Origin of the sequence: Sphingobacterium sp. MYb388, from assembly GCF_037479535.1 — a bacterium.
Taxonomy (GTDB): Bacteria; Bacteroidota; Bacteroidia; order Sphingobacteriales; family Sphingobacteriaceae; genus Sphingobacterium; species Sphingobacterium anhuiense.
Genome location: NZ_JBBGYV010000006.1, coordinates 57,672 through 173,014 on the forward strand (window position 1 = coordinate 57,672; position 115,343 = coordinate 173,014).

The 115,343-nt window shown below is 35.7% G+C and carries 104 protein-coding genes (2 of these 104 cut by a window edge); 60 read left to right on the forward strand and 44 right to left on the reverse strand.

Annotated features, from left to right (window positions below):
- Positions 1 to 53 carry the 3' portion of an ABC transporter permease gene (locus tag WH188_RS18030; protein WP_132773465.1) on the forward strand. Its footprint begins 2,353 nt before the window's first position, so 53 of the gene's 2,406 nt are visible here — the last part of the coding sequence; its start codon lies beyond the left edge, outside the window; its stop codon occupies positions 51 to 53.
- A gap of 157 nt (positions 54 to 210) precedes the next feature.
- Here WH188_RS18030 and WH188_RS18035 read toward each other — a convergent pair whose 3' ends face one another.
- Positions 211 to 894 (reverse strand): hypothetical protein, encoded by a 684-nt coding sequence (locus WH188_RS18035; protein ID WP_132773463.1) that lies wholly within the window; start codon positions 892 to 894, stop codon positions 211 to 213.
- Positions 895 to 1,403: 509 nt separating this feature from the next.
- Between WH188_RS18035 and WH188_RS18040 the strand changes: the two genes are divergently transcribed.
- The 7 genes from WH188_RS18040 (at position 1,404) to WH188_RS18070 (ending at position 12,721) form a co-directional block, all read left to right on the forward strand.
- Complete coding sequence (locus WH188_RS18040; RefSeq protein WP_132773461.1) at positions 1,404 to 3,845, forward strand: ABC transporter permease; 2,442 nt, start codon at positions 1,404 to 1,406, stop codon at positions 3,843 to 3,845.
- Between the two features lie 347 nt (positions 3,846 to 4,192).
- Positions 4,193 to 4,414: a helix-turn-helix domain-containing protein gene (locus WH188_RS18045; RefSeq protein ID WP_031289462.1), complete on the forward strand. Its 222-nt coding sequence runs from the start codon at positions 4,193 to 4,195 to the stop codon at positions 4,412 to 4,414.
- A gap of 243 nt (positions 4,415 to 4,657) precedes the next feature.
- Positions 4,658 to 7,102 carry an ABC transporter permease gene (locus tag WH188_RS18050; protein ID WP_132773459.1) on the forward strand — a complete coding sequence of 815 codons (2,445 nt, stop codon included), beginning with the start codon at positions 4,658 to 4,660 and terminating at the stop codon, positions 7,100 to 7,102.
- A gap of 227 nt (positions 7,103 to 7,329) precedes the next feature.
- Positions 7,330 to 8,238, forward strand: coding sequence for a DUF4097 family beta strand repeat-containing protein (locus tag WH188_RS18055; RefSeq protein WP_132773457.1), 909 nt, complete (start codon positions 7,330 to 7,332; stop codon positions 8,236 to 8,238).
- Between the two features lie 431 nt (positions 8,239 to 8,669).
- A complete protein-coding gene (locus WH188_RS18060) occupies positions 8,670 to 11,066 on the forward strand; it encodes an ABC transporter permease (RefSeq protein ID WP_339424451.1) in 2,397 nt (798 codons plus the stop codon).
- A 68-nt stretch (positions 11,067 to 11,134) separates the two neighbouring features.
- Positions 11,135 to 11,794, forward strand: a complete 660-nt coding sequence (locus WH188_RS18065) for an ABC transporter ATP-binding protein (RefSeq protein WP_132773453.1) — start codon at positions 11,135 to 11,137, stop codon at positions 11,792 to 11,794.
- A 78-nt stretch (positions 11,795 to 11,872) separates the two neighbouring features.
- The gene (locus tag WH188_RS18070; protein WP_132773451.1) at positions 11,873 to 12,721 is read left to right on the forward strand and encodes a transglutaminase-like domain-containing protein; all 849 of its coding nucleotides are present in this window, start codon (positions 11,873 to 11,875) and stop codon (positions 12,719 to 12,721) included.
- A 7-nt stretch (positions 12,722 to 12,728) separates the two neighbouring features.
- Here the strand turns inward: WH188_RS18070 and WH188_RS18075 are convergent, their stop codons facing one another.
- Positions 12,729 to 13,856: a hypothetical protein gene (locus WH188_RS18075; RefSeq protein ID WP_132773449.1), complete on the reverse strand. Its 1,128-nt coding sequence runs from the start codon at positions 13,854 to 13,856 to the stop codon at positions 12,729 to 12,731.
- A 155-nt stretch (positions 13,857 to 14,011) separates the two neighbouring features.
- Between WH188_RS18075 and WH188_RS18080 the strand changes: the two genes are divergently transcribed.
- From WH188_RS18080 to WH188_RS18140, 13 genes are all read left to right on the forward strand, one after another.
- Positions 14,012 to 14,662: an epoxyqueuosine reductase QueH gene (locus tag WH188_RS18080; protein WP_021192033.1), complete on the forward strand. Its 651-nt coding sequence runs from the start codon at positions 14,012 to 14,014 to the stop codon at positions 14,660 to 14,662.
- 108 nt (positions 14,663 to 14,770) lie between these two features.
- Complete coding sequence (locus tag WH188_RS18085) at positions 14,771 to 15,307, forward strand: YceD family protein (RefSeq protein WP_132843715.1); 537 nt, start codon at positions 14,771 to 14,773, stop codon at positions 15,305 to 15,307.
- 14 nt (positions 15,308 to 15,321) lie between these two features.
- Entirely contained in the window at positions 15,322 to 15,513 is a 192-nt protein-coding gene (rpmF, locus tag WH188_RS18090) for a 50S ribosomal protein L32 (RefSeq protein WP_021192035.1), read from the forward strand.
- 106 nt (positions 15,514 to 15,619) lie between these two features.
- Positions 15,620 to 16,558 carry a phosphate acyltransferase PlsX gene (plsX, locus tag WH188_RS18095; protein ID WP_168128221.1) on the forward strand — a complete coding sequence of 313 codons (939 nt, stop codon included), beginning with the start codon at positions 15,620 to 15,622 and terminating at the stop codon, positions 16,556 to 16,558.
- A gap of 5 nt (positions 16,559 to 16,563) precedes the next feature.
- Positions 16,564 to 17,553, forward strand: a complete 990-nt coding sequence (locus WH188_RS18100; RefSeq protein ID WP_021192037.1) for a beta-ketoacyl-ACP synthase III — start codon at positions 16,564 to 16,566, stop codon at positions 17,551 to 17,553.
- Between the two features lie 80 nt (positions 17,554 to 17,633).
- Entirely contained in the window at positions 17,634 to 18,107 is a 474-nt protein-coding gene (accB, locus tag WH188_RS18105) for an acetyl-CoA carboxylase biotin carboxyl carrier protein (RefSeq protein ID WP_168128222.1), read from the forward strand.
- Between the two features lie 82 nt (positions 18,108 to 18,189).
- Positions 18,190 to 19,539 (forward strand): acetyl-CoA carboxylase biotin carboxylase subunit, encoded by a 1,350-nt coding sequence (accC, locus tag WH188_RS18110; protein ID WP_031289467.1) that lies wholly within the window; start codon positions 18,190 to 18,192, stop codon positions 19,537 to 19,539.
- Positions 19,540 to 19,614: 75 nt separating this feature from the next.
- Positions 19,615 to 20,484, forward strand: a complete 870-nt coding sequence (gene tatC, locus WH188_RS18115) for a twin-arginine translocase subunit TatC (protein WP_021192040.1) — start codon at positions 19,615 to 19,617, stop codon at positions 20,482 to 20,484.
- Positions 20,484 to 20,930, forward strand: coding sequence for a ribose 5-phosphate isomerase B (gene rpiB / locus WH188_RS18120; RefSeq protein ID WP_021192041.1), 447 nt, complete (start codon positions 20,484 to 20,486; stop codon positions 20,928 to 20,930). The genes tatC and rpiB overlap by 1 nt, the downstream gene beginning before the upstream one ends.
- Before the next feature lie 87 nt (positions 20,931 to 21,017).
- Entirely contained in the window at positions 21,018 to 22,592 is a 1,575-nt protein-coding gene (locus WH188_RS18125; RefSeq protein WP_132773441.1) for a M28 family peptidase, read from the forward strand.
- Between the two features lie 256 nt (positions 22,593 to 22,848).
- Positions 22,849 to 25,536: a carboxypeptidase regulatory-like domain-containing protein gene (locus WH188_RS18130; protein WP_168128223.1), complete on the forward strand. Its 2,688-nt coding sequence runs from the start codon at positions 22,849 to 22,851 to the stop codon at positions 25,534 to 25,536.
- Positions 25,537 to 25,581: 45 nt separating this feature from the next.
- Positions 25,582 to 26,478, forward strand: coding sequence for a DnaJ C-terminal domain-containing protein (locus WH188_RS18135; protein ID WP_132843720.1), 897 nt, complete (start codon positions 25,582 to 25,584; stop codon positions 26,476 to 26,478).
- Positions 26,479 to 26,482: 4 nt separating this feature from the next.
- On the forward strand, positions 26,483 to 26,773 hold the full coding sequence (locus WH188_RS18140) for a chaperone modulator CbpM (RefSeq protein ID WP_132773437.1): 291 nt from the start codon (positions 26,483 to 26,485) through the stop codon (positions 26,771 to 26,773).
- Between the two features lie 34 nt (positions 26,774 to 26,807).
- Here the strand turns inward: WH188_RS18140 and WH188_RS18145 are convergent, their stop codons facing one another.
- From WH188_RS18145 to WH188_RS18165, 5 genes are all read right to left on the reverse strand, one after another.
- Entirely contained in the window at positions 26,808 to 27,689 is an 882-nt protein-coding gene (locus tag WH188_RS18145) for a hypothetical protein (RefSeq protein ID WP_168128224.1), read from the reverse strand.
- Positions 27,690 to 27,733: 44 nt separating this feature from the next.
- Positions 27,734 to 29,554, reverse strand: a complete 1,821-nt coding sequence (locus tag WH188_RS18150; RefSeq protein WP_168128225.1) for an energy transducer TonB — start codon at positions 29,552 to 29,554, stop codon at positions 27,734 to 27,736.
- Between the two features lie 27 nt (positions 29,555 to 29,581).
- Entirely contained in the window at positions 29,582 to 29,956 is a 375-nt protein-coding gene (locus WH188_RS18155) for a BlaI/MecI/CopY family transcriptional regulator (RefSeq protein WP_021189331.1), read from the reverse strand.
- Positions 29,957 to 30,280: 324 nt separating this feature from the next.
- The gene (gene arfB / locus WH188_RS18160; RefSeq protein WP_021189332.1) at positions 30,281 to 30,685 is read right to left on the reverse strand and encodes an alternative ribosome rescue aminoacyl-tRNA hydrolase ArfB; all 405 of its coding nucleotides are present in this window, start codon (positions 30,683 to 30,685) and stop codon (positions 30,281 to 30,283) included.
- Positions 30,675 to 31,391 carry a DUF1003 domain-containing protein gene (locus tag WH188_RS18165; protein ID WP_132773431.1) on the reverse strand — a complete coding sequence of 239 codons (717 nt, stop codon included), beginning with the start codon at positions 31,389 to 31,391 and terminating at the stop codon, positions 30,675 to 30,677. The genes arfB and WH188_RS18165 overlap by 11 nt, the downstream gene beginning before the upstream one ends.
- A gap of 159 nt (positions 31,392 to 31,550) precedes the next feature.
- On the opposite strand from WH188_RS18165, the gene bshA reads away from it, so the two are divergent.
- The 4 genes from bshA (at position 31,551) to WH188_RS18185 (ending at position 35,174) form a co-directional block, all read left to right on the forward strand.
- Positions 31,551 to 32,687 carry an N-acetyl-alpha-D-glucosaminyl L-malate synthase BshA gene (bshA, locus tag WH188_RS18170; RefSeq protein WP_021189334.1) on the forward strand — a complete coding sequence of 379 codons (1,137 nt, stop codon included), beginning with the start codon at positions 31,551 to 31,553 and terminating at the stop codon, positions 32,685 to 32,687.
- Positions 32,688 to 32,764: 77 nt separating this feature from the next.
- Positions 32,765 to 33,469, forward strand: coding sequence for a UMP kinase (pyrH, locus tag WH188_RS18175; protein ID WP_021189335.1), 705 nt, complete (start codon positions 32,765 to 32,767; stop codon positions 33,467 to 33,469).
- Positions 33,470 to 33,499: 30 nt separating this feature from the next.
- The gene (gene frr, locus WH188_RS18180; protein WP_132773429.1) at positions 33,500 to 34,063 is read left to right on the forward strand and encodes a ribosome recycling factor; all 564 of its coding nucleotides are present in this window, start codon (positions 33,500 to 33,502) and stop codon (positions 34,061 to 34,063) included.
- A 130-nt stretch (positions 34,064 to 34,193) separates the two neighbouring features.
- Positions 34,194 to 35,174: a sugar phosphate isomerase/epimerase family protein gene (locus WH188_RS18185; RefSeq protein WP_132773427.1), complete on the forward strand. Its 981-nt coding sequence runs from the start codon at positions 34,194 to 34,196 to the stop codon at positions 35,172 to 35,174.
- 54 nt (positions 35,175 to 35,228) lie between these two features.
- Here WH188_RS18185 and purE read toward each other — a convergent pair whose 3' ends face one another.
- The 8 genes from purE to glyA form a co-directional block, all read right to left on the reverse strand.
- Positions 35,229 to 35,738 (reverse strand): 5-(carboxyamino)imidazole ribonucleotide mutase, encoded by a 510-nt coding sequence (gene purE / locus WH188_RS18190; protein WP_021188838.1) that lies wholly within the window; start codon positions 35,736 to 35,738, stop codon positions 35,229 to 35,231.
- 6 nt (positions 35,739 to 35,744) lie between these two features.
- Positions 35,745 to 36,887, reverse strand: coding sequence for a 5-(carboxyamino)imidazole ribonucleotide synthase (locus WH188_RS18195; RefSeq protein WP_132843726.1), 1,143 nt, complete (start codon positions 36,885 to 36,887; stop codon positions 35,745 to 35,747).
- A 24-nt stretch (positions 36,888 to 36,911) separates the two neighbouring features.
- Entirely contained in the window at positions 36,912 to 37,415 is a 504-nt protein-coding gene (locus WH188_RS18200; RefSeq protein WP_021188837.1) for an NADH-quinone oxidoreductase subunit B, read from the reverse strand.
- Complete coding sequence (locus WH188_RS18205) at positions 37,412 to 38,011, reverse strand: NADH-quinone oxidoreductase subunit A (RefSeq protein WP_168128226.1); 600 nt, start codon at positions 38,009 to 38,011, stop codon at positions 37,412 to 37,414. The genes WH188_RS18200 and WH188_RS18205 overlap by 4 nt, the downstream gene beginning before the upstream one ends.
- A 259-nt stretch (positions 38,012 to 38,270) precedes the next feature.
- Positions 38,271 to 39,608 (reverse strand): signal recognition particle protein, encoded by a 1,338-nt coding sequence (ffh, locus tag WH188_RS18210; protein WP_132773420.1) that lies wholly within the window; start codon positions 39,606 to 39,608, stop codon positions 38,271 to 38,273.
- Between the two features lie 155 nt (positions 39,609 to 39,763).
- Positions 39,764 to 40,447 carry a zinc metallopeptidase gene (locus WH188_RS18215; protein WP_132773418.1) on the reverse strand — a complete coding sequence of 228 codons (684 nt, stop codon included), beginning with the start codon at positions 40,445 to 40,447 and terminating at the stop codon, positions 39,764 to 39,766.
- 215 nt (positions 40,448 to 40,662) lie between these two features.
- On the reverse strand, positions 40,663 to 41,253 hold the full coding sequence (locus tag WH188_RS18220; RefSeq protein ID WP_132773416.1) for an RNA polymerase sigma factor: 591 nt from the start codon (positions 41,251 to 41,253) through the stop codon (positions 40,663 to 40,665).
- A 242-nt stretch (positions 41,254 to 41,495) separates the two neighbouring features.
- Positions 41,496 to 42,767 (reverse strand): serine hydroxymethyltransferase, encoded by a 1,272-nt coding sequence (glyA, locus tag WH188_RS18225; protein ID WP_132773414.1) that lies wholly within the window; start codon positions 42,765 to 42,767, stop codon positions 41,496 to 41,498.
- Positions 42,768 to 43,176: 409 nt separating this feature from the next.
- Between glyA and WH188_RS18230 the strand changes: the two genes are divergently transcribed.
- From WH188_RS18230 to WH188_RS18260, 7 genes are all read left to right on the forward strand, one after another.
- Positions 43,177 to 43,530, forward strand: coding sequence for a HesB/IscA family protein (locus tag WH188_RS18230; protein ID WP_021188834.1), 354 nt, complete (start codon positions 43,177 to 43,179; stop codon positions 43,528 to 43,530).
- Positions 43,531 to 43,765: 235 nt separating this feature from the next.
- Entirely contained in the window at positions 43,766 to 47,179 is a 3,414-nt protein-coding gene (gene ileS / locus WH188_RS18235; protein ID WP_339424452.1) for an isoleucine--tRNA ligase, read from the forward strand.
- Between the two features lie 3 nt (positions 47,180 to 47,182).
- Entirely contained in the window at positions 47,183 to 47,569 is a 387-nt protein-coding gene (locus tag WH188_RS18240) for a TraR/DksA family transcriptional regulator (protein ID WP_021188833.1), read from the forward strand.
- A gap of 60 nt (positions 47,570 to 47,629) precedes the next feature.
- Positions 47,630 to 48,280, forward strand: coding sequence for a lipoprotein signal peptidase (locus WH188_RS18245; protein WP_021188832.1), 651 nt, complete (start codon positions 47,630 to 47,632; stop codon positions 48,278 to 48,280).
- A 55-nt stretch (positions 48,281 to 48,335) separates the two neighbouring features.
- The gene (locus WH188_RS18250; RefSeq protein WP_168128228.1) at positions 48,336 to 49,286 is read left to right on the forward strand and encodes a M20/M25/M40 family metallo-hydrolase; all 951 of its coding nucleotides are present in this window, start codon (positions 48,336 to 48,338) and stop codon (positions 49,284 to 49,286) included.
- Positions 49,286 to 50,203, forward strand: coding sequence for an SDR family oxidoreductase (locus WH188_RS18255; RefSeq protein WP_237682877.1), 918 nt, complete (start codon positions 49,286 to 49,288; stop codon positions 50,201 to 50,203). Before WH188_RS18250 ends, WH188_RS18255 begins: the two co-directional genes overlap by 1 nt.
- A gap of 14 nt (positions 50,204 to 50,217) precedes the next feature.
- A complete protein-coding gene (locus WH188_RS18260) occupies positions 50,218 to 50,745 on the forward strand; it encodes an acyl-CoA thioesterase (RefSeq protein ID WP_021188831.1) in 528 nt (175 codons plus the stop codon).
- 60 nt (positions 50,746 to 50,805) lie between these two features.
- Here the strand turns inward: WH188_RS18260 and WH188_RS18265 are convergent, their stop codons facing one another.
- From WH188_RS18265 to WH188_RS18280, 4 genes are all read right to left on the reverse strand, one after another.
- A complete protein-coding gene (locus WH188_RS18265; RefSeq protein WP_021188830.1) occupies positions 50,806 to 51,213 on the reverse strand; it encodes an EVE domain-containing protein in 408 nt (135 codons plus the stop codon).
- Positions 51,214 to 51,223: 10 nt separating this feature from the next.
- Positions 51,224 to 51,574, reverse strand: coding sequence for a gliding motility protein GldC (gldC, locus tag WH188_RS18270; RefSeq protein ID WP_021188829.1), 351 nt, complete (start codon positions 51,572 to 51,574; stop codon positions 51,224 to 51,226).
- Between the two features lie 157 nt (positions 51,575 to 51,731).
- The gene (locus tag WH188_RS18275) at positions 51,732 to 51,971 is read right to left on the reverse strand and encodes a hypothetical protein (RefSeq protein WP_132843735.1); all 240 of its coding nucleotides are present in this window, start codon (positions 51,969 to 51,971) and stop codon (positions 51,732 to 51,734) included.
- Entirely contained in the window at positions 51,971 to 53,320 is a 1,350-nt protein-coding gene (locus tag WH188_RS18280; RefSeq protein ID WP_168128229.1) for a DEAD/DEAH box helicase, read from the reverse strand. Before WH188_RS18280 ends, WH188_RS18275 begins: the two co-directional genes overlap by 1 nt.
- A gap of 186 nt (positions 53,321 to 53,506) precedes the next feature.
- On the opposite strand from WH188_RS18280, the gene WH188_RS18285 reads away from it, so the two are divergent.
- Positions 53,507 to 55,645, forward strand: a complete 2,139-nt coding sequence (locus WH188_RS18285) for a S46 family peptidase (RefSeq protein ID WP_168128230.1) — start codon at positions 53,507 to 53,509, stop codon at positions 55,643 to 55,645.
- A gap of 127 nt (positions 55,646 to 55,772) precedes the next feature.
- Entirely contained in the window at positions 55,773 to 55,952 is a 180-nt protein-coding gene (locus WH188_RS18290) for a hypothetical protein (protein WP_021188827.1), read from the forward strand.
- A 134-nt stretch (positions 55,953 to 56,086) separates the two neighbouring features.
- Here WH188_RS18290 and WH188_RS18295 read toward each other — a convergent pair whose 3' ends face one another.
- Positions 56,087 to 56,881, reverse strand: a complete 795-nt coding sequence (locus WH188_RS18295) for a GLPGLI family protein (protein WP_031287608.1) — start codon at positions 56,879 to 56,881, stop codon at positions 56,087 to 56,089.
- A 10-nt stretch (positions 56,882 to 56,891) separates the two neighbouring features.
- A complete protein-coding gene (locus WH188_RS18300) occupies positions 56,892 to 59,618 on the reverse strand; it encodes an outer membrane beta-barrel protein (protein WP_168128231.1) in 2,727 nt (908 codons plus the stop codon).
- A gap of 200 nt (positions 59,619 to 59,818) precedes the next feature.
- Between WH188_RS18300 and WH188_RS18305 the strand changes: the two genes are divergently transcribed.
- The 11 genes from WH188_RS18305 to WH188_RS18355 all read left to right on the forward strand — a co-directional run bounded on the left by WH188_RS18305 (position 59,819) and on the right by WH188_RS18355 (position 71,102).
- The gene (locus WH188_RS18305; protein WP_132843738.1) at positions 59,819 to 61,189 is read left to right on the forward strand and encodes a dipeptidase; all 1,371 of its coding nucleotides are present in this window, start codon (positions 59,819 to 59,821) and stop codon (positions 61,187 to 61,189) included.
- Positions 61,190 to 61,289: 100 nt separating this feature from the next.
- Positions 61,290 to 62,033 (forward strand): lysophospholipid acyltransferase family protein, encoded by a 744-nt coding sequence (locus tag WH188_RS18310; RefSeq protein WP_168128232.1) that lies wholly within the window; start codon positions 61,290 to 61,292, stop codon positions 62,031 to 62,033.
- Between the two features lie 29 nt (positions 62,034 to 62,062).
- Entirely contained in the window at positions 62,063 to 62,821 is a 759-nt protein-coding gene (locus WH188_RS18315) for an ABC transporter ATP-binding protein (RefSeq protein WP_021188823.1), read from the forward strand.
- A 144-nt stretch (positions 62,822 to 62,965) separates the two neighbouring features.
- The gene (locus tag WH188_RS18320; protein ID WP_021188822.1) at positions 62,966 to 63,187 is read left to right on the forward strand and encodes a DUF2795 domain-containing protein; all 222 of its coding nucleotides are present in this window, start codon (positions 62,966 to 62,968) and stop codon (positions 63,185 to 63,187) included.
- Positions 63,188 to 63,267: 80 nt separating this feature from the next.
- Positions 63,268 to 63,732, forward strand: a complete 465-nt coding sequence (locus WH188_RS18325) for a hypothetical protein (RefSeq protein WP_168128233.1) — start codon at positions 63,268 to 63,270, stop codon at positions 63,730 to 63,732.
- 208 nt (positions 63,733 to 63,940) lie between these two features.
- Entirely contained in the window at positions 63,941 to 64,930 is a 990-nt protein-coding gene (gene trpD / locus WH188_RS18330; RefSeq protein ID WP_168128234.1) for an anthranilate phosphoribosyltransferase, read from the forward strand.
- 1 nt (position 64,931) lies between these two features.
- On the forward strand, positions 64,932 to 65,570 hold the full coding sequence (locus WH188_RS18335) for a phosphoribosylanthranilate isomerase (protein WP_132843743.1): 639 nt from the start codon (positions 64,932 to 64,934) through the stop codon (positions 65,568 to 65,570).
- Positions 65,551 to 66,735: a tryptophan synthase subunit beta gene (gene trpB / locus WH188_RS18340; RefSeq protein ID WP_021188818.1), complete on the forward strand. Its 1,185-nt coding sequence runs from the start codon at positions 65,551 to 65,553 to the stop codon at positions 66,733 to 66,735. Before WH188_RS18335 ends, trpB begins: the two co-directional genes overlap by 20 nt.
- A gap of 3 nt (positions 66,736 to 66,738) precedes the next feature.
- Positions 66,739 to 67,500, forward strand: a complete 762-nt coding sequence (gene trpA, locus WH188_RS18345; protein WP_168128235.1) for a tryptophan synthase subunit alpha — start codon at positions 66,739 to 66,741, stop codon at positions 67,498 to 67,500.
- Positions 67,501 to 67,627: 127 nt separating this feature from the next.
- Positions 67,628 to 68,071, forward strand: a complete 444-nt coding sequence (locus WH188_RS18350; RefSeq protein WP_021188816.1) for a hypothetical protein — start codon at positions 67,628 to 67,630, stop codon at positions 68,069 to 68,071.
- A gap of 97 nt (positions 68,072 to 68,168) precedes the next feature.
- Positions 68,169 to 71,102: a TonB-dependent receptor domain-containing protein gene (locus tag WH188_RS18355; RefSeq protein ID WP_339424453.1), complete on the forward strand. Its 2,934-nt coding sequence runs from the start codon at positions 68,169 to 68,171 to the stop codon at positions 71,100 to 71,102.
- 34 nt (positions 71,103 to 71,136) lie between these two features.
- Here the strand turns inward: WH188_RS18355 and WH188_RS18360 are convergent, their stop codons facing one another.
- The 4 genes from WH188_RS18360 to floA all read right to left on the reverse strand — a co-directional run bounded on the left by WH188_RS18360 (position 71,137) and on the right by floA (position 75,156).
- On the reverse strand, positions 71,137 to 71,715 hold the full coding sequence (locus tag WH188_RS18360) for a Maf family nucleotide pyrophosphatase (protein ID WP_183915987.1): 579 nt from the start codon (positions 71,713 to 71,715) through the stop codon (positions 71,137 to 71,139).
- Between the two features lie 3 nt (positions 71,716 to 71,718).
- Entirely contained in the window at positions 71,719 to 72,237 is a 519-nt protein-coding gene (locus WH188_RS18365) for a KdsC family phosphatase (protein ID WP_206368672.1), read from the reverse strand.
- 484 nt (positions 72,238 to 72,721) lie between these two features.
- Positions 72,722 to 74,023 (reverse strand): DUF3472 domain-containing protein, encoded by a 1,302-nt coding sequence (locus WH188_RS18370; RefSeq protein WP_168128237.1) that lies wholly within the window; start codon positions 74,021 to 74,023, stop codon positions 72,722 to 72,724.
- A 143-nt stretch (positions 74,024 to 74,166) separates the two neighbouring features.
- A complete protein-coding gene (floA, locus tag WH188_RS18375) occupies positions 74,167 to 75,156 on the reverse strand; it encodes a flotillin-like protein FloA (protein ID WP_021188810.1) in 990 nt (329 codons plus the stop codon).
- A 364-nt stretch (positions 75,157 to 75,520) separates the two neighbouring features.
- Here floA and WH188_RS18380 point away from each other — a divergent pair, with 364 nt between their 5' ends.
- From WH188_RS18380 to WH188_RS18410, 7 genes are all read left to right on the forward strand, one after another.
- Positions 75,521 to 78,961 (forward strand): hybrid sensor histidine kinase/response regulator, encoded by a 3,441-nt coding sequence (locus tag WH188_RS18380; RefSeq protein ID WP_168128238.1) that lies wholly within the window; start codon positions 75,521 to 75,523, stop codon positions 78,959 to 78,961.
- A 12-nt stretch (positions 78,962 to 78,973) separates the two neighbouring features.
- Entirely contained in the window at positions 78,974 to 79,783 is an 810-nt protein-coding gene (locus WH188_RS18385; protein ID WP_132772339.1) for a CheR family methyltransferase, read from the forward strand.
- 129 nt (positions 79,784 to 79,912) lie between these two features.
- Complete coding sequence (locus tag WH188_RS18390; RefSeq protein WP_021188807.1) at positions 79,913 to 80,488, forward strand: chemotaxis protein CheB; 576 nt, start codon at positions 79,913 to 79,915, stop codon at positions 80,486 to 80,488.
- Positions 80,488 to 82,092: a response regulator gene (locus tag WH188_RS18395; RefSeq protein ID WP_132772340.1), complete on the forward strand. Its 1,605-nt coding sequence runs from the start codon at positions 80,488 to 80,490 to the stop codon at positions 82,090 to 82,092. The genes WH188_RS18390 and WH188_RS18395 overlap by 1 nt, the downstream gene beginning before the upstream one ends.
- A gap of 43 nt (positions 82,093 to 82,135) precedes the next feature.
- Positions 82,136 to 82,672: a plastocyanin/azurin family copper-binding protein gene (locus WH188_RS18400; RefSeq protein WP_021188805.1), complete on the forward strand. Its 537-nt coding sequence runs from the start codon at positions 82,136 to 82,138 to the stop codon at positions 82,670 to 82,672.
- Between the two features lie 162 nt (positions 82,673 to 82,834).
- Positions 82,835 to 84,241 (forward strand): dihydrolipoyl dehydrogenase, encoded by a 1,407-nt coding sequence (lpdA, locus tag WH188_RS18405; protein WP_021188804.1) that lies wholly within the window; start codon positions 82,835 to 82,837, stop codon positions 84,239 to 84,241.
- Positions 84,242 to 84,307: 66 nt separating this feature from the next.
- The gene (locus WH188_RS18410) at positions 84,308 to 84,712 is read left to right on the forward strand and encodes an acyl-CoA thioesterase (RefSeq protein ID WP_021188803.1); all 405 of its coding nucleotides are present in this window, start codon (positions 84,308 to 84,310) and stop codon (positions 84,710 to 84,712) included.
- Positions 84,713 to 84,730: 18 nt separating this feature from the next.
- On the opposite strand, the gene WH188_RS18415 is transcribed toward WH188_RS18410, so the two are convergent.
- Positions 84,731 to 85,024: a DUF3817 domain-containing protein gene (locus tag WH188_RS18415; protein WP_232789346.1), complete on the reverse strand. Its 294-nt coding sequence runs from the start codon at positions 85,022 to 85,024 to the stop codon at positions 84,731 to 84,733.
- 253 nt (positions 85,025 to 85,277) lie between these two features.
- On the opposite strand from WH188_RS18415, the gene lpdA (WH188_RS18420) reads away from it, so the two are divergent.
- Positions 85,278 to 86,666, forward strand: coding sequence for a dihydrolipoyl dehydrogenase (gene lpdA, locus WH188_RS18420; RefSeq protein WP_132772342.1), 1,389 nt, complete (start codon positions 85,278 to 85,280; stop codon positions 86,664 to 86,666).
- 74 nt (positions 86,667 to 86,740) lie between these two features.
- On the opposite strand, the gene WH188_RS18425 is transcribed toward lpdA (WH188_RS18420), so the two are convergent.
- The 4 genes from WH188_RS18425 to WH188_RS18440 all read right to left on the reverse strand — a co-directional run bounded on the left by WH188_RS18425 (position 86,741) and on the right by WH188_RS18440 (position 89,678).
- On the reverse strand, positions 86,741 to 87,748 hold the full coding sequence (locus tag WH188_RS18425) for a LacI family DNA-binding transcriptional regulator (RefSeq protein WP_021188801.1): 1,008 nt from the start codon (positions 87,746 to 87,748) through the stop codon (positions 86,741 to 86,743).
- A gap of 138 nt (positions 87,749 to 87,886) precedes the next feature.
- A complete protein-coding gene (locus WH188_RS18430; RefSeq protein WP_168128239.1) occupies positions 87,887 to 88,432 on the reverse strand; it encodes an HAD family hydrolase in 546 nt (181 codons plus the stop codon).
- Positions 88,433 to 88,439: 7 nt separating this feature from the next.
- Complete coding sequence (locus WH188_RS18435) at positions 88,440 to 88,928, reverse strand: hypothetical protein (protein ID WP_132772346.1); 489 nt, start codon at positions 88,926 to 88,928, stop codon at positions 88,440 to 88,442.
- A 96-nt stretch (positions 88,929 to 89,024) separates the two neighbouring features.
- Positions 89,025 to 89,678, reverse strand: coding sequence for an ABC transporter ATP-binding protein (locus tag WH188_RS18440; protein ID WP_183916712.1), 654 nt, complete (start codon positions 89,676 to 89,678; stop codon positions 89,025 to 89,027).
- 173 nt (positions 89,679 to 89,851) lie between these two features.
- Here WH188_RS18440 and sucC point away from each other — a divergent pair, with 173 nt between their 5' ends.
- The 3 genes from sucC (at position 89,852) to WH188_RS18455 (ending at position 93,396) form a co-directional block, all read left to right on the forward strand.
- Entirely contained in the window at positions 89,852 to 91,045 is a 1,194-nt protein-coding gene (sucC, locus tag WH188_RS18445) for an ADP-forming succinate--CoA ligase subunit beta (protein ID WP_132772350.1), read from the forward strand.
- Between the two features lie 184 nt (positions 91,046 to 91,229).
- On the forward strand, positions 91,230 to 92,675 hold the full coding sequence (gene asnS, locus WH188_RS18450; protein ID WP_132843754.1) for an asparagine--tRNA ligase: 1,446 nt from the start codon (positions 91,230 to 91,232) through the stop codon (positions 92,673 to 92,675).
- Positions 92,676 to 92,775: 100 nt separating this feature from the next.
- Entirely contained in the window at positions 92,776 to 93,396 is a 621-nt protein-coding gene (locus WH188_RS18455) for an L-threonylcarbamoyladenylate synthase (protein WP_021188797.1), read from the forward strand.
- Here WH188_RS18455 and WH188_RS18460 read toward each other — a convergent pair.
- From WH188_RS18460 to tilS, 7 genes are all read right to left on the reverse strand, one after another.
- Positions 93,391 to 93,837, reverse strand: coding sequence for an SRPBCC domain-containing protein (locus tag WH188_RS18460; protein WP_168128240.1), 447 nt, complete (start codon positions 93,835 to 93,837; stop codon positions 93,391 to 93,393). The two genes, WH188_RS18455 and WH188_RS18460, sit on opposite strands and share 6 nt — an antisense overlap.
- 44 nt (positions 93,838 to 93,881) lie before the next feature.
- Entirely contained in the window at positions 93,882 to 94,454 is a 573-nt protein-coding gene (locus tag WH188_RS18465; protein WP_168128241.1) for a Crp/Fnr family transcriptional regulator, read from the reverse strand.
- Positions 94,455 to 94,483: 29 nt separating this feature from the next.
- A complete protein-coding gene (locus tag WH188_RS18470; RefSeq protein WP_021188794.1) occupies positions 94,484 to 94,810 on the reverse strand; it encodes a DUF721 domain-containing protein in 327 nt (108 codons plus the stop codon).
- A complete protein-coding gene (gene recF, locus WH188_RS18475; protein WP_021188793.1) occupies positions 94,803 to 95,906 on the reverse strand; it encodes a DNA replication/repair protein RecF in 1,104 nt (367 codons plus the stop codon). Before recF ends, WH188_RS18470 begins: the two co-directional genes overlap by 8 nt.
- A gap of 35 nt (positions 95,907 to 95,941) precedes the next feature.
- On the reverse strand, positions 95,942 to 96,265 hold the full coding sequence (locus WH188_RS18480) for a DUF4834 family protein (protein ID WP_021188792.1): 324 nt from the start codon (positions 96,263 to 96,265) through the stop codon (positions 95,942 to 95,944).
- Positions 96,266 to 96,357: 92 nt separating this feature from the next.
- Positions 96,358 to 96,852 (reverse strand): hypothetical protein, encoded by a 495-nt coding sequence (locus WH188_RS18485; protein WP_132772360.1) that lies wholly within the window; start codon positions 96,850 to 96,852, stop codon positions 96,358 to 96,360.
- Position 96,853: 1 nt separating this feature from the next.
- Positions 96,854 to 98,179, reverse strand: coding sequence for a tRNA lysidine(34) synthetase TilS (gene tilS / locus WH188_RS18490; RefSeq protein WP_168128242.1), 1,326 nt, complete (start codon positions 98,177 to 98,179; stop codon positions 96,854 to 96,856).
- Between the two features lie 142 nt (positions 98,180 to 98,321).
- Here tilS and WH188_RS18495 point away from each other — a divergent pair, with 142 nt between their 5' ends.
- On the forward strand, positions 98,322 to 100,679 hold the full coding sequence (locus WH188_RS18495) for an OstA-like protein (RefSeq protein WP_339424454.1): 2,358 nt from the start codon (positions 98,322 to 98,324) through the stop codon (positions 100,677 to 100,679).
- A gap of 70 nt (positions 100,680 to 100,749) precedes the next feature.
- On the opposite strand, the gene WH188_RS18500 is transcribed toward WH188_RS18495, so the two are convergent.
- From WH188_RS18500 to WH188_RS18530, 7 genes are all read right to left on the reverse strand, one after another.
- Positions 100,750 to 101,328, reverse strand: a complete 579-nt coding sequence (locus WH188_RS18500; RefSeq protein WP_168128244.1) for a DUF417 family protein — start codon at positions 101,326 to 101,328, stop codon at positions 100,750 to 100,752.
- A gap of 80 nt (positions 101,329 to 101,408) precedes the next feature.
- Entirely contained in the window at positions 101,409 to 102,227 is an 819-nt protein-coding gene (locus WH188_RS18505) for a helix-turn-helix domain-containing protein (protein WP_168128245.1), read from the reverse strand.
- Positions 102,228 to 102,356: 129 nt separating this feature from the next.
- A complete protein-coding gene (locus WH188_RS18510) occupies positions 102,357 to 103,322 on the reverse strand; it encodes a glycosyl transferase family 90 (RefSeq protein ID WP_168128246.1) in 966 nt (321 codons plus the stop codon).
- Between the two features lie 2 nt (positions 103,323 to 103,324).
- A complete protein-coding gene (locus WH188_RS18515; protein ID WP_168128247.1) occupies positions 103,325 to 103,897 on the reverse strand; it encodes a non-canonical purine NTP diphosphatase in 573 nt (190 codons plus the stop codon).
- A 67-nt stretch (positions 103,898 to 103,964) separates the two neighbouring features.
- Positions 103,965 to 104,522 (reverse strand): hypothetical protein, encoded by a 558-nt coding sequence (locus WH188_RS18520; protein ID WP_168128248.1) that lies wholly within the window; start codon positions 104,520 to 104,522, stop codon positions 103,965 to 103,967.
- Between the two features lie 7 nt (positions 104,523 to 104,529).
- Positions 104,530 to 105,510, reverse strand: a complete 981-nt coding sequence (locus WH188_RS18525) for a deoxyhypusine synthase family protein (RefSeq protein WP_021188785.1) — start codon at positions 105,508 to 105,510, stop codon at positions 104,530 to 104,532.
- 133 nt (positions 105,511 to 105,643) lie between these two features.
- Positions 105,644 to 106,741: a mandelate racemase/muconate lactonizing enzyme family protein gene (locus tag WH188_RS18530; RefSeq protein ID WP_168128249.1), complete on the reverse strand. Its 1,098-nt coding sequence runs from the start codon at positions 106,739 to 106,741 to the stop codon at positions 105,644 to 105,646.
- A gap of 913 nt (positions 106,742 to 107,654) precedes the next feature.
- Here WH188_RS18530 and gltB point away from each other — a divergent pair.
- From gltB to WH188_RS18545, 3 genes are all read left to right on the forward strand, one after another.
- Complete coding sequence (gene gltB, locus WH188_RS18535; RefSeq protein ID WP_168128250.1) at positions 107,655 to 112,169, forward strand: glutamate synthase large subunit; 4,515 nt, start codon at positions 107,655 to 107,657, stop codon at positions 112,167 to 112,169.
- 15 nt (positions 112,170 to 112,184) lie between these two features.
- Complete coding sequence (locus WH188_RS18540) at positions 112,185 to 113,642, forward strand: glutamate synthase subunit beta (protein ID WP_168128251.1); 1,458 nt, start codon at positions 112,185 to 112,187, stop codon at positions 113,640 to 113,642.
- A gap of 269 nt (positions 113,643 to 113,911) precedes the next feature.
- Positions 113,912 to 115,343, forward strand: partial view of a VIT domain-containing protein gene (locus tag WH188_RS18545; RefSeq protein WP_339424455.1) — the 5' end (the start) only. 1,514 nt of this gene lie beyond the right edge of the window; 1,432 of the gene's 2,946 nt are visible here — the first part of the coding sequence; the start codon lies at positions 113,912 to 113,914; the stop codon falls past the right edge of the window.

A 115,343-nucleotide genomic window follows, 5' to 3' on the forward strand; every position in this document is an offset into this window, starting at 1 on the left:
TTATATACCGAGCTACGAAATTCAATCCAATTGAGAAGTTAAGGGATGAATAAAAAACAAAGCCGTAGGAGGTGCAAATAAGAAAAGTAAGCCGACTGAGAGATGGACGGTTTATAATTGGTGTGCTCCTACGGCTTAAGGTTTTAAAATGCTAATCTAAATTGTCATAAGCTTAGCTTACTCCTATTTTTCATAGTTTCTTGCTTCTATTTAAGATTTCACCTTATTTATCTGTAAATACGCAAATCCAGAAAAGTTCTTTTTACTGGATATCTTTTGCTCTAAATGATAGTCTTCCTTCTTATCTAAATAATCTTGTAAAACCAACATCAAATTTTTAGGAGATATAGATGTATCGATAGAATTTTGACATTTATTAAGTATTTCATAAGCGATTCTTTCTTCTGTAAAATAACCTTCTACAAACAACTGTCGCATAAGACTTCTTAATTGTTCAATTTTTGTAGCTGTTGAATTATTAAAGCAATCAATATCATGTCTTGAATCTATTAACAAGAAGATGGTTTTGATAGCTTTCTTGTTTTCATCCAACTGTTTGAGCTCATAAATTACACGATCACTACAAATAGTTACAAACATGTCATAGTCAAACTTTTGATGATCAACATCAACAGATTTAGGGTAAGCTGCTCCGGCATTATAATCTAACACCTGTGTAAATATGTAAAGATCATGCGCATAGACACTCTTTATTTTAAAAGTCTCTATTTTTTCAATAAAATCATGCTCTTTACCCATTAAAAATGAAACTTCTTCTGTTGATAAATGTTTTGCTGTCCGTAGTAGCATCATGCGGTAGATAATGGTGATTTCAATCTCACTACAGTGGATTGAATACACTTTGATTATTGGTTTGAATTCCTTCTTTTCCATAATTAAATAAATTTATATAGTTATTCTATACAAATAAACATAACAATAAGCAATATTCAAAACGATTGTATAGATAAATAATTCATTCTATATTTTTTTCTATACATAATAATATATTAAAAGATGTTTATAGCAACAACCCTCCATGTATTTTTAGTAAATAGGTAAAATCAATGACTACAGTTCTATTTACCACGCTAAAACACTCATTAACAAACTAATGACAAGTACTGATCAGGTTAAATCTAGACATCTCATTGAAAAATTTTGATCAACATAATAATCTCATAATCGATATTTACAATGGACATAGCCTAGGAATATTTTAAAATCTTAAAGCGCATTCGTACGAAAACGAACGAAAACTGTTCATTTTCGTACAAACCTCAACTGCGAAAAAACAACTAAACAACTACAAATCAAATACATAAATATTTGGCAATGCAATTGTTTTCAGATGTATGTCCAATACTATATTGATAGGACCCTGTGAAATAAAAACAATTATTATGTTGATCAATAATCTTAAAATCGCCTGGCGGAATATCACAAAGAATAAACTGTATTCCAGTATTAAGATTGGCGGCTTTGCCTTTGGTATTGCCATCTGCATTTTAATTGTTTTATATATTAAACATGAGACGAGCTATAATAAGTTTTATCCAGATGTAAACCGGATCTATCGTATTGTATCACAAATTCCGGATGGGGATGATGTGATGAGAGGTTTATCTTTGACCGCACCAGCGGCAAAAGTAATTAAAGAGGAAGTCCCGTCAGTGGAACAATCCGGTCGGATATTGCCCAATCCGCTTTTTGGGGCTGGAGGTAATCAATTAACATTGGGATCTGGACCGGAAAACTATTATGACGATGGATTTGTGTACGTGGATCAGTCTATTTTGGAAATGTTTCCATCGCCCATGATCTATGGACAATTAGAGCATGCTTTGGATAATCCAAATTCTATCGTCCTGACCAAAAGTAAAGCTTCAAAATATTTTAAGGATAATCCTGTAGGTCAACAGATTTATCTGAACAATGATAAATCAAAGCCTTATACGATTAGCGCTGTTATCGATGATATCCCAAGCAATTCTACGCTGTATGGCTACACATTTTTCATGTCTTTAGCAGGTGAGCCTTTATATCCAGGTGAGCAAAATAGTTGGATGGCTACAAATTACACTGTGTATGTCAAACTGAGAGAAAATAGTGATCCCAAGCAAACGCAAAGTATTATTCAGAAAGTATATATAGATGGTCATCTAATCCCTGAGACGCAAAAAGCAGGTGGAAGCATTAAACCTTGGTTTCGTCAGGTAAAAATGTATTTACAAAATGCTTCTGATATACACCTTTACTCTACGGGTATCCGCGATGACAAAGTCTCGATATTAAATCGGGGAGATATTAAGATGATATGGGCATTTGCATCTATTGCGGCCTTTATCTTACTGATCGCCTGTATCAATTTCATCAATCTTTCTACCGCAAATGCGGCGACAAGAGCTAAAGAAATTGGTATTCGTAAAACCATTGGCTCAAACAGAAAATCTTTAATTGGTCAGTTTATGGTCGAAGCTATCTGTTATAGTTTAATTTCACTGATCATCGGCCTTTTGTTAGCTTGGATCTTATTACCATTATTTAACAATCTGGCTAATAAAAGTTTAGAGATTCCAATATTTAGCTGGTATTTTATTCCGACACTCCTTGTTTCTTTGCTGTTTATTGGAAGTTTAGCCGGTATTTATCCGGCACTTTACCTATCGGGATTCAAACCTATTTCAGCATTAAAAAATAAACAGGATTCTACTCCAAAAAGTTCGTTATTACGCAATGGTCTTGTTACGTTTCAATTTGCAACTTCTATTATTTTAATCGTGAGTGCACTTATTGCCAATCAACAGGTTAATTTTATTTTAAACAAAGATCTGGGTTTCAGTAAAGATCAGGTCATCGTATTACGTGGCATCACCACTTTATCTCAGGATCTAGCTAGTCTAAAGAATGAATTAAAATCACTTCCTTACGTTTCTGATGTTTCTGTGGGAGACTACCTTCCTGTACCTATTGATGGTGTGAAACGAAATGGAAATTCCTTTGCACTTGATGATAATAAAGATGTGCAACTTGCTAGAGGATCGCAATTCTGGCTTGTGGACGATACTTATATATCCACATTTGAGTTGCGCTTGTCTGAAGGACGCAATTTCAATCCCAAATTGGCTTCAGACAGTTCGGCTACTATTGTTAACAAAACGCTTGTGGAACAATTGGGACTTACTCATCCAATCGGTGCCAAAATCAATAACGGTAAGTCCTGGACTATCATTGGAGTGGTGGACGACTTTATATTTGAATCGCTAAAAGAGGAGTCTGGGCCAGTTTCTTTAGCTCTTGGAAACAGCCCTTCCCTCCTATCTATAAAAGTTAAAACTGGTCAGATAGATCAATCTCTTGCACAGATTACTAAAGTCTGGGATAAATTTTCTCCCAATCAAAAGATCAATTATAGTTTTTTAGATGAAGGTTTTGAAAGTTTATATCAGGATGTTGAGCGTACAAAAAATATTTTTACAAGCTTTGCCTTTATCGCTATTTTCATTGCCTCATTAGGTTTATTTGGCCTTGCTACATATATCACTCAACAGCGTACAAAGGAGATCGGTATCCGAAAAGTATTGGGTGCAAGTAGTATTAGTTTGTTAAAACTGCTATCTAGCAATTTCATAAAACTGGTATTCATTGCTATCGTTATTGCTGTTCCTATATCGTGGTGGTCTATGGATACGTGGTTACAGGACTTCAACTATCGCATTGAGATAAACTGGTTATATTTTTTATTGGCAGGCTTTTCGGCTATCCTTATTGCTACCGTTACAATCAGTTACCAAACGTTGAAGGTTATTCGAACCAATCCTGTAGATAGTCTACGCGATGAGTAAAGTTCGTGATAAAATATAATAAAGGATTTTAGTGTTTGTTTAAAATCTCTTCTAAGAGATTAATATGTTTATGTTATGCCGGTTGTTCGATGATGGACAGCCGGCATTTTTTTACTATAACATCTATTATGTACATTCTTCTTATGTAGAAATTTTCCTTCTTGTCAACATAAGTTTTTTCTAATTATCAGTTTTTCCTTTAAGTTTTTCTCATTCATTAATTTATTTATATACATATTCTATACAAACAAACCGAATAACTGGCAATATTCGCAATGATTGTATATTTAAATACAACATTTTGTATTTTTATCTATACAGATGAGCAGACAGTAAATAGTATTATAATGACAAAACTTGGAGAGATTTTAGCAAAGAAATCCGTCAATAAATCTATGGTGGCACGCAAGACGGGACTAAGTAAAGCACGTATCAATGAACTAACGATGAATGATACAGCAAAATTGCGGTTAGATGAAATGTATCTTATTGCTCTGGCAACGGATAGTGATCCAAATGAGATGATGCTTAAATTATGTGAAGACCTACGCTTGAAAGAGCCTGAATAATAAAAATAAAATGATCGGACCTGTCCAATGACAATATAACCGATCGGTTTTTAGATCCTGACTAAAGTATTTGTACGGAAGCGAACGGAAACTGTTCATTTCCGTACAAATATAATCTACCAAAAACAACTGCAATAAACTCATTAACAGCGATATAACTATTTGGCAACACAATTGTCTCTATAAGTTACGCCCCCACTATTATCATGATAGGATATGGCTATGTAAATAAATACTGTTGTTATGTTGGTAAATAACCTTAAAATTGCCCTGCGAAATATTTCAAAGAATAAGTTTTATTCCAGTATTAAAATTGGCGGATTTGCTTTTAGTATTGCAATTTGTGTACTGATCGTTCTCTACATCAAACATGAAATAAGTTACAACAAGTCTTATCCGTCAATGGATCGTGTTTATCGTCTCATTGTCCAAGCTCCAGAGGGAAATAAAATCAATCGCTGGGTATCGCTTTCTGCTCCTGGAGCTAGAACATTAAAAGAGGAAATTCCTGCCATAGAGAACTCCGGGAGAATACTCCCAAATCCGCAATTAGGAGCAGGTAGTAATCAGCTTTCGATTAATAATTTGCCCGATAGTCATTATGATGATGGATTTGTCTATATCGACCAATCCATATTGGATATGTTTCCATCTTCGATTCAATATGGTCAGTTACAGCATGCTTTAGATAAACCGAATACCATTGTACTGACCAAAAGTAAAGCGTTTAAATACTTTAAGGGTAATCCTATTGGTCAACAGATCTATCTCAATAACAATAAGTCAAAGGCTTTTACCATTACAGGGGTCATCGATGATATTCCCAGTAATTCGACCTTATCTGGATATGGTTTCTTTATGTCCCTGGCCGGAGAACCATTTCACCCTGGTGAACAGAACAAATGGACAAGCAATAATTACACGATTTATATCAAACTGACTCCACAGGCAAATATAGATCTTGTTGAAAAAGAGATTAATAAAATTTACATCACTGGCCATTACATTCCGGAACTGATAAAAGCGGGAAGAAAAATAGGACCTATTGTCCATCAAATTAAGATCAGTCTTCAAAATGCTCTAGACATTCATTTACATTCATCTGATATCGAAGATGATCAAGTATCGACACTAAATCGCGGTGATATTCGCATGGTGTGGACTTTTGCATCGGTAGCTCTGTTTATCCTACTGATAGCTTGTATTAATTTTGTAAACTTATCGACTGCCAATGCCACAACTAGAGCAAAAGAAATCGGTATCCGAAAAACAATTGGATCTAACCGAAAAAGTCTAATCAGTCAGTTTATGACGGAGGCATTAAGCTATAGCTTTATTTCTCTATTTTTAGCGATACTCATCGCTCACCTATTACTACCTGTCTTTAATAATATCGCTCATAAATCAATTGAAATTCCGTGGTTCACATGGTATTTTATACCTTGTTTATTCATGTCGGCTATTCTGATCGGTAGCATCGCAGGGACATATCCAGCACTTTATCTTTCGGGTTTTAGACCTATCACGGCATTAAAAAATAAACTGGTTAATAATGCAAACCCTTCATTGCTGCGGAATGGTTTAGTCATTTTTCAATTTACAACATCGATTATTTTAATCGTTGGGTCATTGATCAGTCATCAGCAAATTCAATACATGCTGCAAAAAGATCTGGGATTTAACAAGGATCAGGTTATTGTACTTCGAGGTCTAAATGTAATAGGCGATCAGCTTGGTCCATTTAAAAATGAACTAACTTCCATTCCTACCGTAAATCATATTTCCGTTAGCGACTATCTTCCGGTTCCGATAGATGGTGCAAAAAGAAATGGTAACGCGTTTTGGTTAGATGGAAGACGTGAACTTGATCTTGCAACTCAGGGTCAGTTTTGGAGAGTCGATCAAGAGTATCTGGCTACTTTTGAAATTGAAATGGCTGAAGGCCGCAATTTCAATGCGCAGATAGCCTCGGACAGCATGGGAATCATCGTTAACAAACAGATGGTTAAAGAAATGGGAATTAAGAATCCAATCGGCACAAAGATTACGAATGGTGAAACATGGACGATTTTAGGGGTAGTCGATGATTTTATTTTCGAATCGCTCAAAGGTGAAGGTACAGCTCCGGTTGGTCTGGTACTCCGGGATAGCCCTTCTTTGTTGTCTATTAAGGTAAAACCGCAACATATGGATGAGACACTGAATGCGATAGCAAAAGTCTGGGATCAGTTTAGTCCAAATCAAAAGATCAATTATAGCTTTATGGATGAGAGTTTTAAAATATTATATCAAGATGTAGAGCGAACAAAAAATATTTTCACCTGCTTTGCAGTTATCGCCATCTTTATCGCTTCACTGGGTCTTTTTGGACTGGTCACCTATATCACGCAACAGCGAACTAAAGAAATTGGTGTTAGAAAGGTTTTAGGGGCAAGTGATATGCGCTTATTGAAATTATTATCGGAAGATTTTATGAAACTTGTATTAGTCGCTATTGTCATTGCCACACCTATTGGCTGGTGGGCCATGAACACATGGCTTGCGGACTTTAATTATCGTATCGACATCGGTTGGATATATTTTATTATTGCTGGTGGATGTGCTATTCTGATTGCTTTGGCAACAATCAGCTTGCAAACGTTAAAGGTAATCCATACAAATCCCGTGGAGAGTTTAAGAAATGAATAGGAATTTTCTGATCACCAGCTGTATTTGTTGCGGGATTGAGATTCATTATTGTTCAAAACCGAACGTAAACTGTTCAATAGCGAACAGGTAATTTTTAAAATAAAAACAACAAATCACTGACTACTAATTGATAAGGAGAATGGCAAAATGATTGTGTGTTTTAGTGAATACATTGTGATTGGACCTTAATAAGGTACGCCAATTAATATCTTAATAAAAACACGAATATGAAAAGATTTATTCAAACCACATTATTACTATTGTTGGTACAGGTTTCTTTCGGTCAAAAAATGGTACGGAAAGAAACTTTTCAGAACAGCAAAATTAAAGATCTCGAAGTCAGCACATCGGCCGGGGCAATTAAAGTAACCGGGTCTAATAACCAACCTGGTTCGGTTGAAGTCTGGGTATCTCGCAACGGAAACTTACTCAATTCATCAGCGGATTTAGAAAAATTATTGCATGAAGAGTATGACGTTGTCATCCAGTTAGAAAGTGGAAAATTGACCGCATCTGCTAAACGTAAAAAAGGAAACAATGGTAACAGTTCGATTTCTGTTGCTTTTTATGTAACAGTTCCTGAGTCTGTCAACAGTAATCTGAGCACTTCAGGAGGTAGTATACAGCTGAATGCACTAAATGGCAAGCAAACATTCCGAACTTCGGGTGGAAGTTTACAAATTAAATCGTTAGCAGGAAATATTTCAGGTAAGACTTCAGGTGGCAGTATCACTGCTAGCAACAGTCAGGGCGATATACAGCTCAACACTTCTGGAGGATCTATAAATCTGGATAATTGTTCTGGTAATATCCGTATCGCTACAAGTGGCGGATCAATTAATGGTAAGAATCTAGAAGGATTAGTTGATGCACATACAAGTGGCGGAAGTATTACTATGGATATGAAGCGGATGTCGGATGACATTACATTAGCTACATCTGGTGGCAGCGTGAAGATTAAAGTACCAGAAGGAAAATATAACGTCGACCTAAAAGGCTCACGGGTCAATCTTCCGTCCGCTCAAAATTTTTCTGGCAGATCTAACAGATCTTTAGCTCAGGGTGCAATTAATGGAGGTGGCAAAAAAATAGATGCCCGTACTTCTTCAGGTTCTGTATCGCTAGATTTCTATTAACTAAATATATACCAGAGTTTTAACATGCAAAAGTCAATAGATCACATGTTAATAATCTGAGTATAATAAAAAAGAGTGTTGAATTTTTCGCTTGCTTTTCTAACGAAGCAAGCGAAAAATTACTGACGTCTCTTATGAATTCCCCCTGCAAATTGAAATTTCCCGCCTCCCCTATTTCCATCCTAATCACGCATTAGCACTGTCTAATTGACTATGCATAATTTGTTTAAATATTCTGCTATTAACAAATGATGAGGATTTCTTGTCCAATACTGAACGGTTACTGTTCGATATCGAACAGTAATATAAATTAAATACAGAACAACACACTGATAATCAAACATAAACCAAAATGGCAACGCAATTGCATCTTCCGCTTTTGTAATGACTTCATACATTTCATTTTTAACAACGAACTAAACAGGCGACATATGATCTTAAACGAAATCAAAATTGCATGGCGAAGCCTATTGAAAAATAAGTTCTTTTCATTGTTGAACGTATTCGGACTGATGTTGGGATTTACAGGTTTTATCCTGTCGTACCAATACATCAATAGAGAAACAAGCTATGATAAATGGAACCCCAATTATGATCGGATCTATCAGGTTGGACTGACCTCTTCAGAAGAATTTACAGATGCAACAAATGCCATGCTTGCGCCCTTATTGAAAAAAAGTTTACCCGAAATAGAAACTGCCGGCAGAAAAATAATTTATAGTTTTGGTACTTATCCACTTTTCGGAGAAAATACGGTATTAATTAAAAATGCTGCGGTAATAGACTCTTCTGCAGCACATATTTTTCAAATTGAAAGTAAGACCGGGAACCTTTATAAGAGTAAAATTCAAAATGAGGCCACTCTAGTAAAGCAAGGTATCGCCGAGAAAATTTTCAAAAAGGGGGATTTAAATTTTGACACCCCTAAGTCTGTTCCGGTGCTTAGTTTACTATTAGATCACCATGAACGTATTTATGGAATTAGTAAGAATAATGGTTTATCTCTTATTGACCATGACTTACTTTTTATAAAAGAACCTGAGGATTTATTTACAGGAGAAATTCCATTTTCATATCAAACATACATTCAAGTAAAGCCCGGAACTAATATCGATGTTCTGACCCGTAAAATAGATAAACTCTACCACGATAAAATTGTTCCTCTATCTCAAACAGCAGCTTTATCGCAAGGAAAAATTTATTTAGATCCATTAACTAATCTACATTTAAGACCAAAAAATGGAAGTAATACGCCTTATCTCATGTTATGGATAATTGGCATTGTATCGATTATTATACTTGTATTAGCATCAGCAAATTTTGCCAACATGATCATGGCACAAGCTGACAAACGCATGAAAGAGTTAGCATTAAAGAAAATACTGGGAAGCTCGCGCTGGACGATCATTCGTCAATTACTTTTGGAAGTCTTTATTTTGACATTAACTGCAGCTGTGTTTAGTTTTTTTATGCTAAGTATTACCGGAAATGTATTGCAAAAGTGGTTCAATGATGACCTCAAACAGTACATTTTAAATCAAGATACGGTAATGTATCTTTTTCTAGGTGTAATTGGCACAACCTGTCTATCCGGAATTTACCCAGCCTTCGTACTTTCGGGATTCAAATCTGTTAGTTTATTGAGGGGCGGACTTGGTAAGACGCAACGAAAAAATACACTCCGTAATGGTTTACTGGTTTTTCAAATTGGTATTGCTTTACTATTTATGACAGGGATGCTCGTTATACATGAGCAAATCCGGTATATTCAAACCACAGACAAAGGATTTGAACCGGCACAGGTAATTACTTATAAGGGCTTAGGAATGTATTATGATGGCACATTAAATGGTACATACTACAATCTTAAGGAACGACTGCAACAAGATCCCAGTATTTTATCGGTTGCTTCAGCAACAAATATGCCTGGAGATGGAGAACTTTCCCCCAAAAAACAGTTTTCTCATAACCAAAAACAATTGGAATTCGATCACGTCGGGATCGATAAAAGCTATTTCAGCACACTGAATTTAGCGGTATTAAAGGGAAATATTCCCACATCAATCAAGCAATTGCTACAAGATTCTACTTCGCATTATGCGGTTATCAATGAATCCGCGGCTATGGCATTAGATCTAGGACAGCCTATCGGAGCTAAGTTAGCCGGTTGTGATGTCAATTTTGAAATTATCGCTGTGGTAAAAGATAGTAAAGCTTATGGTTTTGAAAATGCCGTGAAGCCAACGGTCTATTCTTATAAAAATGAATGTGGATCTGCAAGACCCCAGGCAACATTAATTGTAAAAGCTGCTCAAGGAAAAGCAGCACAAGCTATCGAAACTGTAAAAAAAGAATGGCAACAAAATTCATCAACAAAATCATTGCCTCTGGAATATGCTTTTATGGATCAACAATATGCTTTGTTGCATAAAAAACAACAGGAGATGCAGACTGCTTTCAATAGCTTTACATTTTTAGCAGTTATTATTGCGGCTCTTGGTCTTTTTAGTATGGCCGCTTATCAAGTGACAATTCGTAAAAAAGAAATGAGTGTACGTAAAGTATTAGGTGCTTCTGTACAATCTATTTTCATGCAACTCAACAAACCGTTTTTCCGACTGTTTGTAACTGCTACTCTAATCTCTCTTCCTCTGACTTACTTCATACTCAACAGATGGTTGGACAATTTTGCTTACCGCATTGACTTGCAGTGGTGGTATTTTCTAATTGCAATCATGATAATTTTCATCATCATCTGCGTTTCGATCAGCTATCAGACTATACGTGCAGCAAAAGTTAATCCGGTAGATAGTCTGAGAAATGAGTAAATTAGGATAACAACAGTTTAAAAATTATATATTACATACAGTTAAAATAACCAACAAAAATAGATAAAATGATACAGTTAAAACACTTATTTAAATGGTATAATGTTGGAAGTACACGTTCATTTGTACTAAAAGATGTCAGTCTAAATATTGAAGAGGGGGATTTTATTTCGATCATGGGACCCTCTGGATCTGGAAAATCAACACTATTAAACATCATTGGAATGCTTGATGAACCCGATGAGGGTGAATACCTATTTCAAGGTGAAAATGTGTTGGAGCTAAAGCCTAAAAAAAGAACGCAGCTTTTTCAATCTCACATGGGCTATGTCTTTCAATCTTATCATCTGCTTGATGAAATGACTGTGTATGAAAACATTGAAACACCATTGATCTATAAGAATAAATCTTCGTCGGAGCGTAAGTCCATTGTCAGTGATCTATTGGACCGTTTTAACATTGTCGGTAAAAAAGATCTGTTTCCTTCACAGCTATCGGGCGGTCAACAGCAGATTGTAGGGATTGCAAGAGCTTTAGCCGGTTCTCCGTCGCTGCTATTGGCTGATGAGCCAACGGGAAACCTGAATTCTAAACAAGGAGAAGAAATCATGGAATTGTTTCAACAGCTCAACACGGAAGGTGTCACGATTATACAGGTGACCCACTCGGACAAAAACGCCACTTACGGAAAAAGAACGGTCCACATGCTGGATGGTCAATTAAAGTAACTCTATAACCATATACCTAGATATATCCCTGCATATGCTTCATTTGGCATATCGCGGGGATTTTTGTTAAATTTGTATATGGATGAAAAAGAATTACATGCTTTGGTTACTTTACTAGATGATCCGGATCAATTGATTTCTGAAGAAATCGAAAATAAATTATTGAGTTTAGGACCAGAGATCATACCTTCTTTAGAAGAGTATTGGGAATCTGCTTTTGATCCCTTCATACAGGAACGCCTGGAGAAAATTATCCATGCAATACAGTTTGATCAAATTAAAAGTGAACTTCTGATCTGGAAGATGAGCAACTCATTTAACCTCTTAGATGGCCTCATCATCATCAATAGCTATCAATACCCTTCTTACGACAATAACCTCATAAGGATGAGCTTAGAAGAGCTAAAGCGCGATATATGGATGGAGTTGCGGTATGAAATGACACCCTACGAAAAAGTATCACTGATGAATTATGTTCTATTTGATAAGTTTGGTCTTTCCGGAAATACAAATGATTATCATAATCCGCAGAATTCGTTTATCGGTAGGGTTTTGGAAACAAAAAAGGGAAATCCCCTGACCCTTTCATGTATCTACAGTATCGTTGCTCAAAAACTGGATATCCCGATCTTCGGCATTAATCTTCCTAAGCATTTTATTTTATCTTATCTGGATGAGGATCAGAACGCTGATCATTTATTGTTCTATCTAAATGCGTTTAATAAAGGTCAAGTGATGCAAAAAGCAGATGTTATTTCATTCTTAAAACAACTGAACCTCCCGCTCTCAAAAGAATTTATGTTGCCCTGTGATAATGTGACGATACTAAAAAGAGTATTACGTAATCTTGTTACAGCTTACGAACAAAATGAAAGTGTCAATAAGAAACAAGAAATCGAAATACTCTTTAAACTCTTAGAGGAATAATATAATCTTAATCGTTCTCACTTGGCCCTCTCGCATCTAAAGATAATGCAACAGGTGTTAAGGTATATTGTTTTTTCTTGTTGGGTTCTACATTATCTTTATCGGTAATCAAAAAACGGGAAACAATCTTAGTATCGGCATCGGCGACATATAAATATTTCGCTCCATCACGATTGTCAATAGCAACATCTAGTGGTCTTTTTAATCCTGTTAATGCCCCTGTAATGATACGTGTTGGTTGAATAGCACGGTCTCCTGAGACTGCTAATAATGCTCCTGCTCCTTCAAATAATAAAATTCTTCCGACACTAGTGCCGCCGGTAGAGGTATAACTAGCAACAGCAAGTAAGTCCTGACGGGCGGAATAACTAAATCCTCTGATTTCCCCCTGATCTGCTATAGTTAGAACAGCTTTGGGTGGAAATGCTGTCTCACTCAAAACTGAATCTGCGGGTTGATTTTTTCTTAAGATATCCTTAAATATCGCAATACCTTTCTTTTCTCCATTGACAGCGACATATAAGTCTGAATTATCTTCAGCGTTTTTAAAAGCCATTGTCCATGGGACTAATTTCCCTAGGGATATCTGTTGATTTCTTTTTGCTTTTCCTCTGTAACTTCCTGGTCGTTGAAACAGATAGATACTCGGAGGTCTAGTACCTTCACCAAGATCTGCTACATATAAATTTTCTGTACCCTTATTATAATGGTAGGCTAATCCTCTGACACGGGTTAACAATCCATTTGAAATTAAACCATTAGATGCGGGAGCTCCTGTTACAGGATTTACAGACATTACCTGAATGCTTGTATCTTTTACAATACCACCATCATTAGCACTGCTTTGAAAAATATATTTTGCGATTGGGTTAAATAATATTGCTGCCCCACCTTTTGTACTTGAATTATAGGATAAAGAAGGTTCAAAATGAGTCAATGAGTCAGCAGGATCAATAATATCGACATTGTTATAAGGTGTCTGCCCCTCATCCAATTGATAATCCGAAAAAGAAACATACAGCCTCGAGATTGCTACCTTAGCCAATGCTGGCTCATCATCCTCTCGTACACATGAAGTCAAGCATGTTACAATAGCCAATAAAAGTAAAGTTATATACGTTGTTAGTGATTTCATTTTTAATCTGATATAGGTACAAATCTACAAATATGATCCAATATAAAGATAAAAAAAGAGAGATTGGCGAGGGTACAATAAATTCTGTTTATCAAATATTTGCTAGTTCAGTACTTTTTGAGTAAAATTGCCAAACTTTTATCAGTAAAATAGCAATGGAAGAGAAGGAGTTCATCAGAGAAAAGTTAACATTACCTAACGAAGGCAAAAATCTGCTTTTACATTCGTGCTGTGCACCCTGTGCTGGTGAAGTAATGGAGGCTTTGATCAGCTCGGATATCAAATTTACAATCTATTTCTACAATCCTAACATTCATCCTCGTAAAGAATACGATTTACGAAAAGAGGAGAATATCCGTTTTGCAGAAAAACATAATATTCCTTTTATTGATGCCGACTATGATGTAGATCATTGGTTCGACTTAGCAAAGGGAATGGAAAACGAACCTGAGAAGGGAATTCGTTGTACGATGTGCTTTGACATGCGCTTTGAGAAAACAGCAGAATATGCTGCTGCGAATGGATTTGATGTTATATCAAGTTCTTTAGGAATCTCAAGGTGGAAAAACATGGATCAAATCAATGATTGTGGTGTACGTGCCGCCTCCCGCTTCGAGGGAATGGACTATTGGACATTCAACTGGAGAAAAAAAGGTGGTGCTATCCGCATGTTAGAAATATCTAAAAAAGAAAAGTTCTACATGCAAGAATATTGTGGTTGCGCTTACTCTTTACGGGATACCAACCGTTGGCGAATGGAAAACGGTCGGGAAAAAATAGAATTAGGTAAAAATTATTATGAATAACCGCTTGCTATAAGGCATATAAATGAAGTCGAAATTGAAATATATTTTAAAAAAAAATTTCAATGCTAACTTATTTATACATACCTTTGCAGGCTCAAATGCAAGATTGTGAAACATCTAATACAATACAAAATACCGTTTTCGGGGCTAAATGCAGGGAAGCACAATTTTGAGTTTGAGATCGATAAAAAGTTCTTTGATTGTTTTGAGCATTCCATTGTTAAAGATGGTCATCTAACAGCAAATGTTGAATTACAGAAGCAAGAAAATCTGCTTATTTTAAATTTCACAATTGTTGGAGATATCGGATTGACTTGTGATGTTTGTTTAAGCGAATTTCCATCGCCTATTACAGTAAAAGAGCGGATATTGGTCAAATTCACCGCTGAGGACTGGACTGATAATACGGAAGAAGTATTGGTTTTATCCAAAAGCGATCATGAGCTAGACCTGACTGAATTGCTATATGAATATATCAATTTGGCAGTTCCTTTGTTTGCTAAATGTAGTGATCAAGGAAAAGATATTACCTGTGATCCGATTATGTTAGCGCATATATCAACTGAGCAACAGAAAGAAGAGCAAGTAAAAGAAGAGAACATTGACCCACGTTGGGCCGCATTAAGAAATATTAAAAATAACTAAAACAGAAATACGAGATGGCACATCCAAAGCGTAAGACTTCTAAATCAAGAAGAGACAAGAGAAGAACACATTATAAAGCAGACAGACCTAGCTTAAGCATTTGTAAAGAAACTGGTGCAGTTCATTTACCACACCGTGCATACACTGTAGATGGTAATTTGTACTACAACGGTAAATTGATCATTGAAAATACGGCTGTTGTCTAACTTAGATCTTTCAAAACATAAAACATCCCAAAACGAGTATAATTTTCAGATTATACTTTAATTTGGGATGTTTTTTGCGTATTATTGACTTGAAAAATAATCACGAATGAAGATTGGTTTAGATATTTTAGGTGGCGATTATGCCCCTAATGCAACAATATTAGGTGCGATAGAAGCTCAACAACTCTTGACAGAAGATCAAAAACTTGTTCTTTTTGGTGATGAGGAGGAGACTAAATCGCTTATTGAAAAAGCTGGGGGTAATCCTTCGGACTTTGAATATATACATGCACCTGAAAACATTAGTATGGGTGAACACCCTACTAAAGCGATTACACAAAAACCCAACTCTAGTATAGCCAAAGGCTTTGAATTACTAAAAAACGGTGAAATTGATTCTTTTGCTTCTGCTGGTAACACCGGAGCAATGCTTGTCGGATCTATTTTTAGTGTAAAAACGGTACCTGGCGTACTAAGACCTGCTATAACGACAATTGTACCCAAACTGAAATCCGGTTTTGGACTACTCCTTGATGTCGGAGCTAATGCAGACTGTAAACCCGAAATGCTCAATCAATTTGCGATTTTGGGAAGTTTGTATTCGCAACATATGTTTGGTATTTCTTCTCCGAAGGTTGGTTTATTAAATATCGGTGAAGAAGAAGAAAAAGGAAATATCCTAACCACAACCACCTATCCCCTTTTAAAAAATAACGAACGCATTAATTTCATCGGAAATGCCGAAGGCCGTGATCTGTTTTCAGATATTGCCGACGTGTATGTTTGTGATGGTTTTACAGGGAATGTTGTTTTAAAGCTAGCAGAATCATTTTACGTAGTAACATTGAAAAAAGGACTTAAAGATGAGTTCTTCGACCGATTCAACTACGAGCAGTATGGAGGTAGTCCTGTTTTAGGAGTTAATGCTCCTGTTATAATAGGCCATGGAATATCAACTCCTCAGGCTATTAAAAATATGGTTTTACAATCTAGAGATATGATCCAGTCAGATTTTATTGACAAAATCAGATCTGCTTTTAATTAAATTTTATGTCAAAAATTCATGCTGCGATTACAGCAGTTGGTGGATATGTTCCTGATTATATCCTCACAAATAAAGAGCTGGAAACTATGGTTGAAACCAATGACGAGTGGATTGTATCTCGTACAGGTATCAAAGAACGTAGAATCTTAAAAGGAGAAGGTAAAGCTACTTCAGACCTTGCTGTACCTGCGGTGCAACAATTATTAGAAAAAAGAGGAATTACTGCAAAAGATATTGATTTGATCATCTTCTGTACAAGTACTCCAGATATGCTTTTTCCTGCCACAGCTAATATCTTAGCCGATAAAATTGGGGCTACAAATGCTTGGGGATATGATTTACAAGCGGCATGTTCAGGTTTTCTTTTTGGCTTGACAACTGGTGTCCAATTTATTGAATCGGGTAAACATACAAAAGTATTGGTTGTCGGTGCCGATAAAATGTCTTCAGTAGTCAACTATCAAGATCGTAATACGTGTATTTTATTTGGAGATGGTTGTGGTGTAGTGCTACTCGAACCTAACACTGATGGCAATGGTATTCAAGATGCAATCTTGAAAACGGATGGTTCAGGTGGTCAATATTTAAATATCAAAGGTGGCGGTTCTCTAAATCCGGCATCCCATGCTACTGTGGACGCTGGTTTACACTATGCTTATCAAGAAGGAAAAACGGTATTTAAATTTGCTGTTACCAATATGGCTAATGTAGCAGCCGAGATTATGGAGAAAAATAATCTTCAAGCTTCGGATATTGCTTATTTGGTACCCCATCAAGCAAATAAACGTATTATCGATGCAACAGCAGAACGTGCTGGATTACCGGAAGAAAAAGTAATGATTAATATTCAGAAATATGGGAACACCACAAGTGCCACTATTCCTTTATGTTTATGGGAATGGGAAAGTAAACTGAAAAAAGGTGATAACCTGATTTTAGCAGCTTTTGGCGGTGGATTTACTTGGGGATCTGTATACTTAAAATGGGCTTACTAAGTACAAATATTATTTTGTAGCTTTGAAGGCTGTTTTAAGAATTTTAAAAATTAACACTAAAATATTTAACCTGCATAACTATGGGTATGGACATTAAACAAATTCAAGACTTGATTAAATTCGTTTCAAAATCAGGTGTGAATGAAGTAGCAATCGAAGAAAAAGATTTCAAAATTACGATAAAAACAAATCAGGAGCCTACATATGTAACCGCTTCGGTTCCAGTTGCAGCAGCACCAGTGGCAGCGGCTCCTCAACCGACTGCAGTTGCTCCAGCAGCGGCAGCTCCTGCAGTAGTTTCTGAAGAAGCTAATTTTATCACGATTAAATCGCCAATGATCGGAACTTTTTACCGTTCTGCGGGACCTGGTAAACCGACATTTGCTAATGTTGGCGACGAAATTAACAATGGTAATGTATTGTGTATCATTGAAGCGATGAAATTATTCAATGAAATTGAATCTGAAGTTTCAGGTAAAATTGTTAAAATCTTGGTAGAAGATGCTCAACCAGTTGAGTTCGATCAACCATTATTCTTGGTAGATCCTAGATAAACAATCGTCAATATTTTTATTGTCGATCAACATGAGCGCACAGGTACTGTGCACTCATACCTCAAAACTTACAGAAAATACAATGTTTAAAAAAATATTAATAGCTAATAGAGGAGAAATCGCTTTACGTATCATCCGCACATGTCGCGAAATGGGTATCAAAAGTGTAGCTGTTTATTCAACAGCTGATAAAGATAGTTTACACGTTCGTTTTGCGGATGAAGCTGTTTGTATCGGTCCTCCTGCCAGTAAAGATTCTTACTTAAACATCCCAAATATTATCTCAGCTGCAGAATTAACAAATGCAGATGCGATTCATCCTGGATATGGTTTCTTAGCAGAAAATGCGAGATTTTCTTCAATATGTGCACAGTATGGTATCAAATTTATTGGTCCCACTGCAGAGCAGATTGAAAAAATGGGCGATAAATCACAAGCAAAAGATACAATGAAACAAGCTGGCGTACCTACGGTACCTGGTTCTGATGGTCTTTTGAGCTCATTGCAAGAAGGTGTTAAACTTGCTAAAGAAATCGGATACCCGGTTATCATTAAGGCTACGGCTGGTGGTGGCGGTAAAGGTATGCGCATTATTTGGAAAGAAGAAGAATTTGAACATGCTTGGGATTCTGCACGTCAGGAATCTGCTGCAGCCTTCGGTAACGACGGTATGTATCTGGAGAAATATGTAGAAGAACCAAGACATATCGAAATTCAGGTAGTAGGTGATCAATACGGTACAGTATGTCACTTATCTGAAAGAGATTGTTCTATTCAACGTCGTCACCAAAAGTTATTGGAAGAAGCTCCTTCACCTTTTATTACGCCAGAATTACGTCAGAAAATGGGCGAAGCGGCTATCAAAGGTGCTAAAGCTGTTAACTATGAAGGTGCTGGTACAGTAGAGTTTTTAGTTGATAAAAACCGTAACTTCTACTTCATGGAAATGAATACACGTATTCAGGTTGAGCATCCAGTAACAGAGGAAGTCATTAATTTTGATTTAATCAAAGAACAAATCAAAGTTGCTGCCGGTATCCCTATTTCAGGTAAAAACTACGAGCCGACCATGCACGCGATCGAATGCCGTATCAATGCTGAAGATCCATTTAATAACTTCCGCCCATCACCAGGAAAGATTACTAATTTCCATTCACCAGGTGGTCACGGTGTACGTATCGATACACATGTATATGCGGGTTACACGATTCCTCCATATTACGATTCGATGATTGCTAAAGTAATCTGTGTTGCGCAAACACGTGAAGAAGCTATCTCAACAATGGAAAGAGCTTTAAGTGAATTTGTTATCGAAGGTATTAAAACAACAATACCTCTTCATTTACGTTTAATGCGCGATCCTAACTTCAGAGCTGGTAACTTTACTACGAAGTTTATGGAAACTTTTGACCTTTCAGAAGATAATGTATAATAAAATTATCTTTACATAGATAAAAAATACCATTCTTTTCAATAAGAATGGTATTTTTGTTTACAAACAATTTTTATGAGTACTACAGAACGGAAAAGCCTAGTCGAATCTATAAAAGATAAAGGAAAAAATTTAGAAGCAGAAATGTCATTCTTTGATCATCTCGAAGTACTGAGATGGCATTTGGTTCGTTCGGTGATTGCAATTTGTATTTTCGCAGGTTTATCATTCACTTTCTATGATTTCGTATTTAACGAAATCATTATGGGGCCAAAAAGTCTTAATTTCTGGACATATAGAATGATGTGTCTTGTTGGTAACAAGTTTAATATCGATGGATTCTGTGTCGAACATATTCCTTTCAATATTATCAATACTGAACTAGCGGGACAGTTTATGTTGCAAATCAACTCTTGTTTGCTCATGTCTTTACTATTGGGTTTCCCTTACATCTTATTTGAAATCTGGCTTTTTATCAAACCAGCTTTAACAGATATTGAACGAAGATCTGCTCGAGGATTTGTTTTTTATGCTACCCTATTGTTTGTATTAGGAGTATTATTTGGTTATTATGTAGTCGTTCCGTTATCTGTTAACTTCTTAGCCAATATTTCATTAAGTATCGAAATTACGAATCAGATTACCATTGACTCTTACCTTTCAACGATCGCTACATTATCGTTAGGCTGTGGTATTGTGTTCTTATTACCAATTCTGATCTTTATCTTATCAAAATTAGGTATTATGACTCCAGAGTTTATGCGTGCAAGCAGAAGATATGCAACGGTTATTATCCTTGTTGTGGCAGCGATTATTACTCCTACAGCGGATGTCATCACCATGTTGACGGTAGCTACCCCAATGTTCCTTTTATACGAAATTAGTATCTTAGTATCAGCGAAAGTTAAAAAACAAAAATTAGCACAAGAAAAAAACAATATATAATGAGTACTGTAAAGACAATTGCAATAGGAAGTGACCATGCAGGTTTTGAATACAAAACGGCTATCGTAGCTTTATTAAAAGAATTAGGTTACGAAGTAAAAGATTTCGGACCATATAATACGGATTCTGTTGATTATCCAGATTATGCTCATCCGGTTGCAAGTGAAGTGGAAGAAGAAAAAGCAACATTAGGTGTATTGATATGCGGTAGCGCAAATGGTGTGGCAATTACAGCAAACAAACATCAAGGGATCCGCGCTTCAATAGCGTGGTTAGAAGAAATTGCAGCATTGGCACGTCAACATAATGATGCTAACATTGTGTGTATTCCAGCAAGATTTATTGATCTTGATCTTGCAAAATCAATCGTTAAAACATTTGTAACGACAGATTTTGAAGGTGGTAGACATGCTACACGTGTTGGTAAAATTGCCTGTGGTTGTTAATTTTAACATAATTTAATAGACGGAGAAAAGGTATATATATACTTTTTCTCCGTTTTTTTTGTTCTATTTGTTCTAAATGAAAAAACAATGAAAAAATTATTCAGTTTAATTTGTCTTATTTCGTCCATTTACAGCTGTGCAGTTGCACAAAATCCAGCTGCAAAATATGCTGATCTGATTACTGAAGAGTCTTCCAGAAAGCATCTTACTATCCTAGCATCTGCAGATCTTGAGGGACGTGGCACAGGTCAAAAAGGTGGTCGTTTGGCTACTGAATACATTGCAAATGAATTTAAAAAATTAGGATTAACACCACCTGTTGCAGGTAAATATTTTCAACCGGTAAGTTTACTAAAAAACAGTTATCAGGTTAAGAGCTTTAAAATTGGAGGCCGTCCTTTTGTCAATGGACAAGATCTACTGGCGTTAGGTAATAATGAGTTGAAATCAATCGACGATAAAGAGATTATTTTTATCGGTTACGGTATTGATGACCCCAAATATTCTGATATCAAAGGAATTGATTTGCAAGACAAAATTGTGATGCTGATCAATAACAAAGAACCTGTTGATGCAAAAGGGAATTCTGTGATCACTGGAACGACAAAATTATCGGAATGGTCCACCGTGCGCAATAAAAAGATTAGAGAGGTGCTAAAACATAAGCCTAAACTTATTCTTGCATACACTGAGGATCTCGGTACATGGCTGGAAAGTGCAGGAGATCGTGCAACCGAAGGACGCTTTAATTTAGCTCAGGATCAAACAGCTCCTGAAACTAATCCAATGCCTATTGTTGTCAATATCACCGATCATGTTGCTAACTATATCCTGAATCAGGGAAAAACAAGTCTTGCAAATATTACATCAAAAATCAATCAGAGTCAAAAGCCTCAATCTTTTGCTATCAATACAAGTTTTAATGCACAATTGGGTATGGTGGCTGAACAATTCACGGATCCTAATGTACTGGGCTTGCTTGAAGGGTCTGATCTGAAAGATGAAATAATTGTTATAGGTGGCCATTATGATCACGACGGCAAAAGTTCAAATGGCACTATCTTTCCTGGAGCTGATGATAATGCTTCAGGAACTACTGCTGTTCTTGAGTTAGCGAAAGCATTTAGTCAGGCTAAAGCTGAGGGCAAAGGTCCTCGGAGAAGTATCTTGTTTATCACATATGCTGCAGAAGAAAAGGGTTTATTAGGGTCTAAGTATTATACCGAAAACCCGGTCTTCCCTCTTGAAAATACCGTTACTTGTATCAATATTGATATGATAGGACGCATTGACGATAAGCATTTAAATGGAAATCACAACTATATTCATTCCATTGGAGCAGATAAATTAAGCTCTGAATTAGCAAGAATCAATAAGGAAGCAAATGATAAATCCAGCAAACTGGAATTAGACTTCATGTACGATAATCCAAAAGATCCAATGCGTCTTTATTACCGATCTGATCATTATAATTTTGCCAGTAAAGGTATTCCTTCAATTTTTTACTTCTCAGGTTTACATCCGCATTATCACACGCCTGAAGATACTGTTGATAAAATAGATTTCCCGATTATGGTCAAAAGAGAAAAATTTATTTTTCAAACGGCTTGGGATGTTGCCAATAGTGCTACAAAACCTGCTGTAGATAGCAAGAAGGATTAAAAATTAGTTGCGTAAGATTTTTAAAGTGGTTCTCCTGAATAAGGAAACCACTTTTTTTTATGTGCTTATTGCACCTAATTAAACGAGTAAAACTGCTTCCTATTTTGATAACCGATCCAACTGATTAAATCGGATAAACAATTTCATGCAGCATAAAACAAAGTGAATGTGTTAAAAATAAGTTAATTAAAAATCGATATCTAAAAAAGTAATTATCTTAGCGAGCAATAAACCAACCATTCCTAAAAAGTCAATTATGAAGCTATATGTATTAAGCTTGCTATTTTTATGCATTAATTTTGCCTATTCCCAAAACTCAGGAAGTTTGAAAGGGACTGTTATTGATCATACAAATAAACCGCTTGAAAAAGCAACAGTTTCCATTCTTATGCAACAGGATTCTTCGGTACTCTCCTATTCTCTGACAAATGATAAAGGAGAATTCAACCTCGTTAAACTGCCTGCAAATAAAAATCTGATCTTATATATCTCGCACGTCAATAGCAGCAACTATCATCAGGACATTCTTTTAAATCCTGACGAAAAAAAGCAATTAGATTCGATTAAACTGGGGGGAAAACTATTGGACGAGGTCGTCATTTCTGTTGCACCACCTGTGCGCATGAATAAAGATACATTAGAATATAACACTGATTTTTTTAAGACTAGACCGAACGCCAATGCTGAAGAACTTTTAAAACAGTTGCCTGGTCTACAAATTAATATGGATGGTACTATTTATTATGAAGGTAAAGAAGTTTCTCAGGTAAAAGTAAATGGTAAAGATTTTTTTGCCAGCGATCTGCGAATTGCTACACGCAATCTAGATGCTTCCTTAATTAAAACGGTACAGGTATACCGCGATAAAGGCGAATCAAAAAAAACAGTGGAGGATGAAGAAAAATTACCTATTACCATCAATCTGAAATTCAAAAAAGATTTTCTGAAAGCAAGTTTTGGTAAATTATATGGCAGTGTCGGAACTAGAGACCGCTATGAAGCTGGTGGTCTGTTCAATACTTTTCAGGATACTTTGCAATTGAGTTTAATCGGATTTGGTAATAATATCAATCGAGAAAGTTTTGATTACAATGAACTTAATCAACACGGTGGATTAGGAAGAGCTGAAAATTATGGTTTTAATGACTTTGGTGGCAGAAATTATAATGGCAAAGCAAATGATATTGCCGGTGGCTTTAACCTCAATAATGATTGGGGAAAGAAAACAAAACTAAACCTCATGTACATGTTAAAGTACAAAAATGAAGAAGGCCAAAACCAAGGAAGTCAAACCTCGCTGTATGATAATGTTAAGCAATTTGGCGAAAACGAATATAATAGCTATCGGAAGTCGCTTGCGCACAATATCAATACGCTTTTCAGACACCGAATGGATACAACAGCATACGTCGAGTTTACACCTAAGCTTTCAATTACCAATAATGATGGTAAAACTGATAGCTGGATGAATACCTATACCGAAGACAAAAAAATAAATAACAGCAAAAGCAATAACACATCAGATGGGTATAATATTAATTACGATCATAATTTCCACATTGAAAAACAATTAAGTAAGAAACATCTTGTATCTCTAAAAAATACCATCAATATTAGAAATGATAAATCAGAAGAAATTGGCAATCAATTAACAGAGATATTCCAGAACCCGATCCCAAATACTAGTCTATGGGAAAACAGAACGAATCGAGAGAAATCCAGCAGTATCAAAACTTTTGCTGGGTATAATAATACCAGTATCGAAAAACTAAATTTTGATTTCTATATTTCTTATAATACTTCGAGTAGCAGACCTACACAAAGTTTATTCTATAACAGAGATAATACAGGAACTATCCATGGTGAGCAGTTTGAAAACAGCTATAGTTTTAAATCACAGGAATATGTGACTGCCATGAAATTTTACTGGAAACCTTTCAAAAAATTAGCGGTAAACTTCGGTACAGCATATGCAGTTAAGGATAATCAATTTGATTTATTCAAAATCAATAAACGAAAAACAACTTCGAATGGTTACTGGCTACCTAATATCAATATTCGCTATAAAGATTTTGATCTTTCTTGGTCTAAAGATTTAGAATCACCTGCAACATATCAGATCCAAAGTATTAGGGATACACTAAATCCTCTGATGACGCGACTGTCAGCTTTTTTCTATGAGAATAAACTGCAACAAAGTACGCGCTTTTCATTCAATAAATACACACAAAAATACCAACTGGGATTTAGTTCCGGTGTAAACTATAAAGATAAAAGTGAGGGTCATAGAAGTTGGCGTAATGTGACAAATGGACATTATACCATACAGGCATTTCAAGCAGGATCAACGACTAATTATAATGGCTATTTATATGGTAGATATAATTTTAAAGCTGGTAACGATTGGGTATTTTATATATCTCAAAACAGTAGCTTATATACCTACCAATATTATTCTTCGATCAATGATGTGGACAACAAATTAACAAACCTCGGCATCAATCTAACACAGGAATTTTCTATTACTTGGAAGAATTTAATCGGCCTAACGCCTAAATATACCTACAGCTGGAACAAGGCTCAGAATTCGGTTAAAAACAATCCCGATTTTATTGCTACCGCTAATAGAACACACAATGTTGGCGTAGGATTAAATATAAATCCTATAAAAGGTTTTTCTCTAGAGACCTCCTATTCACTAGAGAATAGGGCAAGTGGCCTAAGTGGAAGAGACAATTATCATATACTGAACTCTTCTATTTATTACACGTTGAAAAATAATTCCCAGATCAAATTAACGGGTTTTGACATCTTAAATCAAAACAGACAGAACTACTGGGGTACCAGTGGCAATACAACCTATTTTCAAAACACGGTTACTTTAAGACAGTACTTTTTGTTAGGATATATTTATAAATTTAAAGTAACAAAACTGAAAAATTAAACAAACAGGCTTCACAATTGTTGAAACTATAGCAACTAAAATAATATGGCATTTGAAGATTACTATAAAGTACTTGGCATAAGCAAAACGGCATCTGTTGATGATGTAAAAAAAGCTTATCGAAAATTAGCCCGCAAATATCATCCCGATCTCAATCCTAATGATGAGGCTGCAAAACAGAAGTTTCAAGAGATTAATGAAGCCAATGAGGTATTATCCGATCCGGAAAAACGTAAGAAATATGATCAATATGGTGAAAACTGGCAGCGAGGAGAGGAATATGAGCGGTCTCAACAGCAGTACCGACAGTCGAATGAAAATCCTTTCGGAGGTTCGCAGGGCTATACAGGAAATTTTGATGATGGACAATTTTCAGATTTTTTCGAACAAATGTTTGGTAACCGCTCCGGGGGCGGAAGAAGAAATAACTTTCGTGGACAAGATTTCAATGCTGAATTGGAGTTAACACAACAACAAGCTTATACGACTCATGCACAAACTTTTACGATTAATGGTAAGAACATCCGAATCAACATACAGGCGGGTGTAGAAGATGGTCAGAAAATTAAACTTAAAGGCCTTGGTAGTGAAGGTGTAAATGGAGGGCCAAAAGGAGATCTTTATATTACTTTCCACATCATTGCTGATCCCAAGTTTAAACGTCAGGGTAATGACCTCTATACAACATTAGATATCGATCTGTATACCGCTATTTTAGGCGGGGAAGCCATCATTGATACATATGGTGGTAAAATAAAACTTAAAATTCAACCTGAAACACAAAACAATGCCAAAGTCAGGTTAAAAGGAAAAGGTTTTCCTGTCTATAAAAAAGATGGTGAATTTGGAGATCTGTATGTCAGTATGAACGTGATGATACCAACCAATTTAACCGACAAAGAAAAAGAACTATTCAAACAGTTGGCCGATTTAAAGAAATAATCCTATGGAAAGGACCCTAATTAAACTATCTGATTACTGCTATTCAAGGAAAGCGGAGATTACTTTTATAGAAACTTTAAATGAGTATGGTCTTCTCCATATTATCATCCAACAGGAAGAAAAATATATTGAAGAGGAACAGCTTCGGGATCTGGAAAGATTTTCGGACTGGTATTATGAGCTAGATGTAAATCCTGCGGGTATTGAGGTAGCACATCATCTCATTCAGAAAGTGGAAGCATTACAAAGTGAATTGCAGCGCATAAAAAATCAGCTTAAAGCTTTGGAATCATAATTCAAAGCTTTAAGCTGATTTTTACAATCTGGTATTAATTATCTAAGTCTTGATCAACTGTTATTATATCTTTCCAAATCACATTATGGCGTAAATCTGTTAATTCAATTTGATAATTACCTTTGCAAACAACAAACGAACCATATGATTGTCCTGGTTGAACAAGCCGGTAAATAATCAACTGTTTTTTTCCTTCATCTCTATCCGCAGAAAAGCCCTTCATTAATGTGTAATTTTCCTTTTGTATATATTGATCAGGGATACGGTAATCAAAATGCCCCCTACTGCTATCATCAGGACATAAAATTTCTGTACGGCTTGGTGTAAAAATATAATGCTGTCTATACATAGAAGCATTTGATATCGCCAGATCTTCAATGTGAGCAAAATTCTTAAAGTACTTCTCAGGGATAATGTAAATCAAACTGACATACTCTTCTCTTCCCAATTGCTGCTTAAAGGGAACCATAGCATGATAAATAACTTGTTTGTTTAAGGTCGTAGTTCGATAATAATATTTCCCTTCTGCTGTCTTTTTAATTTCGAATCCATCTCTTGACAACAATTCTTTTGTATTTTTAAAACGCTCATCCGATTTATTATTGATTAAGCTGATCAATCTAAATGTCGTATCTCCGATACTTTTTCCATTGAACAAAACAGTATACTTCGTGGCATCATAGCCTAATTTCTTTATGATCTTCTGATCGTCATGTGAAAGATAAGCTGTCTGCAGTCCAGTTTTCGTCCTTTCATCATAATTTGAAAAATTATCACCGACATATACAGACAGATTTCGTTCGACATTAACAAAATACTCATCCCCATCAACAATAAAACCTTTTGGAGTGAATTGATAAGCTGACCGACAAGACGTTAATAAGAATAGTACAAATAAAATATAAATAGCTTTCATAACATTATTCAAAAAAAGCGCCATCGCATAAAACGTTATTTTAATTATTGGGCAGCTGTATTTAATCGGATAGGCATCGTATAAGCAACCCTTACATGCTGTCCATTTTGTATTGCAGGTTTCCATTTTTCAGGATAATTCTTCAAAACATTCACCGCTTCTTGTCCAGTTCCGTACTTTAAATCTCTTTTTATATCAAAGTTAGATAGGCTACCATCTTTTTCAACGATGAATGATACTTCTACGACACCGTTAATATTATTTTCTAAGGCCTCCTTTGGAAAATTGTAATTTTCTCCCACATAATTCATAAAATCACGCATCCCCCTTGGTGGCGCTGGTTTAACTTCAACAGCTGAAAATATAACCGTATTTTCCGCTGGTTTCTTGGGTTCCGGAAAACGAACTTCATCAGGAGACGATTTAACAGGTTTCTTCTGTGGCACTTCATCTTTCGTTACTTTCGGTGGAAGGAAACGAACGACATCCTCCGAAGATTTTGTAGTCTGTCTCTTAATAACAGCTTGCTTATTTGATTTTTTAGGCTCTGGAAAGTGGACGGTAGCGTCTTTAGATCCATCTGAATTGTTCACATTATTACTTTTCGAATTTTCCGATCCAAATCTACCTGCAGCCAATTTCACAGGAAGTGTGTAGGAAGACCGAACTGATTTACCATTTTGAATCGCAGGTTTCCATTTTTTTCCATTTTTCACGAGATTCTGAATCATAACCCCAGCACCAAATCCAATATCATTCTTCGTTTTAACATTTGTAATACGACCATCCTTCTCGACTACAAAATCAATTTCAACAGTACCATTGATGCCTTTATCCAACATCTCATCTGAATATTTGAAATTTTGACGTATATAGCTCATGTAAGCTCTCATACCACCCGAAGGAACTGCCGGCACTTCCGGATTACTAAAAATCTTTTCCTGCTGTGGTCCTTGTTCCTCAATCTCCATCAGTTTTGTAACAGCCTCAGATACCACCGGTAGTTTCACATCGATCACTTTATCAATCAGTTCTGTTTTTGCGTCAACGGTATTGTTTAATACGAGCCCCACCAAACCTACTAAACCAGCAATTGGAATGATCAACATATATTTCCATTGATTTGATTTCTTTGATTTATTTTGAAATAACATCATAATTCTCTTTTTTAAAATGGACTCTCTGGCAAAGCCATGTGATAACACATCAGTCGATACCCGGAGCGCATTTGCAATTAATAATTCTGCATAAGATGCTTTATCTTTTGCAGCACAAAGTTGATCAGCAATACATTCATGCTGAAATTTCAATTCTCTGATATAAAAAAAGAATACAGGATTAAACCAATTAAAAACTCGAACAATTTCTAAAAAAAGAATATCATAAGAATGCCCTTGCTGTACATGAACTAATTCATGACGGTGGATGATTTCATTTTCTTTCACTTCCTCACCGATATAAACAAAATTCAAAAAAGAAAATGAGTCGTTGCCATCAGCTTTATTAAACCTACGGTATAGCTTATACAATCTAATTAGTAAAAACGAAGTAGCAATGATGATGGAGACCCAATAAATGAGTTCAACATTCGAATGCAGTTGCCAAAATTGCTGTTTACCCACAATTTCAATTTCAGGTATACTAAATTCTGTTAATTCCAGCGAAATAGCAGGAATTAACGTAGTCTTATAATCCATTTCAGATAGATCTACAAATTGTATTGCTGGTAATGTAAAAGATAATAATACAGCAACCAATAAATAGATCCGATTTCCTTGGAAAAATGTGAGTTTTCTCAGGACTAAATGATAAAGTAAATAGCATATGACGAGGCTTGTGTTTGCTAAAATCAGATAAGCTATCATAATTCAGGTGTTAAGTGATTGAAATCTTTAAATTTTCTTTTGTTTGGCAATCATCTCTAATAATTCGTTGACTTCGCCGAGATCAAGTTTATTCTCTTCAAGAAAATAAGATAACATGCTGCTCGCTGAATTATCAAAATAATTATTTAAAAGTTTCCCTGTAATCAGTTTCTTATACTCTTCTTTTGTAATCTTAGGGATATATCGATGACTTTTCCCATAAGATTCGTGCACTAAGAAACCCTTGGTTTCTAAAATCCGCACTATGGTCGAGACTGTATTGTAAGCTGGTTTGGGCTCTGGTAAACGATCTATCACTTCTTTAACAAAGGCTCCATCCATTTCCCAAAGCTCATGCATGATTTGCTCTTCAGCTTTTGTAAGTTCTTTAATTTCGTTCATAACTCTATTTATTAAAATGGCACGTCTGCCGATAATCGATTATATAACAAGTATAAAACTAAAAACCTAGTTATCAAACTAATTTTTTAGTTTACAACATATTGCACTGATATACAATGAATTAAAATTAACAATAAAGTTACATTGTCATATTGTAAGAGACTATTGCTAAATTGAATCATTTGGGATAACTGTAATTTAGGTTCATTAAATTCCTATAAATACTGAAGAATTACCTTCAATATTTACAGGAATATACTAGCATAGGCCTAAGTGGCTATATTTTAAATTTGAGTTTTAAGCTTGAATGATTTTTAATAGCCATTATTCAGCACTCCAACGTCGGTTACTCTTCTTTTCTGATTGTTTCGCCTTTCTATCTAGCCTATCTAAAACTTTCCGATAAGGTATTTTTGTTTTTTTCCGTGCTTTTACGGGTGTCAATGTCGTTTTGATAATATGTAAAAATCGTTCGATTGCAATTTCTTTGTTTTTCAATTGAGAACGATCTGTATCACATTCTAATTGAAAGATACCATCTTTATTGATACGGTTACTTAATGTTTCCATAATGAGACTCTTCATATCCTCATCAACGCATGTACTGGCCAAAACTGGCCATTGTAACAGGACCTTAGTTGAAACTTTATTGACATTTTGTCCCCCTGCTCCACCCGAACGTGCAAATTTAAAGGTTAATTCTCTTAATAATAATTCTTTATTTACCATTGTTACTTCTTTCCAACTTATCTATTTTATTGATTAGATCTTTTATGATATCTAACTGGAACTGCTGCATCTCGATGAGCTCCTGTTCTTTATGAATCAATAAATGATCTATCTTTTCATGTAAAGTACGTATTTCCAACTCTGCTTTAAGATTGACCATATAATCATTCTGCGCTCTTTTACGGTCTTTATCCTCTTGTCTGTTTTGACTCATCATAATAACGGGAGCCTGTAAAGCAGCAATACAGGATAACAACAAATTGAGCAATATAAATGGATATGGGTCAAATCCTTTGTTACTCAACCAATACATATTTAACACAATCCAACAAACTAAAAATCCTAAAAAGGATAAAATGAATGTCCAGCTCCCTCCAAACCCAGCAACTCTATCTGCAATACGTTCCCCAAAAGAATCTGCAACTTCCTCTTGGTCAATAGATGCGCTAATCATCTGATTATTATTCATACTCTCAATCACCAGCTGATCTAAACGTGTAAGCTCTCCCAACTCATTTTTCAAGATTGTTGAGATATACTTTTCTTTATATCCATCCAGTTCGCTAGCGGCAATGAGAGATTCTTTTGAAAATTCTGGAAAATCCTCCTTGACAAGATCAAAAATAGAAGTTCTTAATGTAGATCCCAACACTTTACTGGTAATGGGAAATGTCTTTCCAGATATACTGCTTACAAAAGTCTTCATAATAAGTTTAGTTAATATATAACAAGATAATTTATTTCCAGCAATAAACCAGCAATACCGATTCATAATACCTGAAAATAGTCCTTCACAAATTATTGCATTCGTGTGATTGGCTGTTTTACAAATTAATCTTTAATTTGCAGTAAATAAATAAGCATTATGAAAATAGGGATTGTATGTTATCCAACATTCGGCGGTAGTGGCGTCGTAGCAACAGAACTTGGAAAGGCTTTAGCTACGCATGGACATCAGGTTCACTTCATCACTTACCGGCAACCTGCCCGCTTGGATTTTTTTTCGGAAAATCTATTTTATCACGAAGTTGCTGTTTCACAATATCCTCTTTTTGATTTCTTGCCATACGAATCTGCCTTAGCAAGTAAACTTGTTGATGTTGTTCGTTTTGAAAAACTAGACGTCATCCACGTTCACTACGCCATTCCACATGCTTCAGCTGCTTTTATGGCTAAACAAATCTTATTAACTTACGGCATCAATATCCCTGTTGTAACGACATTACATGGCACTGATATTACTTTAGTTGGTAAAGATAAAAGCTTTAGCCCTGTCGTTACTTTTTCAATTAATCAGTCTGATGGTGTAACAACCGTATCACAGAGTTTAAAGGATCAAACGCTTACTTATTTTGATATTAAGCGAGACATTCAAGTTATTCCTAATTTCATTGATCTGGAACGCTTTAGTATAAAAGACCGTTCTCATTTTAAACGAGCTATTGCTCCTGGAAATGAACGCATTTTGATTCATACCTCCAACTTTCGAAAAGTTAAAAATACCGGAGATGTGATTCGCATATTTCAAAAAGTAAATGAACATATCCCCAGTAAACTATTAATGGTTGGTGATGGACCAGAACGGACGAATGCTGAAGAATTATGTCGTGATCTTGGTGTATGTCAAGATGTTCGCTTTCTGGGTAAACAAGATGCTGTTGAAGAAATTCTATCCGTATCCGATCTTTTCTTAATGCCATCGAGTTCTGAAAGTTTTGGTCTAGCCGCTTTGGAAGCAATGGCCTGTAAAGTTCCTGTTATTTCAACCAATACGGGAGGTTTACCAGAACTGAATGTTAATGGAGAAACAGGATTCTTAAGTGATATTGGTGATGTTGATGAAATGGCGAAAAATGCAATCTATATTTTAGAGGATAATGATCGCCTAGAAAAGTTTAAAGATGCTGCATTAGAGCGAGCTAAAACATTCCAGCTTAGTAATATTATGCCCCAATACGAGGAATATTATAGGCAGGTGATAGAAAAAGTTAAAAATTCCTAATAAATATGACATTCGTCCTTATCGGATGAAAAAAAAATTTTATCTTTGGCCTTTGGAGAATTTCCAAAAAAACAATTATGAAATACAAACGTATCCTATTAAAACTTAGCGGCGAATCCTTAATGGGAGATCAAAGCTATGGCATTGACATCAAGAGAGTTGCACAATATGCAAAAGACATCAAAGAGTTACATACTCAAGGCTTAGAAATTGCTATTGTTATTGGTGGAGGTAATATCTATAGAGGTTTAAGTGCAGAACAGTCTGGTATGGACCGTGTACAAGCGGATTATATGGGCATGTTAGCAACGGTTATCAATAGTATGGCGTTGCAAGATGGTCTTGAAAAAGTAGGTTTGAAAACCCGTTTGTTGACAGCTATTAAGATGGAGCAGATCTGTGAGCCTTTTATTCGCAGAAGAGCTGTGCGTCACCTTGAAAAAGGTCGTATTGTTATCTTTGGAGCCGGAACGGGTAACCCATATTTTACGACAGACACCGCAGCTTCACTTCGTGCGATTGAAATTAATGCAGATGCAGTTTTAAAAGGTACTCGTGTTGATGGTATTTATACTGCAGATCCTGAAAAAGATCCTTCAGCTACACGTTTTGATGAAATTTCATTTACAGAAGTGTATCAAAGAGGTTTGAATGTAATGGATATGACAGCATTTACACTGTGTCAAGAAAACAACTTACCAATTATTGTGTTCGATATGAACAAGCCTGGTAACTTGTCTAAATTAGCAAACGGAGAGCCTGTAGGTACTATCGTACGCTAATCATAAAAAAGAAAAAAACGATATTAAGATATGAATGAATTGATTTCACTTGAATTGGACGATTGTAAGGAGAATATGTCCAAAGCTGTTTCTTTTACAGAATCAGAATTAACAAAAATTCGTGCCGGAAAAGCTTCACCATCTATGTTAGATGGCATTTCGGTTGATTATTATGGATCTCCAACTCCGTTGGCTCAAGTTAGTAATATTAATACAACTGACGCACGTACTATTGTTATCCAACCATGGGAAAAACAATTGATCAATGCTATTGAAAAAGCTATCACAGATGCTAACTTAGGTGTTAACCCACAAAATGATGGTATTGTGATCCGTTTGGTAATTCCTGCTTTAACAGAAGAAAGAAGACGTGATTTAGTAAGAAAGGCAAAAGAAGAAACTGAAAAAGGTCGTGTTGTTGTTCGTAATATCCGCAAAGAAACAAATGAGTCTTTGAAAAAATTGAAAAATGACGGTGCTTCTGAAGACGAAATAAAAGTTGGTGAAGCTGAAGTTCAGAAATTGACTGATTTATATATTGCAAAAGTTGATAAATTAGCAGAATTAAAAGAAAAAGATATCATGACGGTATAATTTTCTTTTCTGAGAATATTAAAATGGGGATGTATGCTATACATCCCCATTTTTTATTTTATAATAATGGTTTTCTTTAAAATTAGTTGTAACTTAATCCTTAAACTAAACTACAAACAAATTAAACAGTATGAATAATTCACGCCGTCAATTTATCAAAAAAGCTGGTCTTGGACTTTCTGCAGCATATTTCCTACCACAGCTCCTTTCTTGTGAAAGTAAGAAACCAGGTATTGATTCACCTTTTGCTAATATAGGTGTACAACTATATTCGATTCGAGATCTGATGACTGCAAACCCGACCGATTCTTTACAGCAGGTTTCTAAAATAGGTTATAAGCATGTTGAAACATATGGAATAGATACTGTAGCAAAAAGTTTTTGGGGTTTAGATTATAAAAGTTTAAAAAAAGTATTAGACGATAACGGCCTAAAATCGCATAGCGGTCATTACGATATGTCAAAATACTTCAGCCGAAACCATCAAGATAAAGAGGATCTAAATATCTATTTTGATGCGGCAAAAGAGTTAGGACAAGAATATGTTATCGCTCCTGTCTCTCCAATGTTTGATATTTCTGCCTTAAAGAAGGATGATTTTCTTTACATAGCTGAACAGCTAAATAAAGCGGGTGAAGCGGCTAAGAAACATGGTTTAAAGGTTGCTTTCCATAATCATTTCTGGGAATTTAGAGATTTAGGAAATGGCACCAAAGGGGAAGAAGTATTGTTGGCTTTTACAGAGCCCGACCTTGTTGATTTTGAACTTGATTTATACTGGGCAGAAAAGGCAGGAATTAATCCGGTCAGTTTATTTGAAAAATTTCCGAACCGATTCAAATTATGGCATATCAAGGATATGGATAAAGCATTTACAAAAACTATTGTTGGACCTGAATTTGACAAATTAGACTTTGGCGCAATTTCAAAAGAGGTAAAATATACAGAAGTTGGAACTGGCCATATTGATTTTATTGCTATCGCACAGGCAAAAGCAAAAGCTGGTTTAAAATATGCTTTTGTTGAACAAGATGATATCTATCTACCTAATAAATTTGAGAGCTTAAAGAAAAGCTACGATTACGTAGAACAGCATTTAGCTAAAATATAATTATAAAAATAAAGGGGGCTTAAGCCCCCTTTATTTTTATAATTATATTCACACTTAAAAAGTCATTTTTTCGACTTCTTCAGCTGTTTCAATCACTTTTGCGGCTAATTCAGCTTTAAAAGCGATGATATTTTTTTCGATTTCTTTATCTTGTGTTCCTATTATCTGTGCTGCAAGGATACCTGCATTTTTCGCTGCATTCAATGCCACTGTCGCTACAGGAATACCATTTGGCATCTGTAAGATCGATAATACAGAATCCCATCCATCAATTGAATTAGATGACTTTACCGGAACGCCGATAACAGGCAAATGCGTAATTGATGCTACCATACCTGGTAAATGTGCTGCTCCACCTGCACCAGCAATAATAACTTTCAAACCTCTTTTCGCCGCATCTTGCGCATAATCAAACATTCGTTGCGGCGTACGATGTGCGGAAACAATCGTTACTTCGAAAGGAACTCCCAATGTTTTTAATACATCTACTGCATCTTGCATTACAGGTAAGTCTGATTTACTTCCCATAATAATTCCAACTAAAACCTGGTTCAATGTTGACATATATTTTTAAGCTTTTACTTTTAAAATTTCTTGTACTTTTCTAGCATTACTGATGGCTAATTCACGGTCGTCATTGATAATACACACGTGTCCCATCTTACGGAAAGGTTTAGTGAATTTTTTGCCATACAAGTGTACATATACACCTTCCATAGCCAGAATCTCTTCTACACCCTCGTATTTTGCTAATCCTTCATAACCTTCTTCACCAAGAAGATTTATCATCACTGCATTAGTTCGACAACGTGTATCGCCTAATGGCAAATTAAAGATCGCTCTCAAATGTTGTGCAAATTGAGAAACATAGTTCCCTTCTATTGTTTGATGACCACTGTTATGTGTACGTGGCGCAAGTTCATTGACTAATATCTCACCGTCTTTTGTTAAGAACATTTCAACAGCTAGAAGTCCGACAATCTGTAAATCATTGGCAATCTTCTTGGCTAATTCTTCTGCTCGTTGCTGAATATCGAAACCATATGTTGAAGGTGCTATTAAAAACTCCACCAGGTTAGCTTCAGGATTAAACTCCATTTCTACCATTGGAAAAGTTGCAACATCACCATCATCATTTCGTGCGACTATAACAGCTATTTCTTTTTCGAAATCAACCCATTCTTCAATTAAAGAGGGTTCATCAAAAGCAGTTTCTAAATCATCAACTGTGTTTATCTTCTTCACTCCCTTACCATCATAACCATCTTTACGCAGTTTTTGAATATAAGGAATAGTCAAATTTGTATTTTTAAGATTCTCTTTGGTAGAGATCAGCTGAAATGCAGAAGTTGGAATATCATTTTGTTTAAAAAACTGCTTTTGCAATCCTTTATCTTGTATAAGACGAATGATACGCGATTGTGGATAGACAAGTACACCTTCTTCTTCCAATTTTTCTAAGGCATCCACATTTACCTTTTCGATCTCAATGGTAATCATATCAAGATCTTTCCCAAAATTGTATACAGTTTCAAAATCGCTCAGAGAGCCACATTCAAAACGATTGCATAATTTACGGCAAGGAGCATTCTTATCTGGATCAAGAATGTGAACATTAACGTTATAATTAATGGCCTCTTGAATCAACATACGGCCCAATTGACCACCGCCAAGAACACCTAATTGCAAATCACCATAAAAATCTTTTCCCATGTCTATTTTTCTATTTCTATTCTATTAAGCTTTTTGGTTAAACAACTGTTCTCCCAATAAACTTTCTTTTTCAATTTTCTTTTGTAGTTCTAAAAATGCACCAATCAATGCTTCTGGTCTCGGAGGACAGCCTTGCACATATACATCCACCGGTATAACGCGATCAACTCCCTTTACAACATGATATCCATGTTGCCAATATGGCCCTCCACAATTTGAACATGATCCCATCGAAATCACATATTTTGGTTCTGGCATCTGTTCATATAGCTTCCGAATACGATCGGCCATTTTAAAGGTTACCGTCCCTGCTATAATCATCACATCCGACTGTCTAGGTGAAGGGCGAGGAAAAACCCCTAATCGATCGAGATCATAATTAGCAGCCATGGCTCCCATCATCTCGATGGCACAGCAGGCTATACCAAAACTAATCGGCCACATCGATGATAGTCTTGCCCAATTCAGGAGATCGTCCAATTTGGCTACAATAACACCATTATTCTGTATTTGACTTTCTAAACTCATGATGTTGCTCCTGGTTTTTTGAATCTGGGTTTAAAAGCTATTTTTGGGGCTACAGGCATTTCTTCATTAGCTTTTTCTGCAGTTGCTTTATCGTCTAACTGCACTGTATACGCCCTTAAGGGATAATTTGCTTGATTAAGGCCATCATAAGCAGTACTTGGAATACTGACATTGACCTTTGGTCGTTGATGTATCGGCTTTACCCATTCGAGATCGCCCTTTACCCACACAAAAATCAACCCTATAATAAGTATACCTACAAACAATGCCATTTCAATCAGAGTAAACCACCCCCATCTTCCATCGGCGGCAATGTATTCGGCCTGTCCAAATACAGTAGCCCAAGGAAATATGAAAATGAGCTCTACATCAAAAAGTAAAAATATAAGTGCAATAACATAAAATCTTGGGTTAAATTGAACCCAAGAAGAGCCTACTGCGTCTTCACCACATTCATAAGTACTTAATTTTTGAGGAGTAGGTTTATTTACAGAAAGCATTCTTCCTGCCATAATGGTCATCGCAACTAAAAATATGCCTACCAAAATTATGATAAGTATCTTTCCGTATTCCGATAATTGCCCGGGGTCATCCATTGTTTTACAAAGTTAAAAAATAATTCTATTACAATCAGAACTAAGTCTAAAATACAAAAAAATAAATACGAATTGTCAAAAGATATCAGAGAATCCAGGCCCTTATAGCTCATTTATTTCATCTTTGATAACTCTATGACAATGGGCCAGCTACAACACCCCATTTACAATCGAACTGGCAATTTTTATATCTCTAAAAAAATACCCTAAAAATTATGCATTTTTAGGGTATTAAAGGATATAAAAAATAATTTCTATCTTATTTCCCTGGCATTTTAGGCATGCTTTTCATTAATTTCGCTGCCATTGCCGGGTTTGACATCTGCTTCATTACTTTTCGCATATCGCCAAACTGCTTCATTAACTTATTCACTTCATTGATATCAGTACCTGAACCTTTGGCAATACGAGAACGTCTTTTTTGATCGATCGCATCTGGATTTTCTCTTTCAAATGGAGTCATTGAATCAATAATTGCTTCAATTGGCTTGAATGCATTATCATCCACTTCAATATCTTTCATCGCTTTACCGACTCCAGGAATCATGCCCATCAAATCTTTCATGTTACCCATTTTTTTGATTTGCTGAATCTGCGATTTAAAATCGTTGAAGTCAAATTTATTTTTGCGAATTTTCTTTTGAAGCTCTGCGGCTTCTTTTTCATCAAATTGTTGTTGCGCTCTTTCTACTAAAGACACAACGTCACCCATACCCAAAATACGGGAAGCCATACGATCCGGATAAAACACATCTAATGCATCCATCTTCTCGCCTGTACCGATAAATTTGATTGGTTTGTTTACAACAGATTTAATTGATAATGCGGCACCACCACGAGTATCCCCATCTAGTTTTGTTAATACTACACCTGTAAAATCCAAACGGTCATTGAATGTTTTAGCTGTATTCACAGCATCTTGACCAGTCATCGAATCTACAACAAAGAGAATTTCATGCGGTTGAGTAGCTTCTTTTACGGCAGTAATCTCCACCATTAAAGGCTCATCAATAGCCAAACGACCTGCAGTATCAATGATCACTACATTATGTCCACTTCTTTTTGCCTCCTCTACCCCTGCTTTTGCTATAGCGATTGGATCTGTAGAATTACGGTCTACATAAACCGGAACACCTACCTGTCCTGCCAATACTTCCAATTGGTCAATTGCCGCAGGACGATACACATCACCAGCTACTAATAAAGGCTTTTTACCTTTTTTATCTTTTAAGTATAAAGCTAATTTCCCTGAGAATGTTGTTTTACCAGCACCATTTAATCCGGCGATTAATATAACAGTCGGATTTTTAGAAGCTTCTAATTCAGTAACAGAGCCTCCCATTAACGCTGTCAACTCATCATTCATGATTTTGGTCAACAATTGGCCGGGTGAGATACTTGTTAATACATTTTCACCTAACGCTTTTTGTTTAACATCATCTGTAAATGTCTTTGCAGTTTTATAATTCACATCGGCATCTAATAATGCCTTACGAATTTCTTTCATCGTTTCTGCAACGTTGATCTCGGTAATACTGCCTTGGCCTTTTAAAACCTTAAAGGCTCTATCTAATTTATCCTGTAAGTTCTGAAACATGATAATTGTAAGTCTATGCTATTATAAAAAGCAAAGTTAAAAAAATAGTCGGAAGCTGAAGCATATAGAATTCAATTCCAAGGATTAATACATAAAAAAAGCGAATATTTATAAAAACATTCGCTTTTTTGTGCTTTTAAGTATCCGTAAAGCCCTTAATCTCTTCTTCCGAATAATAGGGAAGCATAATATAATAGGGTAACCAAAGCACTTAATGCTGCTACTACATATGTCATTGCAGCCCATTTTAATGCATCTTTTACACCTTCATCTTCTGTCGAGCTGTAAGTTACACCATTATTGCTTAACCAGGCTTTCGCACGATTTGAGGCATCAAATTCTACCGGAAGCGTCACGAAACTAAAAATTGTTGTAATCGCTAATGCCGCAACTCCTATTGCTAGAACAATGTAGTTCTGTGAAAAGGCCATTAATATAACACCCAACATCAAAACCCAAGATGTCAATTTTGAAGCGAAGCTCACCATGGGTACCATGGCAGATCTAAATCCTAACCATTTATATGCCGTAGCATGTTGCACAGCATGACCACATTCGTGAGCAGAAACTGCCGCTGCGGCAATACTTCTTCCACTGTAAACTTCAGGGCTTAGATTTACTGTTTTATCTGCTGGATTATAGTGGTCACCTAAACGATCAGGGATCGAAACGACCTTCACATCATAAATACCATTATCATGAAGCATTTTTTGTGCAATCTCTGCCCCTGTCAATCCACTCGTTAAAGGAATTTCAGAATATTTTTTAAACTTATTTTTAAATCGGGTTTGAACGATCAGGCTTATAACCATGATCCCTATAAATAAAATCCAATACATAATATTTTCTTTGTTTTAATAGTTACTTATCAAAATACATTCCACCTTGTCATAACAGACAAAATTTCACATACTAATGTACTAAAATCATTCATTAATACATAAAAGAACAATAAGTGAAACAAAAATATGACATTATTACATAGAAAGTCAAAAAACAAAAGGGATGCCCCTCATCGGTTCATCCCTTTTAAATAGTAGTATATTGTGTGATACTAACCGATCTGCAACATCAGACTTTGGCCTTCGATCATCTTACGAAGGTTGGCTAATGCATACCGCATACGTCCCAATGCAGTATTGATACTCACTTCAGTGATATCAGCTATATCTTTAAAGCTCATATCGCAAAAATGTCTCATAATCAATACCTCTTTTTGATCATCAGGAAGTTTTTGAATCATTTTCTTCAAATCGATATCACGTTGTTCTCTTAACATTTTTGATTCCACATTTTCATCACTGAAATCCAATACATCGAAAATATCAAAACCTTCTGTATTGACAATACTCGGAGCTCTTTTCTCTTTTCTAAAATGATCGATAATCATATTATGGGCAATGCGCATAACCCAAGGCAAGAATTTACCCTCGTCATTATATTTCCCTCCTTTTAATGTATTGATTACTTTTATAAAAGTTTCCTGAAAAATATCTTCTGCAAGATATTCATCTTTTACTTTCATATAAATGGATGTGTATATTTTTGATTTATAACGTTCTAACAAAGCTGCTAACGCTGTTTCTTTACCATCTAAATATATATGGATTAATTCTTGATCCGTCTTTTTATTTAAAATACTCATACTTCACCTATTTTTAGCAGTTACCAAATTAATTTTAATTACAACCTGTTTAAAAAGTAGATGTCTGTCGTATAGTATTTCGTTTATATAGTGATCAATTTTCGTATACTCAAAACAAGAGAAAATTATCGAGTAATCAAATTATTACAATGGAATTTAAGACTTTTTAACATTTGCACAAAAAAAGTGCCCTGATTTTAAATCAAGGGCACTTATTATGTTATGATATGTTAACGTACTGCTTATTTATAAAGAGGGAAACCTGCCATCATCTCTTTTACCTTAGCGTGGATTTTAGCAAGTTCTGATTCGTTTGATGCATTTACGATAGCTGCATCAATTAATTCACCGATTTGTACAATCTCTGTTTCCTTGATACCGCGAGTTGTAATGGCTGCTGTACCAAAACGAACACCTGAAGTAACAAAAGGAGAACGAGAATCAAAAGGAACCATATTTTTGTTAGTTGTGATACCCGCTTTTCCTAAAACTGCCTCTGCTTCTTTACCAGAAATATCTTTATTACGTAAGTCAACCAACATTAAATGATTGTCTGTACCGCCAGAAATAATTTTGTAATCTCTTTCTACGAAGAACTGTGCTAAAGCCGCTGCGTTTTTCTTTACTTGAACAATATACTCCATATATTCGTCAGAAAGAGCTTCACCGTAAGCAATAGCTTTAGCAGCGATAGTATGCTCCAAAGGTCCACCTTGTGTACCTGGGAATACTGCTAAATCTAACAACTGTGTAATAGTTCTTGTTTCTCCTTTTGGTGTTTTTGCACCCCAAGTGTTTTCGAAATCTTTCCCTACCATAATCATACCGCCACGTGGTCCACGAAGTGTTTTATGGGTAGTAGTTGTTACGATATGACAATGTGGAAGTGGATCATTCAACAATCCTCTTGCGATAAGTCCTGCAGGGTGAGAAATATCCGCTAAAACCAAAGCTCCAATTTCATCAGCAACTTTACGGATACGCGCATAATCCCAATCACGAGAATAAGCAGAAGCACCACAAATAATCATTTTTGGTTTTTCACGAAGTGCTGTTTCTTCTAATTGCTCATAGTCAATTAGTCCTGTATCTTCTTTTACACCATAAAACAAAGGTTGGTAAATTTTACCTGAAAGATTTGCTGGAGAACCGTGTGTTAAGTGACCACCATGCGATAAATCAAGACCTAGAATTTTATCACCTGGTTTAATTGTTGCTAAAAAAACTGCTGCGTTGGCCTGTGCTCCTGAATGTGGTTGTACGTTTACCCATTCTGCACCGAATAATTGCTTTGCACGGTTGATGGCAATAGTCTCAATTTCATCGACTACCTCACAACCTCCATAGTAACGTTTTCCCGGTAAGCCTTCAGCATATTTATTTGTCAAAACTGAACCTGCAGCTTCCATAACTTGTTTTGAAACGAAGTTTTCTGATGCGATTAATTCGATACCCTCCTCTTGGCGTTTCAGCTCATCAGCTATCAAATTGAAAATGGCTTGATCTCTTTCCATTGTTTTAATCTAGTGTAAAATATGAATATTATGATTTTAGTCTACAAATATAGTATAATACTTAAAAAAGGCCTCAAAAAACAGGCTTTATTATTACGAAATTTCACAAAAACCCCTTATTTATTAAAATTCATTAAAATGAAAAATTCAAATATTTCCTGATTCTTTCCTGCATATGATGCACATAAAATCAATAAAAGAAAGTTGCTCATCCACAAATAAATATCAATATCAGGAATCCCATGACGATCAAATTGATGTTAATACATATTACTTTGTAACATGTTACGAACGAACCTATGTCCGATATTGGCAATCAATGTGTTTAATCAATGTCATAAATCAGAAGCAGTCCTATTTTCTATTAAAATTATGTAATTTTGTTTAAGTTGGTTAAAATATTATCACGATGAGTACAGAGACTATAACAGAAAAAGCTCCCTTGACATTAACTGAAGGAGCGATAAAGGAACTAAAAAAACTGAAGGATCAACAAGAAATTTCAGATGATTTTGGATTACGTATTGGTGTTGAAGGTGGCGGTTGTTCTGGGATGAGCTATATTTTAGGATTCGACCAGAAAAAAGAAGGTGATAGCGAATACAGTATTTCGGGAATTAGGGTATTTATGAACAAAGCACATGGTTTATATTTAGCTGGGATGGAAGTTGATTTTAGAAACGGTTTAGATGCACGTGGTTTTACCTTCAACAATCCAAATGCTTCCAGCACTTGTGGTTGTGGAAGTTCTTTCTCTGCATAAAGAATTAAAAATATACAGACAAAGCCCAATATTCAGTGAATATTGGGCTTTTTTTATTTATGAATCCTATTGATACGATCACTCCTTCAAGTTTAAATATCACTTTTTAGATTGATTATGCTATACAACCTGATGTTAAAGGTTGTATTTACCTTAAAAGGGTTGTTTTTTAGCTTTTACCTTTCAGCTTAATTGATTAAATTAGCGACCTTTAGAAAAAGAATACGAGACACTGATGTATAAAGAATATAAGCAGCTTAATTTGCCGGAAATAGGCAAAGAAATATTGACCCGTTGGGAACAGGAAAAAATATTCGAAAAAAGTATCACAAACCGTCCAGGAAATAAAACGTACACCTTCTATGAAGGTCCTCCTTCTGCCAACGGTATGCCTGGTATTCACCATGTAATGGGGCGCGCAATCAAAGATATCTTCTGTCGTTATAAAACTTTAAAAGGATTTCAAGTAAAACGTAAGGGCGGATGGGATACGCACGGCCTTCCAATTGAACTTGCTGTTGAAAAAAAACTTGGCATTACTAAAGAAGATATTGGAAAGAAAATATCTGTTGAAGAGTACAATGATGCCTGCCGTACAGAGGTAATGAAATACACTGATGTATGGAATGATTTAACTATAAAAATGGGGTATTGGGTAGATCTTGAAAACCCTTATATTACCTATGAAAATGAATATATTGAAACACTTTGGTACATCTTAAAAGAATTTTATAAAAAGGGTCTTTTATACAAAGGGTATACCATACAGCCTTATTCACCTGCGGCAGGAACAGGATTGAGCTCACATGAACTAAATCAACCTGGTACTTACAAAGATGTAAAGGATACGACAATTGTCGCACAATTTAGATTAATCAAAAATCAATTGCATCCAGCAATTGCCACTTTAGTGGAAGATGACTCTGAAGATGTTGCTTTCATTGCTTGGACAACTACGCCTTGGACATTACCTTCCAATACGGCGTTGGTCGTTGGTAAAAAAATAAACTATGTAAAAATTAAAACTTTTAATCAATATACAGGAACACCGGTTTCGGTTATATTGGCTAAAGATTTAATCCCTAAACATTTTAAAACTGAAGGAAAAGACGCATCGTTTCAAGATTATAATTTAGGTGATAAGGTTATTCCTTGGGAAGTTGCGGCAACTTTCACGGGCGAAGAGCTTGTTGGTTTACGCTATGAGCAGTTGATGCCTTATATCACGTCAGATGAACTACAGGAAAAAGCTTTCCGTGTAATCCCTGGAGATTTTGTAACTACAGAAGATGGTACAGGTATCGTGCATGCTGCACCAACATACGGCGCAGATGACTTTAGAGTAGCTAAAGAGCAAGGTGTACCCGGAATCTTGATCAAAGATGAAAATGGCAAAGAAGTACCTACTGTGGATCGTACTGGTCGATTTGTTAAGGAAATCACTGACTTTGCAGGTCGTTTTGTTAAAGAGGAATATTATTCGGATGCTGAACGTGCCGATAAAGATTTCCGTCCTACAGATGTGCTTATCGCCATAAAATTGAAAGAAGACAACAAAGCTTTTGATGTTAAAAAATATGAGCATACTTATCCACACTGCTGGCGTACAGACAAACCTGTTCTGTACTATCCATTGGATAGCTGGTTTGTTAAATCGACCGCTGTTAAAAATGATTTAGTTGCACTAAATAAAACCATTAACTGGAAGCCTGAAGCGACTGGTACTGGACGCTTTGGTAATTGGTTGGAAAATCTAGTTGACTGGAATCTATCACGCTCACGTTACTGGGGGACTCCCCTACCTATCTGGCGCTCTGAAGATGAGAATGAAGAAATCTGCGTTGGTTCTATGCCTGAATTAAAGGCTTTATTGGAAGCATCTCTGGTTTCTGATGTATTATCTGAAAAAGAAAAAGAAACTAACAAAGCATATTTGGATAAATTCGGAACTGAAAAACTTGATCTGCATCGTCCTTATGTAGACGATATTGTATTTGTATCGGATGCGGGTCAAAAATTATTCCGTGAACCTGATTTAATCGATGTTTGGTTTGATTCTGGTGCTATGCCTTACGCACAGTGGGGTCTAGACTATGAAAAACTTGCAAAAGGAGAAGCACTTCCATTTAAAGAAGGTTATAAAGAAGCATTTCCGGCAGACTTCATTGCTGAGGGAGTTGATCAGACACGTGGCTGGTTCTTCACACTTCATGCAATCTCAACGATGTTACAAAAATCGGTTGCATTCAAAAATGTCATTTCGAATGGATTGGTTTTAGATAAAAATGGTAATAAAATGTCTAAACGTCTTGGTAATGGGATTGATCCATTTACCATGTTAGATAAATATAGTGCTGATGCAACACGTTGGTATATGATCAGCAATGCTTCACCATGGGATAATTTAAAGTTCAATGAAGAGGGACTGGATGAGGTACGTCGTAAGTTTTTCGGAACTTTATATAATACCTATGCATTTTTTGCTCTGTACGCGAACATTGATAAATTTAGTTATAGTGAAGCGGATATTGCTTTAGAAAACCGTCCTGAAATAGACCGTTGGGTAATATCACTATTGAACAGTTTAATTAAAGAAGTCGATGAATTTTATGCGGACTTCGAGCCCACAAAAGCGGCACGTGCCATACAAAATTTTGTTGACGAGCATTTAAGTAACTGGTACGTTCGTCTTTGCCGCCGTCGTTTCTGGAAGGGAGAATATTCTGAAGATAAGATCTCTGCTTACCAAACTTTATTTACTTGTTTGGATACGATAGCGAAATTGATGTCTCCTATCTCGCCTTTCTTTTCAGACCAGTTGTATCTAGATTTGAACAACGCTACGGTTAGGGAAACTTTTGAATCTGTGCATTTAGCAAATTTCCCGAATTATCAGGAAAAATTGATCGACAAGGATTTGGAGGAGCGTATGTCATTGGCTCAAGATATTTCATCCCTTACCTTATCACTGCGCAAAAAAGTAGGCATCAATGTACGACAACCGTTAAACAAAATCTTACTTCCGGTACTGGATAATAGCTTCCAAGAACGTGTAGAAAAGGTAAAAGATTTGATACTTTCCGAAACGAATATTAAAGATATTCAATTCATTACGGACACGACAGGTATCATCAAGAAAAAAATTAAACCGAACTTTAAAGCTCTTGGCTCGAAAGTTGGTAAAGACATGAAGTTAGTGTCTGCAAAAATCAATGCACTTTCTACAGAAGAGCTTGCAAAATTGGAAAGCGATGGTGAAATTTTATTAGCCGATACACCTTATACAATTCAATTGAGCGATGTAGAAATTATAGCAGAAGATGTTGCTGGCTGGCAGGTCGCTAATTTAGCTAAATTAACCGTAGCCCTGGATATCCATATTTCTGAGGAATTAAAACAAGAAGGATTGTCAAGAGAGTTGGTTAACCGTATCCAAAACCTAAGGAAAGACAAAGGTTTTGAGGTTACTGACCGTATCCGTGTTTTAGTTAGCAAAGATGCTGATATTGAGAGCGCAACGAATGAAAATTTATCTTATATTTGTACCGAAATTCTAGCGGATTCATTGAGTTTCGAAGAATCACTAACTACCGGAGATAGCATTGATATTGACGGAAAGGAATTGAATGTTTTAATCGAAAAAATTTAAATTATGGCAACTAATAACGAAAAGACACGCTATAGCGATTCAGAGCTACAAGAATTTAAAAGCATTATCTTAGAAAAACTAAGAATTGCAAAAGAGGAACTTGCTGCCTTAACAGCCTCTCTAAATAATAGTGATGCAAATGGTACGGATGATACTGCTGGTACTTATAAAACTTTGGAAGATGGTTCTGCCACTTTAGAAAAAGAACAAACGAATCAGTTAGCTGCTCGCCAACGAAAATTCATCGACAACTTAGATGCGGCTTTAGTTCGTATTGAGAACAAAACTTATGGTATTTGTAGAGAAACGGGAAAATTGATCCAAAAGGAAAGATTGAAAGCTGTTCCTCACACTACGTTAAGTATCGAAGCTAAAAATAAACAGTATTAATATTTTTTAAATACAAAAACATAATGGTCTTTACCAAAAGTAAAGACCATTTTTACAACTATGAAAGGCTATACTAAACCAGTAATTCTGATTATTCTCGTTCTTTTAATTGACCAGATATCAAAAATATGGGTCAAATTAAATATGACCATTGGTCAAAGTTATGAGGTGATTGGTAAATTTGTACAAATCCATTTTATAGAGAATAATGGAATGGCCTATGGAATGGAATTTGGTGGCGAATTTGGGAAACTGATGCTAACACTTTTTCGTATTATCGCTGTCGGAGCAATCGGCTATGGCCTGCATTACATGGTTAAAAAGAAATATAATCGCGGATTTATTCTCAATATTGCCTTAATCTTTGCAGGAGCACTTGGAAATATTATCGACTCTACTTTTTATGGTATGATCTTTAGTGAAAGCACCTGGTACGATAAAGCTTCATTATTTCCTGCAGATGGAGGATATGCAACGATTTTCCATGGAAAGGTCGTTGATATGCTCTATTTTCCACTGATTAATGGAACATTCCCATCTTGGCTCCCGATTTGGGGTGGTCAAGAATTTCTATTCTTTCGACCGGTATTCAATATTGCTGATTCTGCAATATCGGTGGGGGTTGTGCTGATTCTACTCTTCCAAAAGAAATATTTTAAAGAAGAGAAAGAAGAAAAAACAAGTATACATAGTGAAATCGTAGAAGATTAATAACGACTTCTAAAAAGTCTTGAATTTTCAAGGCTTTTTTTATGAACAACTACAAATGATAAAATTATATATTAAATGCACCCTTTTAACACTTTTCAGTGTTCTAAGTTTACAAGGAATTGCACAATACAGCAATCCTGAACTCGTAAAAAAACATATCAACTATCTCGCAAGTGATAAGATGAAAGGTCGCGGTACAGGAAGCAAAGAAGTATTCAAAGCGGCAAATTATATTGAAAAATATTTTAAAACACTTAAACTTCAACCGTTAGGTGAAAAAGGATTCAGACAATCGTTTGATGCTAAAGTATGGAAAGTTAAAGTGAGTGACAGCATTCGCAAAGCAGATAACATCATTGCATTTTTAGACAATGGCGCTCCACTTACTATTGTAATCGGGGCACATTATGACCATTTAGGAACTGGTCATCAAGGCAGCTCAAAAGACTCTCTCGGTGTTGGTAAAATACACAACGGAGCAGATGATAATGCCTCAGGCGTAGCCGGTTTACTGGAATTAGCACGTTATTATAGTACGAATAATTTAAAGGAAAGTTATAATTTTCTTTTTATCGCATTTGGTGCTGAAGAGTTAGGATTAATCGGATCAAAATATTTTACCGAACACCCAACTTTGCCACTTGATAAAATAACAGGTATGTTAAACATGGATATGATCGGCAGGTTAAATCCTGAACAGGGTGTTGCTGTAATTGGATATGGAACAAGTAAAAAATGGCCGGAAATATTTAAGGGTATCACACCTAAAATTAAGTTTTATACAGGTCATGATGGTAATGGTGGTTCTGACCAGACCTCATTCTATAAGAAGAATATTCCAGTTCTATTTTTCCACACAGGAGGTCATCCTGATTATCATATGCCAACAGATGATCCAGAAAAAATCAACTATTCAGGACTTACTGGAATTATCGATTTCGAGGTAATGGTTATCAACAATATGTTAAAACAAAGTGAGAAACTCGAATTCCAATTCACAAATTAATGATGGTTACCAACAAAGTGTTAATAACTGGGTCAAATGGGTTTTTAGGACAAAAACTAATCGATCTACTTAGTAAAAACCTCAATTATGAAGTTTTTGCTATTTCCATGAATAAAAACGACAATCCGAATGTAGCGAATTATCATTTTCAACAATTGGATTTGATGAATTCGGACCTTTTAAACACCTATCTGTCAGAAGTTAAACCAAATTACATCATTCACACTGCTGCAATCACAAGTGTTGAAGGGTGCGAAGCTGATAAAGTGCTCTCTGAAAAGATGAACGTTGAGGTAGCGAAGCAATTGGCCGATTATTGTAAGCAGACAAATGGTTTTTTAGTACAGTTATCCACAGATTTTGTTTTTGATGGCCAAAATGGTCCATATAAAGAGGATGATTCAACCAATCCATTAAGTGAATATGGTAAAAGCAAATTACGTTCAGAACAAGTTATCCATAACTCTGGATGTGAATATGCGATCTTAAGAACTATATTGGTGTATGGAATAAATGCTAATCCAAACCGCTCTAATTTAGTGCTTTGGGCAAAAGAAAAACTTTCAAAAAATGAACCGATAAAAGTGGTGAAAGATCAATGGCGCATGCCAACGTTTGTTGATGATTTAGCTGAAGCCTGTCTTTTAGCTATTGAAAAACGTGCAACAGGAGTTTTCCACATCAGTGGGGAGGAAATGTTTACAATTGCAGAAGCAGTCTATCAAATTGCAGATTTTTGGAAATTTGACAAATCCTTAATTTCAGAAATTACGGCGGCATCAATAAGTCAATCTGAAAACAGACCACAAAAAACAGGGTTTATATTATCAAAAGCCAAGTCGATTTTGGGCTTTCAACCAACTCCTTTCAAAGCGAGTTTAGAAATAATCGATAAACAATACGGAATCTTCCGTTAATAATAAAAAAAGAGATGAAGGAGAAATGTGCTAAAGAGTCTACTACGGTAATGAATGAATTAGTATTACCGAATGATACGAATACTTTTGGTAATTTAATGGGCGGTAGATTGTTGTATTGGATGGATATCTGTTCTGCAATGGCAGCGCAGAAACACTGTAATAGTCCAGTAGTAACCGTATCGGTCGATAACGTTTCATTCAAAAGGTCCATTCGACTAGGAGAAGTTGTGACCATTGAAGCGAAGGTAACGCGTGCCTTTAATACTTCAATTGAAGTAAGAATGGAGGTGTTTGCTCAAAATCTTCCATTGGGAACAAAAGAAAAATCAAATGAAGCTTATTATACATTCGTAGCGGTAGACGAGCATGCCAAACCGCAGCCAATTCCGAAAGTAGTTCCTGAAACGGAATTGGAACATAGGCTTTACGACGAGGCAATGAGACGTCGTGAGTTACGCTTAATATTAAGTGGTAAGCTAGATCCAAGCAAAGCTACTGAATTAAAAAACCTTGTCAATTTATTTGATCACAAAGGCTAATTAAAAATGCCTCAGATGGTGTATCTGAGGCATTTTTAATTTTAATTAGTGCAAACGCTATTATTCAGAGCCTAAAGCCACTATACGATCAAACTCTTCAGCCTTTAGTGGCATTACAGATAATCTTCCTTGACGTACTAATGCAACATCCTGTAAAAATTCATCTGCTTTGATCTGCTCTAGTGTAACTGATTTTTTAAATGTTTCGACCGGAGCTAAATCTACGACTACCCATTTCGGATCTTCAGTTGTAGGATCCTGATAGTATTCTTTTACAACTTTTGCAATACCCACCACTTCTTTTCCTTCATTGCTATGGTAAAATAAAACAAGATCACCCTCTTTCATTGCTTTAAGATTGTTACGGGCTTGATAATTACGTACACCATCCCAAAACGTCTGACCATCTTTATTAAATTGCTCCCAGCTGTATTTGAAAGGTTCAGATTTGACCAAAAAGTAATTCATATCGAAAAAATTAGTTTTGTTGTTCTAATACTTCCATTTTATCAGCAAAGTGAGCGCAATAATCACGTAAATCTGCGATTACTTTCTCTGCCATAGGATCACCGCCTGAAGAACGTAGAAATGAATCTCCTAATGTCTGTAAGGTCTCATAGAAAAAACGTTTCATCTCATCATAAGGCATATCTTTAGTCCATAAATCGATACGCATTGAGTTTTTATATGCAGAATCCCATAATGCTAAAAACATGGCTTTGGCAGGAAGTTCATCAGAAGATTCACCATCATTAGAAGACCAAGTAATTTTGTCAGGCACGTTTGCATCATCCAATTCAACCTGTAATTTTATTTCTGCTTTTTTCATTAGAATATGATTTGTTTTAATAATGAGTGTTAGCTTTTACTAATTATTAAGCTGGTTTCACTCGGTTTTTAAAGGCTATGAAGCTACTCTGAACATGTTGATTTCTATATGATATGCTCAAGACTGTTTCATATTAATAATGCTTTTTACAAAAGGCTTACGCTATTTTTATAATAAGTGTTAAGATCGCGACTACCACTATAAAACCCAACTCATAGAGCCAAAGCTTTTTATTTTGTTTGACAATAATCCGGAAGAAAATATCCACCAATAGTAATACCACCATTAAGATCAACAGCGCGGTCATAGACAGTAATGGTTTCGTATCGGACATATCCTCTACAAAATACCAAGCTACTAAGCATGCCGATACGATATTAATTGGTGTAAGTCTCACTATTTTGTTCTATAATTTCTTTTAGTAGAAGTTTTAGGACCTTGTTTATTAGACTTGAACCCCGATGCACGCTGTGATGCTTTTGCTTCTTTCTGCTTGATTGCAAATTTCTTCTCGTGGAACGCTCCTTTAAAATCTGGATCTTCTTTTCGTTTTTGAATATCGATTTCTTTGGCAATAGCCTGGCGTTCGAAATATGGTGTTTCTTCGATAAAAACTTCATCTGGTAGTGGAGCAACATCAACAGACTGACGCATTAACTTTTCAATTTTTCTGAAATAATATTTTTCTGCATCATTGCAAAAAGTAATAGCATCACCAGAATTAAATGCACGGCCGGTACGTCCGATACGGTGTACGTAATCTTCTGTCACTATGGGAACTTCAAAGTTAATCACATGAGAAACATTTGAAACATCAAGACCACGTGCTGCTACATCAGTCGCTACTAAAATTCGTATATTTCCTTCTTTAAAGGCATTAATAGAATTGATACGTGTATTTTGACCTTTATTAGCATGTATAACTCGTACTTGATCTTTACCATATTTACGTTCTAAAAAGGCAAAAACATTATCCGCAACTGTTCTTGTTTTGCAAAAAACAATTAAACGATGAAATGATTCATCATCTTTCAATAGATGTTGCAATAAATTGAGTTTTGTTTTTTGGTTAGGAACGAAATAAACTCTCTGACTCACCGTCGAAGCTGGCGTTGCTTGCTCAGAAACTTCTATAACCGTTGGAAAAGCTAAGAAATCACCAGCAATTTTCCGAACCAGCTCTCCCATTGTTGCGGAGAATAATAAATTTTGTCTTTTTCGAGGCACGACTTCCAAAATACGGTGCAATTTAGAAATGAATCCCATATCCATCATTTTATCGGCCTCATCCATCACCAAAAATTTCAATGATTTCACATTAATATGACCTTCTAAATATAAATCTAAAAAGCGCCCCGGTGTCGCGACAATTATGTCTACTCCTTTTTCAAGGTTTTCAATTTGGGTTTTAGGCCCCAAACCACCATATAAAACGACTGTACGTAAATCAAGATATTTTGAAAATGTCTGGATATTTTCCTCGATCTGCATAGCAAGTTCGCGGGTTGGCGATAAAATTAAAGCGCGTGCATCTTGACCTTGCGCATATTTCAATTTCATTAATATAGGTAAGACAAATGCAGCCGTCTTTCCAGTGCCTGTTTGCGCTACTCCCATGATATCTTGACCAGCTAGAATCGGTGTAATAGCTTTTTGTTGTATTTCTGTTGGAACCGAATAACCTGCTTCTTCAATTGCGTTCAAAAGCTGCTTATTCAATTTAAAATTTTCAAATGTTTGCTGCATTTTACAAAGATAATGAAAAGCATCCACATGCTTATCTTATGCATTAAATGATTATCAGATTGACGTAAAACTGACATAACTGTTTCATTATTATTGTTAAAAAGATGCTTCATTGGTCGCATTTTGATTTAAAGCAGAATTAAACCACCTTTGTAGTAAATAACTAAACTTTTTTATCAAGTTTGTATGAAAAAATTATGGATCTTATTGCTGCTTATCACAGCAAGTATGACCACATTCGCAGATGAAGGAATGTGGTTCTTAATGCACTTGAAGCGACTTAATGAAGCTGATATGCAAAAGAAAGGATTGAAACTGACGGCTGAGGAAATCTACAGCATCAACAATTCAAGTTTAAAGGACGCAATCGTACAATTCAATGGTGGTTGTACTGCAGAAATCGTTTCTGACCAAGGCTTAGTATTCACAAATCACCACTGTGGATATGGTGCAATTGCAGAATTATCAACTCCTGAAAATGACCACTTAACAAATGGTTTCTGGGCAAAAACAAAATCTGAAGAACTAAAACCGAAGTCTTTGTTCGTTCGCTTCTTTGTTCGTATGGACGATGTTTCAAAAAGAATTTTGTCATTAGTAAATGATAAAATGTCTGAATCTGAACGTCAAAAAATCATTAATCAGGAAATCGCTAAAATCGAAAAAGAAAACAGCGAAAACGGTAAATACATCGTCAATGTAAAATCATTTTACAATGGCAATGAATATTACTATTTCGTTTATCAAGATTTTAACGATGTCCGTTTAGTAGGAACTCCTCCTAACAGCATAGGTAAATTTGGTGGTGATACAGACAACTGGGAATGGCCACGCCACACAGGAGACTTTTCTATCTTCCGTGTATACGGGGACAAGAATGGTAACCCAGCAGAATATGCGAAGGAAAATGTTCCTTTAAAACCAAAACACTTCTTACCGATCAGTTTAAAGGGTTTTAAAGAAGGTGATTTTGCTATGATATTGGGATACCCTGGCCGTACCAATCGTTGGATGCCTGCAGGAGGAATTGATCAAAATGTAAAGTTTGCTTACCCTGCTTGGGTAGAGGCATCAAAAACAGGAATGGATGCCATGAAAAAATACATGGACAAAGATCAAGCTGTTAAAATCAATTATGCTTCTAAATATTCTCAAGTAGCTAACTACTGGAAAAATCGCCAAGGAATGATCGACGCTTTAACGTTGCACAAAACTGCGGTGACAAAAGCTCAAGATGAGGCTAAATTTAACAAATGGGCTAATAAAAAAGAGAATAAAGCAGAATATGGTGATGTAATTGCTACGATTAATGCTTATTATGCTGCTACGAATGAAAAAGCGCGTCATGATAACTATTTAAGTGGTATGATCCGTTCAAGTACATTAGCCGCTTTACCGTTTTCAATCGGAAATGGATTGGATTTATATGTAAAGTCTAATGAGGCGAAACGTAAAGAGTTATTACCGAAGTTGCAAGGAGCAATTGCTTCCAGTTATGAGAAATTATACTTACCTCTAGAGGAAGATGTATTGATTGATGAATTGAACTTATATGCAAAAAAAGGTGGCAACATCGCTCCTTATGTTGCAGAACTAGCTGGTAAAAACAACAATGATCTAACATCATATATTCGTGAAGCTGTCAAAAATAGTATTTTTGCTTCCGAAGAAAGACTTAATAACTTTTTAGACAATCCGACAGCGTTAGCGTTGGATAACGATCCATTGTACAAATTATCGACAGCATTATTAAATAAATACCGTGAGTCTTCGCCTTCAGATAAAGAAGCAACGGATAAATTCGAGGCTGCACACCGTAAATATGTTGCTGGCGTATTAGCTTCTAATCCAAAAGGAAAATTCTATCCAGATGCAAACAGCACGTTACGTTTAACATATGGTTCTATTAAATCATTGCCTGCAGATAAACGTAATGATGCTGCACAAAACTTCTATACGACTTTGAAAGGCACTATTGCTAAGTACAAAAAAGGAGACGAAGAGTTTGATTTGCCTCAGAGATTGATTGATTTGCAAAACAATAAAGATTACGGTCGCTATGCAGATAAAGCTGGATACCTTCCGGTTAACTTCTTAAGTGACAACGATATAACTGGCGGAAATTCAGGTTCTCCTGTAATAAATGGAAATGGCGAACTAATTGGCTTGGCTTTTGATGGTAATATTGAAGCGATGGCAGGTGACGTTATTTTTGATCACAAATTGCAACGCACGATATCTGTAGATATTCGTTACGTTTTATTTGTAATTGACAAATTTGCTGGAGCTACCAATATCATTAGTGAATTAAAAATTGTAGAATAATCATATTTCACAATTTTTAACAGAAATTTTTCTGAAAAAATATTTTCTATTAAATTGGTTTTTGTATATTTATTGTGTTAATTAGAGTAATAAACAAGACCATAAAACTAAAATTATAATTATTAAAATGGAAAACTACGTAAAATTAAAAGAGTTAGTAGCATCAATCGAAGGAGATGCAGACAAATTTTTCAACAATGGTAACTCTGCTGCAGGTACTCGTGTACGCAAAGGATTACAAGACATTAAAACATTAGCACAAGAAATTCGTAATGAAGTTACTGCTAAGAAAAATGACGGTAAATAGTTTTTATTTATCTTAATCAAAATAAAAGGCGCTTTAAAAGCGCCTTTTATTTTGCTATTATTTTTTTATATTAATAAAGCCCTTAAATGTAATATTTAAGGGCTTTATTAATAATATACAGCTTTCTTACTCAATTACAAAGTAGCTAATTGCATAATATATTTTACGGTATCTTTGTTCAACCACTGCGAAATAGTGGATGTAAATTGATCAATCATTTGCTTACGGCTCATTGTTTTAGTCTTCTTATTTTCAAAAACCTTCTTATCCATTACAATAGTATTGCTCAATTCTACCTTCGTAGCAAAATAAGATACGTGTTGACTTGGTACCACGAGACCCAAAATCATACCCGGCAAGCCACTTATAGACTCAGGGCCTCCACTAACTGGAATTTCATTTGCATAGAAACCTATTACATAAGTTGAATCGGAAGTAAATCCATTTGCCCGTCGACATGTATAACCTGCTATATCGCGGTACTCATCAGTAATACGCCATTGAATTTTTTTAACGGAGTCCTGAATGATAATTTTATCACCCATCATATCATTAAAACGTTTATAATCCTTCGTTGCTAAATTTGATAAAGTCTGCGCATCAAAGTCCAGAGCAAACATCATAATTAGTTGCTTTGCTTTCATATCCAATTCCTGTCCAGCGACCGGTTGAAATAGTGTTTCATTTCCATTGAATTTAAGGGTCTTCTTTAAAACAACATTCTCTGGAATATTTGGAAGCATCTGTTCAAACTGAGTTCTGGAATTACCATCAGCTTTGGCAATAAACTGTTTATTAACGATGTTCTTCATATACATCGTTTTATCAAACGAGATGGTACCGACCTTAGAAAAAAGTGTATACTGTGCTTTAGCGAGCGTACTGCAACATAAGAGTATAAAAAGTATTCCGTAATTTAGTATTTTCATGTGTTTCATCTTATAAAAACATTTTTGTAAAATCCCATGATAGCTTTAACATATAGTAACGTCTGATCGTATCATATCTTCTTTGCGTAAATACAGAGCTTGAGGCCGATCTGCTAAAGCCTTTATTTTGATTCAGAACATCATTAACTGTAAAATCTAAAATCAAAGATTCATTTTTCAAGAATTTCTTACTAACTCCTGGATGAAGTAAAAATTGATCAAACTTCTGGTCAAACGCTTTCGTTGCTGCCTCGTAAGTATAATCGTAGTTGGTATATACCTTAAGTGTTTTTGTAAAAAAGTATTCTACACTTCCAGAGGAACCGAATACAAAACCATTACTGTTTGTATTTTGCTGTAAGTTAGACTCCATAACACGGTATTGTGGACTTAGATTAATATTAAAGTTTAGCCCGGTTTTTGTATCACGAGTCAACGTGTAAGTAAAATTATAATTGGTTGTATTTACTTTATTCAGTTCACCATTGAAGAAATTATAATTTTCCGATGTTGACAATGATAATTGTGGCGAGTTACTCAATCCCAATTTTTTATTCAACTTAAAGTAATAACCGGACCAAAAATTAGCAGACAGATTAGTTTTTCCTATTATATTATTCCATTCGTAGGTATTTATACCATTAGCAGTAGTGATGTTCTGTGAAATAGGATCTTTTACAACATTTACGTTCCCTCCTACATATGCATAACTTCCTGTCAATAACTTAAATGTATTATAACCTAAGTTTATATTATGACTAAAAGATGGTTTCAAATTCTCATTCCCAATATAGCGATTCAATTGATCTGAGTTATCAAGTATCGGCTGGATTTGATTTAAAGCAGGTAGTTGATTACGTCCATTGTAATTAAACCACAACTGCTTACTTTTAGTAAATGAATAACCACCACCTAATGACGGATTATAAGTGAAAAAGTTTCTGGAAAACTGTTCTTTCGTATCGTTATTCCGTTGCTCTAAATCATCATTATTGAAACTATTCGTAAAATTTAATCTTAACTTTTCCGTTGTATAACCGAATGCCAGTTTATAATTACTGCTTGTTCTATTGAAATCATAATCATTACTAAAACGTTTATCCAGTTGATCATAATTTCCTGAAGAGGATTCATTAAACGATTCCACCAAAGAAGAACTTTTATTACTTTCGACACCACCTCCAATCGACATATTTAAAACTTTAGACAATGGTTCTGTATAGGTTAAAGATGCTCGGTTATTTGTTACCCTCTGTTCTCTGTTTTTTCGCTGATCAGTAATAGAATCTTGTCCAACATCATATTTACGAACTTTTGAATATAGAGACCCTCCACCAGTAGTTTCATCTTTCCTTGTCTCTCCACTAAATGTCAATGATCTTCCTTTTTTCTTAAATTTATGAGTAAACAACGCACTTAAATTAAATGCTTTCACCTTGTTGTCCGCAACTTCTCTTGTATTTTCAGTTGTTACTGTATCCAATTTTTCGGAAAATTGATACGCTTCGCGCTTATTATCAGACCAAAGATTCTTTTGCGATGCTCCTCCACGAATTGTCAATGTATTTAAGGAGTCAAAGTTAAGATCGTATTTCAAATTTACACGATGCTGATCATTTTCCGTATCTACTGTCTTTACAGTACGGCTGTTGATAAGACCACTCATCAAAGTTTCATCTTGACCATCACTACTGATACGACCATATTTATAGTTTATATTGACGTTATGCTTGTTTTTATCAAATTTGTCTGAAAAGTTAATGCCTGAATTAATTGCTCTTGGGACACCAATTACACCTTGGCCAGAGAATGGGTCGGTAAAACTTGACCAGGACATCGATCCATCATCACCATAACTTACTCCGGAATCGCCCCCATATTTCTCTGCATCTTGCCAATTCATCGACGTAGTACCATTGTTACCAAATAGACCATAAGCTGATATTTTTTGCGAACCTTTAAACTTATTAACCATCAGTTGCCCCATGTAGTATTTATCTGTTCCACCACCTACTAGCGCTTTACCAAACATACCATTTTTGGCTCCATCTTTTAATTTAACATTAATCGTTTGCTCTCGTTGACCATCATCCACTCCTGTACGTTCCGCTTGTTCTGATTTCTTTTCGTAGACCTGCACTTTATCAACCATGTCTGAACGTATGTTACGTGTCACTAATGTCGGATCATCGCCAAAGAATTCTTCCCCGTCTACTAAAACCTTTTTCACAGTTTTACCTTGTGCAGTAATCTTTCCCGATGCATCAACCGTAATACCCGGCAATACTTTCAATAAATCTTCAACTTTAGCATTTTTTTCCACTTTAAAGCTACCTGCATCATATTCTGTAGTATCTCCTTTAATAGTGATCGGAATGCGTCCTGTTACGATAACTTCTTGTAAAAGTTGCGCTGTACTTGTCAAACCAACCTTTAATGCTGAATAATCTTGATTTGGTAAAATTTCGGTATAATAGTCTCCATATTTGGGATAACTTACAATAAGTACTGCCTCACTTTGTACGGGTGTATTTAACGAAAAATTACCATTTTCATCAGATCTGGTAAAATCTAAAAGAATAGAGTCTTTGGCACTCAAGAGCATGACCGTTGCATTTGACAACTTCTGCTGATCTTTGGCATCACTAATTTTACCTTGAATTTTACTCTGAGCAAAGCAAAAGCTCACAAGCATCGGTAATAGCAACAACAAATGGAAAATCGTTTTTCTTTTCATCTAAAAACTATAATTATCACTTTGGTTAATAAAACTGCACAAATATATTGCATAGTTACCCCTATTAGATAGGCTTTCAATAGAAATGTTACAACTTTTTATAACTTTTTTTTAAATCCTTTAATTATGCCTCTAAAACCATAATTACCAAGGTGAAATTATAATGTTTTACCTATTTTTGTTTTAAATACATTCATACTATGCAAACTATACAAGAATATGTTGAGGCGAACAAACAACGATTTTTAGATGAGTTGTTTGATTTATTACGTCTTCCGTCAGTAAGTGCTGATCCAAAATTTAAAGGTGATATCGAAAAAACGGCAGAATTTGTAGCACAAAAGTTAAAGGAAGCTGGCGCAGATAATGTAGAAATCTGTCAAACAGCGGGTAATCCGATTGTATATGGAGAAAAAATTATCGATCCTGCTTTACCGACGGTATTAACCTATGGACATTATGATGTGCAACCTGCTGATCCATACGAATTGTGGGATACTCCACCGTTTGAGCCAACAGTACGTGATGGTAAAATTTACGCGCGTGGTTCTGCAGATGATAAGGGACAATTCTATATGCATGTAAAAGCATTTGAATATATGATGAAAAATAATGCACTTGCGTGCAATATTAAATTCATGATCGAGGGAGAAGAAGAAGTTGGTTCTGCTAACCTTGGAACTTTTGTAAAAGAAAATAAGGAAAAATTAAAAGCTGACGTAATTGTTATTTCTGACACATCGATGATCAGTCTGGAAACTCCATCTTTAGAAACTGGATTAAGAGGATTATCTTATGTTGAAGTTGAAGTAACTGGTCCAAATAGAGATTTACACTCTGGTGTTTACGGGGGCGCAGTTGCAAACCCAGCTACAATCTTAGCAAAATTAATCGCATCTCTACATGATGAGAACAATCATATTGCCATTCCAGGATTTTACGATGATGTCGTCGAACTATCTCAGGAAGAACGCGATGAGCTCAATAAAGCGCCATTCGAAATCGAAGCATATAAAAAAGATTTAGGTGTTCAAGAGCTATGGGGAGAAGAAGGATATTCAACAATTGAACGTACAGGTACTCGCCCGACTTTAGAAGTGAACGGTATTTGGGGAGGTTATATTGGTGAAGGTGCAAAAACTGTACTTCCTTCGAAAGCATATGCCAAGATTTCGATGCGATTAGTTCCAAATCAAAATTCACAGCGTATTACAGACTTATTTAAAAAACATTTCGAAGCAATTGCTCCCAAAAATGTACAAGTCGAAGTTAAACCGCATCATGGTGGCGAACCGGTTGTAACTCCAACTGATAGTGTCGCTTACAAAGCTGCTGAGAAAGCTTTAACGGACACATTTGGGGTAAAACCTATCCCAACCCGCGGCGGAGGTTCAATTCCTATTGTAGCCTTATTTGAGGAAGTTTTAGGCTTAAAAACTGTCCTTCTTGGTTTCGGATTAAATAGTGACAACCTACATTCTCCGAACGAGAAATATGGTATTGAAAATTATCTTAAAGGTATTTCAACTATTCCTTTGTTTCATAAATATTATGCTGCATTAAGTAAATAAATACCTGCACAAAATACAGAAAGGGGTTCGCTAATTTGAACCCCTTTTTTATTATATTGCTCTCCTTACGAAAAGCTATCTTGTATAAAAATATTATTGAATGATTAAAATTCTGAAGAAACTGCATCGCTATTTTTATTTTGCCAGTGTTTTTATTGTGTTCTGTTGTCTTTTTCCCATCATATGGCTATATGCAAGAAATGCATCCAAAAACTATAATCAAATCGCGTATCTCAGGAGATGGATGAGTCTCATCGGTTCATATGGTGCCGGTATTTTTTACCGCGTAAAGTTTGAAGAAAAAATTGACTGGTCCAAACCTTATATCCTCTGTGCTAACCATACTTCCGTTCTAGACATCACGGCGATGACTTTTATATCCCAGAAAGCTATTAGTTTTATTGGAAAAGCAGAGTTATTGAAAAACCCCGTAACACGCATATTTTTTAAAACAATTGATATCCCTGTAGATCGTAAGAGCAGAATGGCTTCTTTCAGATCTTTTAAAAAGGCTAATGAAATGCTTAAGGAGGGAAAATCTCTTGCCATTTTTCCGGAGGGAAAAATTGATGAGCAGTATCCACCTACTATACATCCTTTTAAATCTGGTGCATTTCGTCTGGCAATTGAGAATAATATTCCAATAATCCCGATTGTCATTGAAAATGCCTGGGAAATTTTATGGGATGACGGTCATAAATTAGGATCGCATCCAGGCATCGTAAAAGTGCAAGTATTTGCTCCGATTAATACAGATAATTATGATGAACAAAATGCTGCTGACTTAGAAAATTACGTTTACAATAAAATGCTTTCACATTGGAAATTGCAGAATAAATTGTAATTTGAACACCAAATTTAAACAAGTTTGCTATGGCTTCCGCAACATTAATTGAAATTCAAGAGATCGCTCGACAATATACAATAGGAACAGAGACTATTCATGCGTTAAAATCTGTTTCTTTAAATATAAAGAAAGGTGAATTTGTAGCTTTAATGGGTCCATCTGGATCTGGAAAGTCAACATTAATGAATATTTTAGGTTGCTTAGACACTCCTAATTATGGTGATTATATTTTAAATGGCATCAATGTCAGTGATATGACAGATGATGAACTGGCTGAAGTTCGGAATAAGGAGATTGGATTTGTTTTTCAAACATTCAACCTTTTACCCAAAAGCACAGCATTGGAAAATGTTGCACTTCCATTAATTTATGCAGGGATTAAGCAAAGTGTACGGGAGGAAAAAGCAACACAGGCTTTAAATAGTGTCGGATTAGGAAATCGTGTTGATCATCGTCCGAATGAGTTATCAGGTGGTCAACGCCAACGTGTAGCAGTTGCCCGTGCATTGATAAACAATCCATCCATTATTCTTGCGGATGAACCTACAGGAAATCTTGACACAAAGACTTCTATCGAAATCATGGGGCTTTTAGAAGAAATCCATTCTAAGGGAAATACCATCATATTGGTAACTCACGAGGAAGATATTGCACAGCATGCACATCGAATCGTCCGCATGAGAGATGGACTTATAGAAGCTGATTATCCAAATACAGATATCAAATCCGTTTCTCCAAGACTATCAGCATTAGAAGAAAAAGGTGATGATTTTGAAAATATTTAGAAAGATGAGCACAACGCTAGTGTATTTTTTCAAACTGAATATCAATTACTTAAATTGATGATAAAAAAATAAATGACAAATAACTTGCTAAAGACAAATTAAATTATATTTTTGCGAAAATTGAAAACTTAATCTGTTTTTATTATGTATTGGACATTAGAGTTAGCTTCACATTTAGAAGATGCCCCTTGGCCGGCAACAAAAGATGAATTAATCGACTATGGTATTCGTTCTGGTGCTCCTGTTGAAGTAATCGAAAATTTACAAGATTTAGAAGACGACGGTGAGCCTTACGAGAATATAGAAGAAATTTGGCCAGATTATCCTACAAAGGATGATTTCTTCTTTAACGAAGACGAGTATTAATAAAAAATGCCTTACATTGAATTGTAAGGCATTTTTTATACGATTTAATCCTTTTCACTAAATAGCAGTCTTATCACTATATGATAACATATCTTAAAAGTGCATGTATACTTTTGGCATTTCTGATTCCCAATATCAATTTTGCACAGGAAAACAGAGTTCCTGATTCCAATTTGGTTATTGTGAAAAAATTTGTCACTGCTCTTAATGACCCCAATATTGCTACAGATGTGATCTTAAGTCAGCACATCATCATCAACAAAAAGCTTACGGATGAATATTTTGAATATCTCGAAGCAAGTCTAAACGAAGTCCGTCTCAATATACAGATGAAAGATATTAGTCAAATTCAGTATCTCAACTATCATCAGCTTCCTAAAAAGGAAACTAGGGATATCGACTTAGAAGGAAAAAATGCGTCGAACATTTACTTTCTTAAAATAAAAGACAGGCTGATTGTATCCCTTTATCTTGAAGCAGACAAAATTGCATCCTTTACTTTAGTCTCAAAAGGAAATAATTTAGCACATTTTGTCACATATTAAAATTATTCACTAAATCACTTGCTTTTTTTAAAATAATCAACCATATTTGCTATTACAATAAAGAAATGAATATAAACGTATTAAATAAGTCTTGGTGGTGGCATAACAGTTAAACTGTTGTGGCAAAGAACTATTGCTTAGATTTATCTATACATCAAAATAGTAGGCTTGCCTTTTTAGGTAAGCCTTTTTTTATTTTAATAATACCATGAAAAAAATATTAGCGCATTTATTTGAATATAAATCATTCAGCAGAAAAGAGGCTTATGATATCCTCATCAATATCACAGAGGGCAAATATGATAGCCATCAAATCGCTGCATTCATGACAGCTTACGGCATGCGAAGTATCCGTGTGGAAGAACTTGGTGGATTTAGAGATGCGATGTACGATCTATGTCTTCAGCTTGACTTCAGCGGTTATGATTTAATCGATTTATGTGGTACAGGTGGAGATGGAAAAAACACTTTCAACATTTCTACATTAGCATCTTTTGTTGTAGCTGGAGCAGGTTATCATGTCGCTAAACATGGTAATATCGGCGTCTCATCGGGCTGTGGTTCTTCCAATGTTATGGAATATTTGGGCTATCAATTTACAAACGATAAAGGCGAGCTAAACAGACAACTGGATGAGGCCAACATTTGCTTCTTACATGCCCCTTTATTTCATCCTGCGATGAAGACGGTAGCACCTATTCGAAAAGCGTTGGCCGTTAAAACATTCTTTAACATGCTAGGCCCTTTGACCAATCCTGCGAATCCAAAATTTCAATCCGTAGGTGTTTTTAGTCTAGAGCTTGCAAGATTGTATGGATACCTCTATCAAGATTCAGTAAAACAATATTCGATTATACATGCACTGGATGGATACGATGAGATATCACTTACAGGTGATTTCAAAGTTATAACCAATGCTGGAGAAAAATACTACAGTATTCCTGAACTTGGCTTTGATATTGTTGCACCAGCTTCTTTAGCTAGTGGGGAAACAATCAATGAAGCGGCAGACACATTTTTGAAAATTATAAGCAATGATGGCAATGACATTCAAAATAACGTAGTACTTACAAATGCCGCCTTTGCTATCAATACATTTGATCCGCAAAAAACATTTGCAGCTTGTTTGGCCGAAGCAGAAGAATCACTTAAAAGCGGAAGAGCATTCAATAGTTTCAAAAAACTTATAAATAAATAACATGAGCTTAAAAATTAAAGTTTGTGGCATGAAAGATCTGGATAATATGCTAGATCTCATTAAATTACCGATCGATTATATGGGTTTGATTTTCTATGAAAAATCAAAACGATATGTCAGTGCTTTGGATGCCCATTTTATAAAGGCAATCCCAGGAATAAAAAAAATAGGTGTTTTTGTAAATGCCAGCGAGCAGGAAATTCTACAAAAAATCAGTGATTACGGATTAGCCGGAATTCAGTTACATGGTCATGAGGATCCTGATTTTTGTCTTAGGTTAAAATCTAAAGATATTCTTGTCATCAAATCTTTTGGCATTGACGAAAACTTTGATTGGCAATCTCTCAACGCATACGAATCGGTTGCTGATTATTTTTTATTTGACACTAAGACTAGTAACCATGGTGGTTCGGGAATACACTTTGACTGGGATTTATTGAGGAACTACCCCTTAGAGAAACCCTATTTTTTAAGTGGTGGTTTAAGTGCTGAAAATATAAGAGAGGCAAGCCAGATTTCCGATCCTCGTTTATACGGTCTCGATTTAAATTCAAAATTTGAATTTAAGTCAGGAATAAAAAATGTAGAATTATTAGAACAGACATTGAAAAACATGAATTATGAGCAAGTACCAGGTTAATGAAAAAGGATATTATGGTCAATTTGGAGGTGCTTACATTCCAGAAATGCTATACCCTAATGTAGAAGAACTGCGTCAAAAATATTTAGATATTATTCAAGAACCCAGTTTTCAGGAAGAGTTTAATCAACTTCTAAGAGATTATGTGGGTAGACCATCACCTTTATACTATGCAGGCCGTCTATCCGAGAAATATGGGAGTAATATATATTTAAAAAGAGAAGATCTAAATCATACAGGTGCTCATAAAATAAACAATACAATTGGTCAAATCTTACTTGCACAGCGACTAGGAAAGAAAAGGATCATAGCTGAAACGGGAGCTGGGCAACACGGTGTTGCTACTGCTACTGTATGTGCACTAAAAGGATTAGAATGTGTGGTCTACATGGGCGCCATCGATATTGAGCGCCAAGCACCAAATGTTGCCAGAATGAAGATGATGGGAGCACAAGTAGTACCAGCACAATCGGGAAGCAAAACTTTAAAAGATGCTACTAACGAAGCTTTACGAGATTGGATAAACAATCCCGTTGACACACATTATATCATTGGTTCTGTAGTAGGGCCTCACCCCTATCCAGATATGGTTGCTCGTTTTCAGTCTATCATATCTGAAGAAACAAAAAAACAGCTCTTAGAAAAAACAGGCAAATCCAATCCTGACTATGCAATAGCATGTGTAGGTGGAGGATCGAATGCTGCAGGTATGTTTTATCACTTTGTAGATGAAGAATCAGTAAAGCTGATTGCTGTAGAAGCTGCTGGATTGGGTGTTGATTCTGGCGAGTCTGCCGCAACAACGGCACTTGGAAAAGAAGGTGTATTACATGGGAGCCGATCATTGCTGATGCAGACTCCAGATGGACAGGTTATAGAACCATACTCCATATCTGCGGGATTAGACTATCCTGGAATTGGTCCACAGCACGCCTGGTTATTTAAATCCGGACGCGGCAATTATGTGAGCGTGACGGATAAAGAGGCAATGGAAGCAGGATTGTTGCTCACAAGACTGGAAGGAATTATTCCTGCTATTGAAAGTGCTCATGCTTTAGCATACTTAGAAAAAATGGATTTAAAACCAGATGATACTGTGGTCATCTGTCTGTCAGGACGCGGAGATAAGGATCTGGACAATTACATGAAATATTTTGGCTTTTAAACGATGAGAAAAATAAAAAAAACAGGGGATCAAGGTCTCTTATCGATATATTATACTGCTGGTTACCCAACACTTGATAGCACAGTAACTATTGCCAAAAAGCTGGAGGAATCAGGTGCTGATTTTTTAGAAATCGGTTTCCCTTATTCAGATCCTGTTGCCGATGGCCCCACTATTCAACATAGCTCCGAGGTTGCTTTAAAGAATGGCATGACAGTAGAAATTCTTTTTGAACAATTGAAAGAGTTACGTAAGCATGTGACCATTCCCGTATTTTTAATGGGTTATGTAAACCCTTTATTACAATATGGTGTGGAACGCTTTTGTGCTGACTGCAAAAAGGTGGGTATTGACGGAATAATTGTACCGGACTTACCGATGTATGAATATGAAGAACTTTATAAAGATACATTTGAAAAGAATGACGTTGCCAATATTTTTATAGTGACCCCACAGACTTCAGAAGAACGTATTAGAAAGATTGATAAACTTTCCAATAGCTTTATCTACTTGCTCTCCTCTAATGCAACTACAGGGACAGAACTGAATGTAGGAGACACAACAACTGCTTACTTCCAGCGAATAAAAGATATGCAGCTTGAAAATCCAATTGCAATCGGATTTGGCATTTCAAATAAACAATCTTTTGAACAAGCTACATCGTTTGCCACAGGAGCTATTATAGGTACAGCATTTGTGAAACTACTAACGAAGGACAATTACTTAGATGAAATTCCTAATTTTATTAAATCAATAAAAGGTTAAAACAAAAAATAGTCCTTGCTCCATCAAGGACTATTTTTATAAACTTCTACTAACTGAACAAAAATTGTAGCAATAATATGACAACAAGAATGCTTAAGAGAGCAAGTTGTTTATTAGCTTTGTCGAAATGAAACAGTTGATCATACTTATCTTGATTTTTCACTATTCCCTTACGGCGACTAGTGCAACTGTGTACTTTCATTTTTGTCATGGAGAAACGCAATCCATCTCCCTCAATAAAGACGAGGCCTCACATGCAGAATGTGCATTATGCAAAAAAAATGATGCCTGCCATAAAACTCCTGTTTCGGAAGAGCATAAATCAACTGAAGATAATAAATGTAAAAATGTTTCTGTCGATTTAAAAAACGTCGACGACAATCATTTTTCATCGGATAGTGCAAAGGTTTATCCGGTTATCAGTCCAGCCATTCTGGTATTAAACTGGATTATTATAAATCAAAACTACTTTGAAAACATTGCCAATTCCAAATGTGTTTTCGCGTCAAATAAACCGATATCGGCAACTGATATTTCTCCTTATTTGATAAACTGTAACTTCAGAATCTGATTTTTAAATTTTTTAATAGGTCTTTTAAAGACAACCAAGGTCACACTTTAGCGATAAAAGCTGAAGTATACTACTATTTCAAAATTTTAAAAAAATCATGAAACAAATATTAAAATACGCACTTATACCCCTATTTATTTTTCTTGCAAATACTTCGCTGAAAGCCACTTCTTATATTGCTAAACAAGACAGTACGGTCACATTACATGTCGCTGGAAACTGCGGTATGTGTAAAAAACGTATTGAAAAAGCAGCCAATCTTCCGGGTGTGTCGAACGCCGTATGGAGTGAAGATACTCAGAAACTGTCCTTAACATATAGTGCTAAAAAATCAACATTAGAAACGATTAAAAAAAGCATTGCGGCTGTCGGACATGATGTTGAGAATGTACGAGGAAACGATAAAGCATATGCCGAATTACATGAATGCTGCTTATATCCTAGATTAGAAAAAGTTCAAGCTTCGCCATTAACAGTTAGTGCTACCACAAACAATAGTAGTGCTACAACAATCGTTTCTGTTGATAGCACAACCACTATGCATGTAGCAGGAAACTGTGCTTTATGTAAAAAAAGAATCGAAACTGCGGCAACTATTAATGGTGTTACATCAGCAATCTGGGATGTAAACACAAAAGAGCTGGTCGTAAAACATAATCATCAAAAAGCACCTTTAGAAGAAATAAAAAAGAGCATTGCTGCCGTTGGACACGATGTAGACAATGTACGTGCCGATGATCAAGTATATGAACAATTACATGAATGTTGTTTATATCCGAGAATGGAAAACGGTAAAATTACGGATGTAAAAGCAAAGAAAGATGATCATCATGATCACAACCACATTTTAACGGGCGTAGTTGTTGAAGAAAATGAAAAAGGAGACCTCAATCCAATCACAGGTGTTAATATCCATTGGTTAGAAGATAAAAGCAAAAATGCAAGAACAAATGAAAATGGTGTTTTCAAATTACAGCATCATGGAAATTTTAAGAAGATCGTTGTGAGTTTTGCAGGTATGCAATCGGATACGATTACTATAAAAGACTTGCATGAAGTATTGATGATAAACGCAAAAAGCAATGTCTTATCTGAGGTGGTAGTAACAGGAAGCAGAAGATCAAACTTCATCAATCGAATGAATCCTGCACGTGTAGAGGTATTAACAACTAAAGAACTATTTAAAGCTGCATGTTGTGATTTAAGTGAAAGTTTCGAAACAAATGCTTCTGTTGATGTCGTAAGTAATGATGCTGTAACAGGTTCTAAACAGATTCAAATGCTAGGATTAAGCGGTATATATACACAGCTTACTGTAGAGAACTTACCTGGCCCTAGAGGCTTAGCAGCCCCACTAGGTTTAAATTCGATATCTGGAAGCTGGATCGAATCTATTCAAATTGCAAAAGGCATTGGTTCTGTTGCAAATGGATATGAAAACATGGCTGGACAAATTAATGTTGAACTTAAAAAACCGCAAAATTCGGACAGACTTTATTTCAATGCCTATGCAAACAACATGGGAAGAACAGATGTAAACTTAAATTTAGCTCAAAAAATAAACAACAATTGGTCTACCGCTGTCCTGTTACATGATAATTTCATGTATAATAAAACAATGAATTTCAGCGATAACGGTTTTCGTGATATCCCTGTTGGAAACCTCTTTTCCGGAGTAAACCGTTGGAACTACGAAAACGGAAAAGGCTTCATGGCACAGTTTGGAATTAAATATTTAAATGATGACCGTACAGGTGGTCAAACAGATTTTAACAAAAAAACAGATAAAGGAACTACCAATAGATATGGTCTAGGTTTTGATATTGAAAGAATCGAAGGTTTTGCTAAAATCGGCTATGTATTTCCAGAAAACAGACACCGCAGTATAGGTCTACAACTTGCAGGTTCAAACTATAATCAAAAAAGTTATTTTGGTCTAAAAAATTATAATGGTGAACAACAGAATGGATATGCCAATTTGATATTTCAAGATGTTCTCGGAACTGTAGCTCACAAATACCGTGTGGGAGCTTCGGTAAATTATGATAACTATGATGAGTTATATCTGGATGTTCAGAATTTTAAGAGAAAAGAAACTGTTTCCGGTGCTTTTGTAGAATATACTTTCAGTCCAAATGAAAAATTTGATGCCGTCGTAGGTTTAAGACAAGATTATAACTCATTGTACGGTTGGTTTACTACACCTCGTTTAAATTTACGTTATGCACCTTTTACAGGTAATACAATGCGTTTAAGTGCTGGTAGAGGGCAAAGAACGGCTAACATTATTGCCGAAAATATGTCTGCACTAGCAAGTAGCCGTACATTAATTATCAAATCTCCAGACAATTTTAAAAATGCTTACGGATTAGATCCTGAAGTTTCTTGGAATACTGGCTTTACAATTGATCAAAGTTTCAGATTGTTCAACAGAGAGGCAACTGCATCGGTTGAGTTATTTAGAAACAGTTTTGAAAATCAGGTCGTAGTTGACTATGAAAACCCTAGAGAAATATCTTTTTATAACTTAACAGGTAAATCATATTCAAATAGTCTTCAGGCAGAATTACGTTTCAATCCTCTTCCTCGTTTAGAAACAAGACTTGCATATCGTTTACTCGATGTTCAAACTGACTTTGAAAGTGGTAGAAAAAGTAAACCGCTATTGGCTAAGCACAGAGGTTTTACTAATCTAGCTTATACATTACCTTCATCAGGATGGAGCTTTGACTATACCTTAAATATTGTAGGAGATAAAAGAATACCTTCAACAATAGAAAACCCAGTTGCATATCAGGTAGCAACAAAATCAAATGCTTATGTAACGATGAATGCGCAGGTAAGTAAAGATTTTGGGAAAAATAAAAACTTCACAATTTATGTTGGTGGTGAAAACTTAACAAATTATTTCCAACATAATCCAATTTTAGGAGCAGATGATCCATTTGGATCTTACTTTGACACGTCTCTATTATGGGGACCATTAACGGGAAGAATGTTCTACACCGGTGTAAGATTTCATATCAACTAAAATAAAAAGGGAACCAAGTTAGCGGTTCCCTTTTTTATTTTAGTTTCTTTAGTTCCTGATAGAGTCGAGCTGTTGGCAATCCTACCACATTTGTATATTCTCCCTTGATACTTTTGATCCCGATACGACCTATCCACTCTTGTATTCCATAAGAGCCCGCTTTATCAAATGGCTCATATTTTTCAATATAAAAATTAATTTCATCATCACTAAGCGGATAAAATTCTACTTCAGTGGATTCCGAAAAAGTAATTAATTTTTCATCTTCCAGAATACAAACTGCAGTAATTACTTCGTGGATATCACCAGATAACATCTTTAACACGTGAAAAGCTTCCGCTTTACTTTTGGGTTTTCCTAATATTTTTTGATCAGAGGTAACAACAATAGTATCTGCAGTAATGATTACAGCCCCTTCAAAATCATTAAGAAAAGCCTCAGCTTTTTTTGTCGCAATGGCCTTCACTACCGCTATAGGTTTTAGAAGTTCATCGACAACTTCATCCGTCTCGCGGACCACCACTTCAAACTTCAAACCCAATTCACTTAACAATTGGCTTCTTCGCGGCGATTGAGAGCCCAGTATTATTTGTCTATTCTCTAAATTTATCATTACTTATATACTTTTGACTGTTGTATCCATTTGCCATTTACCCTGAATTTTTAATACTTTTTCCATGACATCTCGTACAGCCCCATCACCACCAATTTTTGGAGAAATATAATGGCAAATTCCTTTAATTTCCTCAATAGCATCAGCAGGACATGTGGCTAGACCAGCCAGTTTCATACAGTCAAAGTCTGGCATATCATCTCCCATATAAAGGATATCTTCAAAATTCAGGCTCAGTGAAGCCAGGACTTCATTCAGCTTTCCAATCTTATCGGAGATTCCTGAATGAATTTCTTGAACACCTAACCCCTTTAGTCTTTTAACAACACCAGTAGAATTTCCACCTGTAATAATGATGATTGGATAACCCCGCTTAACAGCTAACTGCATGATATAACCATCCTTAATATTAAAAGTGCGCAACTGTTCACCAGCCTCATTGACCAGCACACGCCCATCAGTCAACACACCATCCACGTCCAATACAAAAGCTTTCACTTTTTTAAGATTATCAAAAATCATAGCTGTTTTCTTTCAAAAATAAGTAATATATAATTCGAAATACAATACAAAATAATACAAAATTTACAGCTATTAAGACAACTTATTATTACAAATAGACAAAAAATCATATTAATGTCACAACACATATTGTGGAGACAACTTTAATTCAAAAACATTTGGAATAAATAGGTTTTTTGATGTATCTTTGTAGGAGATAATTAAGGTTATCTATTGCAGGGGAATAATGATGAATGACATCAAGAAATATTTGAAATGACATTCACATAACATAATATCAAATGTTTATCATTAATTTTGCTGTATCAAATCACTACTTAAAAACAGTGATTATTAAAAATGTCTTTTCATAATTTAGGTTTATAATTGGTTAGTAACAAACCCTGGTGCCCATCACCAGGGTTTTGTTTTTTAAACAACTAGCAAGACAAAAAAATAGCTGCAAATAAACTATTTACAGCTATAATTCCTTAAAAAAACGTTATTATCTTGGAAGTGATTTGAAATCAATATTAGGCTTCACTCCTGTTGCTTTTCTAATAAATTTACTACCAAACGGAACATACTTATTAAAGAACCCAAAATTCTTTAAATAAAACCCTTTCTCATTTACGCCACCAGCATAGTCCATACGGTAACCTTTACGGCCAGTATTATCAATGGTAAATCTACCTTCAGTACATTCATACCAGTCTCCTTTGTCATCGGCTACCCATTGATTTGAAAACTGTACCTCCCGTTGATAAATACCTTGATCAGGGTTAAAATTTTCTAGGAAAGAATGAAAGCCTGTTAAATATTGATTCGTCTGAGGACGTTCAAATTCGGCTATAATTTGCCATTTACCTATTTCAGGCGCATAAAACCAAGCAGTATAAGCAGTATAATTATTTGCAATAGGTCTACCTCGCAATAAGAATTTATAAGTACTTCCGGCTTTCCAATTAAATTTCAAATAGCTTTGTCCACCAGAGCCTTCGTTTCCGAATTCGCCGGTATGAACAGTTTGACCTTTTGTTTTCAAAATTATCTTATGGTCATCAGGAATTTCTTTAGGATCATCTGTTGTAAAAGGACTCCATACGGAGAATAAGACACGACGTTCTGTACTGCTATTTACCTGCATACCAAAATATCCTACATTAAAACCATTGGACATAAAATAAGATCCTTCCACATCACTACCCTTTGGAACAGTAACTTCGTTATAATAATATTCTATATTCTTATCTTTCGGTTGCTGATATCCCATGTGGGTCGACGGCCCTCTTCTACCCCAGTAGAAGAAATTATCTTCATTATCTTTAACATAGTTCATCTGACCATCGGAAGCTGTTCCTTTCAAAACGTAACCACCTATTGTCGGATACAATGAAGCTATAGTTTTTGCTTTTAATTCAATTGCGTGATATCCGGTATCCGCAATACTAAAATCAGCAACATTGATCAGTCCTTTTTGATTCGGTTCTATTGTTACATCAACGCTTTTACCAGCGAATGTAAAAGTGAATTTCCCACCAGCATTGGCTTCAAGTACCTGAACGGAAAGATTTACCTGACCCGTTTTACCAAAGCGAACAAATGTTTTTACTGTCCGTTTATTGTCTTTCCAATTTTCAATCTTTCCATTCTTTACAATAGATTCTCTATGATTGCTATTCGGATACTCCCAACTATTACCTCCAATAGGGACAAAATTCTCTTTTCCCGATGTCAAAGACTGTGCGTAAGCTAGCGTCAGATTCAAAGAAAGGAAGAGAAATAATAACTTTTTTATTGATTTCATGTTTATAATAATTAATTATAGCACTAAATATAATGATAGGAATAGGAATATAGAACAGTCCAAAATATTTAAAAAAAAACAACCGATTGCATTTTAACTGCAATCGGTTGTTGATTCGTATAAAAAATCTGTTACATCAGCTTTTAATCTTTCTGCTGTCCTCTGGTATCATGTCCAGGTTTGGAAATAGAAGTTCGCATGTCTGTATCTGCCTGTATATTTTGCATCTTATAATAATCCATTACACCCAAATTTCCATTTCTAAAAGCTTCCGCCATAGCTAATGGCAACTGTGCTTCGGCCTCAATAACTTTCGCTCTTGCTTCCTGTGCCTTGGCACGCATCTCTTGTTCACTTGCAACAGCCATTGCTCTCCGCTCTTCTGCTCTTGCATTAGCAACTTTCAAATCAGCTTCAGCTTGATCTGTCTGCAATTTTGCTCCTACGTTTTCACCGATATCTATATCTGCAATATCAATAGATAATATTTCAAATGCCGTACCGCTATCAAGTCCTTTTGAAAGAACAGTTTTAGAGATTCGATCTGGATTTTCTAAGACCTGCTTATGACTTTCCGACGAGCCTATCGTTGTTACGATACCTTCACCGACGCGCGCTAAGATAGTTTCTTCGCCGGCACCACCAACTAATTGATTGATATTGGCGCGAACAGTTACTCTTGCTTTCGCTATTAATTGAATTCCATCTTTAGCAACAGCTGCCACTGGAGGTGTATTAATAACTTGAGGATTTACTGATAACTGCACAGCATCAAATACATCACGACCAGCCAAATCAATAGCTGTAGCGAGCTTGAAACTCAAAGGAATATTTGCCTTATCGGCGGATATTAAAGCTTTAATTACTCTATTAACATTTCCCCCCGCCAAATAATGGGTTTCAATTTCATTAGATGTGATGTTTAGTCCTGCTTTTGTTGAGATTATCATTGCGTTAGTGACCAAAGAAGGTGGTACTTTACGTAATCGCATCAAAACCAAGTTCAATAAACTAATTTTAACATTAGAAAGCTGTGCGGTAAACCAAAGATTTACAGGTAATAAATAAAGCAATAGAAACAAGGCTACAATACAGCCTATAATCATTAAAGCGAAAGAAAAATTTGGATCCATTTGATTAGATTAATTAAATAGTAATTGTCTTAAAGATATCAAATAATGATCAAACATGAGCCAAAACAATTTAAAAAGAGTAAATAAAGTAAAATCCAACCAAACTCAACTTCCAAATATTAACCTCAAAAACTACGAGTACTTCCTCATTTTTTTACTACTTTTACTTAGAACTAGCATTGATTTCTAATTTGCCACTTTTCCCTTAAAAATTATTGAAACACGCTAAAGAACAGCTTTCTTTGACGCATTTGAATGATAAAAAAGGAATCAAAAGAAATCAGAAAATTATTATGCTATTACTCTAATGTCAATTAGCGTATTATTTTAACGTGTTATCAAAAAATATTACTCTTATATCAAGATGAAAAAGCTACGTTTTCAACAACAACTCATCATTGGAATTATATTTTCATTTCTAATCATACTTTCGGCATCGTTATTATTTTTCATCCAATTGGATAAAAGTACGGCTCATGAACAAGACCTTATACAAAAAGCAGAAGCAAAGTTTGATCTTATCGATAATATCAAGAATAGTGTTGCCCGAGTAAATGATGCAAAACTTAAGTTTTATACAGAAAAAAATGCAAGTGTATTTGCACCCTTTGCTGGTGAAATAACTGTGGTCCTTGAAACTATAAAAAACTTAAGCAAAAAGGACAGCTACTATACATTTGATGCTAACAAGCTAAATAATTTAAAAAATACCATTTTAGATTTCTATGACTTCGAGCGAGCCATCTCGTTAAGTAAGGAAAACAAATTTAAAGCGCTAAATGTAAACAATAAACGAGCTGATATTCAAAATCAGATTTCTATAATCTCCAAAGACTTAATCGATAAAAGAAAAGAATTAATTAAAAAATCAACAGATAGATTAGAAAATATCAGGTATTTAACTTACTTTTTAGTTTTTGTGGGTCTAGCAATCATGATCTATATATTCATCATTGTTCTTAATGTTTTTAAAACATTAAAAAAGAGTATAATTGATGAAAAGAAGTCCAATACAGCCCTTTTAAAATTAACCTCTAAAGTTGAACAAGACAACTCCATTTTAAATAACATCAACACTTTAGACCACAACCTTCGAGGCGATTTTAATGAAAAACAAATTGCAACGATAGGACTCGATAATATCTGTAAAACGACTTCCTCTCTTGCTGGTACAGTATATGTCAAAAAAGAAAATAGCACCCTTTTTTCCCTATTAGCAAATAAAGGAATCCCATTAGATGTCCCTATTAAAACTTTTATTTCAGAAGGAGATGGGATACTCAGTGATGTGATTAATAATCAAAAATTAACGATCATTCGCGATGTAAATGCAAACAAATATCAGATTGCGTCTTCGTTAATTGATCAATTTGAAACTAATCTCTATCTTATTCCGATCGTATATGAAGAAGAATCTATTGGTATAATTGAATTAGTATGTCCAAAAGACAAAAAGAATGAAAATGAAAATATTGAATATTTACACCGCGTTAGCAAAATATTAGCTGTTAGTTTGAAAGTTGCGCAGGCGCATTCAAAGATGGCGGAACTCTATGAAGAATTACAGCAACAAACGGAAGAATTAGAAGCCCAACAAGAGGAACTGAGAACAACGAATGAGGAATTAAGTTATAAAACGAATTTGCTAGAAGCATCCGAAGAGGAATTGAGAGTACAGCAAGAGGAGCTCGTACAAACCAATAATGAACTGGATGAAAAAGCTAAATTACTACAGGAGCAGAATAATGAATTAGAAAAAGCAAAAGATAACATTGCTTTAAAAATCAAAGAGGTCGAGTCAGCCTCAAATTACAAATCAGAATTCATGGCAAACATGAGCCATGAATTGCGTACGCCTTTAAATAGTATTTTAATATTAGCAAAATTATTACAAGATAATAAACTAGACAATCTAACTAGTGAACAAATCAAATATGCCAGTGTGATCCATAATGCAGGAACTGATTTACTTCATTTAATCAATGACTTACTTGATCTTGCTAAGATAGAATCGGGCAAAGTGGAACTGGCACAAGAGAACATTGACAACAAAGATCTCATCGATTATATCTTAAATTTCTTCAAGAATACTGCGGAAGACAAAGGAATAAATTTCAAGATAGCTCTTTCTCCCGATGTGCCTACTCATTTTTATTCGGATGAATATCGGATCCAGCAGATCTTGAAAAACTTACTATCAAATGCTTTCAAATTCACCAATCCTAATGGAAATGTAACACTTCATATTGATATAAATAAGGGTGATGAACTTACTTTTAAAGTTATCGATTCTGGAATTGGCATTGCTGCTGATAAACAAAAACTCATATTCGAAGCTTTTAGACAAGAAGATGGTTCTACAAGCCGCAAATATGGTGGAACTGGTTTAGGATTATCAATATGTAGAGAAACTGCAAAATTACTAGGTGGTCGAATCACATTATCGAGTGAAATCGGAGTAGGAAGCACCTTTATCTTTACATTGCCACTACGTACTGCACCTGGTACCATTCAAACACTTAAATCTAATGAGGAACATACGGAAAAAATAATCCCGTCCACTGAAACCGATGATTCAATACTGTTACCAGAAAATAAAGATATAATTCGAAATCCGGATGACCTGAATACCTTGTTGATCATTGAAGATGATTTGATTTTTGCAGAAATACTAAAGGATTATGCCGAAGCATATCATTACCGTGTCATACTTGCCCATGACGGAGAAGAAGGATTAGAAAAGGCAATGGCACTAAGACCAAAGGCGATTATTTTGGATATTATGCTTCCTAAAATTGATGGCTGGAATGTACTCAAAGTTTTAAAAGCAAATCGGGAGACCTCCTCAATACCTGTACATATGATGTCTGCGGGCACCTATTTGGACAATGAACCAATCAATGCTGGAGCAATTGGATTTATGGCTAAGCCCGTTTCTGAAAAAACTCTTCAAAACACGTTTGAAAAAATTCAATCCATGCTTTCAAATGTTATGAAAAGAGTTTTACTTATTGAAGACCAAAAAGTACAAAGCGATTTTATTAAGCACGGGCTAAAAGATGAAAAACTAACCGTAGATCAAGCCTATGATGCCAATAAAGCTCTTGAATTATTGAAGAATAAAGCGAATAATTACGATTGTATTATTTTAGATTTAAATCTTCCAGATAAATCAGGGTTAGAATTACTAGACGAAATAAAATCCTTAGAGACATACAATGAAACTCCTATCATCATCAACACGGCGATGGAATTGACCTCTGAACAGACTACTAGAATTTTAAAACACTCACAAGCTATGGTTTTAAAATCTGCCAAGTCAAACGACAGATTAGTAGACGAAGTACGCCTTTTCCTGAATAAAATTGACCAGAAAACAGAAAATAAATCGAGGATAATTGATAAAGCAAATGATTTTCAACTTGAAAAAACATTAGAAAACAAAACAATTTTATTAGCAGATGATGATATGCGAAATATCTTTGCGTTAACAAGTGCATTTGAAAGTTTAAATATTCATGTTGAAATTGCCAATAATGGTCAGGAAGCGCTTGATATTCTCAATTTAGAAAATAACATTGATCTGGTATTAATGGATATTATGATGCCCGTTATGGATGGATATGAAGCCATTGCCAATATCCGTAAAAATAAAAAGTATCAGGAGTTACCCATCATTGCCATAACAGCAAAAGCGATGAAAGGTGATAAAGAAAAAGCTATCGAAGCGGGTGCCAATGACTATGTCAGTAAGCCTATTGATATTGACAAATTAATTTCATTGATCCGTGTTTGGGTTAGTTAAATAGAATTAGATATGTTAGACTATTCCGAATTAGACGACGTTATAGAAATCATAAAAAATTTCCATGGATTAGATATCTCTGGATATTCAAAAGCATCTTTAAAAAGACGAGTTACCCGCATCATGGATATTAATAAACTGGATGTCGTTGGTCTTAAATCAAATCTGATCAATCAGGAAGGTTTTATACATTATTTCATCCCAGAAATGACGGTAAATGTTACAGAGATGTTTCGGGACCCCGACTTTTATTCATCTGTAACCACAAAACTGTTCCCCTATCTGGAAACTTATCCACATATAAAAATATGGAGTGCTGGCTGTTCTACAGGCGAAGAAGTTTATTCCCTAGCTATCTTACTAAAAGAAGCTAATTTACTCAACAGATCGTTTATATATGGTACTGATATTAATTCGCAGGTTATAGAAAAAGCAAAAAAAGGTATTTACACCTTAACAAAGCTTAAGGAGTATTCCGAAAATTATATTAAAACAAAAACTGAACATTCTTTATCCGAGTATTATACCGCGATGTATGATGCGGCCACCATTCAGAATGATCTAAAAAAAAATATACTATTTTCTATTCACAATTTAATTTCTGATGGTGTTTTTAATGAATTTCAATTAATTACATGTAGAAATGTATTAATCTACTTTGATCTTAAATTACAAGAAAAAGTTCTTGATCTTTTTTATGATTCTTTGTGCAAATTAGGATTTCTATGCTTAGGATCAAAAGAATCCCTAATCAACTATAAGCACGCAAACCGATTCAAGTTAATTGATAAAAAAAACAATATCTATCAAAAAATAGCGTAAGAAATATCATATGGAATAAGCTATTTCGTAAGCGGGCGAGATCCAGTACATAACAAAGATTTCATTAACGCTATAAACGAGCTTAATAATAACACTAAAACGAACACGCATTAAAAAAATTAGCCGTATATGAATAAGGGCAATAAAATATTACTGTTGGGAGGATCTGCCGGAGGTTTTGGTGTGATTTTAAATCTATTAAAATCAATACCGAAGAACTTTCAGATTCCAATACTTGTAATCGTTCATCGTAACCCAAAATTTGAATCTAATTTTGAGCAAGTTTTAAAAAAAAACTATGCCCTACAAATTAAATCGGCTGAAGATAAAGAACAGATTCAAGGAGGAAAGGTTTATTTTGCGCCCCCTGGTTACCATTTATTGATAGAACCTGATTTCAAACTTGCATTAGATAATTCAGAACCCGTCCAATTTTCAAGGCCTTCGATTGATGTCACATTTGAATCAGCATCCGAAGTTTATAAAGAGAACTGTATCGCAATTTTGTTTTCGGGAGCGAATCAAGATGGTGCAAAAGGCTTATTAGCAATTAAAAATAGGGGCGGAATATGTATAGTACAACATCCAGATTCTGCAGAAGTTCCTACAATGCCTCAAGCCGCTATCGATTTACATGCTCAACATCATATTTATACAACAGAAGAAATTGTAAAGTACATTGATCATTTAAATGGACTAGTATAATGAAGAATATAAACTTATTAATAGTTGATGATAAAATTGAAAATCTCATTAGCCTTACAGCATTATTAAATGATATTGTAGGTATCAATATTATCAGTAGTCAAGATCCTAATGAAGCACTTCGTATCTGCTATAAACAAAACATTGATATTGCATTGGTTGATGTACAAATGCCAGACATTAATGGGTTCGAATTTGTGGAGCTTATCAAGCATAATCCGAAAACCAGCCACATTATTGCCATCATGGTTACGGCTATATCTAAAGAGGAAAAATATCTCATTCAAGGATTGAACAGTGGGGCTGTCGACTACCTTTATAAACCGCTAAGTCCTGAAATCACCATTGCTAAAGTAAAATCCTTTATTCAGCAGGTGCAAACTCAAAACGAGATTAAAGAAAAAAATCAGGCTTTAGAGAACTCCAAAGAAGAACTTATACGAGCAAAGGAAGAGGCAGAATTAGCCCGAAAATCCAAAGAAACTTTTCTAGCAAATATGAGTCATGAAATTAGAACACCAATCAATGGTGTGATGGGGATCGCTCAAATGTTAAAAAACTCACCGCTTTCACTTGAACAACAAGATTGGGTCAATAAGTTAAATAGTGCATCGCTCAATTTACTTAATATCGTAAATGATATTTTAGATCTTTCCAAATTTGATTCCGGAATGATGAAACTAGAAATTGAACCCACCTCCGTACATGATATAACAGACGACCTCAAAAATCTATTTGTACATAAAGCGATTCATCAAGGTCTAAATTTTTCTATTTATATCGATGAAAAAATAGATAGTTTTTTCTTAGCAGATCCATTGCGATTAAAACAAATTCTCACCAATTTCATATCAAATAGTTTCAAATTTACTGCAGAAGGCAGTATCACTTTAAATATCAATTTAATTGATAGCAATGTTTCAAAACTTCACCTACAATTTCAAGTTACCGACACTGGAATAGGTATACCGGAACATTCTTTGGAGAAAATCTTTTTTGCATTCGAACAGGGTGAGGATGGAATCACGAAAAAATTTGGAGGAACAGGTCTTGGTTTAGCAATTGTGAAAAAACTCTCCATATTGTTAGGAGGAAAAGTTACTGCTGTTAGTACTTATGGAAAAGGGAGTAAATTTACATTTGACTGCTGGTTTGACAGAACAAATGCAGTCACAAAGTCTAAACCTGAAAAAATACTATACTCAGAACTCAAAAGTTTCGATAATTTAAAAATTCTAGTGGCAGAAGACAATGAATTGAATAGTTTCATGCTTGCTAATATCCTCAGAACTTGGAACTGTGAAATTAAAACTGCGAATAATGGTAAAGCCGCACTTGAAAAGGTAGAAAGTGAAGATTTTGACATTATTTTCATGGATTCACATATGCCTATTATGAGCGGTTTTGAGACTATCCGTAGAATCAGACAGCATGATAATCCAGCAATTTCGAATATTCTCATCATATCGATATCCGCATCTGTGCTTGAGGCAGAACAACAGGAAGCTCTTGATGCTGGAGCGAACAATGTGATTGGAAAACCTTTCGATCCAAACCACCTACATGAAATGATAGAAAAAATGTTACGCAAAAAATACAATTAAAAGCAATATTTTCCTTATTTTTAGTAAAAATATAATTAACATAATGAAAAAATTATTTGTTTTACCAGTTATTGCCTTAGCAGTAGCCTTTGCTTCTTGCGGTGGCGATTCAACGAAAAAAGAAACCAGTTCAACAACTGAACAAACAACTCCAGAGGTTGCTGAAACAGAAACAGAAAAAATCCCTGGAATTGAGAATGTAGAGCTTTCTAATACATTAGCTTTAGAAGGTAATGATGCAATGAAATATGATAAAAACCTATTCCGCGTAAAAGCTGGAGAGAGCGTTGAGTTAAATTTTAAGAATGCTGGTACTATGCCTAAAGAATCTATGGGGCATAATGTTGTCATTTTAAAACCAGGAACTGACCTAGCGACTTTTGGCGCTGAAGCAGCTGGTGCTCAAGCAGATGAATATGTACCTAAATCAGCACTTTCTTCTGTAATTGCACATACAAAATTATTAGGTCCAGGTGAAACAGATAAAATCACCTTCACGTTAGAAAAAGGAACTTATGATTTCATCTGTAGCTTTCCAGGACATTACGGTGTAATGCAAGGAAAGATTGTTGCAGAATAATCATTCAGAAATATTTCAATGAGGCATTCCTTAAATAGGGATGCCTTTTTTTATGACATTATAACGAGACTACTATTTCAAATTTATACACGTTTTTAACAAAATAGATTTCCTATAATGTTAATTATGACTAAATTTGCTCAAACATTTAAAACGTAATAGATGCAATACGACGTAATAGTAATTGGAAGTGGACCAGGCGGATATGTAGCAGCAATCCGTTGTGCACAATTAGGGTTAAAAACTGCTGTAATTGAGAAGTATAACACTTTTGGAGGAACTTGTTTAAATGTAGGTTGTATTCCTTCAAAGGCTTTATTAGATTCATCTGAGCATTACCACAATGCTGCACATTCTTTCGAAGCACATGGTATTAGCTTAAGCAATTTAAAAGTTGATATTAAGAAGATGATTGCTCGTAAAGACGATGTTATCAATCAAAATACTGCAGGTATCACATACCTATTCAAAAAGAACAAAGTTGAAAGTTTCCAAGGAATTGGTTCATTTGTAGATAAGAACACCATTAAAATCACAAAAGATGATGGTACTTCTGAGCAAATTACAGGTAAAAATGTAATTATTGCTACAGGTTCGAAACCTACTTATTTACCATTCTTACCTGTTGATAAAAAAAGAATTATTACTTCGACAGAAGCTTTAAATTTAACAGAAATTCCTAAACACTTAATCGTAATCGGTGGTGGTGTTATTGGCCTTGAGTTGGGTTCTGTTTACGCTCGTCTTGGTTCTAAAGTATCTGTTGTAGAATTTGCAAAATCAATCATCGGAACTATGGATGGTGGTTTAGGTAAAGAATTACAACGCGTTTTGAAAAAATCAGTTGGTATGGAGTTCTATACTGGCCACAAAGTAACAGGAGCAACTTCAAAAGGTAAAACTGTAACTGTGACGGCTGAAAACCCTAAAGGTGAAATCATCTCATTAGAAGGTGATTACTGTATCGTAGCTGTAGGACGTACTGCTTATACGGATAATTTAGGTTTAGAAAATATCGGCATCACTGTTGAAGAAAGAGGTAAAAAAATCACAGTGAACGATCATTTAGAAACAATCGTTCCAGGTGTATACGCAATTGGAGACGTTGTCAAAGGTGCTATGCTAGCGCACAAAGCAGAAGATGAAGGTATCTTCGTAGCAGAAAGCATTGTTGGTCAAAAACCACATATCGATTATAATTTAATTCCTGGTGTTGTTTACACATGGCCTGAAGTTGCCTCTGTAGGTAAAACAGAAGAGCAATTAAAAGAAGCTGGTGTTAAATACAAGACGGGTTCATTCTCATTCAAAGCTTCTGGTCGTGCCAAAGCTTCGATGGATACGGATGGTTTTGTAAAAATATTAGCTGATGCTGAAACTGATGAAGTTATTGGCGTACATATGATTGGACCAAGAGCTGCTGATATGATTGCAGAAGCAGTCGTAGCGATGGAATATCGCGCATCAGCAGAAGATATCGGTCGCATTTGCCATGCACACCCGACATATACGGAAGCAATAAAAGAAGCTGCGTTAGCCGCAACTTCGAATAGAGCAATTCACGCTTAAAATACTAAAAAGGGGAAAATAAAATTTTCCCCTTTCTTTTTCAACAAACCAAGCCCAAAATAAAACATGAATTTCTATACAAGAAAATGGGTAAAACCAGAAGACTTAAACCCTAACGGTTCACTATTTGGGGGGACCCTATTGAGATGGATTGATGAAGAGGCCGTTATCTATGCAATTGTGCAATTGGCAAATTCACATGTAGTAACGAAGTATATTTCTGAAATCAATTTCGTCAGTTCGGCTCAACAAGGTGATATTATAGAATTAGGAATAGAAGCAACTAATTTTGGTACAACATCCATCACGATGAGATGTGAGGTTCGCAACAAAATTACGAGAAAAACAATTCTATCCATCGACAAATTAGTTTTTGTCAACCTTAATAAAGAAGGCACACCAACACCGCACGGACGCACCGAAATTACTTATGCTTATGTAGGTATTGATAAAATAAAAAAGGATGAATAAATCATCCTTTTTTATTTTCTATTTCTTTTGTCCATTAATAATCTTCTTCACATCCAATTCTACCCAGAAACCTACAATAGGAATTAGAGATAAGACAAAATAAGTCAATGGTCTTTTCCAGTTCCATTTATATTCTACTGTGCACATGATCAACATGATGACAAATATGACGACAAAAAAGCCATGAATCGAGCCTGCAATTCTCACCGCTTCGGGCGTTTCAAAAAAATATTTCATCGGCATAGCAAAGAAAAACAAACAAATGGTTGAAACAGCTTCCCAAAGTGCTATTTGTCTAAAAATACGGAGCATAAAAACTTGATTTAAAAATAAGTAATCCCAAAAATAGAATTATTTAGTGAGATGGATATTTTTTCTGAATGCTTTGACCTTCCTTTGACATATTAATCTTTAAAATGACGTGCGCTTATTAAAATCTGCCAATATAATGTCGCTCAATTTTATAACATTCAGAAAAAATGCGTACTTTTGAATAAGCTTTGCTATTCTGAATCTCAAGAAATTCAGAAATAGATTGAGCATTCAACTACACAATAATTATTTTATGAATTACGACATCATTGTAATTGGTAGTGGTCCTGGTGGATATGTTGCTGCCATTAGAGCCTCACAATTAGGTTTCAAAACTGCTATCATCGAGCGCGAATCTTTAGGAGGTATTTGTCTAAATTGGGGCTGTATCCCGACGAAAGCTCTATTAAAAAGTGCACAAGTTTTTGAATATTTAAATCATGCTGCTGAATATGGTATTAATGTACAAGGTGGTGAGCCTGACTTTGATGCTATTGTAAAAAGAAGTCGTGGCGTAGCAGATGGAATGAGCAAGGGTATTCAATTCTTAATGAAAAAGAATAAGATTGACGTCATTAATGGTACTGCAAAAATTAAAACCGGTGGTAAGATCGATGTTAAAGCTGCAGATGGTTCATCAAAAGAATACACCGCGAAACATACTATTTTAGCTACTGGTGCAAGATCACGTGAATTACCAAATTTACCACAAGACGGTAAAAAGATCATCGGTTACAGACAAGCATTAGTATTACCAAAACAACCAAAATCACTTGTGATTGTTGGATCTGGAGCTATTGGAATCGAATTTGCATATTTCTACAATGCAATTGGTACGAAAGTAACAGTAGTAGAATTCATGGACAGAATCGTTCCTGTTGAAGATGAAGAAATATCAAAACAATTAGAAAAAAGCTTAAAGAAACAAGGCATTAACATTTTAACTTCATCTGAAGTACAATCTGTTGATACTTCAGGTACTTTAAGTAAAGTAAATATCAAGTCTGCTAAAGGCATGGAAGTTATCGAGGCTGAAGTTGTATTATCAGCAGTAGGTATCATGCCAAATATCGAAAACCTAGGTCTTGAAGAAGTTGGTGTAAAAACAGACCGTGGCCGTGTTGTGGTTGACGATTATTATAAAACAAATATCGACGGCGTTTATGCTATCGGTGATATCGTAAAAGGACAAGCTCTTGCACACGTTGCTTCAGCAGAAGGAATTTTATGTATAGAAGCGATTAAAGGTCTTCATGTAGAACCAATTGACTATAACAACATCCCTGGATGTACCTATTGTTCTCCTGAAATTGCTTCAGTAGGTTATACTGAGAAAGCGGCAAAAGAAGCTGGTTACGAAGTTAAAGTAGGTAAATTTCCTTTTTCTGCTTCAGGTAAAGCATCTGCTTCCGGAGCAAAAGATGGTTTTGTAAAAGTTATCTTTGATGCAAAATACGGTGAATTCTTAGGAGCTCATATGATCGGTGCAAATGTTACGGAATTGATTGCTGAAATTGTTGTAGCAAGAAAATTAGAAACAACTGGTCATGAAATGATTAAAGCGATCCATCCTCACCCAACTATGAGTGAAGCTATTATGGAAGCTTGTGCCGATGCTTACGATGAAGTGATACACTTATAACGGTAACGGACAACATAAAATAGAAAGGGCTTATCATAATGATAAGCCCTTTCTATTTTATGTTAAAAGAATGATTACATAATCAATCTCGACTTAAATACAATCTGTTGTGGAGCAAGATCAGGATTATTTATTTTTTCAAATAAAATCTCAGCTGCTTTCTTAGCTTGGTTTCCTGGAAATTGTTCAATACATCCCATTGGAGGATTTTCCATATATTTCCAGAGAGGATAATTCGCATAACTAATAAAGTGAATATCATGATTAAGAACCAGACCTCTGTTTCGGGCAGCCTTCATAACATCTAAAGTCACAAAGTCATTAAAAGACACAACTGCTGTAGGCCTTTCAGGTAAGGCATATAGTTTCTCCATAGCAGCCTCATTTCCCTCAGTCGTTAAATCCGTATTCACAATATACTTTTCATCATAGTCCAAGCCATTACGTTTCAAAGCGGATAAAAAGGAATTTTTGCGTTCTTCACTTGCAGGAAGCAATTGTGGACCATTAATAAGTGCTATTTTAGCATGACCCCGAGCAACGAAAGCATCAATAGCTTCGTTCATACCCGTTGCTAGATCACTTTCAACTTTATTAATTTTAGGAATATCGGGTACACAGTCAAAGAATACAATTGGTGTTCCAGAATTTTCTAGCTTTTCAAGAAACTCAAGATTTGTGGTATTTTTACCTACTGACATTAAAACACCATCAACACGATGGCTTTTAAAGGTTTTCAAAATTCTCTCTTCTCTTTCGGCATCGTCCAAAGATTGTCCCATGATCACGGTATACTTACGGTCGTTGGAAACATTTTCAATTTCACTAATTGCAGAAGAGAAAAATGGTTCAGATAGACTTGGTAATAAAACACCGATTGTAAAAGTTTTGCGTTGCTTAAAAAATATCGCCGTTTGGTTAGGCTCATAATTCAATTCCTCAGCAACTTTTTTCACACGCATGGTCGTCACTAATCCAATACTTGGATGGTCATTCAACGCTCGAGATACAGTAGAGGGTGAAATTTTCAGCTTCTTCGCTATTTCCTTAATTGTTGTTGGTTTATCTCCTTGTATACTCATAGTCGAATCTCACTAAATTTACATTCTGATAAATATAACATTTTTTAGCATATTTTTTAGAATTAGAGTTTAATTTTAGAAAAAAGCAATTAATTACATAAATTTAAATAACTGATAATCAATGGCTAAATCGAAAAACTAACAATCTTGATATATAAAATCATTTTTAGCTATTTGTAGCTCTTCAGCTATATAATCGAGAGGCTCCAAATTGCGGAATTTTAACTCATCAACAAAATAAACCTTTAATTTAGATGCCAAAGGCCCCCACTCCATATGTTTTATTTTATTCAACTGCATAAGCGGGTTCCCTTTCGTCAAAATACAGATCTGTTTATCTGCATTAACAATAGCTGTTAATAATTCTGGAATACCATCTTTCATCAATAATTTAACGGGTAAAACAGCATTAACAAATAATCTTTCGAAATGCTCTTTATACTTTAAATCAAAATGAAAAACTTCGGCAGCATGTTCAAAGATCATATCTTCTCCTTGACTATCTAGATGATTCTTAAAAAATGTAACCAAATCAGCCTGAGGAGGAAAGGTCTCTGTAAATTCAAGAAAATTAGCAAAAAGATAATAAACCTGTAATAAATAGTCCCGTTTTGGATAAATAACGTCATCCAGTTCAAAAATAAATACCTTTTTATCCGTTGGGAAATCTTGATATCTTAACATAAAACAATTAATCTTTTGAAACAGCACATAAGGCAAAATCATCACCTGAATCCGATACCACAAACAAACCATCCAGTCCAGGATGTTCAGTTGTAAAATCATCAATCAATGACTTACCATCAACTAATAAAGCAAGTGATAATTCTTTTGGTGGATTTTCAATCACATAGTAATCTTGTAAAACATCCTGAGCTGGAACAATTACCTTAATATCATATTCTTCAAATAAAATTTTGGCCACGGCTAGAGGTTCAAATTCATAACCTCCCAAAGGCAGGACATAGTCAATCTGATGATCTAAACTTATTTTTAATACTTCGTGAGCATAGGTTGGCATTAACCCCGCAGGCAATTTAAAATACTTGCCTGAATTTAATAACAGTGAAGGAATCTCCTCAGAACTCGCAAAAAAGATTTCAAATTCATCCCCTAATAGCTTTGCAATACGTTGCCCAAGCCCTCTAGTTCCAAAGGTTATTAGTATTCTTTTTTTCATCAGAATAAAGTGTTTTTTTAAGCGATAAAGTTCTTATGAGCAATACATTTATCGCGGTTTATGTATTCTAAGTGACTTATAATGACTGTATACATACTATACGATCACAATTCCATCACGCATATGAATAGTACGGTCCGAAATACGTGCCAGCTCTTCATTATGAGTAACGATGACAAAAGTTTGTTCAAATTTATCCCTTAGGTCAAAAAACAACTGATGTAATGCAGTAGCATTTTCAGAATCTAGATTTCCTGAAGGTTCATCTGCCAAAATAATAAAAGGGTTATTAATTAAGGCACGAGCAACAGATACACGTTGTTGTTCTCCACCAGACATTTGAGTCGGTTTATGGCTAGCCCGATGTGCTACACCTAATAAATCCAATATCTCCATCGCACGAACTTCTGCATCTTTGCGCCCCACACCTTTAATAAATGCTGGGATACACACATTTTCCAAAGCCGTAAATTCTGGGAGTAGGTGATGGAACTGAAAAACAAACCCGATATGTTCATTGCGAAAGGCACTCAGTTTTTTTGCATTCAGTGCACTGATGTTGGTTCCATTGATATACAGTTCCCCCTTATCTGCTAAATCCAAGGTCCCTAAAATGTGAAGAAGCGTACTTTTTCCAGCTCCAGAAGCTCCAACAATACTCACAATTTCACCCTTTGCAACTTCTATATCCACCCCTTTTAATATAGGTAAAGGACCGTATGATTTGAAAATACTTTTGGCTTGTAACATCATATGACAAAGTTAAATATTTTTTATGAACAAAACCTTTGAATAAATCAAGACCTTTTAACTCCATATCCGCCAAGTAGTATATAATAAAAGTCAATTTAAGCTAAATTTATGCTTCAGAACTTGACCATTCACTTAAAAAATAATACTTTTACAACACAAACATTTTTGCAATGAACATTCACGAATATCAAGGAAAAGAAATACTTAAAAGTTTTGGCGTAAGAGTACAAGAAGGTATTGTTGCTGAAACTCCAGAGCAAGCTGTAGAAGCTGCTAAAAAATTGAAAGAAGAATACAATTCTGACTGGGTTGTAATCAAGGCTCAAATTCATGCTGGTGGTCGCGGTAAAGGTGGTGGCGTTAAATTAGCTAAAAACCTAGAAGAAGTATCACAACGTGCTACAGATATCATCGGTATGCAATTAGTAACTCCTCAAACTGGCGCTGAAGGTAAAAAAGTAAATAAAGTATTAGTTGCTCAAGATGTTTACTATCCTGGTGAAAGTGAAACTAAAGAATTTTATGTATCTGTGTTATTAGACCGTGCTAAAGGTCGTAATATCATTATGTATTCTACAGAAGGTGGAATGGATATTGAAGAAGTAGCAGAGAAAACTCCAAACTTAATCTTCAAAGAAGAAATCGACCCTAAAGTTGGTTTACAAGGTTTCCAAGCACGTAAAATTGCTTTCAACTTAGGCTTAACTGGTGGTGCACATAAAGAAATGGTGAAATTCGTTGCTGCTTTATATAAAGCATACGATTCAACAGATTCTTCTATGTTCGAAATCAATCCTGTATTAAAAACATCTGATGATAAAATCTTAGCTGTAGATGCGAAAGTAGACTTAGATGAGAACGCATTATACCGTCACCCGGATTATGCAGCATTACGTGATGTAACGGAAGAAGATCCTACAGAAGTTGAAGCTGGTAAATCTAACTTAAACTATGTAAAACTTGACGGTAACGTAGGTTGTATGGTAAATGGTGCTGGTCTTGCAATGGCAACTATGGATATCATCAAAATTGCTGGTGGTGAGCCTGCTAACTTCCTAGATGTAGGTGGTACTGCAAATGCTGAAACGGTAAAAGCTGGTTTCAATATCATTTTATCAGATCCAAATGTAAAAGCAATCTTAATTAACATCTTCGGTGGTATCGTTCGTTGTGACCGTGTTGCGCAAGGTGTAATCGATGCTTATAATGAAATCGGAAATATTCCTGTGCCAATTATCGTACGTCTTCAAGGTACAAATGCTGCTGAAGCGAAAAAATTAATTGATGATTCAGGCTTACAAGTTTATTCTGCAATTCAATTACAAGAAGCTGCTGAATTAGTAACTAAAGTATTAAAAGGATAATCTTCCCTTTAAAACAATATCAAAAGCCTCTGAAAATCTCAGAGGCTTTTTTAATTAAAACAAATACCGAATATTTCTAAATAAATAAAGGATTTTTATAAATTATACCCTATTTTTGAGTTTCATACAAAAAAATAAGATCCTGATCTATTATTTAGACCTGATTTGAAATGCCACAATAAAAATGGAACATACACGTATAAAAGAATTATTAAATGCCACTGAATTTGGGCATGAAGTTATTGTTAAAGGATGGGTTAAAACTTTCCGAAACAATCAATTTATAGCAATCAATGATGGATCTTCCATTCACAACATCCAAGCAGTAGTTGATTTTGAAAACACACCCGATGCTTTATTAAAAAGGATCACAACAGGTGCTGCATTACGCGTAAAAGGAAATTTAATTGAATCACAAGGTAAAGGTCAAAAAGTTGAGATCAAAGTAAATGAGTTGACGATCTTAGGTGATTCAGATGCTGAAAAATATCCTTTGCAACCGAAAAAACATAGCTTAGAATTTTTACGTGAAATCGCTCACTTACGTTTCCGTACAACGACATTCAATGCTGTCTTTAAAGTACGTAATGCCTTAGCATTTGCTGTTCACAAATTCTTCAATGACAAAGATTTTGTGTACATGCATACGCCAATTATTACTGGTTCTGATGCAGAGGGTGCTGGTGAAATGTTCCGTGTAACTTCATTAGATCTTAACAATATTCCACGTACAGAAAATGGTGATATTGATTTTAAAGAAGACTTTTTTGGTAAATCTACTAATCTAACCGTATCAGGACAATTAGAAGGTGAATTAGCGGCTATGGCCCTTGGGAATATCTATACCTTTGGTCCAACTTTCCGAGCTGAAAATTCTAATACAACTCGTCACTTAGCAGAATTCTGGATGATTGAACCAGAAATGGCATTTTATGAGTTGGAAGATAACATGGATTTAGCGGAAGATTTGTTGAAGTATGTCATCAAGTATGCGCTGGATACCTGTCCTGAAGAAATTGAATTTTTAAAAACACGTTTATTAGAAGAGGAGAAAAATAAACCTGCGGCAGAAAGGGCAGAATTAAATCTAATAGATAAATTAACGTTTGTACTGAATAATGATTTCGAACGCGTAACCTATACAGAAGCGATCGACATATTGAAGCGCAGTAAACCAAATCAAAAGAAACAATTTAAATACTTAATTGATGAATGGGGAGCTGATTTACAGTCCGAGCACGAACGTTATTTAGTAGAGAAACATTATAAAAAACCAGTGATCCTGATTGATTATCCAGCGGAGATCAAATCATTTTATATGAAGCAAAATGATGTAGATGCTAATGGACACAAAACAGTACGCGCGATGGATATTCTTTTCCCGGGAATCGGTGAAATGGTGGGCGGATCACAACGTGAAGAAAATTTAGATAAGTTATTATCACGTATGGCTGAAGTCAACATCCCTGCGGAAGAAATGGAATGGTTCTTAGATACACGTCGTTATGGCTCAGCTCCGCATTCCGGTTTTGGACTAGGATTCGAGCGTTTGGTATTATTTGTAACAGGAATGACCAATATTAGAGATGTTATTCCGTTCCCTCGTACACCGAACAACGCAGAATTTTAATCGATAACAATACGATAGCAAGCGGTCAAAACATATCCAGTTTTGACCGTTTTTCTTTTATCTATAAATAATTTGTAATTTAGTACTATATCTCAACGTTATGTTAGTCCGAATTTACGATAATAACCCCAATGAAAAGTCAATACAGCAAGTTGTTGACGTTCTAAAAAAAGGTGGAGTCATCATCTACCCCACCGATACGGTTTATGGTATAGGATGCGACATTACAAATCAGAAAGCAATAGAAAAAGTTTGTGAAATTAGAGGATTAAAGGCAGATAAAGCCAATCTATCCTTTATTTGCTATGACTTGACAGATATATCTTTGTATACCAAACCATTTGATACAACCGTTTTTAGAGTATTAAAAAAAGCCCTCCCAGGTCCATTTACATTTATCTTTAATGCCAGCAGTCAAGTTCCAAAATTATTAAGTTCCAAAAAGAAAACAGTGGGTATCCGTGTTCCTGATAATAATATCGTACGCGAAATCGTACGTGTGCTTGGTAATCCCATTGTTACAGCCTCCATTCGAGATGAAGATGACATTCTAGAGTATTCAACAGATCCAGAATTGATCCATGAAAAATATGAAAATCTAGTCGATTTAGTAATTGATGGTGGTTATGGTGATAATGTTGCTTCTACAGTAGTTGACCTTACAGAGGGCGAATTTGAAGTTATCAGAGCTGGCAAAGGAAACTTAGAGGAATATCTATAAGATATTCCTATTCTCCACCTGTTTCTTTAAAGCTTCATTAAAAGACTTAAAACCATTGGAGGTTACACCATAAATCATCTTTCGAAAAAAATAAACCAACACTCCGGAAAAGTATTCACCTTGAGTCACAACTGTTGCATGATCAGATTTTTTTTCGAGTATAAAATAATGTTCGCCATCGAACAAACCTGGAATAAAAAGACTGCCTTTCCAACGAAGCTCCTTCTGAGAATTAATTACTAAAAACATCGGATTCATGGTCATACTTGGTCCATCAGGCTGTTCCAATCTAACCTTCGATCTTTCTCCAACGCTTGGAATAGAAAAAAAATGCTTAATTGTAGGGCTCCAGATAGAGTAACTATTAAAATCAGCTAATACATTCCAAACTGATTCGATTGATGTATTAATAGTAATTGTCTGTTCGATATGTGCTTTCATATACCAAAACTAGTATATTCAAATAACCATACACTTGACTTTTATCAAGAATTAATTTTTGCTCTTATTCGGCTCAATGTTTCTGGAGACATACCCAGTACAGACGCAATGTATTGAAGCGGCACTCGGTTAAACAGCGCTTTATGCTGTTCAAAATATAAATGATAGCGTTCTTCTGCCGTATGCGCTATAAAGTTATATATGCGATCTTCCAATTGTAAAAAACATTTCGCTATAAATCTTTTTTCCAACCGATTCCAATCAGGGATCTGCTGTTCAAATAAAAGATAATCCTGTTTAGAAATGGAAAGTAACTTCGTATCCTCTAAGACCTGAATACTCCATCTGGCAGGCTCATCAAAAAGAAACGAAGATAAGTCAGTAACGAAGTACCCCTCCTGCCCTATCCATTGCGTAACCTCGCCTGAAGCATTTTCTTTAAACACGCGGACAATACCCGACTGAATAAAACTCAATCGATCACAGCGTTTACCGTGTTCTAAAAAATATGTTCCTTTTAAAAGATCCTCTTCGACAAAAGAAGATAATATGGCGGTCAGATTATTGGGGTAAACATCAAAAAGCTTCGCAATTTGATCTTGAAAAAATGTATTCATCTCCTAATACTGAAGATTTGAAAATTAAATTATAAAACGACAAGTTCTTCAACGATGACGTGACCAACATGCTCATTGACTCGTCCCAATATCTGCCTGCGCATTAAAACAAGTTCATTTTTAATTACAGCAGACTCGACCTTTACAAAGAGTTTTTTGTCTTTAATATAGATCTGTTTTGTCCGATTGGCAATAGCCTTACCTATCAACGTTGGCCATACTGCCAGAATAGAAGTTTCTTCAAATTTACGTTTCAATTTGTAAGCATCCAAAAGACGGTCAATCGCCTCTTTTATTGTGATATCATCACTCGAACGAATATATTCCAATCCGCCCTTATACTTCTTATTATACATAAACTTCACCTCCTGCTATGTCAAAGATACGCACTGGACTGGCAATCGCATCAAAAATTCGCTTAATTCTTTTTGCATCTGTATCTGTTAGAAAAATTTGACCAAATTCATCATCAGATACCATCTGCATCAGTTTGTGCGTACGTTTATCATCCAATTTGTCAAAAATATCATCCAAAAGCAATAGCGGTTTAAAGCCTTTCTTTTGCTGAAAAAAGGAATACTGTGCTAATTTTAGTGCAATTAAAAATGATTTTTGCTGACCCTGAGAACCAAATTTTTTCAAGGGCATACCTCCGTGGATGGTGAAAATTAGATCATCTTTATGTATACCCACTGTGGTTCTCTCCAGTGCCCGGTCGCGTTCCAGGTTCTTTTCCAAAATGTTCAAAAATGAATCTTCCATCAAAGGAGATTCATAGACAAGCTGGACAGTCTCTGCATTTTCAGTCAGGTATAAGTAATGCCGATCAAATTCTGGCTGAAATTCAGCCATAAAAGCAATACGTTTATTATAAATGACAGTACCAACTTCATCGAGTTGCATGTTTAGCACTTCAACAAGACCAAGATCCAATACCCCACTTTGTTTGGCCAGCTTTAGTAGCATATTACGCTGGGCAATGATTTTATTGTAAATAATAAGCGTATCCAGATATTTATTATCTGTCTGCGAGATGACATTATCGATAAATTTACGGCGTTCTTCACTGCCATCAGTAATAATTAGGGTATCATTAGGAGAGATCATTACCAAAGGAAACTGACCGATATGATCAGCCAATCTAGGATAATCCTTTTTATTTTTCTTAAATTGTTTCTTTTGATTACGTTTGATGCTACAGGAAATAACATCTTGAAATTCGTTTTTTTCGAATGAACCCTGCAACATAAACCAGTCTTGGCCCTGTTTAATATGTTGCGAGTCGATGGGATTAAAATAACTTTTACATAGGGAAAGATAATGTATAGCATCCAAAAGATTGGTTTTACCAACACCATTATCCCCCGCAAAAGCATTTACCTCCGGTAGGAATTCTAAAGAAGACTCTGAATAATTTTTAAAATTTAAAACTGAAAGCTGACGCAACCACATAGCACAAAGATACGCTATTTAGCGTAGCAACTCATCTATTTTATTTCTTCAAAATCCACAAATTCACCAGCATTGTCAGCCACTTTTCTTTTTGACTCTTGTTTAGGTGGAACATAATCTACCGATATACGACCATCTGTTTTTGGAGCTGATTGCGAACTGTTATTATTTTGACCAAATGTTTCATAATGGAACGAGCCACCACCATTGGTATAGGTAGAGCCACCTTGTTGCTGCGCTTTTTTCATAAGCTTTTCTGCAGCCTTACGCATTGCAAATGGTAATATTAATCGAATTAAGAATTTAACTAAATACCATACAGCGAATGCAATCAATAAAAATTTTAATAATCCTGCCATAACTTTATATTCGTTGTCATTTTAATCAAAAATAAAGAATCTCGTTCAAAACAGTTGTCTTAAAAATGTCAGTATATTCGATTTAACAATTTTTAAGGGTTTGTTTTGGACTTTGCTGTCTCAATTGCACGAAATAATTCCTCTTGACGTTGCGTACCAATTACGTACACCAGACCATCTTTATCTGTTAACCATACCGCATCTTTCCCACCTGCATAAAACTTAATCTTACCATTAATATGTAGATTATAAACAGGATTATTGAAGAAAAACTTACTAAATGGTTTTTTTTCCACCTTAACAATTGAACTCAATTCAATTTTAACTAAGCGCGTAGTCCATAAGCCACTCAACATCACCTTTCCTTCAAAAACTTCGATACGGTACAGCAATAGATACATCATGACCACAGAGGTAATAATAATCGCTATTCCGACTAAAAAAAACAATTGGCTGGAAAGTAATTGATCTATGTTGAGATAAACAGCTGTAAAACAAAACAAGGCCAGAACCAGACGTACACTTATCCAAACACGGTCCCGTCCCAAATATTGATTTTCAGTATATAGAAGTCCTTCTTTTATCATGTTATTTACAGCTTAAAATAAACACTTTATTTGTATTTCCACTTATTTTATATCGATTATCAAGTTGATAGTTTGCTACCCAGATGATATCGCCGTTACCGTTTATTAAAATTGGAACATTTCCCTTTTCAAAAACATTCACCTTATAATTATTAAAAAGATCACTCAATTTTTTACGTCCTGTCATTCCCAAAGGATAGAAATAATCACCCGTTTTCCAAGCTCTTAGCGTCAAAGGAAAAATCAGAAGATTAGCATCTATTTTTGCAATCTGCTTATCCCGAACAATAGAAACATCATGACTATAATCACAACAAAAACTATAATTTCTCCAAGATACAGATTTAGTTTCTGAAGTAATAATGGTTTCATCTTCCTGCTTATACTCTTTTTCACGAATAATCAAAAAATCGCGATCAAGTAACAGATCGTATCCCTCAGATTGAAACAATCGACCTGATTCCTTATCAAAACAAGATTGGAGATCGGTCAGCACACTTTTACTAAAACAAAATGGTGAAAATAATTCATACAACAGGGGAAGATCCGTTATATGCTTCCGAAGCTTTTCCTTTTCAATAATCCAAGCTTCTTGTTCCTTTATAAAAAGGTCATTACGAAGGGGTGTTATGAATTGTTGCAACAAAGCATAGCTTTCCTTGAAGTGAGCAATGTTCTGTTCAAAAATACGTTCAAAATCAGGTTGCATTTTTTTAAATTGCGGAATAATGTCGATACGTACTTTATTACGCGCATATTTTGTCGAAAAGTTGGATTGATCATCACGGTATGGAATCTGATATTCCTGGACATAATGCAATACTTCCTCTGCTTTAAGAAACAGTAATGGACGAATCAGACGGTCGCGTTTTGCCTGAATGCCCTGTAGGCCTTGAAGGCCTGTTCCACGGGATAGATTTAACAACACCGTTTCAATATGATCATTCAAATGCTGTGCAACAGCTATTTTGTCAAAACTTAACGCTTCTCTTAATTCTTCAAACCAGGAATACCGCAGTTCGCGCGCAGCCATCTGTATAGAAATTCCTCTTTCGGAAGCTATCTGCTCTGTGTCGAAATGCCTCACATAAAAAGGGATACCATGCGCTTCAGCGAAATCCCGAACCAAGCACTCATCCAGATCAGATTCTGCACCACGTAATTTAAAATTACAATGAGCAATAGCTATCTGATAACCGGCCTTTGCCAATAAAAAAGTCAAAAGCATCGAATCGCGTCCACCGCTCACTGTCAACAAGATCTTATCATCATCCTCAAAAAGGCTGTTATCTTTGATAAAAAATGTTAATCTTTCCAGCAAATTCATATATCAAAGATAATGTATATTTTTTGAGCATATATTTGTTTAAATGAAAAATTACCATTAATCAACAAGTTCAATTAAAATACATATTTTTGTCTCTGTGAAACAATACTTTTTGTCCTTTATATTTATGGCCCTGGGCCTCATGCTAGCATCTGCACAACAGCAAGATGAACTCCGTTTATTGTCGTCTTCTTACAGTGTTCTCAATTCAAAAACAGGCAATGCAATGTTTTACAGACCGGTTTATGAACATAAAGGATCTACCCTCTCTGCAGATAGCGGTTATTTACATAAAGACGACATAGGGCGCCAGTTCTTTGAAGCTTATAGCAATGTGATCATTACACAGCCTACCGGGACTCAAATATTCGCGGATAAACTTCACTACGATGCGGCTTCACAAAATGCAACGCTAACGCAAAACGTCCGTATGGTCAGTCGGTCTTCCATACTTACGACCAATCATCTGCAGTATAACATGAGAAGTAGTGTTGGAAATTATTATGGTGGCGGCCGTATCACTAGTGGTACAGATACCATTACGAGTACCAATGCGACTTATTTCGAAAATACACAAGATGCCTTTTTCAATAAAAAAGTCGTGGTACGAACACCAAATGTCAAAATATACACGGATTCAATGAAGTATAATTCGCCTAGCAGTATGACTTACTTCTATACCCCTACCAATATCAAAGGGAATAAAGGGGAAAATCTATATACAGAAAAAGGAGATTATAATACCAATACCGGCGTAGCAAACTTCACAAAGAAAAATCTATATACCGAAGGCAGTAAAATGCTAAAAGGAGATACGCTGCATTATGACCGACGAACCGGAGAAGGAGAAGCGATCCGGAATGTTGTATTTGTCGACACGACCGATAAGTTTTATGCCTATGGGGACAAAGGATTATATCGACAGTCGGATGAATCCATCACGATGACCGACAAGCCCTTGATCATCTCTGTCGTCAAAAAAGATAGTACGCAAAGTGATTCAACAAATACTGGAAATTCAAAAGCCAATCCGTCCAATAAAAAAGAGGTAAAGAAGAAAGAAAAAGAAGATAAAAAGGTTAAAGAAGAAGTTGTCTCAAAAGATAATAACAAGGGAGAGAATAAACTAGTCAAATTAGATCCTGTAGTAGTACCTAAGGACTCTGTACAGATGGATTCAATATTTATGACTGCAGATACCCTGTTCTCAAAAATGATTCTCCGAAGCACCTATATACCCAAAAATTTCAAACTAAGCCGTGATGGTGGTGAGCTCGATGTAGAGGTAGATGAAGATTATGGAGACGATAATGATAGTACGGATACCGATTTTACAGCAGGTTTAGATTCTTTGCAGCAGCAGGGTGATACCTTAGGAAAAAAGGAAATCAATACCGATGCACCTCAAAAGAAAATTAAAGACAAGCAAGCTGTCTTAAAAGAAAAAACCAAACAGGAGCCTAAAAAAGCAAGTCCAAATACTGAAAAAACAACAGCAAAACCTGTTGTAAAAGATTTAAATCGTTTTGAATTAGAGAAAAATAGTAAGGCTGACAGTATTTTGCGAAAAAATGCAGTCGTCCCAAAAGCAGATTATAGTGATCAGATCTTTAATAAAGCTCTTAAAGCTGCGAAAAACAATCATGAAAAACCTGCAGCTCCACCCGACACAGCAAAAACCCGTATTGTCAAAGCATACCATAATGTGCGCATGTTTAAATCCGATTTTCAAGCTGTAGCAGATTCTGTTTACTATGGTATGGCAGATTCTATGTTCAGGCTAATGGGAAAACCGATGATCTGGGCAGAGAAATCTCAAATATCCGGTGATACGATTTTTCTGCAATTTGTGAATCAGAAACTGGACAATACGTTAATTGTAGGTAATGCTTTTATGGTAAATGCAACTTTGGACTCCGCTAAATACAATCAGTTAAAAGGCCGTAAAATAACCGGATTCTTTGATAAAAACAGTTTAGAGCGGATGTTCGTTGATGGAAATGCCGAAAACATCATTTATGTCGTCAATGAAGAAACCAATGTAGCAACAGAATTATTCCATGATCGCAGCAGCCGCATTAAAATTTATATGGAAAACAATAAATTGAAAGAGTATGTTTCCATTAGAAAAGTTGATGGTAAAGTCTACCCAATTGCCCAGTTAACGCAAGAAAAAGAATTTCTACCGGGGTTTATTTGGAGGCCGGAAGATAGACCGAAGTCAAAAGAAGATTTACTCAATAGAAAACGATCTGTTGCAAAAGACGAGATTAAAGTTCCCGAGGCTGAAAACAAAGAGGGAAAACCTAAAGAGAAAACAATTAAAAATATAGAAAGCGAACCGGAGGAAAAGCCTCAAGAAGAAGTTAAAAAACAAACTACGCCTAAGCGGGAAATTCAGAAAATGGAAAGTAAGGCTCAAGGAGAAAAATTGCAGGCCGTACAAGATAGCACTCTTATTAAAGCAGTTTCTCCAAATAAAGAACCGATCAAAAAGTAAGATTTAATTAAAAGATCATCAACAATGCGGCCTGTCAATAATACCGCATTGTTGATGATCTTCAAATAAGTTAATGTCTTTCGGAAACCAACAAGCGCTTAGCACTATCTGCAGCGATCACAATACCTGCTGCCAACATAATAATATCTTTTATAACCAAACGCCCTGCTGCGGAAAGATAGGGAAATCCATAGTGAGGTGTCGGAAAATCACCACCTAAATTTGGCACAAATGTTTCTGGCGTGGTAATCAAGAATGATAAAGTCACGAGGGACATCCCAAATGTCAAAACACCACTAAGCAATCCTATTTTCGGGAACCATATACCCAATAAAACAAAAAATCCAATTCCGACAATAACCGCTCCCAAGCCATAAGAAAATAGATATGTCCTGTTTTCATTATGCCAATCCACATTTTTTTGAACAGTTTTACCTTCAGGATTTTTATACTGCTGATACTCTGGTGCCTTCTTGCTGTAAAAAAAAGACATAACTGGACTATTGGCTACAAAAGGTACAATACCATCAGCTTCGTACTGAAATGCCTTTAAACCACCTATCCATGCCATCACCAGAAAGACTGCAAAACGTAAAAAATTAATAAATTGATTTTGTAGTCCCGCTAGAAAAGAAATAAATCTGTACATAGTTGTCTATATTTGATATGGCTACAAATTTCCTTTTAATAAATCAGCTATGACATGGACAAATCGGTAAATTCAATAGATTATTTAGCCACAATGGAGATCCCTACACGCTCTCGAAAACCTGAAGGAGAAATACCAACATTCTTCTTAAAATACCTGCTAAAGTAAAACTCATCTTCAAATTGAAGTTTTGCAGCTATTTCTTTGACAGATAAATATGTCAGATGCAACATTTTTTTTGCTTCAAGAACAACACGATCCTGTATCAATTGGGAAGGAGATTTTCCCAATTCTTTTTTAACCTTTTTGCTGAATGAATCTACTCCAAGAGCAAGTTCATGTGCATAAAATTGCACCGATCTCTCGAAAAGAAAAGCAGACTCCAACAGTTCTTGAAATTTTAGACTAACTGTCAATTCGTTCTGATAAACATCGGTATGAACAAGCTGAAGAGATTTTTCCTTACTACAAAGAGCCAAAACAAGTTGTAGATAAGATTTTAATACAGATTCAGAAAATGGACTTCCTCCATCTTTCTCAAGTTCAATTTTATTAAAAATTCTTTTTATTTCAGTAAATAAAATCGGAGAAATAGTCACAAATGGTGTTAAGTAGATATTGTTAAATAATAAACCATTGCAAGCAACTTCCTTTTTATGATATTCAATGCAGTAAAAATCACCATGGAACTCCAATTTAATAATGGAAGCCGGTGTTGTCCCCTGCCACTGGAAATGTTGATAAGGAGATAAAAAAACCAAACTATAAGCCGCGCTGGAATAATTTGAAAAATCAACCGAAAATTTCGCCGGATTTTCGAACATAAAAATCTGATATAAAGCCGATTGAAAATCATCTTGAAGCGAAGATGTATGAAGATGCTGAATATCGATTAACATAGTTTTTCTTCTAAATTTTTAGCTCCATTATAATCTACTTTGAAAAAAATAAAATAGACTATTCTAGCGTTCGCTTAATTAAAGTAACATCGATTTACAGCTGACTAAATTGAAAAGCAACACCTACTGCTATAATACTGCTCTTTGACCAGTTTTTATAAAAAACTTTTCTAATACCAGGACAGAAACCAGATCTTCTACCATCTGATTTTCAAACCGTTTCACAAACTGATGTGCATTCTTAATGATTTCTTCTGCCTTTTCCGGATTTTCGATATAATAATTTAATTTCACTTCTAAATCCGAATAATCATCTTGGATATGTATATAATGATAATCAGGGATCAATAACCCTTCCATAAACCAAGTTTCAAACTTTGGAATTGGCATTACGGCAATAGAATTTGATGACATCACCCATTTTAAATTGGTCGCCACATCATTTCCTTCTAAGGCCAGTATAAATTTATAATGTAGATGTTCTGTTATTGAAATCGCAGGTTTATACCAGCCTTTATGTTGATTCTTTTTAGAGACATCTCCTAAATCGCACAGAGGATGATCAAAATAGATCTGAAAAAAACGGCTTCTGTGCTCCTGTTGAACTGTAGCGCGTCCCAGCAACATATTTTTTTTATCTCGAAAAGCAATCTCATCTTTGATAAAATTAAAATGCCTGACTTTATCCATATTTAGCAATACTGAATTGCAGTTATTTCCTCCAATAGGTCTACTTTTCACAATTGCAGGTGTTTTGGGAATATCAACAACATCACCTGGAATCATATCTATTCGAAGATCACCGTCAAAATATCGTAAATATTCTTTCAGATCAAAATAATAAACCGAACCTTTTTTAGGTCTCTTCATATCCTTTAAGTAGCAAGCACCCTCTCCCACTGTTTGAATCTCATCTAGTTTATTGTAATAAGCCAGACGATCAATTATAGCATGGTCATAAGAAGAAAGATTGTTGATCATTGCTACTCTTTTGAATCGAAACAAAGGCAAAAATGAATATTCCCGGAAACTAGCTTTCACATAATATCCAAACTTAAAATTCTTATTCTTAAAAAATATTCGTTTTATATTCATTTCTAATTACTCAAAAACGCGGCTAATTTCTGAACAGCGACTGCCCGGTGGCTGATACTATTTTTCTCGTCTGCCGTCATTTCCGCAAATGTTTTACTATAGCCATTTGGTATAAAAATAGGGTCATAACCAAATCCATCCGCACCTTTACGTTCATCAATAATGTGGCCTTCAATACTACCTTCAAAAAAATGTTGCTGACCGTTTAGGTTAAGTGAAATCACTGTTTTAAATCGAGCGGTACGATTAGCGATACCTGCTAACTTCTCTAGAACCAAATTAATATTTTTTTCCATATCACGGCTACCAGAATAACGGGCCGAATACACACCTGGTTCACCATTTAATGCATCAATTTCCAACCCAGAATCATCTCCGAAACAATTTAATCCATATTTATTGACTAAATAATCTGTCTTCTGTTTTGCATTCTCATGAAAAGTAACACCTGTTTCAGGAATATCTTCATGGCAATCAATATCAGACAAAGATTTAAGTAGGAATTTCTTTCCTACAATAGCCTGCACCTCTTCCAATTTATGTGCATTATTAGTCGCAAAAATAAGTTCAATCATCCGAATAAGATTTTATTCAAATGTATTAAATATAATAGAAAAAACAGCTAATTATCCGAGCTAAAGACTAGCTCTGATGTTGAATTAATGACTTAAACTCAGTCCAAAAAGCTTTTTTCTTAACCATGTCTGCAAACATCTCTTCAAAACTGTAGGTATTGAAGACTGTCGCAATACGACCGTGCATATAGGAGTTATGCGCAATCTCAGGCAACTTTAATGATAAAGGTTCAACGCCTAGAAGAATAATCTTTTTAGGAGTGAAAAATGACATAATTCGCTTAAAGTCATTTGGATTGTGTGCATTGGCCAAATTAACAACCGCAACATCAGCAACTGTTAGCTTAAGCGCCCCAATTGTCTTTACAAATGCCTCCTCTGCTTCCGGAGAAAAGTAAGGATAAGCGGGATATCTTAAGATAAACAGAATTCCTTTTGCTTTAGAGCCTTGATATATAAATTCCTCAACAGATTCCTGATGAGCAGTAACCTGTTGAGGATTTAAAGGTGAAGATACCGATTCAGACTGACCCGAAAAAGCTTCTACAGCATCGGCCGTCGCGAATATAGTCTCGGACATGAATGCCTGTAAAGCAATGGGGTCTGTAGTCAGTAAATTCGACATATTCTTATTATTTACCCAAAATATAAGAGAAAATCAAAGGAGCAACAATAGTTGCATCAGACTCAACTACGAATTTAGGTGTATCGATATCTAATTTACCCCAAGTGATTTTTTCATTTGGAACAGCACCAGAGTAAGAACCGTAAGATGTTGTTGAATCAGAGATCTGACAGAAGTAAGACCAGAAAGGAACATCTTCCCACTCTAAATCTTGGTACATCATCGGAACAACACAAATAGGGAAATCACCAGAGATACCACCACCGATTTGGAAGAAACCAACACCCTTACCAGAAGAGTTAGCACGGTACCACTCTGTTAAGTAAATCATATATTCGATACCAGATTTCACTGTATGAACATTTAATTTACCTTTGATTACATTAGAAGTAAAGATGTTACCTGTCGTTGAATCTTCCCATCCTGGACAAACGATAGGCAAGTTTTTCTCTGCAGCAGCAACAATCCAAGAGTTTTTAGGATCAATTTCGTAATATTGTTCCAACACTCCGGAATTAACCACCTGGTATAAAAATTCGTGTGGTAAATAACGCTCACCTTTTGCTTCAGCTGCATGCCATACATCTTCCAAATGTTTCTGTAAACGACGGAATGCTTCCTCTTCAGGAATACAAGTATCTGTAACACGATTATAATGTTGATCTAATAATTCTCTTTCTTGCTCTGGAGTCAAGTCACGATAGTTAGGAACACGCTTGTAATGTGAGTGTGCTACTAAATTCATAACATCCTCCTCCAGGTTAGCACCTGTACATGAGATGATATGTACTTTATCTTGACGAATCATTTCAGCCAAAGAAATTCCCAATTCAGCAGTACTCATTGCACCACCTAAAGAAATTAACATTTTACCACCTTCTAATAGATGAGCCTCATAACCTTTAGCTGCATCCACCAATGCCGCAGCATTGAAGTGAAGGTAATTTTCCTCAATAAACTGAGAAATAGGACCTTTTTGTGTACTCATAATATTTTGTTACTTTTAATAAAATAATAAGTGTAGCAAAGGTACTGAATATTATTTATTTTAAGCTTGGAGGTCTGCCAAACAGCATGCTATTCAAGCATTTTTTAACAAATGTTAAAAAATATTTGCAATCTTAAATTACCCATCGCTCACAGGAATCCAAAAATTCCTGGTTAATATCAGCACCAATACCCGGAAGATCCGAAAGATGAATATGATATCCTTTATATTGAATACCACCGACAACAGGATCCTCTAGATGGCCGACCATACAAGTATCCAAATCATAAAACTTCACATTCGGCGCAGCATAAGCAAAATGAACTTTCGCGGCTAAAGCCAATCGACTTTCAAGCATCCCCCCTATCATACAGGGAATATTAAATTCAGCAGCTATTGCGGCAATTTTTAATGCCTCATGAATGCCTCCTGATTTTGAAAATTTAATATTAATATAGTCACAGGCATCTGCACGACACAAGCGTTCCGCATCATGATGGCTATAAACAGATTCATCTGCCATGATCAGAACCGTTGTTTCGGTACGAAGTTCAGGAAGCAAATGATCTAAATAAGTACGCATAGGCTGTTCACAAAACTGAATCTTAAAAGGTTCCAGTCCCTGCAAAGCCTCTACAGCACCTTCGTATGTCCATCCTTGATTTGCATCAATACGAATCGGCATATCAAAGCCGACCGCTTTACGGATTTCCCGAATCCTTGCGATATCCGTTTTAGGATCCTTGCCCAATTTCACTTTCAACATCACAGCCCCTGCACGGTACAACTCTTTTGCCTTAGCTGCCATTTCTTCCGGACTGGCGATACCTAACGTGATATCGGTTACGATCTCTCGTGGAATACCTTTTAAAAATTGATATAACGGAACTCCTGCATTTTTTGATGCAATATCATATAAAGCCATGTCAAATGCAGATTTTATTGTTGTATTGCCGGCTATATACATATTTAGCTCTGCGAGACGCTCCTCTATATTTAAAGGATCTTTACCTTTCCATAACTTCGCAAAGTCACGCGCTATCACTAAACAGGTGTCCTGGGTTTCCCCTACAATCATAGGAAAGGCAGAACATTCACCAACCCCAACGATTTCGGTATCCGTACGAATCCGAATAAAGGTGTTCTGTGCAAAATCCATAGTGCCTGTTGCAATGACAAAAGGCTCCATAGGAATGCTTAATCTATAAATTTCTATTTCAGTGATTTTCATGGTTTAAACTATTATGTATTTCCTACCTCACAGCGAAAATAACAAAAGCTAAGATAGATAAAGAATATCTAAAATATAGCGCAAAGCTTATCCGTTCTAGAATTAGTTATATGCTAAAATCTATTATTTTTTAAGGACCTGTCTCCGATCGACTTCTTATTGAGATCGGAATACAATGCGCAAAGGAAAGTCCGTGAAAGTCCATGGATGTCCGTAAAAGTCCATACAAGTGCATACGTTATTTCGCCTTACTCCGACATTGCTAGGGCATTGGCAGGACAACTCTTCGAGTCTGGTTCGAGTACCCTTCGACTATTATTCGACAGGTATTCGGCAGGGTGGCGAACACCTACCGAATAGACCACGAACAACTGTGGGGCTTGTCTCCTATCTCTCCCCTAGCAAACTCGAACTTAAGTCAAACGGCAGTCATTTCACAATTGAATAAAGTAAGAGTTGATTTCGCCCTTCGTTCGCAAAAGGTTCGAAAAGGATTCGTCTTGCTTATACTAATCCTATACCCATCCTATACCTCGCCTATACTGAAACAGTAGACAAACGGAAGACAAACAGAAGACAAACAATAGACAAAAGGTAGAGCTTTACCGAAGGCTTCCCGAACAAAGTGCGAATAAAGAGTGAAGCATACTCTAATCAAGTAAAAGGCAGATAATCTTGATGAACCCGCTTTAAAAACTGCATCACCAATCATTAAGATGATACAAATCATTTTATTACAACACGTAACATGCTCATTCAAAAAACAAATCACAAAGCTCTTCCAAAATACAATATCAGCAATAAAAGACTTTTTATTTACAAATAACATAAGCTTATTTAAAATAATTTATAAAATCTATAATATTTTAATGTTTTTATTCATATATTAGCAAAGTAATAATTGAATAGGAAGATGATTGAAAGTAACACAAATCAGCAAGGGCTATACGACCCGAGTTTTGAGCATGACGCCTGTGGGGTTGGTTTTGTAGCGCATATTAAAGGAATAAAATCACATGCACAGGTAAAAGATGCCTTGACCATGTTAGAAAATATGGAGCATCGTGGTGCTTGTGGCTGTGATCCAGAGAGTGGAGATGGCGCAGGTATTATGATCCAATTACCACATGAGTTTCTTTGGGAAGAATGTATTAACCTAGGTATACAACTTAAAGAACCAGGATATTATGGAGCAGGAATGGTTTTCCTACCCAAAGAACCTGAAATGAACAAAATTTGCAGAACAGTTATACAAGAAGCGGCTACTGAAAGGGATATGAAATTCCTTGGATTTCGGGATGTACCAGTAAGTAGAGCAGGTATAGGCCCGACAGCATTAAGCGCTGAACCCGAAATAGTTCAATTCTTTATCGACAGACCCGAGACCGTACATAACACTGAAGAATTTGAACGCAAATTATTTGTCCTCAGACGTTTGATTATCCAAAAAATCAAACAATATCAAGAATATCCACTACCGCTTTACTTCGCTTCCCTATCTTGCAAAACAATTATTTATAAAGGTCAGTTGACAACTTACCAAGTTGGCACTTATTTTAAAGACCTTCGCGATCCAAGAGTTGTTTCTGCATTTGGATTAGTACACTCTCGCTTTTCAACCAATACTTTCCCTTCCTGGTCTTTAGCACAGCCTTTCCGTATGTTAGCGCATAATGGTGAGATCAACACATTAACAGGAAATCTGAACTGGTTTTACGCAGGCATGCGTGCGCTTTCGTCTCCTTATTTTACAGAAGAAGAGATGGAGATCTTATTACCTGTTGTAGACCGTGGTCAATCTGATTCTGCATGTCTAGACAATGTTGCAGAACTTTTATTACACAGTGGCCGCAGCCTTTCCCATGTGATGCTGATGCTGGTCCCTGAGGCTTGGGATGGCAATACACAAATGGATCCATTAAAACGAGCATTTTATGAGTACCACGCCACATTAATGGAACCTTGGGATGGTCCAGCTGCTCTTTGTTTTACTGATGGCAAGTCCATTGGTGCAACCCTAGATCGAAACGGATTGCGTCCTTTACGCTATGCCATTACTTCAGATCATCGAGTCATCGTTGCTTCAGAGGCAGGCGCACTCCCTATTGATGAATCAACGATCATCAAAAAAGGAAGACAACAAGCTGGTAAAATTTTCTTGGTCGATATGGAACAGGGTAAAATTTTATCTGACGAAGAGGTAAAAGGCGACTTAATACGTCAACAGCCTTATGGCGATTGGTTAGACAGTTATAAAATAAAATTAACAGAATTGGCTGAGCCTCGTGTTACTTATACCTATCTGTCTAAAGAGTCGGTATTTAAGTATCAGCAGACTTTCGGATATTCGAGAGAAGACTTAGAAACAATTCTAACACCAATGGCACTGACCGGGTATGAGCCAACAGGTTCCATGGGATCTGATGTACCATTAGCTATACTTTCCGATCAACCGCAACATTTATCCAGTTACTTCAAGCAGTTTTTTGCTCAAGTGACAAACCCTCCAATTGATCCAATAAGAGAGCGTTTAGTTATGAGTCTAGCAACATTCATTGGAAATGCAGGCAACATACTCATTGAAGATAAAAAATTCTGTCACTGCGTTACGCTCGAACATCCGATATTGACCTCGAAAGAATTAGAAAAGCTACGGTCAATAGACACGGGTGTATTTCAGGCAAAAACTTTACAATCTTACTTCCGAGCAGATGGTCAAAATGGTTCTCTGGAAGCTGGATTAGAACGCCTTTGTCGATATGCAGATGATGCTGTACGTGATGGCTTCGAAGTATTGATACTTTCAGACCGTGCCATTGATTCACAACATGCTCCTATCCCGTCCATATTAGCTGTATCTGCAGTACATCACCATTTAATCAAAACAGGAAACCGTGGTGCTGTCGGTCTTGTTGTAGAAGCTGGAGATGCTTGGGAAGTTCATCATTTCGCATGTTTACTTGCATTTGGTGCGACTGCAATCAATCCTTACATGGCTCTTGCGAGTATTCGTACGATGAAAGAACAAAGTAAAATCGAAACCGAATTAACATGGCCTGAACTTTCCAAAAACTATGTAAAGGCAGTAAATGCGGGATTATTAAAGATATTTTCAAAAATGGGGATATCGACCCTGCAGTCGTATCATGGTGCACAAATTTTTGAAGTATTAGGTTTAGATAAAACTGTTGTAGACAAATATTTTTGCGGTGCCGTATCCCGTATCGGGGGCTTAAACTTGGACGATATTGCACAGGAAGTATTGACAAAACACTGGGTGAATTTCAAAGAAAGCCGTACTCCACAAAAATTGCTTCCTGAAGGCGGTCTTTACCAATGGAAACGAAGAGGTGAAGGACATCTTTGGAACCCAGATACTGTACATCTTCTACAACAGGCTTGTCGCAATGATGATTATGCTACTTATAAAAGATATGCGGAAAAAATAAACAACCAAAAAGAACAGATGTTCACCCTGCGTGGTTTATTAGATTTTGCTAAACATAGAACAGCAATTCCTTTAGAGGAAGTAGAACCAGCTAGTGATATTTTAAAACGTTTTGCCACAGGTGCGATGTCATTTGGTTCTATTTCACATGAAGCACACAGTACACTGGCAATTGCGATGAACCGCATCGGTGCAAAATCAAATACTGGAGAAGGTGGTGAAGATGAGCTCCGTTATCAGCCTCTTCCTAATGGTGACTCGATGCGCTCTGCAATCAAACAAGTAGCATCCGCAAGGTTTGGCGTTACATCCAACTATCTGACACAGGCAGACGAAATACAGATCAAAATGGCTCAAGGTGCTAAACCTGGAGAGGGCGGTCAGCTTCCTGGACCTAAGGTTAATGAATGGATTGCTAAAACAAGACATTCAACGCCAGGTGTAGGGTTAATTTCACCGCCACCACATCATGACATCTATTCGATTGAAGATTTAGCACAATTAATCTTTGATCTAAAAAATGCAAACCGTGCTGCACGTATCAATGTCAAACTCGTTTCAAAAGCGGGTGTTGGAACTATTGCTGCGGGTGTCGCAAAAGCACATGCCGACGTTATACTGATAGCAGGATTTGACGGAGGAACAGGAGCTTCTCCGATCAGTTCGACAAAGCACGCAGGTTTACCTTGGGAATTGGGATTAGCAGAAGCACACCAAACTTTGGTGAAAAACAAACTTAGAAGCCGTATCGTACTACAAGCAGATGGACAGGTAAAAACTGGACGTGACATCGTTGTAGCAACCTTATTAGGTGCAGAAGAATGGGGCGTATCAACTGCTGCCCTTATTGCTGGTGGCTGTATCATGATGCGTAAGTGTCACTTGAATACTTGTCCAGTAGGTGTAGCCACACAAGATCCAGAATTAAGAAAATTATTCACCGGTAAACCTGAGGACATTGTTAACCTATTCCGCTTCATGGCCGAAGAAATCAGAGAGACCATGGCAGAATTGGGTTTCCGTACCATCAATGAAATGGTAGGAAAAGCACAGTTCCTTAAAAAACGTGAGAACATAGATCATTGGAAAGCTTCCAAAATTGATTTCTCAGGGATATTATATGTTGAGCCCAACGATCCTAATCAGTCTCTTTACAATACTGAAGAACAAGATCACGGCATGGGTATGATCTTAGACTGGGGATTATTGAAACAAGCGAAACATGCCTTAGAAAGCAAAACTCCAGTTTTTGGAACTTTCACGGTTAAAAATACGGATCGTACCATCGGTACGCTATTGTCGAATGAGATTTCTAAACTATACGGATCCGAAGGCTTACCTGATAATACCATCAATTACAAATTTGAAGGTTCTGCGGGACAGAGTTTTGGTGCATTCTCAACAAAAGGACTATCATTTGAGTTAGAAGGTGAAGCAAATGATTATGTTGGTAAAGGATTATCTGGTGCACAATTAGCGATCTATCCGAAAGCAGAAAGTAAATTGATACCGCATGAAAATATCATCATCGGTAATGTTGCTCTATTTGGTGCTACATCGGGACATCTCTTTATTAATGGACAAGCCGGCGAACGTTTTGCTGTTCGTAATTCAGGTGCTACGGCAGTAGTAGAAGGTCTTGGCGACCATGGTTGTGAATACATGACCGGGGGACGTGCACTTATCTTAGGAGCTACTGGAAGAAATTTCGGCGCTGGTATGAGCGGAGGTATCGCCTGGATCTATGATAAACAAGGAACATTTAGAGACAATTGCAATACTGAAATGGTAGATCTTGATCCATTGGAACAAGAAGATGAAACAGCAATTATTGCATTGCTAAAAAGACATATTTTACTCACAAACAGCAAAATTGCACAACATATCCTCGAAAACTGGACTGCTGAGAAAAACAGCTTTATCAAAGTATTTCCAAAAGAATACAAACAGGTATTACGTACAAAATTAGTTGAAGCATAATCAGGAGGAAAAATCATGGGAAAAATAACAGGATTTAAAGAATACGATCGTGAGCTTCCGCAAAAAGAACCGGTAGCTTACAGAATACAGAATTTTCAGGAATTCAACAAGGGTTACACAGATAGTCAACTGAATACACAGGCCGCACGTTGTATGGACTGCGGTATTCCATTTTGTCACTCAGGATGTCCTTTGGGCAATGTAATACCTGAGTTTAATGATGCCGTTTACGATGGAAAATGGGAAGATGCATACAACATATTGACCTCAACAAATAACTTTCCCGAATTTACAGGAAGAATTTGTCCGGCACCATGCGAATCGGCATGTGTATTGGGTATACACAGTTCTCCTATTACCATTGAGGAAATCGAAAAACATATTATTGAAATTGCTTTCAATAAAGGTTATGTAAAACCTAACAAAAGCTATATTAAAACAGATAAAAGAGTTGCTATTGTTGGATCAGGACCTGCGGGTTTAGCTGCAGCCGCACAATTAAATAAAGCTGGTCATGACGTTGTCGTTTTTGAACGTGATGATCAACTGGGAGGCTTACTCCGTTATGGTATTCCAGATTTTAAATTAGACAAGAAAATTATTGACCGCCGGATTTCGGTGATGCAGGAATCAGGTATTAAATTTAACGTAAACGCTGAGGTTGGCAAAAACATCTCCACCCATGAGTTACTTTCTTTTGATGCTGTTATTTTAGCAACAGGCTCAACTGTTCCTTGGCATTTGGATATTCCTGGAAAAGAATTAAAGGGTGTCCATTTCGCGATGGATTTTCTGAAACAGCAGAATAAAAAAGTGAGTGGTATTGAATACACGGAAGAGCACATCATCGCCCAAGGAAAACATGTAGTCGTAGTCGGTGACGGTGATACTGGATCGGATTGTATCGGCACTTCCAATCGACAACTGGCACAGAGCATTACCCAGATCGCACGTAAACCCATCCCTGCAAAGGAACGATTAAAGAATAATCCATGGCCATCAGATAAAATCACTTTCAACACTTCATCATCACAAGAAGAAGGTTGTGACCGACTTTGGGCGACCGAAACAAAAGCCTTCATCAGTGATGACCATGGAAATGTCAAAGCTGTTCAGATCATAGAGATCGAATACGAAGTAGATGATTTCGGTAGAAGAACAAAATTAGGTCAATCAGAGCCTAAAGAAATTCCGGCAGATCTTGTTCTTTTAGCTGTCGGTTATCAACATACAGAGCAACAATTGCCAGAAAAACTGGGTGTTCAAGTCGATAGCCGAGGAAATATAGTAGCGACAGATAAAGCTTACCAGACTTCGGTAGATAAGATCTTTACAGCTGGAGATTGTAGGAAAGGACAATCATTAGTTGTATGGGCGATATCAGAAGGCCGTGAGTGTGCTAGAAAAGTAGACGAATTCCTAATGGGGCATTCGGAGCTTGAAAGCAAAGAAGCTATTCATCAATATGCTTAATACCAATCCTAAATAGAAAAGAATGAGCCCCGTAAATATATTTACGGGGTTTATTCTTTTATAGCACTTCCTGTCACTGACTCATCCGGTTATTTCATCTCAAAAATGAGTAGCATATGGACCCTCGCTGATCTCAAAAAGCTTTTATTCATTTTAACCGGGACTAAGATTTTCAACCTACATGAAGTTTTTTAATCCTGCGGTTAATTATGGAATTCGTTACTAAGATGCATCATCTTAAATGAACACAGCAAGCTAATTCAAAAAATATGAATAAGATCCTCATAATAGTATTGATTTTATGTCTCCTACTTCAGGGAGAGAATATTAAATCACAGAATAATCCAAATAGACCTATTCCCAGCTTAAAAATATCGAATGATCCAAAAGATCAGGCAAAAGTTAATCTACAGGAGCTCGATATTCAAGTTAATATTTTTGGTAACATCGCGAAAACAACGATGACAATGATCTTCCGTAATAATGAAAACAGAGACTTGGAGGGCATACTGACATTCCCCATGCCTGAAGGTGTTTCGGTAACAGGATACGCCCTTGATATTAATGGAAAACTACGTCAAGCTGTTGCAGTTGATAAGAGCAAAGGGATTGAAGTCTTCGAAAGTATTGAATCTCGTCGTGTAGATCCTGGATTATTAGAGCGTGTAGAAGGGAATAATTTTAAGACCAGAATATATCCTATACCTGCACAAGGTCAACGAACCATTAGCATAACTTATGAAGAGAATTTACAATTCCATGCTTCGACTGGTTTTCAATACCATTTACCTTTAGCCTATAAACAAGCGATCGAGCGGTTTAAACTTCAGGTAAATATCTACCAAACAGACCAGGTACCGACATTGATCAGCAAACCAGATGGATCACTCATATTTTCAGAAAAAAATCACATTTATCAAGCGGCTATAGCTAAAAACAATTTTATACCTGAGAAATCATTAGTAATTGGACTACCTAAGCGACCAAATGAGAACAACATTTTGACACAGGCTAATCAAGATCAATCTTTCTATTTCCTTAGCAATATATTTATCGATGCTCCTTCGAAAGCAAAAACCTGGACTAACAAAATTGGGATCATTTGGGACAATTCTTTAAGCGCTAAAGATAAAGACATTCAAAAAGAATTAGCACTTCTGGATCTCATCATACAACAAAAAAAGAATTTAACTGTAGAACTGGGCTTACTGAATATCAGCTATGTAAAAGCGGGAACATTTCACATAGAACAGGGAAATTGGACTGCTCTAAAAAATTATCTCTTGCATTTAACTTATGATGGCGGAACAGACTATTCAAAATTAAATGATCAAGTGCTGCAAGCGGAGGAATATCTTTTCTTTACCGAAGGGTTATCCACATTTGGGTCAAATCAAGTAACCATCAACAAACCAATATATTGCATCTCTTCTTCTGCTATTGCAGATTACAGCACACTCCAGGCCATTAGCAAAAAAACTGGTGCAAAAACGCTCAATCTATTGAACACATCACCTATTGACGGTATCAAGAAATTAAGTTCAGAAAATTTAAAATTTTTAGGGATCAAAGAACATGCTGATTTCTCAGAAATATATCCAGCGATCCATACAGAAGTACAGGATCATATCGCGATTACAGGTCTCGGAAAAAACAACAATTTAAAACAGATTACCTTACTCTTTGGCTACGGGGATCGTG

What these genes read in the sequence shown, in the direction of transcription:
- WH188_RS18035 (WP_132773463.1), bottom strand. Translation starts at nt 894, where the DNA reads ATGGAAAAGAAGGAATTCAAACCAATAATCAAAGTGTATTCAATCCAC.
- WH188_RS18040 (WP_132773461.1), top strand. Translation starts at nt 1,404, where the DNA reads ATGTTGATCAATAATCTTAAAATCGCCTGGCGGAATATCACAAAGAAT.
- WH188_RS18045 (WP_031289462.1), top strand. Translation starts at nt 4,193, where the DNA reads ATGACAAAACTTGGAGAGATTTTAGCAAAGAAATCCGTCAATAAATCT.
- WH188_RS18050 (WP_132773459.1), top strand. Translation starts at nt 4,658, where the DNA reads ATGTTGGTAAATAACCTTAAAATTGCCCTGCGAAATATTTCAAAGAAT.
- WH188_RS18055 (WP_132773457.1), top strand. Translation starts at nt 7,330, where the DNA reads ATGAAAAGATTTATTCAAACCACATTATTACTATTGTTGGTACAGGTT.
- WH188_RS18060 (WP_339424451.1), top strand. Translation starts at nt 8,670, where the DNA reads ATGATCTTAAACGAAATCAAAATTGCATGGCGAAGCCTATTGAAAAAT.
- WH188_RS18065 (WP_132773453.1), top strand. Translation starts at nt 11,135, where the DNA reads ATGATACAGTTAAAACACTTATTTAAATGGTATAATGTTGGAAGTACA.
- WH188_RS18070 (WP_132773451.1), top strand. Translation starts at nt 11,873, where the DNA reads ATGGATGAAAAAGAATTACATGCTTTGGTTACTTTACTAGATGATCCG.
- WH188_RS18075 (WP_132773449.1), bottom strand. Translation starts at nt 13,856, where the DNA reads ATGAAATCACTAACAACGTATATAACTTTACTTTTATTGGCTATTGTA.
- WH188_RS18080 (WP_021192033.1), top strand. Translation starts at nt 14,012, where the DNA reads ATGGAAGAGAAGGAGTTCATCAGAGAAAAGTTAACATTACCTAACGAA.
- rpmF (WP_021192035.1), top strand. Translation starts at nt 15,322, where the DNA reads ATGGCACATCCAAAGCGTAAGACTTCTAAATCAAGAAGAGACAAGAGA.
- plsX (WP_168128221.1), top strand. Translation starts at nt 15,620, where the DNA reads ATGAAGATTGGTTTAGATATTTTAGGTGGCGATTATGCCCCTAATGCA.
- WH188_RS18100 (WP_021192037.1), top strand. Translation starts at nt 16,564, where the DNA reads ATGTCAAAAATTCATGCTGCGATTACAGCAGTTGGTGGATATGTTCCT.
- accB (WP_168128222.1), top strand. Translation starts at nt 17,634, where the DNA reads ATGGGTATGGACATTAAACAAATTCAAGACTTGATTAAATTCGTTTCA.
- accC (WP_031289467.1), top strand. Translation starts at nt 18,190, where the DNA reads ATGTTTAAAAAAATATTAATAGCTAATAGAGGAGAAATCGCTTTACGT.
- tatC (WP_021192040.1), top strand. Translation starts at nt 19,615, where the DNA reads ATGAGTACTACAGAACGGAAAAGCCTAGTCGAATCTATAAAAGATAAA.
- rpiB (WP_021192041.1), top strand. Translation starts at nt 20,484, where the DNA reads ATGAGTACTGTAAAGACAATTGCAATAGGAAGTGACCATGCAGGTTTT.
- WH188_RS18125 (WP_132773441.1), top strand. Translation starts at nt 21,018, where the DNA reads ATGAAAAAATTATTCAGTTTAATTTGTCTTATTTCGTCCATTTACAGC.
- WH188_RS18130 (WP_168128223.1), top strand. Translation starts at nt 22,849, where the DNA reads ATGAAGCTATATGTATTAAGCTTGCTATTTTTATGCATTAATTTTGCC.
- WH188_RS18135 (WP_132843720.1), top strand. Translation starts at nt 25,582, where the DNA reads ATGGCATTTGAAGATTACTATAAAGTACTTGGCATAAGCAAAACGGCA.
- WH188_RS18140 (WP_132773437.1), top strand. Translation starts at nt 26,483, where the DNA reads ATGGAAAGGACCCTAATTAAACTATCTGATTACTGCTATTCAAGGAAA.
- WH188_RS18145 (WP_168128224.1), bottom strand. Translation starts at nt 27,689, where the DNA reads ATGAAAGCTATTTATATTTTATTTGTACTATTCTTATTAACGTCTTGT.
- WH188_RS18150 (WP_168128225.1), bottom strand. Translation starts at nt 29,554, where the DNA reads ATGATAGCTTATCTGATTTTAGCAAACACAAGCCTCGTCATATGCTAT.
- WH188_RS18155 (WP_021189331.1), bottom strand. Translation starts at nt 29,956, where the DNA reads ATGAACGAAATTAAAGAACTTACAAAAGCTGAAGAGCAAATCATGCAT.
- arfB (WP_021189332.1), bottom strand. Translation starts at nt 30,685, where the DNA reads ATGGTAAATAAAGAATTATTATTAAGAGAATTAACCTTTAAATTTGCA.
- WH188_RS18165 (WP_132773431.1), bottom strand. Translation starts at nt 31,391, where the DNA reads ATGAAGACTTTTGTAAGCAGTATATCTGGAAAGACATTTCCCATTACC.
- bshA (WP_021189334.1), top strand. Translation starts at nt 31,551, where the DNA reads ATGAAAATAGGGATTGTATGTTATCCAACATTCGGCGGTAGTGGCGTC.
- pyrH (WP_021189335.1), top strand. Translation starts at nt 32,765, where the DNA reads ATGAAATACAAACGTATCCTATTAAAACTTAGCGGCGAATCCTTAATG.
- frr (WP_132773429.1), top strand. Translation starts at nt 33,500, where the DNA reads ATGAATGAATTGATTTCACTTGAATTGGACGATTGTAAGGAGAATATG.
- WH188_RS18185 (WP_132773427.1), top strand. Translation starts at nt 34,194, where the DNA reads ATGAATAATTCACGCCGTCAATTTATCAAAAAAGCTGGTCTTGGACTT.
- purE (WP_021188838.1), bottom strand. Translation starts at nt 35,738, where the DNA reads ATGTCAACATTGAACCAGGTTTTAGTTGGAATTATTATGGGAAGTAAA.
- WH188_RS18195 (WP_132843726.1), bottom strand. Translation starts at nt 36,887, where the DNA reads ATGGGAAAAGATTTTTATGGTGATTTGCAATTAGGTGTTCTTGGCGGT.
- WH188_RS18200 (WP_021188837.1), bottom strand. Translation starts at nt 37,415, where the DNA reads ATGAGTTTAGAAAGTCAAATACAGAATAATGGTGTTATTGTAGCCAAA.
- WH188_RS18205 (WP_168128226.1), bottom strand. Translation starts at nt 38,011, where the DNA reads ATGGATGACCCCGGGCAATTATCGGAATACGGAAAGATACTTATCATA.
- ffh (WP_132773420.1), bottom strand. Translation starts at nt 39,608, where the DNA reads ATGTTTCAGAACTTACAGGATAAATTAGATAGAGCCTTTAAGGTTTTA.
- WH188_RS18215 (WP_132773418.1), bottom strand. Translation starts at nt 40,447, where the DNA reads ATGTATTGGATTTTATTTATAGGGATCATGGTTATAAGCCTGATCGTT.
- WH188_RS18220 (WP_132773416.1), bottom strand. Translation starts at nt 41,253, where the DNA reads ATGAGTATTTTAAATAAAAAGACGGATCAAGAATTAATCCATATATAT.
- glyA (WP_132773414.1), bottom strand. Translation starts at nt 42,767, where the DNA reads ATGGAAAGAGATCAAGCCATTTTCAATTTGATAGCTGATGAGCTGAAA.
- WH188_RS18230 (WP_021188834.1), top strand. Translation starts at nt 43,177, where the DNA reads ATGAGTACAGAGACTATAACAGAAAAAGCTCCCTTGACATTAACTGAA.
- ileS (WP_339424452.1), top strand. Translation starts at nt 43,766, where the DNA reads ATGTATAAAGAATATAAGCAGCTTAATTTGCCGGAAATAGGCAAAGAA.
- WH188_RS18240 (WP_021188833.1), top strand. Translation starts at nt 47,183, where the DNA reads ATGGCAACTAATAACGAAAAGACACGCTATAGCGATTCAGAGCTACAA.
- WH188_RS18245 (WP_021188832.1), top strand. Translation starts at nt 47,630, where the DNA reads ATGAAAGGCTATACTAAACCAGTAATTCTGATTATTCTCGTTCTTTTA.
- WH188_RS18250 (WP_168128228.1), top strand. Translation starts at nt 48,336, where the DNA reads ATGATAAAATTATATATTAAATGCACCCTTTTAACACTTTTCAGTGTT.
- WH188_RS18255 (WP_237682877.1), top strand. Translation starts at nt 49,286, where the DNA reads ATGATGGTTACCAACAAAGTGTTAATAACTGGGTCAAATGGGTTTTTA.
- WH188_RS18260 (WP_021188831.1), top strand. Translation starts at nt 50,218, where the DNA reads ATGAAGGAGAAATGTGCTAAAGAGTCTACTACGGTAATGAATGAATTA.
- WH188_RS18265 (WP_021188830.1), bottom strand. Translation starts at nt 51,213, where the DNA reads ATGAATTACTTTTTGGTCAAATCTGAACCTTTCAAATACAGCTGGGAG.
- gldC (WP_021188829.1), bottom strand. Translation starts at nt 51,574, where the DNA reads ATGAAAAAAGCAGAAATAAAATTACAGGTTGAATTGGATGATGCAAAC.
- WH188_RS18280 (WP_168128229.1), bottom strand. Translation starts at nt 53,320, where the DNA reads ATGCAGCAAACATTTGAAAATTTTAAATTGAATAAGCAGCTTTTGAAC.
- WH188_RS18285 (WP_168128230.1), top strand. Translation starts at nt 53,507, where the DNA reads ATGAAAAAATTATGGATCTTATTGCTGCTTATCACAGCAAGTATGACC.
- WH188_RS18290 (WP_021188827.1), top strand. Translation starts at nt 55,773, where the DNA reads ATGGAAAACTACGTAAAATTAAAAGAGTTAGTAGCATCAATCGAAGGA.
- WH188_RS18295 (WP_031287608.1), bottom strand. Translation starts at nt 56,881, where the DNA reads ATGAAAATACTAAATTACGGAATACTTTTTATACTCTTATGTTGCAGT.
- WH188_RS18300 (WP_168128231.1), bottom strand. Translation starts at nt 59,618, where the DNA reads ATGAAAAGAAAAACGATTTTCCATTTGTTGTTGCTATTACCGATGCTT.
- WH188_RS18305 (WP_132843738.1), top strand. Translation starts at nt 59,819, where the DNA reads ATGCAAACTATACAAGAATATGTTGAGGCGAACAAACAACGATTTTTA.
- WH188_RS18310 (WP_168128232.1), top strand. Translation starts at nt 61,290, where the DNA reads ATGATTAAAATTCTGAAGAAACTGCATCGCTATTTTTATTTTGCCAGT.
- WH188_RS18315 (WP_021188823.1), top strand. Translation starts at nt 62,063, where the DNA reads ATGGCTTCCGCAACATTAATTGAAATTCAAGAGATCGCTCGACAATAT.
- WH188_RS18320 (WP_021188822.1), top strand. Translation starts at nt 62,966, where the DNA reads ATGTATTGGACATTAGAGTTAGCTTCACATTTAGAAGATGCCCCTTGG.
- WH188_RS18325 (WP_168128233.1), top strand. Translation starts at nt 63,268, where the DNA reads ATGATAACATATCTTAAAAGTGCATGTATACTTTTGGCATTTCTGATT.
- trpD (WP_168128234.1), top strand. Translation starts at nt 63,941, where the DNA reads ATGAAAAAAATATTAGCGCATTTATTTGAATATAAATCATTCAGCAGA.
- WH188_RS18335 (WP_132843743.1), top strand. Translation starts at nt 64,932, where the DNA reads ATGAGCTTAAAAATTAAAGTTTGTGGCATGAAAGATCTGGATAATATG.
- trpB (WP_021188818.1), top strand. Translation starts at nt 65,551, where the DNA reads ATGAGCAAGTACCAGGTTAATGAAAAAGGATATTATGGTCAATTTGGA.
- trpA (WP_168128235.1), top strand. Translation starts at nt 66,739, where the DNA reads ATGAGAAAAATAAAAAAAACAGGGGATCAAGGTCTCTTATCGATATAT.
- WH188_RS18350 (WP_021188816.1), top strand. Translation starts at nt 67,628, where the DNA reads ATGAAACAGTTGATCATACTTATCTTGATTTTTCACTATTCCCTTACG.
- WH188_RS18355 (WP_339424453.1), top strand. Translation starts at nt 68,169, where the DNA reads ATGAAACAAATATTAAAATACGCACTTATACCCCTATTTATTTTTCTT.
- WH188_RS18360 (WP_183915987.1), bottom strand. Translation starts at nt 71,715, where the DNA reads ATGATAAATTTAGAGAATAGACAAATAATACTGGGCTCTCAATCGCCG.
- WH188_RS18365 (WP_206368672.1), bottom strand. Translation starts at nt 72,237, where the DNA reads ATGATTTTTGATAATCTTAAAAAAGTGAAAGCTTTTGTATTGGACGTG.
- WH188_RS18370 (WP_168128237.1), bottom strand. Translation starts at nt 74,023, where the DNA reads ATGAAATCAATAAAAAAGTTATTATTTCTCTTCCTTTCTTTGAATCTG.
- floA (WP_021188810.1), bottom strand. Translation starts at nt 75,156, where the DNA reads ATGGATCCAAATTTTTCTTTCGCTTTAATGATTATAGGCTGTATTGTA.
- WH188_RS18380 (WP_168128238.1), top strand. Translation starts at nt 75,521, where the DNA reads ATGAAAAAGCTACGTTTTCAACAACAACTCATCATTGGAATTATATTT.
- WH188_RS18385 (WP_132772339.1), top strand. Translation starts at nt 78,974, where the DNA reads ATGTTAGACTATTCCGAATTAGACGACGTTATAGAAATCATAAAAAAT.
- WH188_RS18390 (WP_021188807.1), top strand. Translation starts at nt 79,913, where the DNA reads ATGAATAAGGGCAATAAAATATTACTGTTGGGAGGATCTGCCGGAGGT.
- WH188_RS18395 (WP_132772340.1), top strand. Translation starts at nt 80,488, where the DNA reads ATGAAGAATATAAACTTATTAATAGTTGATGATAAAATTGAAAATCTC.
- WH188_RS18400 (WP_021188805.1), top strand. Translation starts at nt 82,136, where the DNA reads ATGAAAAAATTATTTGTTTTACCAGTTATTGCCTTAGCAGTAGCCTTT.
- lpdA (WP_021188804.1), top strand. Translation starts at nt 82,835, where the DNA reads ATGCAATACGACGTAATAGTAATTGGAAGTGGACCAGGCGGATATGTA.
- WH188_RS18410 (WP_021188803.1), top strand. Translation starts at nt 84,308, where the DNA reads ATGAATTTCTATACAAGAAAATGGGTAAAACCAGAAGACTTAAACCCT.
- WH188_RS18415 (WP_232789346.1), bottom strand. Translation starts at nt 85,024, where the DNA reads ATGCTCCGTATTTTTAGACAAATAGCACTTTGGGAAGCTGTTTCAACC.
- lpdA (WP_132772342.1), top strand. Translation starts at nt 85,278, where the DNA reads ATGAATTACGACATCATTGTAATTGGTAGTGGTCCTGGTGGATATGTT.
- WH188_RS18425 (WP_021188801.1), bottom strand. Translation starts at nt 87,748, where the DNA reads ATGAGTATACAAGGAGATAAACCAACAACAATTAAGGAAATAGCGAAG.
- WH188_RS18430 (WP_168128239.1), bottom strand. Translation starts at nt 88,432, where the DNA reads ATGTTAAGATATCAAGATTTCCCAACGGATAAAAAGGTATTTATTTTT.
- WH188_RS18435 (WP_132772346.1), bottom strand. Translation starts at nt 88,928, where the DNA reads ATGAAAAAAAGAATACTAATAACCTTTGGAACTAGAGGGCTTGGGCAA.
- WH188_RS18440 (WP_183916712.1), bottom strand. Translation starts at nt 89,678, where the DNA reads ATGTTACAAGCCAAAAGTATTTTCAAATCATACGGTCCTTTACCTATA.
- sucC (WP_132772350.1), top strand. Translation starts at nt 89,852, where the DNA reads ATGAACATTCACGAATATCAAGGAAAAGAAATACTTAAAAGTTTTGGC.
- asnS (WP_132843754.1), top strand. Translation starts at nt 91,230, where the DNA reads ATGGAACATACACGTATAAAAGAATTATTAAATGCCACTGAATTTGGG.
- WH188_RS18455 (WP_021188797.1), top strand. Translation starts at nt 92,776, where the DNA reads ATGTTAGTCCGAATTTACGATAATAACCCCAATGAAAAGTCAATACAG.
- WH188_RS18460 (WP_168128240.1), bottom strand. Translation starts at nt 93,837, where the DNA reads ATGAAAGCACATATCGAACAGACAATTACTATTAATACATCAATCGAA.
- WH188_RS18465 (WP_168128241.1), bottom strand. Translation starts at nt 94,454, where the DNA reads ATGAATACATTTTTTCAAGATCAAATTGCGAAGCTTTTTGATGTTTAC.
- WH188_RS18470 (WP_021188794.1), bottom strand. Translation starts at nt 94,810, where the DNA reads ATGTATAATAAGAAGTATAAGGGCGGATTGGAATATATTCGTTCGAGT.
- recF (WP_021188793.1), bottom strand. Translation starts at nt 95,906, where the DNA reads ATGTGGTTGCGTCAGCTTTCAGTTTTAAATTTTAAAAATTATTCAGAG.
- WH188_RS18480 (WP_021188792.1), bottom strand. Translation starts at nt 96,265, where the DNA reads ATGGCAGGATTATTAAAATTTTTATTGATTGCATTCGCTGTATGGTAT.
- WH188_RS18485 (WP_132772360.1), bottom strand. Translation starts at nt 96,852, where the DNA reads ATGATAAAAGAAGGACTTCTATATACTGAAAATCAATATTTGGGACGG.
- tilS (WP_168128242.1), bottom strand. Translation starts at nt 98,179, where the DNA reads ATGAATTTGCTGGAAAGATTAACATTTTTTATCAAAGATAACAGCCTT.
- WH188_RS18495 (WP_339424454.1), top strand. Translation starts at nt 98,322, where the DNA reads ATGCTAGCATCTGCACAACAGCAAGATGAACTCCGTTTATTGTCGTCT.
- WH188_RS18500 (WP_168128244.1), bottom strand. Translation starts at nt 101,328, where the DNA reads ATGTACAGATTTATTTCTTTTCTAGCGGGACTACAAAATCAATTTATT.
- WH188_RS18505 (WP_168128245.1), bottom strand. Translation starts at nt 102,227, where the DNA reads ATGTTAATCGATATTCAGCATCTTCATACATCTTCGCTTCAAGATGAT.
- WH188_RS18510 (WP_168128246.1), bottom strand. Translation starts at nt 103,322, where the DNA reads ATGAATATAAAACGAATATTTTTTAAGAATAAGAATTTTAAGTTTGGA.
- WH188_RS18515 (WP_168128247.1), bottom strand. Translation starts at nt 103,897, where the DNA reads ATGATTGAACTTATTTTTGCGACTAATAATGCACATAAATTGGAAGAG.
- WH188_RS18520 (WP_168128248.1), bottom strand. Translation starts at nt 104,522, where the DNA reads ATGTCGAATTTACTGACTACAGACCCCATTGCTTTACAGGCATTCATG.
- WH188_RS18525 (WP_021188785.1), bottom strand. Translation starts at nt 105,510, where the DNA reads ATGAGTACACAAAAAGGTCCTATTTCTCAGTTTATTGAGGAAAATTAC.
- WH188_RS18530 (WP_168128249.1), bottom strand. Translation starts at nt 106,741, where the DNA reads ATGAAAATCACTGAAATAGAAATTTATAGATTAAGCATTCCTATGGAG.
- gltB (WP_168128250.1), top strand. Translation starts at nt 107,655, where the DNA reads ATGATTGAAAGTAACACAAATCAGCAAGGGCTATACGACCCGAGTTTT.
- WH188_RS18540 (WP_168128251.1), top strand. Translation starts at nt 112,185, where the DNA reads ATGGGAAAAATAACAGGATTTAAAGAATACGATCGTGAGCTTCCGCAA.